Here is an 89,178-nt window from a genome sequence, read left to right as displayed (position 1 = left end):
AAGGCCGGCCCCTTTCCAAGACAAGGAAACCGGCCTCGGGCCGTTACGGCTCAAACCTGAGGAACCCTCAAACAATTACCGACCCACGCACCTAGGTTCTGCCCACCGCGCGGCGTCCCGGCCGCAGCGTCGGCGGTGTGGCTTACGGTGAAGCCGGGTGGCAAGAGCGAGCCACACCCTCATGGGCTGTTCCTACCTGGCGGTTTGGCCAACGGTCTTTTCGAGCGCCAGCGAAGGCCCGCCCGGCCATCTGAAAGACCCCGGTTTCGCAGCTTCGCGACGCAGCCCCCGAAGCGTTTGTCGGCTCACCGACTCGTTCGCCATAACACCGAGAACACCGGTCAAATGAGCGCCTCGGGGGGTGTCATCTGAGCTGACTTGCTGAATCCATCCGCCGTGTCGACCAAGCGATATGCATTGACGAACCCGGCCGTCATGACTGTGATGCTCGCTATGCCGGCAGAGGCGGCCTCGCGCTCCTGCGCCGTGACCACGATTCCAAGCCGCTCTAAATGTCGTTGGACCGTATTCCCTCCGGCTATTTCAAGACTGGCGCCGCCGGGTCCTCGGGTGCGAAGTCGCACGCGCAGGTCGGGGCGAGCGGACGCGATCTCCGCGGCAAGCTCGACCCCGGTCAGTCCGCCACCGATCACGTCGACACTGCCGAAGCCGAAACTTGCCAGTCGCGCCCGCAGTCTGAGCGCTTCGCCGTGGGATGCAATGCTGAATGTTCCGGAAGGCATCACGGGCGAGGTGCTCCCCACCGCGTAGACCAAGCCGTCGTAACCGATGATGCGCCCGTCCGCGAGAAAGACCTTTTGCCCCTCCGCGTCGATGCGTTCAGCCCAACCGACCATGAGCTCCACATCGAGGTGCAGAACTGATGCGAGGGGCAACTCCGCGCTGTCCCTGCTGCCCGCGGCGACCTCGTGCAGCCGGATGCGTTCGACAAACGTTGCGCCAGCGTTCACCAGGGTCACGCGCCCGCTACGGCCGGCTGCTCGGTTCGCGGCCATGACGCTGGCATAGCCGCCGCCGATAATGATGAGGTCGGTATTCACTCGCATCCTGCTTGCTGCTGTGGCCGGCGACCAGTGATCTGGCACAGCTTGTGATCGACGCCCCCGGCGCGGCCGGTCCACTACGGCGGACCGCGTCCCCATCGATTGTCAGCGCAACTCGGTGACGGCTGAATACTCCGCTCGGTCGGCGCCAGCGCGGCTGTCCCCCACCCGCTCGAGTGCAGTGGCGTTGAAGCCTTTGATGATCAGCCAGAGCGCGAGCGACATCTCCCAGACGAACACGGGCAGCGCGACGAGCAGCCCGATCGGCGAGAACTGCCCGTACAGGCCGAAGATGACCAGCACGGTTGAGAGCGTGATGACCGCGCCACCTACCAGGCCGAGAACCGCGATGATGCGAGGCACGAGGCGGGACGTGTACATGAGCGAAGCCAGCAGGATCGAGCCGATGCCGAGCGCAAAGCCCGGGCCGAACAGGAGCGTAGCGTCTTGCAGCGTCAGCAGGGCAGCCGCGACGACTTCGAGGGTGCCCTCGTCGGCGCCGCGGGGCTGCTGCCGCAGCAGCAGCACGGTGAGCAGGCTGATAGTGCCCACCGCGATGATCGACGCCTCGATGATGCGGGCGGCGACGTAGGCCAGGGCCAACCTTGGGCTCTGGCGCTTGACGACGGGATAGATGGCTACTGCGGTGCCGACGACGGCGATCACGAGCAACGCCTCGAACAGAACACCGACGGCCAACGACGCGTCGCGGCCGGTACCGGTGACGTAGCTGGGCGTGTTCAGCACCGGAGCGTAGAGGAGCCGGGCGACGATCGCGCCGACCTCACTGAGCAGGAACAGACCGCCGATGAGAATCGCAGTTGTGCGTGTGGGGGTCATGAGAACTCCTTGGGGGGTAAGGGTGTACGGTGTACACCAAGATTCAATATACTCTAAGGTGTACGATGTACTCCAGTCAAGGGCAATCCCATTCTCAACCCAAAGGACCGCAATGACTCCAGCGCCGTCCATCCCGCGCCTTCGTCTCAACCGCGATCGCGTGCTTCAGGCCGCCGTGGAGCTCGCCGACGAGATCGGCCTCGAAGCGCTGAGCATGCGCCGGCTCGCCGAGGAGCTCGGGGTCGTACCGATGGCGCTGTACAAGCACGTCGCGAACAAAGAAGAGCTGCTCGACGCGATGGTCGAGGTGATCGTCAAGGAGATCGACCCGCCGATCAGCAGCACCGACTGGAAGACGGCTGTCCGCCTACGAATCATCTCGGCACGGCAGGTGCTAATGCGGCATCCGTGGGCCCGCGCGGTACTTGAGTCGCGCACCAATCACACCCCAACCGTGCTGGACTACATGGAGTCCACGATCGGGATGTTCCTGGCCGGTGGGTTCTCGGTGGACCTCACCCACCACGTCATGCACGCTCTGGGCAGCCGGATGTGGGGCTTCACCCAAGAACTGTTCAACCAACCCACAAGCTCCGGCAGTGCGGCCGCAGCCGAGACGGCCCCCGACGCGCAATCTGCCCAGACCCTCGCCACGGCAGAGCGCTACCCCAACATCGCGCGGATCAGCGGCGCGGCCGCCCACGACGGCACGGTCGTGGCACACGGATGCGACGACAGATTCGAGTTCGAATTCGCCCTTGACCTACTCCTTGACGGTTTCGAGCGGCTCCACCAAACGGGATGGCGTCCGCCGCTGCGAAGCTAACGGTCTACGAAACGGCTGGCACTGTTTCGCTGAATTGCTCCTTTGCCACCGGACCCGCCCCGATCTGCGCCGGCTGCACTCCACGGCAAACTGCGGCCTGCGCGCAGTGCGGGCAGGACCGTCCGCCGACCGCCCGCTGGCCCGAGGGTCCGGTCTGCGACAAGTGTTACACCGCGGCCATGCGCCACCGGGGCGGCTGCGACGGCTGCCACCAACAGCGCCGGCTGGTTGGCCCGCCGGGACCCGGGGCAAGCATCTGCGCCGACTGGCCCGGGATCCCGGGCCATGCATGTGGGCACCGGCTGCGGGATTGAGGACAATCTCTACGAACGGGGCCGGTGCCCGTCCTGCGCGCTTGCCCACAGAACCGTCGGCTCCTGGCCGCCGCTTCAGGGCAGCTCCCGACCGCCTTGGTGCCCGTCCATGAATCGATCACCGCCACCACTCCCCCGCGTTCGGCGCTGAACTGGTTGCATCAAGGAGCCGGCGCCCCGATCTTGCCGGGCTGGCCGCGGGAACGCTGGCCATCAGCCACGACGCCCTGGATACCCACCCGAATCCGAGCGCAGCCGCCTACCTAAGGTGGCTTGTGGAAAAGCGACATATCCGACGCCAAGGTTTTGCGGATCGTCGTAGTGGCCCGTATTTGCCGGGTTTGATGTGGCGATTCGCACCTGGTGGACACAACACCAGCGCAGACAGCAAGAAGCTCCGCAGCACGTGTCAGTGATGCGGAGACTTCCTGGCAACCCCTCCGCACCGGAATCCGTCCCAGTGCCGCTTTCATGACGGGCTGGCTGCACGAAGTGGTGGTCACCGTCGTCCCTGCGGCGCTGGCCGCCTTCACTGGCGCGGTACTCCAAGACCTGCCTCTGACACTCGACGGCGGGGGCGGGGGCGTCGCACCAAAAGTGCGGCACGCCGTCGTACTTTCGCGGAACGATGCGGACGTCAGCGGCCCAGGAGCCACCCGCCGCGCACTTTAGCCGTGGCTGCGAATCAGGTTGGCAATCTCCACGAAGCCCAGGCGATCCGCGTTCTGCAGGGCAGTGCGCGCCTCGGGGTCCCGAATGGTATGGTCCCCGCCGGCGTCCAGGAGCTGGCGCACCACCTCCTGCTGTCTGACGCCACCGTCGTTGAGCAGGATGGCCTCCTGCATGGCGGTCCAGCCCAGCCTGTTCACGTGGTTCACGGGCACCCCGGCGGCCAGGAGGATCTGCACCGTCTCCACATGGCCGTGCTCGCTGGCGGGAATCAGTGCAGTACCGCCGTAACGGTTGGTGCTGGTCACGTCTGCGCCGGCTGCAAGCGTCAGCTGGAGCATCTCATTGAATCCCTCGGCGCCGGCGTAGAGGAACGCGGAATCCTCGATGGCGTCTTTGGCGTTCACATTGGCGCCGTGGCCGATGAGTTCGCCGGCCAGCGCGACGTTGTTGGTCTTTGCGGCGACGATCAGTTTTTGGTCCAGCTGTGCCTGGGCCGTCGCGGACAGGGCTGGCGGCGTGGTGGGTGCCGCTGTGGTGTGAGCGGTCAGTGATAACGGGGACGAGGCTGTTGTTACGGACGAGGGCGACTCCAGCCGTTGCGGCTCACCTGGATTTGTCTGGCAGGCGGCCAGGAACGCCGCGAGACCCGCCACGATCAGAACCGCTGCTGCCTTGGGGGCCCGGCGGCACATGCTGAACGGTGTCATGGATCCGAGCCTACTTGGCAGCGCCCGCGACCGCTGCACCGATGGCCTCGGCACCTGCGGTGGCGCAGGCCTCGTCCAAAGTGCCGTCAGGGGCGCCCCCCACTCCGATGCCCGCCACGGAAACGCCGTTGACTTTAAGCGGGACGCCACCGGCCAAAAAGAGGGTGCCGGGGAGGTCGGCGATGCTGGGTCCGTTGCCGTTGATGCGCTTGGCCAGCTCGCTTGTTGGTGCACCGAAGGCGGCCGCGGTGTAGGCCTTCTGCTTGGCAGCGTCAATCGTATGCTCAGCGGCGTTGTCTCCGCGCAGGAGAGCCTGGACGGTACCAAACCTGTCAACCAGGGCCACAGTGACGAACGGCAACTTGTCCGCCTGGCATTTCGCGAGGGCTGCCTGGACGGCGTCCGACGAGGCGCCCACGGTGATGCGGTTCTGCGCGACCACGATACCCGGCGCCTGGGGAATATCAAGGGCGGGTACGGCGGCGCGGGCGGCCATTTGGCTGGTCCCGGCATTGGCGGCAGCGGTCAGGCCACCAGTCAGGAGCAATGCTCCGGCGGCAGCAACGGCGGCAATCTTGTTCGGCTTTTTCATGGGTTCTCCTTGAATTTCAGTTGGTGGCTCAACCAGACCGTGGCCTGGGCCCGGCCCGTGACCTCGTCTCCATCCTGTCCCGCCCAGCCGCGGCGGACATCGGGCCTTCGGTTGCATCCCGCTCCTCCGGAAGGCCAGCAGCGTCAGCCAAAAGGCTGAGAGACCAGCAACGGCGGGGGCCCTAGCATTGGAGGGGAACTCCCCTGACCAGAACCGGACAACATGCCCTCGCCAGCCACTGCCCTTGAAACCCCACCCGCCGGACCTGCTGCGAAGCCCGGCCGGCTCGGCCGGATCGACGCCGCGGTCCACCTCGGCTTTGCGTTGCTGTTAGTCGCATCGGCCGTCCGCTATGTCATGCGGCATAGCCTGCCAGACAACTTCCTGGTCCTCGGACTGGCCGGAGCGGTATGCGCCCTGTACGCGGTGATCGCTGTACTGGCCCGGCAGAAACGTCCGTGGGCGGTCTGGATGCTTGTACTTGTGGCCGTGTGGGGGGTCCTGGTCATTTCCGCCCCCAGCTTTGCGTGGTGTTCCTTTGCGATCTTTTTTCTGTGCCGGACAGCGTTCACGGGCGCCCTGAGTTACCTTGCGGCAGGCGCGGTGGCGGCCGCCACCGCCGTCGGGCTTTTTCGCCTGAGCGCCGGCACGGACCTGGCCATGCTGCTGGGGCCCCTAGCAGTCGGAGTGATGCTGACAATGATCTATGACCGGATCGAGCACGACTCCGCCGAGCAGCGCCGGCTCCACGCTGCAGTATCGCAGGCACAAGGACAACTGAAGGCCAGCGAACGCCGCGCCGGGACCATCGCCGAACGCGAGCGGGTATCACGCGAGATCCACGACACCGTGGCTCAAGGCCTTGCCAGCAGCCTGCTGCTCCTGGAAGCCGCCAAACGCTCGTGGCCCGGCGCGGCATCCCGCCGCGACGTCGATCGGGCCGCCGAACTGACGCGGCGGAACCTCTCCGAAACCCGTAGCCTTGTCCACGAGCTCGCTTCCCCGGGGCTCGACGCCTCGCCGCTGCCCGAGGCCCTGCGTCAGGCCGCCACTCAGTATGTCCCGAACGCCAGGCTCCTGCTCACCGGCGAGCTGAGGGACGTCCCGGCGGAGGTCCGGCACACGCTGCTCCGGGTGGTCCAGAGCGCGGCCGCGAACATTCAACAACACGCAAACGCCACCGCCACAACCGTAACGCTGGGTTTCCTTCCGGATTCCGTCACCTTGGACATTTACGACGACGGAACCGGGTTTAACCCGTTGGCGGCAGCACCGCCATCGGACGCCGGAGGCTACGGACTGCGGGCCATGCGCCAGCGCGTGGAACAGCTGGGCGGGGAATTCTCGGTGGAAAGTTCCCCCGGACAGGGCACCATCGTGGCGGCCCAGGTACCCGCCCAACACCCCATGCAGCTACCAGCGCAGCGAACCAACCAGGAAGAGTCATGAGAACCATCAGCGTCCTCCTCGTGGACGACCATCTGGTGGTCAGGAGCGGACTCCGCTCGTTGCTGGGCACGCAGCCTGACTTTGAGGTGGTGGCCGAGGCCGCCTCTGGCGAAGAAGCCCTCAAGCTGGCGGACCAGCACTCGCCTGCTGTGGTGGTGATGGACTTGGCCATGGGCGCCGGGATGGACGGGATCGAGGCCATTAAGCAATTGCGGCAGCGCAACGGCCGGCAGGCCATTCTTGTCTTCACCACCTACGATTCAGACGCGGACATCGTGCGGGCAGTGGACGCCGGGGCAATGGGCTACCTGCTCAAGGACGCAGCCCCGGACGAAATCTTCGCCGCCCTCCGTGGCGCCGTGCAGGGAAAGTCCGTGATGAGCGCACCGGTAGCTTCCCGGCTTTTCCAGCAGCTGCGGAATCCCGGCGACGTCCTGACGCCGCGGGAGGCCGAGTTGCTGAGCCTCCTGACCCAAGGGCTCAGCAACCGGGAGCTGGGCCAGCAACTCTTCATCTCCGAAGCCACGGTCAAGACCCACCTGGCCCACATTTACGCCAAGCTGGGGGTGGAAACCCGTGCCGCAGCCATCGCCACTGCCATCCGCAGGGAGGGTATGCGCTAGGAGACTGTCGAATCAGTCGCGGGCGCTAACGCGGGTCGGCTGGACTGGTAGAGCCCGTGGTTAGGACTGGCCTTATGCAGGACATGAAGACGCGGAACCCGGGTATTTGGATATGGATGCGCTGACCGGGGAATTGTTGGCTCCGGGCTCCGGGCTGCGTCTTTGCATTCTGATCCCCTCGCGGCGGCGCCGGCCTTCTGCTCCGGCGCCGGTCATTGGGTCGTTGCACGCATTGGAGGCCTTGAAGGCCTTTCGGACCGGGAGGCCCCGGAGGCGTTGACAGACGATCTGCGGTGGAAGGCCGCGTGCGGGTACCGGTTTACTGATAAGGCGTTCCATCCGAGCTGCAAGCTGCGGGAGCGCCGACCTTGCTGCCACCCCGTGGTCGGTTTAATTTTCCGGACTACGGAGTTCCGGGCGTTCGTCTCTTTGCTACACGCGGAACCAACGGTCCAGCCAGCCAAGGCTGCATGCCCGAACCAAAGTAACAATTCGTTTTTAGGCCTTTCTGAAAAAATACGTTGACAGTGATTCAAGTCACTCTTAACTTTGATTTGGGATCCCAAGCTCCCCCCAACGAGGGCGCGGCCAGGATCGGTCCAAGGGCGAGTCCGGCACCGGCGACGCCTCCAACACAACAGGTCCACGCCGCGACCGACCAGCCCTCAGCCGACTGGGGGCGAGCGCACGTTGGCCAAGGAACCCGATCCCGAACCTCGAAGAAGGAACCAACCGCATGAAGTTTGCACGCCTCGGCCCCGTCGGAGCCGAAACCCCCGCCATCATGAATGGTGGTAGTTACTACTCCCTAGCCGGACTGACCCGGACCTAAACCCCAACTTCTGGTCCTCGGGCGGCCCCGGCCGTGCAGCAGCGGCCCTGGCTGCCGGGGAACTACCGAAACTGGATGCCGTGAGCCTCCGAATCGGGGCGCCAATCACCCGGCCGTCTTCAGTGTTTTGCTTCGGCTTGAACTACGCCGCTCACGCCGCTGAGTCCGGTTCCGAACCACCCGTGGCACCGATCCTGTTCCAAAAGGCTGCCAACACCGTCGTAGGACCCAACGACGCCGTCGTGATCCCCCGCGGTTCCACCACCACGGACTGGGAAGTCGAACTGGGCGTTGTCATCGGCACCCGCGCGTCATACCTCAATTCACCATCGGATGCGCTCAGTCACATCGCCGGCTTTGTCACGGTCAACGACCTGTCCGAGCGGACCTTCCAGCTGGAGGGCTCCGGCGGTCAATGGTCCAAAGGCAAGAGCTGTGCCGGGTTCTGCCCCACCGGTCCATACTTGGTCACCCCCGAGGAAGTGGACCCAGGCGACCTCCGGCTGCGCACATGGGTAAACGGTGAACCCCGCCAAGACTCCACCACGCAAGACCTGATTTTCGACGTGGCCACCATCATCCATGACCTCAGCCAGTACCTCGTCCTGGAAGCGGGCGACTTGATCTGCACCGGAACGCCGGAGGGCGTGGCCTTGTCCTGACGCTTCCCTTATCTAAAAGCCGGGGACGTGGTGGAGGTAGAGGTGGCTGGCCTTGGACGCCAGCGGCAGGAATTCATTCAAGCCTAGAAGTACAGTCGCGTTTATTCTTGGCGCTGTCGGCGTTTTAATCGTGTGATGTCTCCAAAGTTTGGTAACAGTTCCGCCTCGAGACTTCGGTGACACTTGCTGTCTCTAGACATCGGTAACAGTTTTCTCTGCCTGCCTATCTGCGGAAGTGGGTGCGTGCCTTGCCCATCCGGACGTAAGTGGTTCCTTCGGCGGCCAGAAGTACTCTGCGAGGACCTCCCCTCCGGTTTTGGCGGAGCACGACGCCGTCAAGGTCCCAGGCGGCAATGACGACTAGTCCGCCCATCCGCTTGGTCACGGAGTACAGGGTCCTGCCGATGCCGACCATGTCCCCGGGCAACCGCGTTGGCGAAGTGTCGGACGGCGTGAGCGTGGCTCCAGGGCTGCGGCGTGGCCTTCATCAAAGGCCCTGTGGCCCGTATCGCATAGAACGTCTTGCGGGTTTGCCCGTGAGGACCTCCAGGGCGGCGAACAAGGTGGTGGTGCCGTTGGCCCTCCTATGTTTGTCTAGCCTTGTTCAAGGTGGCGTTTTTCGAGTTAAGGGTTCGGTGGACCCGTCGGGCCAGGTAGCGTTTGGTGCAGCGGCGGATTTCCTTGATGGTGCGTCCTTCGGCCTCCCGTTTGTCCGCGTGGTTCGTCTCCAGCCTGCTGCGCCACTCGGCGGCGTCCTTCATCAGCAGCTCCGCGAGTTCGATGGCCATGGCACTATTCTGCTCCACGGGACTCCTTATTCAAGGCGTGGCATTATGGCCATATCAGGCAACAAGCCGTCGTCTTCACCCCGGGAGATCCAATGCTGCGTGTCCGCCCCGTCCACTTCACCTCGCGCCTGGACCAGTGGGAGCGACTCCTCACGGGTCTGGGGATGGTCCGGACAGTCGATGACGGGCCTTGGCAGGAGTTCGACTCCGGGTCGGGCAGGCTTGCGCTGCACGCCGCCGAGCCGAGCTCGCCCGAAGACGGGACGACGGGGTTCGGCGTCGAAGTGGGCGATTTGGCTGAGTTCGCCCGGCGCACCAACGAGGCCGGGGTGGAGAGCGGGACGTCGCCGGCCGAGCTGACCCGGGCTGACCATGGCGACACCTGCCGCATCACCGGCGAGGACGGCTTCAGTTTTTACGCCGACAAGGCCGCCCACGGAGCCCAGTGCGCGGACGCCGATCAGGCGCTTGCCGTCGTCGTGGTTTGGTTCACGCCGGACGCTGCCGCGGCCGCCCAAACACTACGCAACATGGGTGCGCGCCGCCGTCCGGTCCCGGACGATGACGAAACAGCGGACTTCGCGGCCAAGAACGGCGGGGTGCTGATGGTGCGCCCGGCCTCCGGGCCACCCCGGACCGGCCTGGGATTTGAGTACGACGGCGATCTGGGCGCCCTGCGCACCCGGCTCGCGGACGCCGGGGTGGAGGTCGGCGAAACGGAGGAAGCCTTCGGCCGGACCCTGCACGTGGCCAACCCGGATGCAGCCGCCGCAGGAACGGCCAGCCCAGCCCCGGATTCCAATGCCGGCCCGCACGTCCCGCCCACGCTCTGGATCTCCCAGCGGCGCGCCGAGGGGTGAGATCCCGGCGCCGTGGCCACGCGCTGTGGACGGCGAATTACGCTAAAAGCCCCCCTCACCGGCCCGCACGCGTCCGATGGGGTAGAACTTAACCATGAACGTTCGCACTCCTGACCCCAATCCCGGCTGGCTCTCCGAGGAGGACCTCTTTGAGGCACGCGGGAGGCTGCCCATGATCTACGTGGAGGCCGTTCCCGTCAGGCTGGATCCGCTGGGATTCGTGAACGAGGTTGGCACGCTGCTGCAGGCCGATGAAGACGGCACCATGATCCGGTCGCTGGTGTCCGGCCGGGTGATCTACCGCGAGACCATCCGCGCCGCGCTCCTGCGCCACATGGAGAAGGATTTGGGGCCCCTCGCGTTTCCCCAGCTTCCCATCAGCCCGGTGCCGTTCACGGTGGCCGAATACTTCCCGGCCCCGTCCCACACCGGCTTCACCGACGACCGCCAACACGCCGTGTCCCTGGCCTATGTTATCCCCGTGACGGGCGAATGCGAGCCCCGCCAGGACGCCCTGGAACTGACCTGGATGACCCCGGAAGAAGTGCTTAGCCCCGGGGTTCAGCTCGAATTCGACGGCGGCCGGGGAGCTTTGGTCCGCCAGGCGCTCGCCTTTGCGGGAGTGGGCTTCTGACGCCCGGAGGATCCCCGGCGTCCCGGACTGGAGCGCCCTGCTTTGTAGACTGTAGGGCGGACCGCAAGAGAATTTAAGGACCCCCATGACCGAAACCCCAGCCGCCAGGCATTACAGCGAACAGCAGGCTGGATCTCTGACGTCCGGCGATCAGCTCCTCCTTCCCGATGGTGAACGCACCGCCGAAATCCAGCGGGTGGAGCTGGAGTCAGATGATTTCGGCACACCTGCCGTGGTTCTGGCCAACCTCACCGGCGGCGGCACCATCCGCATCGCGGCCGGCTCCACGGTGAAGATCGCCAGCCCAACGGCCCGCAACGTCACGCTTCAGGACATCATGGTCCAGGATGCGGCCCACCAGGACACAGCGTCCGACGCCGTCACGCAGCTTCCGGTGGCAATGCGCCTTCCCAAGGGGGAACAGGCCGACGCTGAACAGCCCGACGGGGAGCAATTCCACGCGGAATCCCGCGAACACCAGCCACCGGCAGCGGTGGAGGCAGCCCCGGTGGCTCCCGCCGTCGTCGTACCTCCTCTGCCTGCCATCCCGCCCGCGGTGAGTGGCCCTTCGGCGGAGGAACTCGCGCGGATTCCGGCCCCGCAGGGCACGCCGGAATCCGTGGTGGAGGCAGCCGCCGAAGCCCACCCCGACGCCGTGGGTGTGCTGCTGCTGGCCGATAAGCTGGCCAAAGGCATCAATTTCAAGTCCGGCAGCTGCCTGAAGGACCTCAGCGACCTCGCCCACGAGCTGTTCATCACGCTGAAAGACCCTGACGGGGCGCTGGCCGTGGCGGACCTGCTCAACGTGCTGCCGTACGACGGCAACCCGGGCAGGTGGGCCTCCGTGGAGGCGTCGCTGGCGCTGTCCAGCTACATCTGCCGCCAGGACCGGCAGGAAGAGCGCGCCGAAGTCTACGAAAAGCTGCTGCGCACCCCGGAAAACCAGGAAACGGACCCTTTCAAGGCGCGCATGAACGCCAAGGTGCGCCAGCGGTCACTCAACGAACCCAACCTATACGACAAAGAGATCTTCCGCTCGATCGACAACTCCAACCACGAGGCCGAGCGGGAGTGGCGGCTGCTGCGGCTCGAGTCCCTGCTCTTCCTGCGGGCCCACGGCGGGTCTGAGACGATCGGGCTCGGTGAACTGCAGCGCCGGATCAGCAACGAGCTCGAGTCCGTCCGGGCCTGAACAAACTAGCCCTACCCGGGGTTGCGCGGGAGTTGTAGATTCGGGGCTATGACGAACAATCTGAGCGTGGTGGTTAATGCTGATGCGCCGCAGGTCTGGACCATGCTGCGCGAACCGGCCAAGGTGGCCCAGTGGCACGGCTGGGAGGCCGATGAACTGGCGGCCGAAATCAACGAGATCTACTTTGGCAGTAAGGTCGTCGAAGCCCCGGACCACACCAGCCTGACCGCCAACGGCGGCGATGTTTTTGACCTGAAACCGGTGGCGTCCGGGACGGAGGTCCGCGTCACCCGGGCGGCCCTGGACCACAATTCCGAATGGGCGGCCTGGGACGAGGACATCACGCAGGGCTGGCTGACGTTCCTGCAGCAGCTCCGATTCGCGCTGGAACACCATCCGCACGGCCAGCGGCACACTCTGTTCATCGAGGTCCCGGGCGGATCCGGTTCAGCCATCGAGAAGCTGGGGCTGTCCGAGGTTCCCAAGCCCGGCGAGCCATACCAGCTGACCCTGGCCACCGGAGAGGAAATCTCCGGCAAGGTCTGGTACCGCAGCAACCATCAGGTGGGGCTCACTGTCCACGGTTATGCCGAGCACGGGGACGGCCTGCTGATCGTGGCCGACCAGCCCGTCATCGAGGACGTCAGGCCCGACGGCGGTGCCATAGTGATTGCCTCCACCTACGATCTGGGTGCCCACAAACTGGAGTCCATCCAGTCGTCCTGGGACGGCTGGCGGGCTGAGAACTACCCCACACCAAAGGCGGCCAACTGAGGGATCGGCGCTGTTTGCTGGCACACTGTAACGGTGCCAGCCATTCCCGCCTCCGCTCTGCCCGCTGACTCCACTGCCGCTAGCGCCGGAGTCACCTTTGCCGGGCAGTCCATCGCTGCGCAGTCCCAGTTCTCCTTCACCGTGGGCACTCGGTTGGCCGAAAATTGTGCGCCGTCGGCCGACCAAGTCGCTACCAACGGCGGCCGGTTTCTCGGCCGCACGGGCACCATCAGCACGCCGCACGGTGAGATCCAGACGCCCGCTTTCATCGCCGTCGGGACCAAAGCCACCGTGAAGTCGGTGCTGCCAGAATCGATGGCGGAACTTGGGGCGCAGGCGCTCCTGGCCAACGCCTACCACCTGTACCTCCAGCCAGGCGCGGACATCCTGGACGAGGCCGGCGGGCTGGGCGCGTTCATGAACTGGTCCGGGCCCACCTTCACCGACTCCGGCGGATTCCAGGTGATGAGCCTGGGCTCGGGGTTCAAGAAGGTTATCGACATGAAATCGGTTGATTCTTCGGGGCCGGATGACGCTGTCGCTCCAGGCAAGGAACGCCTGGCCCACATCGACGACGACGGCGTCTGGTTCAAAAGCCACCTCAACGGCGACCGGCACCGGTTCTCGCCGGAAATCTCCATGCAGGTCCAGCACCAGATCGGCGCGGACATCATGTTCGCGTTCGATGAACTGACCACGCTGCAGAACTCCCGCGGCTACCAGGAGGAGTCACTGGAGCGCACCCGCCTCTGGGCGCTGCGCTGCCTGGACGAGCATTTCCGGCTGACCTCATCCCGCGTGGGGAAGCCGTACCAGGCCCTGTTCGGCGTGATCCAGGGCGCCCAGTACGAGGACCTGCGCCGGAAGGCCTGCCAGGACCTGGGAGCCATGAACTTCGACGGCTACGGCATCGGCGGGGCGCTGGAGAAGGAGAACCTGGGCACGATTGTGCGCTGGTGCAACGAGGAACTGCCGGAGGACAAGCCGCGGCACCTGCTGGGCATCTCCGAACCGGACGACATCTTCACCGCCATCGAAAACGGTGCGGACACCTTCGACTGTGTCTCCCCCACCCGCGTGGCCCGCAACTCGGCGTTCTACCACCCCACCGGCCGCTACAACCTCTCCGGCGCCAAGTACAAGCGCGACTTTGGGCCCCTGCAGGAGGGCTGCGACTGCTACGCCTGCGCCAACTACTCGCGCGCCTACATCCACCACCTTTTCAAGGCCAAGGAGATGCTCTCCGCCACCCTCATCTCCATCCACAACGAGCGCTTTGTGGTGAAGATGGTGGACGACGCCCGGCTAGCCATCGAGGCTGGCACCTTCTTCGACTTCAAGGCCGAGACCCTGGCGCAGTACTACTCCTGAGTCCGCCGCCACTGCGGCGGGCCGCGGTGCTGCCGCGGCCCGCCGTCGTCCTCCTATATCCTGACAAGATGCTCCTTGAGATCCCTGCCACTGCAGGCACCGCCGAAGCCCTGGTTGTCCGTCCTTCCGCCGGTGAAGGCCCGTTTCCCGGCGTCATCCTGTACATGGACGCGTTCGGCCTGCGTCCGCGCATCGAGGAAATGGCGCGGCGCATCGCCGACTGGGGCTACGTGGTCCTGGCGCCGAACGTCTTCTACCGCGAAGGATCTGCTGACGAGTTGGCACCGACGGTGGACATGACCACTCCGGACGGCCGCGCGGCTGCCGGCAAGGCCGCGTTCCCACGGGTGGGACACCTCACTGCAGACAAAGCGCTGCCGGACATTGACGCGTGGGTTGCAGCGCTGGGAACGCTCGACGGCGTTGCGCCCGGCCCCATCGGCACGTTCGGTTACTGCATGGGCGCCCGCCTCGCGGTCCGCACCGCCACCGCCCACCCGCAGGTGGTGGCAGCCTGCGGCGGCTTCCACGGCGGCGGTCTCGCCACCGACGCACCGGACAGTCCGCACCTGGAACTGGCTCATGCGAAGGCGCGGTTTGTGTTCGGCCACGCCGACCACGACCAGAGCATGGCTCCCGAGGCCGTCGCGCGCCTGGGCGAAGCGCTCGACGCAGCGGGGCTCGAGGCGTCCAACGAGATCTATGCCGGTGCGCCGCACGGCTACGCGATGGCAGACACCTCGATGTTCCACGCCGAAGCCACGGAGCGGCACTTCACCGAACTCCGCGGCCTCCTCGACGGGACGCTGAAGGGCTGACGCCAGGCCCTCCGGAGAGGGCTACGCCCGGAAGGTGCAGCAGGCGGCTTAGGGCCGGTCCCCCGTCCTCACGCCGATGACCCGCCGCCTAACCCGCCGGAACGCTGCCGGACCGCCGGAGCGTTTCGGCGATCGGAGCCCGTTCGGGCAATCTGGACGCGCTCCGGCGACGTGGGTATTCCACATAACGACGGCGGCGCCTTCCGGGCTGCCACTGGCTGCAGCATTCTGTCGGGATGACACCCTCGCAGCCAGTCCGCCTTCCCGCACTTCCAAGCACCGGTCACCTGTGGCGAACGGGCCAATTGCACGAAAAGGGCCTCAATTCCCGGGCCATCAAGGTATTGGTGCTCCATAAGAAACTTGTTCGACTCCGCTACGGCTGCTACATCCGCGGTGAGCTGTGGGAGAAGCAAACGCGTGCAGTCCGCAGCAGGCAATTGATTCAGGCCCACGCGCACGGAACACTCACGACATCGACCGGAGACTTCGTCTATAGCCACACCTCGGCGGCGCGGCTGCACGGTTTGTATCTCTGGGATGTTGACGACCTGATCCATCTTCTGCTGCCTGTTAGCCCCTCCAGCGAACGGCTAGGCAAGGATGTCCGCGGCCATACGCGGCCCTACGCCTAGTCGGAGGTCGTGACCCTTGGGAAACTTCGGGTGACGTCGCTCGAGCGGACGGTGGTGGACTGCGCCATGACGCTGAGTTACCGGCAGGCACTGGTGCTGATGGACCACGCACTCCGGCTTGGCGCAGATAAAGCCATAATGGAGACCGCAGCTGACGGCCTGCCGGGACGCCGCGGGATCCGGACCCTCCGACTGGCGCTCGCCAACGCCGATCCAAGGTCGGAGTCAGCGGGTGAGACGCTCACCCGCGAACTACTCACTAGGCTGAACCTTCCCATGCCCGAACCGCAGGTCGAGGTGACTACCCGAGCCGGTCGGTACCGCCTGGATTTTGCCTGGAAGGAGAAGAAAGTCGCGCTTGAATTCGACGGGAAAACGAAGTATTTCGATTACAAGCCGACGGCCGAGGTGTTGTACAAGGAACGACAACGCGAGAATGCGCTCACTGAAGACAGCTGGAAATTCGTGCGCGTGAAATGGGATGACCTCTTCCACGAACTGGAGTTCAAAGCCCGCATTCTGGCCGCGCTCCGGCGCTAGCCATGCCGCCGAGATCGCCGGAACGCGACGGACTAGCCGGTCCGTCCCGGCGATCCAGCAGCGTTCGGGCTGGCCCGCAACGTTCCGGCGGTCTCGCCGCAGCTGGAAGATACGACGCCGGGCGGCAGCTACGCGGCGTTCGTCACAGCTGCCGTCGGGGCGCCGTAGCTGGGTTCGCGCTTTTTGATCCAGCCGATCACCAGGGACGTCACGGGGACGAACAGGACCTCCACGAGGGTCTTGTAGGCGAAGCCCACCACCACGTAGTTCACAAACGTGCCGAAGTCGGTGATGCCGATGACGGACGCGGCGATGCTGCAGAAGATCAAGGTGTCCACGAATTCGCCTGCGCCGGAGGAGCCCATCAGGCGCGCCCAGAGGGATTTCTCCCCTGACCGGGCCTTCATCTTCACCAGGATCCAGGAGTTGATGGTCTGCCCGGCGAGGAATGCCAGCAGTGAGGCGAGCACAATTTGCGGAACGGGGCCAAGTGCGATTTCAAGGGCCGCCGGCTTTGAGGTGCTGAACGATGTCCTCTGCCTGAGCCGCAGCATCCGCGACTGACCAGCATGGGAGAAGACATGAACGCAATAATCACCGTGGTACTCGCCGGGGCTTCCGGCTTCGTCGGCGCCTACCTGCGGGGCCGCTTCGAGCGGGACGGCTGCCTCTGGCAGGGCGGCGCGCGCTAAGTCAGTCCCCACCCCACCCCGGACGCTCTCTCACTTAATGCAGGTTTTCCAAACGCTCTCTCACTTTCATAAGATAGTGAGAGAGCGTTTAGGTTTTTCCTGCAGGATCTCCGAGAGCGTCTGGAGGGGCGGCCGAACTCATCGCCGGGGAATGTTCCGCAGGTTGCTGCGGGCCATGCTGACGGCCTCGCCCGCACCGCGGTTCAGCACCACTTTGGACATGGCCGTGGTGAAACCGAGCACCTGGGACCCAGAAACCTTGGGCGGAATCGAGAGCGCCTGGGGATCGGTGATCAGTTCCACCAGTGAGGGGCCCTGGTGGGCGAACGCTGCGCGGTATGCCCCCTCGATCTGTGTAGGCTCCGTGACCCGTACGGCGTGGAAACCCAGGGCCCGGGCGACGGCGGCGTAGTCGGCGTCGGGCACGTCCACGCCGAAGTCGGGAAGCCCGTCCACCAGCATTTCGAGCTTCACCATACCCAGCGTCGAATTGTTGAAGACCACCACGTTGACGGGCAGTTTATGGGCGGCGACCGTAATGAGCTCGCCGAGCAGCATGGACAGGCCGCCGTCACCGGACACGGAGACCACCTGCCGGCCCGGAAAGGCCAGCTGCGCGCCGATAGCGTGCGGGAGCGCGTTGGCCATGGACCCGTGCAGGTAGGAGCCGATCAGCCGGCGGGTGCCGAGCGGGTTGATATACCGGGCGGTCCAGACGTTGCACATGCCGGTGTCCGCAGTGAAAATGGCATCCTCAGCCGCTACCTGGTCCAAGAGGGACGCCGCGTATTCGGGGTGGATCGGCTGCTTCTTCTCCACCTTGCGGGTGTAGGCGCGCACAGATTTGTTCATCAGCCTGTCGTGCTTTTTGAGCATCTGGTCCAGGAACCGGCGGCTCTTTTTTGGCTTCAGCAACGGCATCAGGGCGGCGAGGGTGGGCAGCACGTCGCCGTGGACTGCGACGTCGACGTCGGTCCGCCGGCCCAGCCGGTGGGCTGCCCGGTCCACCTGGGCGGTCCGGGTTTCCGGCAGGAACTGGTCGTAGGGAAAGTCGGTGCCCAACAGAATCAGCAGGTCAGCGTCCTCGATCCCTTCGGCAGCGGCGCCGTAGCCCAGCAGGCCAGTCATTCCGATGTCGTACGGGTTGTTGTACTGGACGAAGTCCTTGCCGCGCAGCGAGTGGCCGATGGGGGCGTTGATCAGTTCCGCGAGCGAGATCAGTTCGTCGTGGGCACCTTCAACGCCTGCGCCGGCGAAAATCGCCACCTTTCCGGCTTCATTGATCGCATCGGCCAGCTGCCGAACGCTGGCGGGGTCCGGGGTGAGCGTGGCGCGCCGGAAGGTGGCAGGCAGCGGTGCTTCGGCTGCCGCTCCAAGTCCGGCGATATCGCCGGGAAGTGTGACGACGGCGACTCCCCCGATGCCGACAGCATGCTGGATGGCGCTGTGCATCACGCGCGGCGCCTGCTCGGCCGTGCTGACCAGTTCCGAGTAGACCGAGCATTCGTTGAAGAGCCGGTCCGGATGGGTTTCCTGAAAGTAGCTGCTGCCGATCTGTTTGCTGGGGATGTGCGAGGCGATGGCCAGCACGGGAGCCCCGGACCGGTTCGCGTCGTACAGTCCGTTGATCAGGTGGAGGTTGCCCGGGCCGCAGGATCCTGCGCAGACCGCCAGCCTGCCGGTCAGCTGGGCTTCCGCGGCGGCAGCGAAGGCGGCGGCTTCCTCGTGCCGGACGTGGATCCAGTCGATCCCGCCCTTGACGGCGCCGCCGGTCTTCCGGACGGCGTCCACGATCGGGTTCAGGCTGTCGCCGACGATCCCGTAGATCCGCTGCACGCCGGCAGCCTGGAGTTGTTCGACGAGCTGGGTGGCTAGTTCCTTGGCCATGGTGCACGCTCCCGCGAGATGGATCGATGAGCTGACACTGGCCAATATAGTCTGCCCGCCCGGTCCGACACCGGGGCCCGGTGGTGGGTCCGGCCCGAATGCGTTTCCGGTGCACCAACGGATCTGCGTGAGCACCGACTTGTCAGCCTCACCCAGCTCTGGCTGGCCAATTCGGCAGCTGCCGTTGCTGGCCTGCCGCCGGATAACCGGCACCCACCCTCGATGGCAGGCTATGACCTCCTCAGCCGCAGAACGACACCACCAGTCCCGACTGTGCAAGAGAACATCTCATGAGTTCGACCAACCCCGTCATCGTTTCCAGCACTCCCCGCGCCGCCGCCACGGGCTCACACCGGAGGCTGCGACCGCGGCCGTGGACCCGGCCCGTCCGAGCCTCCGGCTGCCCACCATCCAGGCGGTCCTTGCTGAGGCACTCACGGTGGGCGGAAAGGAGCAACATCACGGCAGTTTTCGATTGGAAAGTCAGCGGAGCCGATCAGCTTCCGTTCGCCGGCCCAGTGGTCCTGAACGACGTTGACATAGCAAGGCGTCATTGCCGGACAGAACCAGTCGAAAGGCGACTGCCAGCCATTGTTTGCAACTGCGGCCGGCGTGAAGCCTGCGGTGGGGCACTGGGCCGCCTATGGCGCGAGCGTGTGGGCGAGCCCGGCAAGGACCGGTTCACGGCCAAGTTCGATATGCGAATACACCAGGGAATAGGCCAAATCGGGCCGGCCTTTGAGGATGGCGCCGCAGAACTCCACGTGCTCGTCACGCTGAAGCTCGTTGCTGCGGTTGTGGGCGAGGCCGAAGATCCAGCGCATGCGGCCGAAAAGTGGCTTCAGGGATTGCCCCTCCGCGACGCGGACCGATGCGGTGCGTGCCGCGAAAGTTTTGAGGCAGAGCCGGACGTCAAAGAGTTCGTTGACATCGGTGAGCGTGAGCCGACGCACCGCCGCACCCCGGCGGGGGGATGTTTCAACGAAGCCGTCCTCCTCTGGAAAACGGTTTACCGCGACCGCACCATCACCACCTCGGACAGCGGGGCAACACCACAAACCCGGACCCCCTGCGATTCCTCCCGCTCCTGGGTTGGGAAGACATCAACCTCACCGGAGACTGCACCTGGCCACGACCCAACCACAGCAACCCGGCAAATACCGGCCACGGCGACGATCCGAAAACCTTAACGTCGGATATTCCACATTTTGCCAGCCACCCCTGGTGTGACGGGCCAAGGTCATGTGTAGCATTCCGGGCGGTCGGCGGGAAGATGCCCCACCCGGCGGGGTCCGTCTTTCCCCGGGCACGCCTAGTACGTTTCCGGCGGCGCTCGCGCTGCAGGGCTGTCATCGGCCCCTCAGAGGGCAACTGCTGGCACGACCTTCATTTGGGACGCTGCCGCCATCCGGCAAACGCACTACCATCGCAGCGGGAGCTCAAGCGGAACTTCTTACCCCGACGGGCGCGTCACCCGGAGAGCTCCCGGTGACGCTCCCGTCTGGATATGGGCTATACGGATCTTAGAAGTTGCTGGTATGAAGGCTCGCGGGCCACGAGAGGGTAGCCCGGGAGGTGTCATCGACGCTTCAAGTTGTGGTTTATGCAAGGTCGCCGATGGCTCTTGCTATGTCAGCAGTTTGCCCCAGCGCGGGTCCAGGAGGGGTGCGCCCGCGATTTTAAGGGCGTGCCAGAGCGTTACGGCCACGGAGTCCAGGACGGGAATTCCGGTGCTTTCTTCGATTTCGGCCGTGATGTTGGCGCCGTAGAGGTTGGTGCACAGGTAGACCAGTGCGTCGGGGGCGGTAGCTGCGAGTTCCAGGGAGCCTGGCCTCATCTCCTCCGCGGTAACTCGGGCGAAGGATTCGTTGTCACTTAAGCCCAGTGCCCGGTGGCCGGTTGTCTTGATCCCTTCCCGCTCGTAGGAAGCGATTACCTCGTGATTTACATCCTCGGTATATGGCGTGAAAAGGCCGATCCGTTCCGTGCCGAGTGTCCGGAACGCTTCCAGGTACGCCAGTGTGGAGGTGGTGGCGGGAACGCAGGTGGCATCTGTGATTTCCTTGACCAGCTCCTGATCGTGGGCCGCACCCAGCCAGGAACCGGAGGTCCCGTTCCAGGCGATCACGTCCACGTCCGCCGTCGCAAGCAGTTGCGCGGCTTCCCGCATGACTGCTGGGTCGAACTGCCGGTCCGACGAGTCGTCCAAAGCTATCCGGGTGACAGGGATGCGGGTGAAATGGATAGTGACGTCCCTCCGGTCCCCAAGGATGCGGTAGGTCTGGGGCTCAAGGCAGGTGTTTGAGGATGGCACGATCATGCCGATCCGACGGGGTCGGGTTGTTGATGGCATCGGGTGTCCTAAAGAGTGGCGGCGTGCGTGAAGGGGGCGTTGGACTGGTGCTGCCGGAAGCCGTCGCGGGCCACAAAGCGGCCAACAGCCCCTGGATCGTGGAAACCGTCGGCATCGAGCACCACATGACCGGCAGAAATGACGGTGGCGGGCCAGCCGGCCAGTACCTTGCCGTCAAACGGGGAGAAGTCGGTGCCCATGTGGAGTGCGTTGCCGTCCACGGTGCGCTCTTCGGCGGGGTCGAAGATGACCAGGTCGGCGTCGAATCCTTCCGCGATGCGCCCCTTGCCTGGAACAGCGTTTATACGCGCCGGTGCTGCGGAGAACGCTTCTACGAAGTCTTCGACGCTGGCCCCGGCGGAGGTCATGGCGGTGAAGGTGACCGGCATCCGGGTTTCGACGCCCGGGAGCCCGTGGGGCATTTCGCGGATGTCGTCGGTTCGTTCCCGCTTTTGTGTGAGGTCGTAGCAGGAGTGGTCGGAGGCGACAGTGTCGATGGCGCCGTCGGCGAGCCGTTTCCGGAGCGCGGCGACCGTCTCCGGACTGCGCATGGGCGGGCAGCAGGCGTACCACTCCGGCATTACCGAGCCGTAGACGCTGTCGTCGAGGGTGAGGTAGTGCGGGCAGGTTTCGGAGTAGGCCTCCTGGCCGTGGCTGCGGGCCTCGGTGACCAGGTCCACGGCGCCCGGGGTGGACTGGTGCACAAAGTAGACGGGGGCGCCGGTGTATGCGGCCATGGCCAGGATTTCCTTGACCGAGACTTCTTCAGCCAATTCGGGGCGGGTGCGGTGCAGGTGTTCGATGCCGATCCGGCCGTCGTCGGCGTGCTGCGCGGTGCAGTCCGCGATGATGGGGTCGTGTTCGGCGTGGATGTAGGTCAGGCCGTCCAGCCGGACCATCTCGCGCATGACCTTGAGGATGGTGTCTCCGTTGGCCATGGTGGTGCCGCGGTTGGTGGTGTACATCTTCACGGACCGGACGCCCTCGGCGGCTAGTTGCTCCAGTTGCCACGGCACCGTTTCGTCCCAGCTGACCACTGAGCCGTGCAGTGCGACGTCGCAGCGGGACTCCCGGGCCAGTTCCTTTTTGTGCAGGACGGCCGCGAGCGGGGTTTCCCGGGCATCGCGGGGGATACCGAAGTCGATGATGGTGGTTGTGCCGCCCCACAGGGCGGCGGTCGATGTGGTCCGGTAGTCATCGAGGGTGCGGAACCGCCCGGTTATTTGGGCGACGTGGCAGTGTCCGTCGACGCCGCCGGGGATAACGAGCCGGCCGGCGGCATCGATGATACGCGTGCCGGCGGGGACGGGCTCGGCGGCGTCCACGAGCTCATGGATAAGGCCTTCCCGGATCACAACGTGGACCTGCTGGCGGCCGAAACTGTTGACCACGGTGCCATTGGCGATGACGAGTTCTGGGGTGTCGGACATGGTGGTCCTCCTAAGTTTTGAAGTAACTAGTTGGCCGGTGCGGGCGTGGCCGGCTGGCGGCTGGCGCTGCGGGCGGGGTTCTGCGCGGTGGTGAGGGCGGCGTCCAGGGCCTTGGTGAGGCCGCGGCGGTCTTTTGCCGGCGGCGGCGCGAAGGCGCCGGCGCGGTGGAGACCGGAATCCAGGGCGACGACGGCCTCCGCCATGCGAATGCCGGCGGAGATGCCGTCCACCACCGGAACCGGGATCTGGCCTCGAAGTTCGCGGGCCAGCCCGGCGAGCGGCGCCCCGGCAAGGATCACGACGTCGGCGCCGTCCTCGGCGACGGCCTGCCGGCTCAGCGCCAGCAGGGTTTCCTTGAAGTCCTGCTGCACGGAGCCGATCCCGTTCAAGGACTCGTTGATGGAGCGGATCGATGCCAGTCGGCCACCAAGGCCGAAGCGTTCCACGCAGTCCAGGTACCACGGCCGGATCCGGTCCGAGATGGCAATGATGGAGAAGCGGTGTCCCTGCAGGGCCGCCGCGCAGAGGGCCGCCTCGGTAATCCCGATAACGGGGACATCGGCGAGTTCCTTCAGCGCCGGCATGCCTGGATCGCCGAAAGCGGCCACGACGACGCCGTCGATCAGGCCCGGGACCTGGGTATATTCGGCAATAATTTCGGCCACCGCGCTCGCTGCGATCAGCGATTCAAAACGGGTTTCAATGTACTCCACACCATGACCGGCGGTGCGGACCACGAGTTCGGTTCCAGCGGAGGCAGAGCGCAGGGCCTCAGCTTCGATCAGGGCGGTAACGTCCTCGCTGATATTGGGGTTGATAACAAGAAGTTTCATAAGGTCTTCCGATGAAGGGTGGGTTCTGTCCGGCGGAAGTCCTCCGGAAATTGGTCACGATATTTGTCGATGTGCGACGCCGACTGGATGGCTGCGCGATCCGGGTCGCCGCTGGCGATGGCGGTATAGAGGGCCCGGTGCTCTTCGATGAGTTCCGGCAGGTCGCTCACATGGCGGAAGAGCCAGTGCATCCGGCCCTGAAGGGGTTCCAGCGCGGACTTGAGGAAGCCGTTGTCCGCGATCCGGGTGATGGCATCGTGGAATTCGCTGTTCGCCCGGTGGGCGTCCATGACCGCGCCCATGGCCAGGCAGCGGTCGGCCTCGTCCAGCAAACTTTTGAGGCCGTCGAGGTCTTCGGCGGTGGCGCGGGCCGCGGCCAGACGGCAAGCCAGTACCTCAAGTGACTGCCGGACGTCGAAGAGATCCTCGACATCCTTGGGGCTCAGCGTACTGACTTCGACTCCGCGGGCACCACGGTCACTGATGAGACCTTCCTGGCGCAGCATGCGCAGCGCTTCCCGGATGGGAAGGCGCGACACGTTGAACTCGGCGGCTAGGTCCCGCTCCACCAGCCTGGTGCCGGGAACGTAATGCCCCTCAAAGATCCTCGTGCGGAGCGTATCCCGGACAGCCTCGCGGAGGGGGCGTTCCTTGTCCTGGGATTTTTCTGCGGCAAGCATGATGCTCCATTCGGGTTCTTTTGTGGCAGTGCGTTCCCGGCTTCAGGAACAGGTGCATCTCGCTAGCTTAGACAGGCAGGCGCTTGTTGTAGTTCAGCGTCAGCACCGAGGCGCCCATGATGATTGCGGATCCCACGAAGTACAGCAGCGCCCAGGTGTAGGAACCGGTGGCGCCCACGATCAGGCCCACGGCTATGGGGGTGACGAAGCCGGCGATGTTGCCGCTGAAATTCATGGCGCCGCCCAGGACGCCGGCGTTCGTCCGGCCGCCGAGGATGGACGGGATGCTCCAGAACAAACCTACCCAGCGGAGGAAGAACATCACCACTGACAGCAGAACAACGGCGGTCGTCGAGTCGGCAACAACGGTCACTCCGATGAGTCCGCCGATCACCACGACGCTGGAGATGCCCAGGAGGGTCCGCATAACGAGGTTGGCCGAGGCTCCGGAGTTGCGCCACTTGTCCGCGATGGTGCCGCCGAGGATTTCTCCGACAAAACCGGCCCCGAAAATCACAAAGGTGGACCAGCCGATGGTCTTAAGGTCAAAGCCCTTGGCCTGGGCCAGATACAGCGGCCCCCACGTCAGCAAGCCGTAAAAAACGCCGTTGAAGCCCAGCCAGCCGAAGCACATGGCCCAGAAAGACCGGAACTTCAGGTAGGGGAGCAGGGCCCGTTTGCCCTGGCTGCCGTCGAGCTTCGCCTCAGCGTCCTCTGCTGCGTGGGAGGCCTCGATGTAGGCGGCTTCGGCTTCGTTGACGCCGCGGTGTTCGCGGGGATTGTCCCTGACGTACCACCAGACGGCCAGGCCCATGAGCACAGTGGCAGCACCTGCAATCACGAAGGACCAGCGCCAGCTTCCGGTCGATGCAATCAGCCCTGCGATAAGGATGCCGCCGAGCCCGGCGCCGAGGGGAGCACCTGCATCCAGAATGGTGGCACCGCGGCCACGTTCGGACTTGTGCATCCAGATGGCGTTCAGCTTTCCGCCGGCGGGCATCACGCCCGCCTCGGTGACGCCGATGCCCATGCGGGCGATGAACATGCTTAGGAAGCCGCCTGCCATACCGGAGGCGGCCGTAGCCGCACCCCAGCCGATGCAGGACGCGGTCATGACCCTGCGGGGCCCGAATTTGTCAATCAACAATCCGACCGGGATCTGCATCAGGGCGTAGGTCCAAAAGAAGGCGGACAGCAGCAGGCCGACCAGCTCGGGGGCGAGATTGAATTCCTTCTGGATGATCGGCAGGGCCACCGAGATGGAACCCCTGTCGATGTAATTCACGGCGACGAGGACCAGCAGGAGCAGGAACATTTTCCAGCGGACGTTGGTGCGGCGCTGCACCCCGTCCTTCTGTGGTTCGAGCGTGGTTGCATCTGTGGACGGGCCTTCAAGGGACGACGCCGCTGTTTCGGTGTGTGGAATGGACACAGCTTCTCCTTCACGGGGAAGTTTACGGATGGGGGGAAGGTACGGATGGGAACTGGCGGCCCGGGAAGGCAAGGGAATCGGCCAGCGGGTACGGGGACAAAAGCTGAAACTCGCGTACAAACAGGAGCGCACCGGTTAGCTCCCGTCTTTGGGATCCCAAATTGGGATCCCATAATCAAGATACGAGTGATGTACGCCACTGTCAAGACATTTCGCTAAATCCGGCCAGAAAGTGTTTGGAAACGAATTGTGACAGCCGTGGCGGACCTGGCGCGTCATCGCTACCCCGTCAGCACTCTCGTCCATGCGTGAGGGGTGCCCATCAAAGCCACGGCTGCACCGCACCACGCAAAAGGCGCGGAACTTATGACTTGCGAGAAATGAAACCCAAGAGAATCCCGTGGTTCCAGTCAGTGTCCAGGCGGCCGAATCGTCGGGCGCCGCGCAGGTCGATGCCGAGGAGTACCTGCTCCAGCAGGAAACCCATCGGTTGAGCCGTAGACCAGTTCTAGTGGCTTCTGCTCTTCCGCCGACCTTCCGACAGGTATCTCTCTGTCGCCGGCAGCGGGCGCTGTGCTGAATCGCCCGATATCGCTGTACATCTCAGAACCTCCTACGTCGTGACCCGAAGATCGACCGCCGGCTGAGCTGCCACGGGTTTCACCGGGGTACCGTCGGTTCTTCAGGGCGCGGGCTGTAGGTCCTCATGGACGCTTCTCCAGCTTCCTTGCGGGCCCCCGGTGACCAGACAGGGCCCGGTCCCAGCGGGGCCGGTGCACCGGACGCCACGCTCTGGGCGCGTCCACGGTAGAACTCCGCGAGGTTGGAGGCATCGAAGATGCATTCCTTGCCCTCCGGCCGGGAACGGCTGGAGCCTGATTGGCCGGACGCCGGAGCTCGGGTCAGCTCCCCGAGTGGGCCTGGAGGAAGCTGTACACCTCGGTCTCGTCCACACCGGGGAACGCGCCGGGCGGCATCGCGGCGAGCAGGTGCGAGTGCGCACGGGCGGAGGGCCAGGCGTTGCCGGCCCACTCGGATGCAAGCGAAGCGGGCGGCCGCTTGCAGCAGTTCGGATCGGGGCACGTGGACTTTTCCCGGGCCGTGGTTTCCCGGCCGCGGAACCACTTAACATGCTGGTACGGCACCCCGATCGACAACGAAAACTCGCCGTTGGCCGAGCGCTCAGTCCGTGCGGTGCACCAATATGTTCCTGAGGGTGTGTCGGTGTACTGGCTGTAGGCGCTGAACTTGTCCGGCACATCGAACACCGCCCGCGACGTCCACGCCTTGCACGATGGCTGGCCCTCGATCGCGCCGGTATGGTCCATCGGGAACGTCACGCCGTCGTTCTCGTAGGCCTTATAGATGATGCCGCTCTGGTGGGTCTTCTGGAAGTGGGTGGTGATGCCCAGGTGCCGCGTGGCCAGGTTGGTGAAGCGGTGCGCCGCGGTCTCATAGGAGACGGCAAAGGCGTCCCGGATGTCCTCGACGGCGATTTCCTTGGCGGCCTTGGCCTTCTGCAGGAAGTCCACAGTGGCATGCTCCGGCAACAGCAGCGCTGCCGCGAAGTAGTTTGTCGCAACCCGTTGGGCCAGAAAGTCGCCGTAGTTTTTCGGCGTCTCATGCCCCAAAACGTAGTGCCCCAGCGCCTGCAGGAGGACCGAACGGGGGTCGTGGTCCTGCCGCTGGCTCTGCGTCAGGTAAATTCTGTGGTTCTTCAAATCGGTTACCGAACGGGTGGAATGCGGCAGATCGCCCACGTGGTGGAGGGTGAATCCGAGCTTTTCGGCGATGTCGGCGATCACGTGCTGGCTGAGCGGTCCAGCGGTGTAACCCACCAGGCCGAGCACCTTCTGGGCCTCAGCCTCGTACTCCTGAAAATAGTTGCCGCGCTCTCGCATCATGGCACGCAGTTCACCGTTTGCGCGGCGCGCTTCTTCCGGCGTCGCCACCTGCTCGTTCAGCTTGCGTTCGAGCTCGTGCAGCAGCCCCACCTGTGCCTCCAGAACATCGAGCGGGAGGCGCGAGCTGATGCGGATTTTGGGCAGGTTCAGTGACTCATACAGGGGTCCGCGCTGGTAGCGTTCCAGCTCAATTTCCAGTGCCGCACGCCGGTTGGGCGGCTCGGCGCCAAGCAGCTGATCGATGCTCACGTTCAGGGCCGCGGCCAGCCCTTGGAGCAGGGACAGCTTGGGCTCCCGTTTGCCGTTTTCGATCAGGCTCAACTGGCTGGGGGCGGTCCCGACGGCGGCGCCCAGGTCATCGAGCGTGTAGCCGGCCTGCTTGCGCAGATGACGCACGCGGCGGCCAAGGCTGATGACGTCCAGTTCCGGGGAGGCAGCGGACGACGGCGGCGGTGCAACTTCGCGGCTCCAGCTTGAAGGGGACATTTCTTGAGGATACGCGAAGAAACGCATTTCTTTCCACGGTTTTCCTCTAGAGAAGTGTTTGGAAGTGCTGAAAAGTGGAGATCACGGAAAGAAACACCGCACCGGGACAGCCTGCGGGGACCGCGACGGCGCGGTTCCCGCCCACGATTCCGGAGCACAAATCAAGGAGACAACGATGACTGCAGCATTTGAGCCCACCCAGCAGACGCCCGAAGAGCAGGCCGCCGCCTTGGAGCTCGAGTGGTCCGCCAATCCCCGCTGGCAAGGTGTGACCCGTGACTACAAGGCAACGGACGTCGTCAAACTCCGCGGCCGGGTCTCCGAAGAACACACGCTGGCCCGCCGCGGTTCCGAGAAGCTGTGGAAGCAGCTCACCGAAGAGCACAAGACCGGCGGGTACACCAACGCTTTGGGCGCCCTGACCGGCAACCAGGCTGTGCAGCAGGTCAAGGCGGGCCTCCGCGCCATCTACCTCTCCGGCTGGCAGGTCGCCGCCGACGCCAACAATTCCGGCCACACTTACCCGGACCAGTCGCTGTACCCGGCCAACTCGGTTCCCACAGTGGTCCGCCGCATCAACAACGCTCTGCTCCGCGCGGACCAGATCGAGTTCTCCGAAGGCGTCCAGACTGTTGAGGACTGGATGGTCCCGATCGTCGCCGACGCCGAAGCCGGCTTTGGTGGTCCGCTGAACGCCTACGAACTCATGAAATCCATGATCCAGGCCGGCGCGTCAGGCGTGCACTGGGAAGACCAGCTCGCCTCCGAAAAGAAGTGCGGCCACCTCGGCGGCAAGGTGCTCATTCCCACCCAGCAGCACGTCCGCACCCTGAATGCCGCCCGCCTGGCCGCCGACGTCGCCGGTACCCCGTCCGTCGTCATCGCCCGTACCGACGCCGAGGCAGCCACCCTGATCACCTCCGACGTCGATCCCCGCGACCAGGAATTCGTCCTCCGCGAAGGGGGACAGCCGGTCCGTACCCCGGAAGGCTTCTACAAGGTCCGCAACGGCATCGAACCCTGCATCGCCCGCGCCAAGGCCTATGCCCCCTACTCCGACCTCATCTGGATGGAGACGGGCACCCCGGACCTCGCACTCGCCCGCAAGTTCGCCGAAGCCGTCAAGGCCGATTTCCCGGACCAGATGCTCTCCTACAACTGCTCGCCGTCGTTCAACTGGCGCAAGCACCTGGACGACGCCACCATTGCCAAGTTCCAGCGTGAACTCGGCGCCATGGGCTTCACGTTCCAGTTCATCACCCTGGCCGGCTTCCACGCCCTGAACTACTCGATGTTCGATCTCGCCCACGGCTACGCCCGTGAAGGCATGAGTGCCTACGTCGAGCTCCAGGAGAAGGAATTCGCCTCCGAGTCCCGCGGCTACACCGCGACCAAGCACCAGCGCGAAGTCGGCACCGGCTACTTCGACGACATTGCTACTGCGCTCAACCCGAACGCATCCACCCTTGCCCTGGTGGGATCCACCGAGGAAGGCCAGTTCCACTAGAACTTAGCGCTCGACGGCGGCGCGTGCGTCCGCCGGCGGACCGGACGATCCTCTGCCTGCCGTCGAACTCCCCTTTTAGTCTTTAAGGAGATTGAAATGAACACCTTCACTGACAACTTCGCCATCAACGGCATTACCTTGACCGCACAGCCCATTTGCCGGCAGGACGAGGTACTTACTCCGGATGCTTTGGAGTTTGTCGCAAGGCTGCACCGGGCCACGGCCGGTCGGCGGCAGGAACTGCTGCAGGCGCGCCGGACCCGCCGCGCCGAGATCGCCGCCGGACAGGACCCCGGGTTCCTCCGCGAGACCGAGGACATCCGCAACGATCCGTCGTGGCGCGTCGCTCCCCCCGCTCCCGGCCTGGAGGACCGCCGCGTGGAGATCACCGGACCGGTGGATAAGAAAATGACCATCAACGCGCTGAACTCGGGCGCCAAGGTGTGGCTCGCGGACATGGAGGATTCCTCCACCCCCACGTGGCGGAACGTCATCAAGGGCCAGCTGAACCTCACCGATGCGCTGGAACGCCGGATCGACTTCACGTCGCCGGAGGGCAAGGAGTACAAGCTCCGCCCGGCCAGTGAACTGCCCACCATCGTGGTCCGCCCCCGCGGCTGGCACCTGCCCGAGAAGCACATGATTATCGACGGCGCTCCCGTGGCCGGCGGCATCGTGGACTTCGGCCTGTTCTTCTTCCACAACGCCCGGCGCCTCCTGGCCCAGGGCAAGGGCCCGTACTTCTACCTGCCGAAGATCGAGACCCACCTCGAAGCACGCCTGTGGAACGACGTTTTCATCCTGGCCCAGGACCTGCTCGGCATCCCGCAGGGCACCATCCGCGCCACCGTGCTGATCGAGACCATCACCGCCGCGTTCGAAATGGAGGAGATCCTCTACGAACTGCGGGACCACGCCGCGGGCCTGAACGCCGGCCGCTGGGACTACATTTTCTCTCTGATCAAGAACTTCCGCACCCGCGGCCCCCGGTTCGTCCTGCCGGACCGCGCCCAGGTGACCATGACCCAGCCGTTCATGCGGGCATACACCGAACAGCTGGTCCGTGCCTGCCACAAGCGCGGCGCCATGGCCATCGGCGGGATGGCCGCCGCGGTCCCCAACCGTAGGGACGAAGCAGCCAACACCAACGCGTTCGAGAAGGTCCGCGCGGACAAGACCCGCGAGGCCAACGACGGCTTCGACGGCTCCTGGGTAGCCCACCCGGACCTGGTGCCGGTCTGCCGCGAGGTGTTCGATTCCATCCTGGGCAGCACACCCAACCAGCTGGACCGCACCCGCGAGGACGTCACCCCGGACGACGCCGCCCTCATCAACGTGGCCGCCACCGAAGGCACCATCACCGAGCAGGGCATCCGGAACAACATCGAGGTGGGCCTACGCTACATCGAGTCCTGGTTGCGCGGGAACGGTGCCGTGGCCATCCACAACCTCATGGAAGACGCCGCCACCGCGGAAATCTCCCGCTCACAGCTGTGGCAGTGGATGTTCGCCAGCGCCATCACCGACCACGGCGAAATCATCACCCACCACTGGATCGAGGAGCTGCTCGACGAAGAGTTCGCACGCCTGGAACGCTTCGACGGCGACCGCTTCGAAGACGCCCGCGACATCTTCGAGGAAGTCACCCTCAGCCAGGACTTCCCGTCCTTCCTGACCCTCCCCGCCTACGCCCGCTACCTCACCGAGGCACGGGAAAAGGCAACCCCGGAAGAGCTCACCGCGGCCTAAAGCCGCACAGATTTCCGTCAGCCGGGCAGGCACGCCCTTCGCAACAGGCACCCCGAGATCCGGGGAGCCGGCCCGGCGACGGAACACCCCTCCAGAAATGAGGCGACAACGGGACACGCCTACCCAGGCGGGTGCACTCGCCGGCGCTCTCTCACTTGCAGGATCTGAGAGAGGGAAGGAAGTGCGGTAAGCGGCCGGACGACGACGGCGGGGCGCGTCAGCGTCCTTTCGGCACCAGCCGCACAGAGAGCGTTGTGCAGACGAAGAACATCAGCACGGAACCCAGAATGACCAACAGCGCCAGAGTCCAGGAACCCGAGGCGTCGTGCACGAACCCCACCAGCGGCGGGGCCACCGCCCCGAAGCAGTAGCCCAATCCTTGGACCGTGGCGGACATCCGGCCGGCGGACGCCTGGTCCCGGGCCAGTTTGATGATGGCGATGAAGATCAGCGTGATCCCGCCGCCCTGCGCGATGCCGCCGAAAGTGGACCACAGCCACCACAGCTGCGGTGCCAGCAGCAGCCCGGCCGGCACGGCCGTCCACAGGAGCCCCACGGTGACTGCCGTCGTCGTCGTACTGAAGTACTTGGCCGCGAACGGCACTCCCAGGCCACCGACGATCGCGAAGATCTGGAACAACGACGAACCCGCTCCCGCCTCCGAGGCGGACATGCCCAGCTCATCGTGGAGGTAGCTCGGCAGCCACGCAGTCACCGCGTAATAGGAAAAGGCCTGGCCGGCGAAACCCAGGGTCAGCCCGGCAGTAATCCAGCCGGATCCGCTGACAGGGGAATGCTCCTGCCCGCCGCTGACTACGGCCCCGGACGGGACAAACGCGGTGCGGGCACCCACGGCGAGCGTCCAGAAAACAATGGCCACCACCGCCAGGATGCCCACAGACACCAGAGCCACCCGCCAACCGGCAAGCTCGGCCAGGGGCGCCGTGACCATCGACGTCAGGAACGACCCGATATTCAACGCCGCCGTGTACACGCCCATGGCGGTTCCCTGCCGCCACGGGGAGAAGTCACGGCGGATAATCAACGGCACCGCGATGTTACCCACCGTGATGGCCAGGCCGATCATCACCGTACCCACCACCACCGGCCCCGCGCCGCCAGCCGAGCGGACAATGACGCCGGCCAGCACGCCCAGGATGGTAAGGGAGACGGCGAACTCGGCGCCGAGTTTCCGGGTGGTCAGTGAGGCCAGCGGGGCGGCCACCGCGAAACACAGCACCGGGATGCTGGTCAGCAGGCCCAGCATGACAGGGGAAAATCCGAGGTCCGTCTGCATCAGGTCCACCACGGGGGCGACGGCTACGAAGGGTCCGCGCAGGTTGAGCGCCAGCAGGCCGATGCAGGCGAGCAGGATCCAGGCCTTTGGAACCTTCGCAAGGAACTGTCCGCTCACGAGATATCCGCGCGGTATAAGAATGATTTCATCACCTCCCATTGCTATCACGCCCGGACGTCATTGAGTTTTTGTCCAGATAACGCTCCCAAAAAGGACGGAATCGCGAATTATCTGGACAAAAACTCCGAGCAACGCCCTGGCATACGATAAACCCACGCCACCCCGCCCACCGGAGTGCACGGTATTCGCCACGCAGACCTTGGACAAAGGAACAGACATGCAGCAACGGCTTGCCATCCTTGACGACTACCAGGACGTGGCGCACGGCTTCGCCGACTGGTCCGCCCTGGAAAAGAATGGCGTCTCCACGTCCGTCTTCCGGGAACCGTTCCAGTCCGAGGACGCCCTCGCGGCAGCGCTTACCGGGTTCCAGATCGTCGTGGCGATGCGGGAGCGGACCCCGTTCCCCCGCTCCGTGCTGGAGCAACTGCCAGGCCTCAAGCTTCTGGTGACCACCGGCATGGCCAACGCCGCAATCGACGTGGCCGCGGCAGAAGACCTTGGCATCACCGTCTGCGGCACGCCCGGCTCGCTTACCGCCGCCCCGGAACTGACGTGGGCCCTGCTCCTGGCGCTGGCCCGGAACCTCCCGGCCGAGGAGAACTCGCTGCGGGCCGGCACGTGGCAAACTTCCGTGGGGATGGAGCTGTCCGGCAAAACCTTGGGTGTTGTGGGCCTGGGCAAAATCGGGCGGCGAATTGCCGCCTACGGGCAGGCGTTCGGAATGGAAGTACGTGCCTGGAGCCAGAACCTGACCGGAGAGGCCGCCGCCGACGCCGGAGTCCAGAAAGTCAGTAAAGCGGACCTTTTCCGGAATTCCGACGTCGCCACCCTCCATCTGCGGCTGTCTCCCCGTTCCGAGGGGATCGTGGGCGAGCCGGAGCTGAGGCTCCTTGGCCCGGAAGGCCTTCTGGTGAACGCATCGCGGGGTCCCCTTGTTGAGCAGGACGCCCTGGTGCGCGCCCTGAACGAGGGCTGGATCCGGGGAGCCGCCCTGGACGTGTTTGACGCTGAGCCCATCACGCCGGCCCACCCTCTCCTCAGCACGCCGAACACTGTGCTCTCACCGCACCTCGGATACGTTACGCAGGAGAGTTACGGGCAGTTTTACGGTGGCGCTTTCGAAGACGTCAGGGCATGGCTGGCCGGTTCGCCGGTGCGGGTCATTACCGGGTGACGGGGTATGCCGGCACCTACTGTCCGAGAGCCCAGACGGCGAGGTCGTGATCGTCGGCGGACACGAAGCCCGGAACGCGTCCCTCCTGGTTGAACTCCAGCGATTCTGCCAGGCTCATCCCGTAATGGCACTCCCGGCGAGGGTTGCCTCCACGACTGCCGGCGAAAGGACGTGCTGGGTGACCATCTGGCTCGCCCCGAGGACCGCAGCGCGCTGGCCGGCCATGGAGATGCCGATGCGCAGGTGGGATGTCGCCAGCGGTGGAGAGCGCCGGTAGACCACCTCCCGGATTCCGGCCACCAGATGCTCACCGGATTCACCGATGCTGCCACCCACAACTATGACTGACGGATTGAGCAGGTTGACTACGGTGGCCAGAACGTCGCCGATGTCCCGGCCTGCCTGACGGAGCGCCTGGATGGCCTGCATGTTACCGGCCGCTGCCAGCCGCAGCACGTCCGCGCCTTTGGTGGCGTCGAGCCCCTGTTGCCGGAGCGCGCGAGCGATGGCAGGTCCGGATGCGAGCGCCTCGAGGCACCCGTAGTTGCCGCAGGCGCACAGGACGTCTTCTCCGCGCGCCAGCTGGACGTGCCCCAGGTCGCCCGCGGTGCCGTTGGCGCCACGTTGCAGTTCACCGTTGCTGATGATGCCGGATCCGATTCCGGTGGCGACCTTTACAAAGAAGAAGTTGCTGTGCTCGGACCAATGCGAGGCCCGCTCCCCCAGTGCCATGATATTGACATCGTTGTCCACCAGCACTGGCACCGGCAGGGACCGCTGAACATAACGGACAACGTCGAACCCGTCCCAGCCAGGCATGATGGGGGGCTTCACCGGCCGGCCGGTATCGTGCTCCACCGGGCCCGGCAAGCCGATCCCGATCCCGGCCAGTTCCTCGGCGCTGCGCCCCGCAACTGCCAGCAGTTCCTTGCCCTGCGCGACGACCTGATCCAGGACTGTTTCGGGTCCATCCGCCACTTGCAGGGCCAACCGGTGCTCGGCGAGGATCTTTCCGCCAAGGTCCGTCACAGCCACGACCACATGTGTTGCCCCGACGTCCACCGCCAACACCAGCCGCGCCGAAGGGTTGAAGGCAAAGCGCGACGGCGGCCTGCCGCCGCTGGAAAGCGCCTCACCGGCGGGGCCCACGAGGCCCGAAACCATCAGTGCGTCGATGCGCGCGGCAACGGTGGAACGAGCCAGTCCGGTGCTGAGGGCGAGCTCAGCCCGCGTGCGGGCCTTGCCGTCCCGCAGGAGCTGGAAGAGGTCCCCGGCGCGGGACAAACTCCCGATGATGTCGGCTGCGGCGGGCTCGCGTCTGGGAGTAAGGCTCATGGATCATGAGTAACACATCGTCCTTCTGCATGTCACGCCAGATAAAGAAAACCGACAGACATACAACTATTGCTTGACGGTCGACAAAAGTGGTTCTAGTTTTAGTTGAACCGTCTTCATCTGAGGAGTACCCATGTCTTACTCGATCCAGCTCTACACCCTCCGCAACGCCATCCAGGAGGATCTGCCCGGCACCATCCGCAAGGTCGCGGAGATCGGCTTTACCCAGGTGGAGCCCTACAACTTCGTGGCCACGGCCAAGGAACTCGGCGCCGCGCTGAAGGAGAACGGCCTCACGGCGCCGTCCGGGCACGCTCCGCTGCTGAGCCAGGACCAGGATGAGATCTTCGCCGCCGCCAAAGACCTCGGGATCTCCACCGTCATTGACCCGTTTATCCCTGCGGACCGCTGGCAGACCGCCGAGGACATCCAGGCCACTGCGGCCGGGCTCAACGCCGCAGCCAAAAAGGGCGCCGAATACGGCATCCGGGTCGGGTACCACAACCACGCCTGGGAACTGGAGTCCAGTATTGAGGGCCGCACGGCACTGGAATTCTTCGCCGATCTGCTGGATCCGGAACTGGTCCTGGAAGTGGACACGTACTGGGTGGCCGTTGGCGGCCAGGACCCGGTGGACATCCTGGCGAAACTCGGTGACCGGGTGAAGCTCATCCACATCAAGGACGGCCCCCTGAACACCGACACCAAAGCGCAACTGCCGGCGGGCCGGGGCAAGGTACCCGTGCTGGACGTCATCGCGGCCGCCACATCCCTGGAGGTAGGCGTGGTGGAATTCGACGACTACGCTGGCGACATCTTTGAAGGCATCGCCGAAAGCCTGGCATACCTGAACAATAACGACGCCTCCGCGACGGCAGCCGAGGGAGCACGCGCATGACCACCCACGCAGCCGCGAAGTCTTCAGACCGCGGGCCGGTGGGCATCGCGGTCATCGGCGCCGGGAACATCAGCAAGCAGTACCTGGACAACCTCACCGTGTTCCCGGACCTGAAAGTCCACGTCATCGCGGACCTGTTCGAGGAGGCAGCAGAGGCACGCGCCAAGGAGTACGGCATCGCGGAGTGGGGCGGTGTGGACGCGGCCTTGAACCATCCCGACGTCGAAATCATCGTGAACCTGACCATCCCGGCAGCGCACGTCGAGGTTGCCACCGCCGCCGTCAACGCGGGCAAGCACGTCTGGACCGAGAAGCCTTTCTCCCTGGACCGCGAATCCGGTCTCGGCCTCCTGAAAACCGCCGACGCCGCCGGCATCCGCCTGGGCTGCGCACCGGACACGTTCCTCGGCGCCGGCCTGCAGACGGCCCTGCGCGTGATCCAGCGCGGCGACATCGGTGCGCCCCTGACGGCGATGACCACCTTTCAGACGCCCGGCCCGGAGTCCTGGCACCCCAACCCGGCATTCCTCTTCCAGTCCGGCGCCGGGCCGCTCTTTGACATGGGCCCGTACTACCTCACCACACTCGTCCAGACGTTCGGTTCCATCCGCAAGGTGGCCGCCGTCGGCTCCAAGGCCAAAGACGTCCGCGTCATCGGTTCCGGGCCCAAGGCCGGCGAGGAGTTCACGGTCGAGGTCCCCACGCATGTCAGCGCGATGGCACAGTTCGAGAGTGGCGCGTCCTCGCACAGCGTGTTCTCCTTCGAGTCGCCCCGCGTGCGGATGGGCTTCGTGGAAATCACAGGTACCGAGGCCACCTTGTCGGTCCCGGACCCCAACTATTTCGACGGCGACGTCCGGCTCTGGCGCGCCGGCGACGAGGACTGGACCACCATCCCGGCGTCCGGGCCGTCGAACGGCCGCGGCATGGGCGTGCTGGACATGGCCCGGTCCATCCGCGCCGGAGTTCCGCACCGTGCCACCGGTAACCTGGCCTACCACGTCCTGGACAGCATGGTCGCCATCACCGAATCCATGGACTCCGGCACGTTCGTCGACGTCGGAAGCTCCGCTTCGCCCTCCGCAGGACTGCCCGAAGACTGGGCACCGGAAACCGCAACGCTCTAGGAAAGCAAGCAGGAACCAGTTCATGACCACCCCCGCACACCCGTCCGATCGCCCGCTCGGCGTCGCGATGATCGGTTACGCATTCATGGGCAAGGCCCACTCGAACGCTTGGCGGAACGTCGCCAGCTACTTCGACGTCCCGGCCTTCGAGCAGAAAGTACTCGTGGGACGTGACGCCGAAGCGGTGGCCAAGGCAGCCGCCACCTACGGCTGGACCGAAACGGCCACCGACTGGCGGGAAGTGATCAGCCGGGACGACATCGACATCGTGGACATCTGCGCCCCGGGCTGGATGCACGCCGAGATCGCCGTCGCGGCGCTCAAGGCCGGGAAGCACGTGCTCGTGGAGAAGCCGCTCGCGAACACCCTTGCCGAGGCTGAAGCCATGGCAACAGCGGCCAAAGCCGCCCGGGCCAAGGGCATCCAGTCGATGATCGGGTTCAACTATCGGCGCGTCCCTGCCCTCGCCCTGGCCAGGGAACTGGTTTCCGAAGGCCGGGTGGGAACCATCCGGCACGTCCGCGCCGCCTACCTCCAGGACTGGCTCAGCGACGATCAGGCCCCCATGACCTGGCGGCTCCGCAAGGAAACCGCCGGGTCCGGCGCCCTTGGGGACATCGCCTCCCACGCGATCGACCAGGTGCTGTTCCTGCTCGCGGACAAGGTCACCGAGGTCACCGGCCGTCTGCACACCTTCGTGGACCGCCGCCCCGGGGTGGACGGACTGGAGGAGGTGACGGTCGACGACGCCGCCTGGGCCACGCTGTCCCTTGCTTCCGGCGCCATCGCCTCTGTGGAAGTCTCCCGGGTGGCCACCGGCAGGAAAAACTCGCTGACGCTGGAAATCTACGGCGACAAGGGCACCATCCTGTTCGATCTGGAGAACCTCAACGAACTTGGCTTCCTGGATGCCGCAGCACCTGTCCGAGAGCAAGGCTTCCGCCGCATCCTGGTCAATGAGCCCGAGCACCCGTACCTTAAGGCGTGGTGGCCACAGGGCCACGTCATCGGCTGGGAACACACTTTCACCCACCAGGTCCGCGACTTCCTCACAGCCATAGCCACGGGCCGCGCACCGTCACCATCGTTCGAGGAAGGACTCAACGTCCAGTACATCCTGAATGCCGTGGAGGAATCCGCCGCCGCGAAAAGCGCGCTCATCCAACTGCCGGCCAACTCCGCGCCCGCATCTGATCCGCAAGGAGCCTGACATGCCCCGCCCGTACACCCTCTTCACCGGCCAGTGGGCCGATCTCCCGTTCGAGGAAGTCGCCAGGCTCGCCTCCGGCTGGGGCTACGACGGTCTGGAAATCGCCGTCTCCGGGGACCATTTGGACGTCTGGCGCTGGGACGAACCCGGCTACGTCGAGTCAAAGCTCGCCGTCCTGGAGAAGTACAACCTCAAAGTCTGGGCCATCTCGAACCACCTCAAGGGTCAGGCCGTTTGCGACGACCCCATCGACTTCCGCCACCAAGCGATCGTTGGGTCAAAGGTTTGGGGCGACGGCGATCCGGAAGGCGTGCGGCAGCGCGCCGCGGAGGAAATGAAACACACCGCGCGGCTCGCCAAGGCACTCGGCGTGGACACCGTCGTTGGCTTTACCGGCTCCTCAATCTGGCAGTACGTGGCCATGTTCCCGCCGGTCCCGGAAAAAGTGATCGAGGCCGGCTACCAGGACTTCGCGGACCGCTGGAACCCCATTTTGGACGTCTTCGACGAATGCGGTGTCCGCTTCGCCCACGAAGTCCACCCTTCCGAAATCGCCTACGACTACTGGACCACCGTCCGCACCCTCGAAGCGATCGGGCACCGCGAAGCGTTCGGCCTGAACTGGGACCCGTCCCACTTCATGTGGCAGGGCATCGACCCGGTCTCGTTCATCTGGGACTTCAAGGACCGGATTTACCACGTTGACTGCAAGGACACCAAGCTCCGCCCCACCGGCCGCAACACCGTCATGGGCTCGCACCTTCCGTGGGGCGACCCGCGCCGCGGCTGGGATTTCGTCTCCGCCGGCCGCGGCGATGTCCCCTGGGAATCGTCCTTCCGGGCCCTCACCGCGATCGGCTACACCGGCCCCATCTCCGTTGAATGGGAAGACGCCGGCATGGACCGCCTCCACGGCGCCCCCGAAGCTCTTGCTGCGTTGAAAAAGTTCGACTTCCCGCCCTCGACTACCTCGTTCGACGCAGCCTTCACCACCCAGACCTAGGAGTTTTTGTCCAGATAATGCGGGCAAAAGTGCCATTTCGGGGCATTATCTGGACAAAAACTCGGATAAAGCGCACGTAGAATCCCTGCATGAGTTCCACCATAAGAAAGGCAACCACGGACGACGCCGGCCCGCTCGCCGAATTGGCAGCAGTCACCTTTCCGCTGGCGTGCCCGCCGTCGTCGTCACCGGAGGACATCGCTGCCCACCTGGCCAACACGCTCAGTGAGGAGCACTTCCGCGCATATCTCGCCGACCCCGGCATCACCATTTTGGTGATCGACGCCGACGGCGGCCTCCGCGGCTACAGCCTCCTGGTCAACCGTCCCGCGCAGGATCCGGACGTCGCGGCGGCGCTGACCATCAGGCCGGCCATCGAGCTCAGCAAATGCTATGTCCACCCGGAGCATCACGGGCTGGGCGCCGCCGCGGAACTGATGCACGCCAGCATCCAGGCAGCCACGGCATCCGGCGCGGCCGGAATCTGGCTGGGCGTCAACAGCCAGAATGCCCGGGCCATCCGGTTCTACGAAAAGTCCGGCTTCCGCAAGGTGGGCAGCAAGTCCTTCCGGCTGGGAAGCACCGTGGAACACGACTTTGTGATGGAACGCGCTGTCCCTTAGTCCGTGGCGTTTCCACCCAGACCTTCGTCCAGGGGCGGACGAGGTTCGTGGACCAGCTTGAGACCCTGGGGAAGGCCTTCAATGTGGCCTTCCGTTCCCCGGGCGGTGATGGAGATTCTGGAGTGTCCCAGCCGCACGTTGTCAGCCCTGAAGTCGCCCTTGTCCTCGGCCAGGAACGGGGCCAGATGGACAACGCCACGGGTAAAGTCCGGATCAAAGCGCAGCAGGATCCTGGCGAGCTGGATGGGAGCGGCGGCTGCCCACGCCTGCGGGGAACACGCCGTCGGGTATGGCACGGGCCCCGAATACTCACTGCGGTCAAAGCCACAGAACAATTCCGGCAGTTGACCGTCGAAATGGGTGGCAGCGTCGAAGAGGCCCCGCGCCAACCGCTTGGCCTCCGCCACGTAGCCATAGCGCATCAGCCCGGTAGCCACGATGGCGGAGTCGTGTGGCCACACCGAGCCATTGTGGTAGCTGACGGGGTTGTACGCCGCCATATCCGATGCCAGCGTGCGGACTCCCCAGCCAGTGAACATTTTGGGTGACATCAGGTGTTCAACCACAGCCGACGCCTTCTGCCGGTCCACAATGCCCGCCCACAGGCAATGGCCCATGTTCGACGTGCAAGAGTCCACAGGATTCTTGTCCTTGTCCAGTGCCACCGCATAGTAGCCCTTGCCAGGCATCCAGAACTTCTCGTTGAACGACACCTTGAGGGCGGCGGCCCGCCGCGCCCAGTGCTCCTCTGTCCCGGCGTCGCCCTGCGAGCGCGCCAGCAGCGAGCGCCCCACGTAGGCGGAATAGACGTAGGCTTGCACCTCGCACAGCGCAATGGGAGGTTCAGCAATGCGCCCGTCGGCAAAATTGATTCCGTCCCAGGAGTCCTTCCACCCCTGATTGATGAGCCCGTGGGTGTTGGGCCGCAGATACTCCACGAAGCCGTCACCGTCCCGGTCGCCGTACTGTTCAATCCATTCCAGCGCCCGGTCTGCATGTGGAAGCAGCGAATCGATAACGTCATCAGACAGTCCCCAGCGGCTCAGCTCACCCAGAACGCTCACAAACAGCGGTGTTGCGTCGGCCGTGCCGTAATACGCGCTCCCCCCGAGCGATAGTCCCGCGGTGACCCCCAGACGGACTTCATGCGGGATGCGGCCGGGCTCTTCCTCGGAATCGATGTCGACCCTTGTTCCCTGGATGGCTGCCAGGGTCTGGAGGGTTCCCACTGCCAGCGTCGAGTCCACCAGCAGTGACATATAGGAGGACAGGAGGGAATCACGGCCGAACAGCGCCATGAACCACGGCACGCCGGCGGCAACGGCCGCGCGGTCAGGATGCTCGGCGTCGAAAATCCGCAAAGACCCCAGGTCGGACTGGCTGCGCTGCAAGGTAGCTTCGATGTTGCTGTCGCCGACAGAGATGCGCGGAACGTTTTCCTCCCACGCCCGGTGCCGCTGAACGCCGGTCCGGTGCTGTGGCAAGCCCGCTTCCGTGAACGGGTCCGCGGGACCTTCTCCGTTAATCAGGGGCACCACAATGACGCTGGTGGACCACTTGCCTCTGGCCGGGATATGCGCGTGGAACCGCAGCGCGTCAACGGCGACTTCGGCCCCCGAAGCGCGGACTGCCGAGCCGCGCCGCTGTCCGTTCCGGACGGTCTCGACCACCAACTCTGCGCCTTTGACGCTCCGCGTCAGGCTGTCCTCGCTGATCGGGCGGCCGCCCTTGACGTCGAACAGGTCGGCTTGGTCTGCGTCCACCAGGAGTTCAATCTCGCAGTCGACGGCCTCCGAGGAATAGTTTTCGAGGGTGATGTCGTCCTGCAGGCCCGGTCCGATGTGGCGTTGCTGACGGACAACGAGGGGGCTGTCGAACCGGCCGTCCGGCCACTTGGCCCGGCCCACGAAGGCCGCCTCGAACGCATCCGGCCGCTGAGCCACCAGAGGCTCGCGGAGGGCGCCGTTGATGCGCAGTATCCACCGGGACACAACCCGGGTATCGCGGTAGAACGCCCCGTTGGTTCCGCCCTCGGGGCTGATGTCGCCGCTGTGGGAGGAGATGCAGAAGGAGGACCCCTCCACCAAAGTCACTGCGCCGGCCCCGCCAACATCGGCTTCCGTATCGGCATTCCAAGCAGTCATGGAGTGCTCCTTCCTCAGTGCCGCCGGATGGACATTGGGCCGGATTCCGGCGTCCGGCTCACTGCTCCCCGTATTCGATTCTGGTCCTCGTAGGTATCATCCGGTAGCCCTGCCCGCTGACTCTCTTCCACGAGTTTTGAGAAGAGGTCCAGATGGTTGGCCACCATCCTCTCCGTGCTGAAAAGCTTTAGCGCACGATCCCTGCAGTGCGACCGGTCGAGCGATGCAGCGAGGGGAAGGAAGCCGTGCAGTTCTTCGGTCGGCGCCAGGAATCCGGTCCGGCCGTGGTCCACAATTTCCGGCGCGGATCCGATTGGCGTCCCCACCACCGGAGTTCCTGTTGCCAGTGACTCGATCATGACGAGGCCGAAAGGCTCTGACCACTGGATTGGGTTGAGGAACGCCATCGCGTCACCCATCAGCCGGAACTTGTCGGCGTCCCCCAACTCGCCCAGGAACTCCTCGTCGGATCCGAGCAGCGGCTCCACAACGGAGCGGAAGTACTCGATCTCTTGGGGCTCGCGCATCTTGGCTGCAATCCGGAGCGGAATGCCTGCTTGGCGCGCGATCAGGATCGCTTCAACCACGCCCTTGTCCGGGCACATCCTGCCGACAAAACACGCATAACCGCCTTTCCCCGAACCGATCGGCACGGCAGCGACATCCATTCCGTGATGGATAACCCTGGTGATAGGGACGTCCGGCACCCGGGAGGCCTGGTCACGTGAGATTCCGATGATGGCCGTGTCACCGGCCATGGCGCGGTACAAATCGGCCGACGCCGGCGTAAGTGGGCCGTGGATGGTGGTCACCACTGGGGCGGCGGAACCCCGCCGGGCCATCAGCGGGCCGGCCAGCGTGTGGTCGTGGATGATGTCCACGTGGGCCAGGCCGGCATAGGCCCTGATGACATGGCTGAGCTCTGAGAGGGAAATCCCCAGTTCAGCCGGCTCTGATGGCCTCATGCCTGGCACCATCTGTGCAGGACAGGTGCTGTCGGATGCCGCGGCCAGCAGCACTTCGTGGCCCGCGGCGATGAACCCCCGGACAAGGGAATCCACAACCCTCTCTATGCCCCCATATCCGGCCGGGGGAATCGGAATCCATGGTGCTGCAATAAGTCCTATCCGCACGCTTTCCTCCTTGAGGATCACATGCCACGCCCCCAGACCTGGCCAGTGAGTGTGATTCGAAGGGCCGCTGCTTAACCCGTTGTTCCGACTATCGCCCCGCGAGGGGCACCTTTTCAAGCCCCCGGTGTGACAAATCCGACACTCCTGCGCGGAATGGCTTCGGCTTGGCACAGGTTGTGCCAAGCATGAAGATTGAGATCTGGTCAGACGTCGCGTGTCCCTGGTGCTACATCGGTAAACGCCGGTTCGAAGCCGCCCTGGCGGAGTTCCCCCACCGCGATTCGGTGGACGTGACATGGCGCAGTTACCAGTTGGATCCCAGCCTTCCGGAGCACTACGACGGCACCGAACTTGAGTACCTGAGCAGGATCAAGGGCATGGCCCAGGAGCAGGTCTCGCAGATGTTCAAGCACGTCACTACGCAAGCCAAGGGTGAGGGGCTCAACTACCTCTTCGACCAGGTGGTGGTGGCCAACAGTTTCACTGCCCACCGCCTGATCCACCTCGCCGCCCAGCACGGGCAGCAGGACGCTGCGAAGGAGCGCCTGCTGAGCGACCACTTCGAGCACGGCAAGGACATCGGCAGCCAGGATTACCTCACAGCCCTGGGTCACGATCTGGGCATCAACGCCGACGAAGTGGCCGAGCTGTTCACCACAGACAAGTTCGCCGACGACGTCCGCTTCGACTTCGAGGAAGCCCGCGCTCTGGGCATCAACGGCGTCCCGTTCTTCGTGATCGACCGCAAGTTCGGCCTTTCCGGCGCCCAGCCAGCGGAAACGTTCACCGCAGCCCTCAACCAAGCCTGGCAGGAAACCACTCCGCTGGTGCTCGTCAACGCCGCCGACGGCGACGGCGAAGCCTGCGGCCCGGACGGCTGCGCGGTATAGCCCCCCGCCGTGAGTTTTCGTCCAGATAGTGCACGCCAGAGGCGTCTTTGGCGCGATTATCTGGACAAAAACTCGACCGGGTTTGCTGACACATCGCGGTAAGGTGTCTGCATGCCCAGGATTTCGGCGGCCACCAATGCCGCGCAACGCGCCGAGACCCAGCGCCGTGTCCTGACAGCGTTCGGAGAGCTCCTCTTCACCCACGGCCTGCCCGGGCTGACCATGACGGACGTCGCGCGGCATGCCGGGGTGGGACGTACGGCGGTCTACAACTACTACGCCGACATCGAAGAGCTGCTGATCTCCTACGCCCTGGACGAGACCGAACGGTTCCTCGCCGAACTGCGGGAGTCCCTCAACAGCCTTGAGAACCCTGTGGACCGGCTGGCCTTGTACGTGCGCACCCAGGTGGAGGACCTCAGCCGCCGCCATTTGCCGCCCGGACCCGCCATGGCCGCGGTGCTGTCGCCGTCGTCCTTTGCCAAACTGGCAGACCACGTGGATGAGCTGAGCGTCCTGCTGCAGGGCATTCTCCGCGACGGCATGGCGCTGGGCTACCTGCCGCAGGCGGACATTGGCCAGCAGGCTCAACTGATCCACGGCACGCTGTCCTCCAGCGCAGCCCGCGGCACTAATGAGCCCGCGGCACTTGAAGCCCGCGTCGCCCGGACCGTGCGGTTCATCCAACTGGGCGCCGGCGCAAGGTTCGACGACGGCGGCGCACCCCTGCGCGTCAGCTAAGGCGTGGGGGCGGTGGGAATGACAGGCCACTTGGCGTCATCGGCGATCCGGCGGCTTTCCCGCGGGCAGCTGAGCGTCCCGGGGGTCTGGTCCACCCGGTCCGCCGCGGCCAGCTCTTTGTAGTCGCCGGCAAGGATGACGTCCACACTGGCGTCCGTCCGGCCATCCTGGAAGTAGTCCGAGTCCGGCACGTTCCGCTGGACAGTGAAGGCAGCCGACTGCCCGGCGGCACCCGAAATCACTGCAGCCACGCCCCGATAGCCAGCCTCAGTGTTGGCCACAGCACCCAGTACAAACTTCCGGCCCAGCAGTTCGTCAGCCACCGAGCGCGCCAGCCCTGGCCGGCTCGTGGAGTTGTAGACGTTGAGGTTGACCTGTTCGTTCGGGGTGTAATCAAAAGTGGCCACGGGACAGACGGTCCGGGGCTCGTCGCTGCCCGCCGTCGTCGGGAACTTCAGATGCCCGTTGATGATGGCGAGCGCCGTGATGATGGCGCCGGCGATGAGCCCCAGCAGCAGGACCAGCACCACGCCGTGTACCACCCGGCGGCGGAGGCGCACGGGATCGTCGTGATCGCCGGCGGCTTCAAAGGTGGCCCGCAACTCGGGACCGGTGACAACGCGGTGGCCGTGCAGGACGCGGTGGTCCCTGGCTTTTTCAACCATCTATGACCAGCACGCGGGCGTGGATGGCGGTCCGCTGATGCAGCGCAGTACGGACGGCCCGGTGCAGCCCGTCCTCAAGGTACATGGTCCCCTGGTACTGCACCACGTGGGGGAAAAGGTCACCGAAGAACGTGGAGTCCTCGGCCAGGAGCGCCTCGAGGTCGAGGGTACGTTTGGTGGTCACGAGCTCGTCCAGGCGGACGGGGCGCGGCGGCAGCGACGCCCACTGTTTGGGCGTGTTGTAACCATGGTCGGGATAAGGGCGTCCCTCGCCCACAGCTTTGAAGATCACCATGCCACACTAGGCACCTTGGCGGCCCAAAAGAAGTACCCAGCCCGCAGCAATCCAAGGTTGTAGCCAAACGGTGACCATCTGTCACAGGCCGCCGGCTGTCACAATGGAGCCATGACCGCACCCGAATTCCCTGCCATCTCCACGCCCGGCGGCCGCCTGCTGTCCACCCCGCCCTTGGCGCTCCTGCTCGACGTGGACGGTCCCGTGGCAAGCCCGGCCACCCGCAAGGTGCGGCCCGGCATCATTGCCGATATGGTGGCGCTGGCCAGCGCCGGGATTCCGGTCATCTTCAATACCGGCCGCTCGGACGCGTTCATCCGGGAGCAGGTCATGGAGCCCATGATCGCCGCCGGCATGCCCGCCGGGACCGTCATCCACGCCATCTGCGAAAAGGGCGCGGTCTGGTTCAGCTACACGGCCGCCGGGGCCGGCACCATTCACGTTGACCGCGAACTGGCGGTGCCCAAGGCCTACGGCGATGACGTCCGCAGGCTGGTGGCGGAGGACTATTCCGCCCACATGTTTTTTGACGAAACCAAACGCGCCATGGTGTCCGTGGAGCAGCACATCAACGTGCACTCCGCCGATTACCTCGCCGAACAGAAGCTCTTCGACTCGGATGCGATGGACCTCATGGCCCGCCACGGCCTGGGTGTGGTCCGCCTGGACCACCATGCACCGGATTCCGACGACGCGGTGGACTACCGCGTTGACCCCACCATCATTTCCACCGACATTGAGTCGGTGCGGCTGGGCAAAGACCTCGGCGCAAGCCGCGCCGTGGAGTTGCTGGCCGCGGAGGGCATCACGCCCCAGTCGTGGCGCACCGTGGGCGACTCCCGCACGGACTATGCCATGGCGGACTGGCTGCACCACAACGATCATCCCGTGAAGCACGTTGACGTCCGCCCGGCGGACGGCGTTCCGGTCAAAGCCTACGACGTGCTGACCGCTGCGGACCTGGGGCTCGAGGCTGACGTGATCCACGACGACGCCGGCGGAGCTTTCCTGCGCAGCTGGCGGGAGGCCGTGGCCAGCTGAGCCGCTGCCAGGCTTCAGTCCGCCCGCAACGGCTGCCGTTTTTTTGCTCGCGCTATTATTCAGATAAGAACGCTTACCATTTAGCCGCGACGGAGACAACCATTACAGAAGCACCGGTCCAGGACGAGATCTACTACGGCGGCCAGGCGTCCGTAGAACCGCGCACCCATGCGGAGGTGACATCTCCGGCCGCCGAGGCGCGGCTCAAGCACCGGTTGGACGTGGTCCGGCACAAGGGCAGGTATGCCCTGATTAACCACAACCGGACCCCGTTCCAGGCCATGGTGGAGGACATGTTGTTCCTGCGCGGTGTGCTGGCGGAAGCCGGCCTGGACTATCTCCTGGTCCGCGGCAACAACGACCGCCCTGTCATTGCCCTGGACTGGAAGAACCGGAAGAAGCTGCGCTCTGCACTCGTGGCGGCCTGCCGCAACGAGCCTGTCTATTCCATGACGGTTGACGCGAAAAAGAAGTCCTCCGTGCTGGTGGCCGACGGGGAACTCTCCCCCAACCGGCAGGCCCGCATCTTCCGGCTCTACCGGCCGCGGGTTGAGCCCGACGGCGGCTTCGAGTTCGGATCCTCTGCTGGCGTCCAGATTGAGCTCTGGAGCTTTGAAGGCGATCAGCTGATCCTCCCGATTGAAAACTCGCTGACCCGCCGCACCATGCAGGCCCAGGACGCGGTACGCGGGACAGTTGAACGTTACGGGCACACCTGGCCCACCATCGAGAACATGTTCGCGGACCACGCCAGCGACATCAGCTTCGACATTGACCTGGTGTTCTCATGGGTTGACGGCAGTTCGCCCGACTACATCGCGGCCCGCCGGGCCCAGCAGCAAGGTGTGGTGCTCGGCGAAGGCGATGACCACGAGGCCCGTTTCCGTCAGATCAACGAACTTAAGTACGCCCTGCGCTCGGTCTACATGTTTGCACCTTGGATCCGCCGCATCTTCATCGCCACGGACTCCCCTGCCCCGGAGTGGCTCGCCGAGCACCCCACGGTGACCATTGTCCGCAGTGAGGAGTTCTTCTCCGACCCCTCAGTGCTGCCAACGCACAACTCGCAGGCTGTGGAATGCCAGCTCCACAACATCGAGGGACTTTCCGAGCACTTCCTCTATTCGAATGACGACATGTTCTTCGGCCGGCCCGTCGGGCCGGACATGTTCTTCACACCAGGTGGCATCACCAAGTTCATCGAGGCCGAGACCCGGATCGGGCTGGGCGATAACGACGCCGAGCGCAGCGGCTTCGAGAACGCTGCACGGGTTAACCGGAAGCTGCTCTGGAACCGTTTCGGCCGGATCACCACCAGGCATCTTGAGCACACCGCGGCCCCGCTGCGCCGCAGCGTGGTGTCCACGATGGAAAGTGAGTTCCCGGACGAATTCCGCAAGACAGCGGCCAGCAGGTTCCGCGCCGCGGACAACATCTCTGTTACCAATTCCTTCTACCACTACTACGCCCTGCTCACCGGCCGGGCAGTCACCCAGACCGCGGCCAGGGTGCGCTACGTGGACACCACGGCGCGGGCCGGGCTGAACTCCCTGCCCAAACTGCTGGCCAAGCGAAACGTGGACTTTTTCTGTCTTAACGACGGCAGCTTTCCGGAAGTCCACGCGGATGAGCGTGCCCAGCTGGTGACTGACTTCCTGGAGAAGTATTACCCCATCAAGGCGCCCTGGGAACTCTGACGCTCCCTTGCCCTGTCCGGGATGCTGATCCCGGCGGCGGCCAGTCGCTGGGCTGTCATGTCCGCTGTAACGTGCTCGCCCACCGTGGGCGAGCTGCCCAGCAGGACCACGGAGTGGACGATGGTGTGCTCGTAGACATGGACCAGGTTAAACGCCTGGCCGCCGTCGCGGCCGCGGGTGCCACCCACAGCCACGTTGAGATCCTGCGTGTAGCACGTTGCCGAAGCCACGGACACCGGGATGCCCGCGAACGTGGCAGTCGTGGAGTAATGCAGGTGCCCGGCGAGGATGGTCCGGACGTCCGAGTTCCGGACCACTGCGGCCAGGCTCGCCTGGTCGCGCAACTCCACCAAGACGGCGAGGTCCAGGACTGAGGGGACCGGTGGATGGTGCAGGGCCAGGACAGTGCCATCCGGTGCGGGTGTCTCCAGCTCGCGGGCCAGCCACTCCAGCTGCGAAGCGCTCAGCTCGCCATGGTGGTATCCCGGCACCGAGGTGTCCATGGTGATGACCCGCAGTCCGTTGATGAAGTAGCTGTGGTCAACCGGTCCATCGCTGGCCGGTTCGTCCAGCAGGCCGGACCGGAAGTTGGCCCGGTTGTCGTGGTTTCCCATCGCCCAGATGACTTTGGCGCCCAGATCTTCGCATGCAGGATCGACGATGGCCCGCAGCTTTGCGTAGGCCTCAGGGTGACCCTGGTCAGCAAGGTCGCCGGTGAAGATCACGGCCTCGGGCCGCGCACCGGAAGCCCGGACTTCTTCAAAAAGCTGGATAAGTTTGGATTCGCTGTCAACAGCTCCGTAGAGGGGATCCGGACCACCCATCAGGTGGGGGTCGCTCAGGTGGAGAAGGAAGTGGCGTGGCCGGGGATGTTCGGCCTCGATGTGCTTCATTGCTGCCTCTGTGGTTGGGGGGAAACGGCGTTTCCCTTCTACCCTTCAGTAACCTTTATCAAACCAGATATTGGGCAAATTTTGCGTAAATTACCGCGGGCAAGTTGGAAAAAACCAGAAATTTACGCTGCTGAATGGCGTGATGCGCCTTCCGGTCCATCAAATTCGGCCAACGCTTGTTCGATCGCGTCCAGAACCTCGTCGGAGTCCGGCGAGACGGTCGGAGCGAAGCGTGCCACCACCTCGCCGTGGCGGTTTATAAGGAACTTCTCGAAGTTCCATTTCACCAGGCCGGGCAGTACGCCAGTCTTGAATTTGGTCAGCTCGGCATACAGCGGATGCTGGTCCTTGCCCCGCACGTTGGCCTTGGCCGTGAGGGGAAAGGACACACCGAAGTTCCGCTCGCAGAACTCGGCAATCTCGCTGTCGCTCCCTGGTTCCTGGCCGGCGAACTGGTTGCACGGCACGCCAAGGATGTCGAAGCCCCGGTCCCGGAATTTCTCGTACACCGTTTCGAGTCCGGCATACTGCGGCGTGAGTCCGCATTGCGACGCCACATTCACCACCATCACCACGGTTCCTTTGAAACGGCCGAAGTCGGTCTCGGTGCCGTCATTGAGTGTGAGCGGGATGGGGTACAGAGAGGTCACGAGCGCAGTCCTTGAAAGGTTGGTCATGCAGGAGATTCGTTGCCAACCATCAAGAGTACGGGTGCATGCTGGGGATTCTCTGTCAGCGCTGCGTCCGCGTGGGCTCCGCTGACGTGGTGGTGGGTGACGCTGTTGACGTTTCGGCTGGCGCTGGGGTTGGAGCGGTGGGCGCGGGCGACGGCGGTGCTGCCGCCGTCGTCCTTGTTGGAGACCCTGTGGGTGTCTGTGTGCGCGGGGTGTGCGTCGGCGTGGATGTCTGTGTCTCTGTCGCTGCCGAAGTTTCAGTCGGAGTGCCGGTTGAGGTAGCCGTCGGTGTTGGCGGCGGCGTGGCAGTTTGTGATGCTGTGGGCGTCGGTGTTTGCGACGGCGCGGCAGTCGACGTGGCAGTTTCTGATGCTGTTGGCGACGGCGCGGCAGTCGGCGTGGCAGTTTGTGATGCTGTGGGCGTCGGTGTTGGCGACGGCGCGGCAGTCGGCGTGGCAGTTTCTGATGCTGTTGGCGTCGCTGTTGGCGACGGCGCGGCAGTCGACGAGGCAGTTTCTGCTGCTGTGGGCGTCGCTGTTGGCGACGGCGAGGCAGTTTGGGACGTTGTCGCTGCCGCTGTTGTTGTGGGATTCGACGGCGGCACCCCGGCGGGAGCGGTCTTCGGCGGCGCCGTTGAGGGCAGGGCAGCGTCCACGTTCGGCGCCTTGGGCAGTTCTTTTTCGCCGCCCAGGACAGTGTGGCTCTTGTCCGCCCCGACGGGGATGGCCCAGCGTTGTGATTCGGAGGCGTCAGGGCCCCCGCCGGCAAAGCTGACCATGGCAATGTCCTGCAGCTCGTCAAGCTGGCGCATGGGCAGCAGCGTCCAGCGGAGCGGATTGGTGTGCTCGCCATTAAGGATGGTTTCAAAATGCAGGTGGCAGCCGGTGGACCACCCGGTGGTGCCCACCTTTGCGATGACCTGGCCTACCTGGACCGATTCCCCCGTCCGGACGGCGATTGCCTCGAGGTGGTTGTATGTGGTGATCATTCCGTTCCCGTGGTCAATTTCCACGCGATTCCCGCCACCCCAAGGGTGCCAGCCGGCGGCCCGGACCACGCCGGCGTCGGCTGAATAGACCCTGGTGCCGCACGCTGCGGCGTAATCCTGGCCAAGGTGGAAGTCCCCGCCCGTTCCAGTGAGGGGACTGATGCGGAAGCCAAAGGGGGAACTCGGCACAAGTACTTCCAGAGGCGCCATCAGCGAGCCCTCCGGTGGCCGCCTGAGTTGTGCGGCAGCTACATTCAGCGGAGCGTTGCCACCCTTGGCCACGGTCTGGACTATGGTGCGGCCGAACGGGACAAGGGCCCTGCTGTCTGTCATGATCGCGGGGTCCCGGCCCGCGTTGCTCAATTGGCCGATGCCGGCAGCCGGTGCGATGGCGCCGGGTTGGACTAATTCGATGCCGGGTAATCCGAGGGCGAAAAACGCCACGGCAACAGAGGCACTGGCGGCCAGCGCGCGCACCGCGACCACATAAGGGCCTGAAGACTCGTCGTCCCGGCCGGAACCCCAATGATTTCCCACTCGCTGACTCCCGGGTTGGCCCGTCAGACCCCAATCTGGACGGACTTACGTTCCCATGGGACCACAAAGCCTTGGCCATGTGAACCCCATTTCTGCACACTGCGCGCTCTTTGTGGATCTGCGGCAATCCCCAGTTCTCCCACCATGCGCAAGAATGGGATATGCGCAATCTCCTCAGGGAATGGCAGGGCGAACTGAAACGGGCTTTTACCGGCAGCGTGGATGCTGTGCCCGAGTGGGTTCCACAGCTGGCAGAAGGCAACGACGCCGGTTATCACCTGCCGGGTTCAGCCGTCTGGGCGGTGCATGGTTCCATGACCCCTATCGTTGCCGGCATCCGGGCGCTGCTGATGCAGGCGCTGCACCCCGCCGCCTTGGCGGGCGTCCATGAGCACTCAGACTTCCGGGCAGATCCGTTGAGCCGGCTGGCCCGGACCATCCGCTGGATCTTCACAGTCACCTATGGTTCCACAGCCGCCGCCGACCTAGCCTCAGCCAGGGTCCGCCGCCTGCACGAGCCTGTCCAAGGCAACTACGGCGACAGGCACGGCTCCGTGCAGCATTACGCGGCCAATGATCCGGAGCTGGCCCGCTGGGTCCATATCGCGTTCGTTGATGCTTTCCTTACATCGCACAAAATCTGGGGCGGGAAGATCCCCGGCGGTCCGGATGCGTATGTCCGCGAGTGGGCCCAGGCCGGGCGGCTGATGGGGGTGATAGATCCACCGCTGACCGAGGACGGGATGAGGCTGCAGCTGGACTGTTACTACCGCAACGGCGAACTGCTGGCGGATCACCGGGTGGCTGAGACCGTCGGGTTCATCCGGAACCCGCCGTTGCATCCATTGCTTCGGCCGGGCTACCGGATCATCTTCGCCGGTGCTGTCAACAGCTTGGAACCACGCTACCGGCAGATGCTTGGGCTCAAAACTCCCCGGCTGGGCCCCTTCCCTCTCCCGGTAAGGCTGGCAACCAAGGTGGCTCTCGGCGTCGTGCACCTTGCTCTGGGACTCGGACCCGGACCCAGCGAGCAGGCCGCCCGGGCACGGCTTCGACGGCTCGGCATTGGCTGACCCGGCCGGACGAAAACAAAAACCCGGTCCTGACGACGTCAGAACCGGGCTTTGGCTGGCGGAGAATGGGGGATTTGAACCCCCGAGGGCGTTAACCCAACACGCGTTCCAGGCGTGCGCCATAGGCCGCTAGGCGAATTCTCCAGCTGCTTCTGAATCAAAAGCAGACACTAGACTACCTGAATTTTCCAGCATCGCCCAATTGGACGCAGCCGGCGGCATCCGGACATGTAGCGGCCGGGCCCATTGCTGGCCAGTTAACGCCAAAATGGACGCCCCCAATGCGCCCATTCCGTCGGTACACCGTTGAGCTGCCGGGTCCGGCCCTCCAGCCAGGCCCTGCAGCTCACAACCTTGAGATTGCCCCAATCGGTGTACATACCCATGATCGGCCTTGGCCGCCGGATAAGCAATGAAAAGTGCTCCCAATAATGCCCGCCCCTTGGCAGGATGAAGCCATGACCCAGCTGCACGCGATGGTGGTTTATGTCCCGATGACCCACTCTGAGGCGCTACTCGCGGCAATCGGCGACGCCGGTGCGGGCAGGATCGGAAACTACTCGCATTGCTCCTTTGCGGCTCCAGGGACGGGCCGGTTCACTCCCCTGCCTGGCGCCGAGCCTTTCATCGGAGCCGTGGGGGCGGGCGAACAGGTGGCTGAAATGCGGGTCGAGTGTGTTGTGGAGGAAGAGATGCTCGACGGCGTTGTGCTGGCTTTGCGCGCCGCCCACCCCTACGAGGAACCCGCATTTATGACCTGGCCGGTGGACGGCTGGCGCCGGTGAAGCAAACCCGGGCGGACCGGCGCCGGTTCGAGCCACAACAAAAGTTCGGGTAAAGTTGTCTGCGGCCCCTCATGTGGCGTCATCCTGTTGAACTCCCCCAGGACCGGAAGGTAGCAAGGGTAAACGGGCTCTGGCGGGTGCATGGGGGGTCTTTACTATTCCCCCACAGGGCGGCAGAAAGTCGGCCCGGATTGGTAGGGTTTCCTCTGTGACTGTTACGACCGCCCTGTACCGCAGATACCGTCCGGACTCCTTCGCTGACGTTATCGGGCAGGAACATGTCACCGAGCCCCTGATGACGGCCCTGCGCAAAAACCGGGTGAACCACGCCTACCTGTTTTCCGGCCCGCGCGGCTGCGGAAAAACTACTTCCGCCCGCATTTTGGCCCGCTGCCTGAACTGTTCGCAAGGCCCCACGGACACGCCCTGCGGAACCTGCCCCAGCTGTATCGAACTGGCCCGCGGCGGCTCAGGCTCCCTTGACGTCATCGAGATCGACGCCGCCAGCCACGGTGGTGTGGACGACGCGCGCGACCTTCGTGAACGCGCAACCTATGCCCCAGTACGTGACCGCTACAAGATCTTCATCATCGATGAGGCCCACATGGTCACGCCGGCAGGTTTCAACGCCCTCCTGAAGATCGTCGAAGAGCCGCCGGAGCACATCAAGTTCATCTTCGCCACCACGGAGCCGGACAAAGTCATCGGCACCATCCGTTCCCGCACCCACCATTACCCCTTCCGGCTGGTACCGCCGGAGCCGCTGATGGCGTACCTCGAACTGCTGTGCAACCGGGAAAACGTGCCGGTGGCCCCGGGCGTGCTGTCCCTGGTTGTCCGGGCAGGCGGCGGGTCCGTCCGTGATTCCCTGTCCGTGCTGGACCAGCTGATGGCCGGCGCCGGCGCAAACGGCCTTGACTACGAACTGGCCGTTGCCCTGCTCGGCTACACCCACGCGTCGCTGCTCGACGACGTAGTGGAGGCCGTTGCCGCCTCCGACGCCGCTACCGTCTTCCGCGCGGTGGACCGCGTCATTCAGACTGGCCACGATCCCCGCCGTTTCGTCGAAGACCTGCTGGAACGCTTCCGCGACCTCATCATCGTCCAGGCCATGCCCGAGAGCGCCCAGGTGATCCTGCGCGGCATGCCGGCGGACCAAATCGCACGGCTCCAGAACCAGGCACACAACCTCGGCGCCGCTGAGCTCTCCCGCGCCGCGGACGTCACCAACACGGCGCTGACCGAGATGACCGGCGCCACCTCGCCCCGGCTCCACCTTGAGCTCCTCTGCGCCCGCATCCTGCTCCCGAGTTCCGAACAGACAGAGCGCGGCATCGCTGCCCGGATTGACCGTGTGGAGCGGCGCCTTAACTACGCCGGGAACAACGTCGGCGCGGCAGCACCAGTTTCGGCGGGTGCACCATTTCCGGCAGCACCCACTGCGGCCGCCGCGGCACCAGAGTCCTCAGCGCCCGCGAAAGCACCCTACGTTCAGGCTGCGCCTGTTCAAGCCGTGCCTGTTCAACCAGGGACAGTTCAGGCAGCGCATGTTTCCGTAGTTCCAGTTCAAGCACCGGCAGCCGCAGCAGCAGCGCAGTCTTCCGCGTCGGCAACTGTTGCCGGTCCGGATTCTGCCCGGGAGCCGGTTGCTGATCCCGAAGACGCCAGGATTCCGCTGACTCCGCCCCGGGTCAGCACCAACGACTGGCCAGTGGACGAGCCGGCAGGAATCCGGACAGCCGGGGCCACATCACCGCGGCCTGAACAGCCCGGTCGGGACGGACCTCCGGCTACGAGCGCCCAAGCACCAGACGCGACGCCTGCCACGCCCGCGCCAGCTACAGGTGCGCCGGCTACCGGCGCCCACGCACCAGACGCTGCGCCTGCCACCGGCGTTGCGACCCCGGCCGCCCCTGCCGCGACCGGTGACGTCGAAGTCCTCCGCCGCGCCTGGCCGGAGGTCCTGCAGACGCTGTCCAAAATTAAGCGCAGCACGTGGGCGCTGGTAGAGCCGAACGCCCAGGTCGGCGCCTTTGACGGCCAGGTCCTGACACTGGCTTTCACCACCACCGGCCTGGCGGGCGCGTTCGGCCGGGCTGATCACTCGGAGAACCTTCGGCAGGCGATCCACAAGACAGTGGGCATCGACTGCCAGGTCACCGCCGTTGCCGGTGAGGCCAACAGCTCAGCGAGCTCTGAGCCAAACCCAAAAGCATCCGCTAGCCGGGAAACCCCGGCCAGCTCAGCCGACGTCGCATGGGGACTGGCCCCTGCGGGCACCGTTTCCACGCCAGCCGTCGAGGCCCCCGCCTCCACGCCTGAGCCCAGCCGGGCAGCTGCTATCGCCCCGGTCCCGGTAGTTTCGCCTGCCCCGACAGCCACGCCGGTCTCGGAAGTTTCCTATGCTCCGGCGGCCGCCCCAACCCCAACCCCAACCCCAACCCCAACGAGTATGACGACGACGGCTGTTGAACCGGCCGCGCCGCTCGCCTCCGCCGTCGAGCCCGCAGCGCATGCGTCTCCCCGTGAGTCGAAGCCGGCACAGCAGGATCAGCCGCGCCCCGACCAGCCGGAGGCCGGCTCATACGCCTACTCCGACGACACCTGGGGTCCCCCGCGGGACGAAGACGCTCCTCCGCTGGAGGAGGAGCCGCCCATGGATTGGGATCCGTCCGCTCCGGCCCAACCCCAACGCCCGACGTCGGCACCGGCGCCGGCTCCAGCGCCCGCCGGTAAACGGCCGGCACGGAATGCTTCACGGCCTGGGGCCGCCGGCGCCTCACGCGCCACCCCCGCTGCTACGGCGGCCCCGTCACAGGCCGCCACGTCACACGACCCGTGGGGACTGGCCGTTGAGCAGGCGCCCGGCGTCTGGGTAGTTGGCACAGAACCCAACCTGGGGAAAAGCCCGGCGACGTCCACTCCGGACGAAGCTGTCGCCTCTGCTCCGGCACCAAGCTACGAGCCGGCCACCGCCCAGATCCCCCAGCCGTCAGCCAGCAGCCAGTCCGAGGCTGATGCCAGCTGGGGCCTGCCGCCGGCAGCGTCCGGCCTCGCGTCCGGCGTCCCAGCGGCCCAGCTTCATACCGTCGATGTGCCAGCGGCCGGCGTCCACGTAGTAGGGATCCAAACCGCTCACGGCCCCGTGCCCGAGGTGGCCCTGGCACCCGTTCCCGCTGAACCCTCTGCGCCCGCCGCCGGAGCCCAGACCAGCCAGCCTCAGGCGGAACCTCCACGGGAAACTGGTGTCCCGGAGCGCGCCGAGATCCGTGAGTACGCCATGGCGTCGGCGGCCCCGACTGCACCCCTGCAGCCTGCTCCGGCAACGTCCCCGTCGGCGGCCGAAGCCCGGCAGAGCCTCTACCAGCGGCTGTCCAACAGCCCCGAAGCCGAGGCCGGACGTGCCAAGGCACCGGCCCGCGCGGCCGCCGCCACCTACGTCCAGGACATCCCCAGCGCCGACGACGAAACCATCGAGGAATCGGGCATCTTTGGACGCGCCGCCGTCGAGCGTATTCTGGGCGGGAAGCTGATCGAGGAGCGTTCCCCGGACGGAACCCCGCTGGTTCCCCGTTTCTAGGCGCGGGCCGGACCTGCGCTTGCCACGCCAAGCATCATCCAAGCCAAAGCAAAAGAGGAAAACGTGTACGAAGGTGCAGTCCAAGAGCTGATCGACGAGCTCGGACGCCTTCCCGGTGTAGGTCCCAAGTCCGCCCAACGGCTGGCCTTCCATATCCTCGAAGCCGACCCGCAGGACATGAAACGCCTGGTGGAAGCCATCACCACGGTGAAGGAGCGCGTTAAATTCTGCACGGTGTGCGGCAACGTTACGGAGCAGGAACTCTGCAACATCTGCCGGGATCCGCGGCGCGACCCGTCTGTTATTTGCGTGGTGGAGGAATCCAAGGACGTCCTGGCGGTGGAGCGCACGCGTTCGTTCCGCGGCCGGTACCACGTCCTCGGCGGAGCCATCAATCCCATCGCCGGCGTGGGGCCCGAACAGCTGCGGATCCGCGAACTCCTGACCCGGCTTAACGACGGCGCCATCCAGGAAGTTATCATCGCCACCGACCCCAACCTCGAAGGGGAGGCGACGGCCACGTACCTTGCCCGGATGCTGAAGACGATCGGCATCGCCGTCACCAGGCTGGCTTCTGGCCTGCCTGTAGGCGGCGACCTGGAGTACGCCGACGAGGTCACTTTGGGGCGCGCTTTTGAGGGCCGCCGCAACGCCCTTATCTGAGCTGAGCTCACCTAAGCTGAACGTGGCTGACGTGGGCTTCAAAAGACCGAGCGGGACTGTCCTGAACAGTCATGTTCATTTGGCGGCAGTGCCGAGCCGTCGCCGGGCGGCACGGTGGCCAGCGCCGAGCAACGCGCCCGCAGCTGCGAACTGGGTGGCCGCGCCAACCAATGCCAGCGGTGCCCCGGCCCCGGTCTGGTCCGCGCACTCGCCCTCCACACAAGGCTCCTGGGTGCCTTCCGCAGCGTTCGGCAACTCCCCCGGCAGCCAGTCCAAGGCGTTCCCCCGTAGTTCATCCTCACCCGCGAGCAATGCCAGGATCATCAGGGGATTGCTGGTTGCCAGCCAAAAGATCCGCTCAGTGTGATAGACCTCGGCGATGCCTCGGAACTCCGGGGAACACCGGTAGGAGGTCACCTCGCCCAGTTCATCCCGTTCGATATTGATGGTCACTAACACCGGCTCATAGGACCCGGACCAAAATGAAAGCAGTATCAGGAAAACGCCAGCCACTGCCGCGAAGGCCAAGCCCCTCGCACTGGATCGGGCCCCAACACAGCGCAATGACTGCGGCACTTCCCCACCAGAACCTCCGGGGAACGGACAGCCAAAACCATGGTTGCCCGTCCACTTCGCAGGAGGAAACGGGTCTGGCCGCTGCCCGGCCACCGCTGACTCTCCCCGGCGTCTTCCTAGTCCCCGTACCTGGGCTCTTTGTCGCCGATGGGCTCGAATAATAGGCGATCGGCGGCCGGATTCTTCTCGTCAGCCACGGTAACGCCTCCACCCTGATGGACAGGCTCAGGCGATGCGGGTTCCCCTCGCCAGCCTGTGGGCCGGCGTGCGCAGCGAACGCCATCCCAGCCACATCAGCAGCCCGGCAAGCAGCAGCTGCAGACCGAGGCCCAGCGGCCACAAGGGGGTGGACTGTGCAATGTACTGCGGCTTGGCTTCGCCGTTGGCGCACGGATAAGTGCCTTCGGGACCGGCCATGGCGTAACGGGCACCCTGGCTCACTGATTCAATGGCCCCCACCGAGGATGACATTCCGAATGAGTTGGCCGTCCGCACAGGGTAGGGAATGGCATCGGCCACCACCACGTAGGGGTTCATGGCCAGCATCCACGCCACGCGCTCGGTGTGCACGGCCGGCTGTGCGCGCAAGGGTCCCGAGCACGTGTAATTCGGTTCCGTCGGCGCGGGCTGCTCCTCCAGCGGTTCGTAGGGTGAGTACCCGCGGTACTGGGCCTGGTTGGCCATGACGGTGCCCTGCGAGAGCCCGGTGCCCAGCCCGAAGGCAATCAGCGAGCCGAACACCAGCCCGGCCACCGCAAGGTAAGTGACCACAATGGAGAACAGCGGGCGCCCCGCGAGCGCGGAGATCCCGACGCCGACGGCACAGACCACGCCAACCTCAACGGCCAGCATCAGCAGGGCCACCACAACGTGCCCGGGCGTCATCCCCCCGGGCGCCACTCCGATCACCAAAAACGGTGTACTGGCAACCAGGAAAGCCAGGGCAGCGGCCCACGCGGCAAAGAATTTGCCCCACAGAATTTGTCCGGGCCGAAGCAGGGTCACCTGCAGGATGGCCAGGGTGCCTGCCGCCCGGTCGCCGTTTACGGCATTGGCGGATAGTGCCGGAGCCACCAGCAACGCGAAAAGGAGGACAAAGGCGAGTACCACTTCGAAGATCATTGACCCGGGCCCGGGGATGTCGGCGTAGGTCCCCCGCGCTGCACGCTGGGCGTCCCAGCCGGCCCAGGTCAGCCAAGTCACCAGGCCGGTCAGGATGAACCAGATGGCAAGCATGATGTACCAGCCGCGGGAGCGCAGCCGCTGCTTGAGTTCCAGGACCACCACGTCCCGGATACCGCCAACGTAGCCGGCGCCCCGGCCTGCTGCGGGCGGACGCTGGGTCGTGTCTGTCAACTGGCTCATCGCCGCTCCCCCTCAAGGTTCATGTAGGTCTCTTCCAGGGCACCCGAGGCGGGGGCAAAGGACCTGACCGCGACGCCGGCGAGCACGAGGTCGCGCAGCAGGCGGGCGGCGTCGTCGTCGTTCATCAACATCAGGCTAACGGCGGGCCGGCGGCCGTCCTCCACCCGGTACTTAAGGCCCAGTTCGGTCAGCTTGGCGGCGAGCGCAGCGCCGTCCGTGGCCGAGATGGCGTAGCGCCGGCCGGCGGCGGCAGCCTCTTCGGTGGTCTGCTGCCGGATGGTCCGTCCACGGTTGACGAACACGGCGGCGTCGGCGATTTCGTCCAGCTCGCTGAGCACGTGGGACGAGACCACAATGGACTTCCCCTCCGCTGCCAACTGCCGCAGCAGGACGCGCAACTCCACCCTCGATCCCGGGTCCAGTCCGGACGCCGGTTCGTCCAGGAGCAGGACGGAGGGGTCGTGGATCAGGGCGCGGGCCAGGCTGAGCCGCTGCTGCTGGCCCCGAGAAAGTACCCGGGCAGGCTGGTCGGCGAGGTCGCTCAGGCGCACGCGGTCCAGCATGTTGGAAACGCGCCGGGAGATTCCGGCCTTGGGCAGTTGGTAGAAACGTGCCATCTGCGTGAGGATCTCGCGGGCCGTGAGGGATTCCCAGACGCCCAAGGTGTCCGGCATCCAGCCGATCCGCCTGCGGACTTCGGCACGGTGGTGCTGCGGATCAAGCCCTTCCACGGTGACGGTGCCGGAATCCGGCGCCAGCAATGAGGCCAGCATCAGCAGCAGTGTGGTTTTGCCGGCGCCGTTGGGCCCGATCAGTGCGGTGACTTTTCCGGCCGGAGCGTGCAAATCCATGTGCTCGACGGCGTGCACCTGCCCGAAGCTGCGGCTCACCGCGGTGGCGGTGATGCCGCCATTACCAGGGCTTTCCGGTTGGGCCGGAACGTCCATTTCGTGCTGATTTTCTGTCATTCCCCGAGCACCTGTCCCCCAAGCCGTTGCATGCATTCCGACCATCCGAGCGTACGCCGCGCCCACGGGCGCAGTATCCGCCGCAAGGCTTAGATTCGGTCACAATTCCACGCCAGCATGCCAGCGGCGATAAACTGGGCTGACACGTCACGCCGTCCAGCCGCAGTGGCCGTGCCTGACCCCCAGAACTCCGAGTGATCCAGTGAAGGTATGCGCATGAGTACGCCCACTTCCGAAGTGCACGCAGCAACGCAGCCTTTGGCGCTGACCGAAGGCGCTGCCGTAACCAAACAGCTGATCGTGCAGAAGTTCGGCGGCTCCTCCGTTTCAGATGCAGACGGCGTCAAGCGCGTCGCCAAGCGCGTAGTCGACGCACAGCGGGCCGGAAACGAAGTTGTGGTGGTGGTGTCCGCCATGGGTGACACCACTGACGAACTGCTGGACCTCGCCGGTCAAGTCACCGACTCCGCTCCTGCCCGCGAGATGGACATGCTCCTCTCCGCCGGCGAACGGATCTCCATGGCCCTGCTGGCCATGGCCATCAACAAGCTGGGCGCCTCCGCCCAGTCCTTCACCGGTTCCCAGGCCGGCATGATCACGGACGGCATCCACGGCAAGGCCCGCATCATTGACGTCGATCCGCACCGCATCCGCACGTCCCTGGACAAGGGACACATCGCCATCGTTGCCGGTTTCCAGGGCATGAGCCGTACCACCCACGAGATCACCACCCTCGGCCGCGGCGGCTCCGACACCACTGCAGTCGCCCTCGCGGCCGCTTTGGAAGCGGACGTCTGCGAAATCTACACCGACGTTGACGGCATCTACACCGCGGACCCCCGCGTGGTTCCCGCCGCCCAGAAGATCGACACAATCTCCAGCGAAGAAATGCTCGAACTCGCTGCGTCCGGCGCAAAGATCCTCCACCTGCGCTGCGTCGAGTACGCGCGCCGGTTCGGCGTGCCCCTGCATGTCCGGTCCTCATTCAGCCAGAACGAAGGCACCTGGGTCATCCCCAGCGCCGAAGACAAGATCACCACTCAAGAGGGAGTTGCCTTGGAGCAGCCAATCATCTCCGGCGTTGCACATGACCGTTCCGAAGCGAAGGTCACCGTGGTGGGTGTGCCGGACATCCCCGGCAAGGCGGCCGCGATCTTCCAGGTCATCGCCGACGCCCACTCAAACATCGACATGATCGTGCAGAACGTTTCCACCCACGGCACCGGCAAGACGGACATTTCCTTCACGCTGCCCATCGTCGAAGGAGCTGAGGCGCTGGCGGCACTTAAGGCTGCCCAGCCGAATATCGGCTTCGAAAACATCGAATACAACGAAAAGATCGGCAAACTGTCGCTCATCGGAGCCGGCATGCGGTCCCACCCCGGCGTCTCCGCGACGTTCTTCAAGGCACTTTCCGATGCAGGGATCAACATCAACATGATCTCCACCTCGGAGATCCGGATCTCTGTGATAACCCACGCAGACCTGCTCGACGACGCCGTCCGCGCCATCCACAAGGCCTTCGACCTGGACAGCGAAGACGAGGCCACTGTCTACGGAGGCACCGGCCGCTAAGGTTCCTGCCGAATCCCGAGGATATTCTGGGGGCCGGTCCTGCCGGCCACCATTTCTTTTTTGGGGGAAGGTGCCACGAAATGGCCCAAGGCCATTTCGACGGCACTTGGCATCCCTGCCGTAACCGCAGCGCCGGCAGGGGTCCGCAGCGGGCAACTCAGCCAGGCTTGTCTGTACTTGCGCGTCGAACCGCGTAGTGATGTCCGGCGGTATCTGTTTCCACTTCAAAGTGGGAAAGATCCTCGTCGGAGGCCTGCTCGTATTCGTCATGCTTGTGGATTACTGGCGTATCCGAGTCCAGACGCGTTGCCGGCCCGAAGACAAATCGGAGCCTGTCGGTCACGTTCATAAAGCCTGTGAGCGCGTGTCCCATTGTTTCCACCCCCTTCCGGCGTTGCGGGCGAAAGAGCCGCTGACCCCTTGTGAGGCCAGTGCCCTTATTTTACGCCCGGAGTCCAAAAAAGGCCCCGCGGGCGCGAAACCTGACGGGCGGGCTTGAGCGGCTCAGCGCAGTGACTGGTCGTCCGGGTTCCTGGGCACCACATAGGTGCTGCCGTCCGGGCGGTGGAGGGTTTCCCATTGCTGAGTCTCCCGCTCGCGCTGGGCCAGCAGGGACCTGTTCTCCTCGGTCATGTCATGCACCAGCGAACTGCGGTTTGCCGGACCAAAAATAGCCCTGAGCTTGCCCGTAGCGCGCATGAACCGCTGCGACGCGTTGCCCTTGTCCGCTGAATTGCCTTTGCCCATGACAAGTGAACCCTTCGATAGAATTTACTCGTTCCAGTGTATGCTAATAATTAGTGCACTAACCATTGGAGGATCGTGATGACGGCAATGGCCGGCGCCGTGCAGAGGGATGATGACCTCCTGCTGGAGCAGCAGCTCTGTTTTGCGCTCACCGTGGCATCCAGAAGCGTTGTGGGGGCCTATAAACCGGTCCTGGACAAGCTGGGACTGACCCACCCGCAGTATCTCGTGATGCTGTGCCTCTGGGAGTCGGCCCCCCGGACCCTGCGCAACATCAGTGACGCCCTGGCCCAGGCGCCGGCGACCGTCTCACCGCTCCTGCGGCGCCTCGAAGAAGCGGGATTCATTACGCGTCAACGCGTAGACGGAAACGAACGCGCCCTTGCGGTAGGGCTGACCTCCGCCGGCGCCGCACTGCGCCAGCAGGCACTCGCTGTCCCGGGCACCATGATGCAGCGGCTCGGGCTGACCCGCGACGAGGTGGGCGAACTGCACCGATCCATGATTGCCCTCATCGCCGCCACCGAGGACGCCCACGTGGACTCCGTCAGAGCGTAAAATGGCAGCAACCTAGGAGGGTCCATGCGTTTGCGAACAGTACGGCCATTGCTGGCCGTGTTCGTTGTGGCCGGGCTTGCCGCGTGCACGCCACCACCGGACAATACCCCGCCGTCATCGACCAGCCCCACGGCCAGTTCCACGGCCAGCCAGGGCGCTTCCGGGTCCCCCGCTCCGGACACCGAGACCACCGTACCCGCGCCGGCCCCGTCTACCCCTCCTGCTCCCTCGCCCGGACCTGGTGCCGGCAACGCCGAACTTTCCATCATGGTGAAGCCAGGGTCCACTGAATCCGCGGTGAACTACACCCTGGTCTGCCGCGGCGGTGTCCCCACCGCAGAGAGCAAGCACCCCAACGCTGATGCTGCCTGCGCGGCCCTCAAGAACAGCGCAGCCCTCCTCAGCCCCTCCCCGAAGAATGCAGACCGGGTTTGTACCGAGCAGTATGGCGGACCGCAGACCGCCACCGTGACCGGGATTGTGGACGATACTCCTGTGGATGCAGTTTTCGCACGGACCAACGGTTGCGAGATCGGCGCCTGGACTGCGGCCCAAGACGTCCTGGGTGCCAGCGGTGGAGCAGCTTAGCCTGCTGACGGCCGATGCCTGGAGTGCCCGCGAAGCCGCGCACCAGCAACGCGTCCGCCGTTACGCTGATCCGTACCTGGCCCGCCGCTCGGCGGGCCGCAAGCACCCGGTGGAGGACTTCCTTTTCACCTACTACACCCAAAAACCTGGTCAACTCCTGCGCTGGCACCCGGGCGCCGGCGTCGTACTCACCGGCCCAAAGGCAGCCGCCCGGAGCGGGTGGAAGCATTACAGAATGCTCGACGACGGCGAACTCGCCGCCGCGGGGCTGCCGTCAGGGACTGTGGCGGTCACCTTTCACCGCAGCGCCTTTCTGGCCGACCGGCAGGAGGCAGTGGGATTTGCAGAAATCGTCCTCCGCGGAACCGCGGCAAGGCCGGCCCAGTTCGGCTGCTTCGGGCTGCACGAGTGGGCCATGGTCTACCGCCAGGACAATTTCGACCTGCGCCACGAATACCTGCAGCTGAGGCTGGGCTCCGCCGGCACGGACAAGGTTGTGGAGGACAACCGCATACGGTGCTCCCACTTCGACGCCTTCCGCTTCTACACGCCGGACGCCATCGCACTCAATGAGCTGACCCCGAGCCGAGAAAACCAGCGGGAACTCGAACAGCCGGGGTGCCTGCACGCCAACATGGACCTCTACAAGTGGGCGTACAAACTGCTGCCGGCACTGCCCAGCGAACTGGTCATGGACTGCTTCGAACTGTCCTGGCGGATCCGCACCATGGACATGCAGGCCTCGCCTTACGACCTTGCAGAGTGGGGCTACCCACCCATCCCAATCGAAACACCCGAGGGCAAAGGGGCCTACGTGGAGCACCAGCGGGCGTTCGCAGCGGAGGCCGCTGTACTCCGCGGGCGCGTGGCCCGGGCGCTGGCCCCTCTCACCGTGGCGGCCGCACCGTGACCGGCACGTCCGCCCGTCCGGATGCCACCCACCGGGTGGACCTGACCATCAGGCTCCGGGAGGAGCCTGCGGCCGGCGAGTACGTGTTCCGGCTCGTGGCCGAAAACGGCGGCGTCCGGGCAGCATCCACCCTGCCCGCGCCCGCCGCCGCGCTGGAGGCGGTGGAGCGGTTCGGGGAGGACATCTTCTTTCCGAAGCCGGGGCCGCCCAAACTCTGCACGCAACAATACGGCGGACCGCAGGTTGCCGTCGTCACCGGGACCTTTCATGGCCGCCCGGTCAAGGCGGTCTTCCGGCGGACTGACGGGTGCGAGATTGCCCGCTGGAATTCCGTGACCGCGTTGCTGGGCGGAACACCCGGCGGAACCGGGACGTCCCGGACCTGAAGCGTCCCGGCCAGCAATGCTGACCGGGACGCCGTAGCTAGTCGCTACTTGGTGTTGCTTTGCTCCTTGACGCCTGGCATCAGCTGGCAGGGATCCCAACAACTGTGGCCATGGCCGGTGCGCCGGCCGGGGCTGCCGGGGTACCCGCACCCACCTTCACGTTGACCATCGTCCTGACTCCGTTCGCCCCCAGGCTGAGACGCGACAGGTAGGAGCCATCTGCGAGGCCCGTCCAGTCCAGGGTCGCGGCGGTGGCTGTGCCGTTCGGCGCCACGATCGGGTTCGGCGTGACCGTCAGGTTCCCGGCGTCCCCGGAGAACGAGGCAGCCTGAACGGATGCATTGGCGGCACCCTTGTTCGGCGTGGAATACAGGTTGGCCACGATGTAGTATGTGCCCGCCCGCGGCGACTCGAGGTCCAGGAACTCACTGGCCGCCGCCGTCGCCACTTGCGTGGGCACGAGTCCGCCCGCACCGTTCGGTGCGTACACCACCATGTCCCAGTCGACGTCGTTCGTTTCCGCCTGCACGCCGAGGCGGGCTGAGGTGGCGCCGGCAGGAACGGTCACGCTCACCAGCGCGTTGTGCGCGTCATTGGTGGCCGCGTAAACGCCCGGCGTCTTGGAAATGGCGGTCTGGCTCAGCGGAGCCAGGCCCTCCACGGCCACGGTGAGGGGAGCATCGGTACCGGACACGAAGTCCATGGTTCCGCTGCCTGTCCCGGTGGCTGAACTGAAGGAGAAGGATGGTGCGATCTTCGCATCCACTGGCCGGACAGCCATCGGTGAGCTGACGGTCCGTGGGCCTTCCCACGTCAGAGTGCCGGTGGTGAACTTGCCGACGGGCGCAGTGGCGTTCCTGATGGTGATGGTCACGTCGCGGGTTTTGCCTGCCTTGGCGAAGTTGAGCACCTGCGGCTCCACCTCCACGTCAAACCCGGGCAGGTCCACTTCCGGACGGTACATGCCGGGCACCAGGGCCGTCAGTTGCCGCTTGACTGTCACTTCGCCCACCAGGCTCCCGAGCGCAATTGAGGGCAGGTTCAGGTCCTGGGCCGCGAGGGAACCGGCCTGCGGCGCACCAGTAACCACTCCCTGCCCGTTCAGGAAGGCCAACCAGTCCGTGATGCCCGAGTCGTAAACGAGGCCCGGATCAAGCACCCGAAGGGAATCGATGTGGCCGGCACCGCCGTCGAACGGATTCCGGTTGGGCGTGCCGTCGGCGTTGACCAGTGGGTACGCGGTGGTCATCATGGCTGACTTGACCGCCGCCGGGCTCCAGTGTGGCTGCTTGCTGAGCACCAGTGCACCGAAACCGGCGATGTGAGGTGCTGCCATGGACGTTCCGGACATGAACCCGAACTGTGCACCGTGGTTTCCGATGGTGGAAACGCCGGCAAGGACGTTGACGCCGGGGGCGGAAATGTCCGGCTTGAGGAGGTCACCGCCGGAGGCGAGGGTGGGGCCGCGGGACGAGAACCCGGCCACCTGCGGGGCTGGCGGCAGCGGTTCGCCGGTGAGGTCACCTTTGACGAGGCTAACGGTCAGCGCGGTGTTGCCGGCCAGCTTGGACTTCAGTTCCAAGCTGTTGGGGGCGTTCACGTGGACGGTGGGCAGGACGTGGTTGTCAGTGTCTTCGGAACTGTTGCTGAGGTTGATCAGGATCATGCCCACACCGCCCTTGGTCTGCACCTCAAGGCTCTTGGCAGTGCGGTCCACCACGCCTCGGTCACACACCACAACCTTGCCTGCCACCTTGGCCGGATCGAGGGTGCCCGGCCCGCACAGGTTGGCGTTGGCGGCTCCGGCGGCCGCTGCAGCAGCGGCAACAACCGCTGGCTTGTCCGTGACTTCCGTTTTCATGATGGAGGCTCCGCGGTACAGGCTTCCATCGGAGACCTTGACCGTTCCGAGCAGATCGCTGGGGAAGGTGGAGGCTGCCACGGTGGTCAGCCACGGCGATGCATGGTTGACGGTGGAGGCGCCGGGGCCGGAGTTGCCGGCAGAGGCGGCTACGAACACGCCGGCCGCGGCGGCATTGAGGAAGGCAAGCGCCACCGGATCGGTTGTGCTGTCCGTGTTGCCTGAGATGGAATAGTTCAGGACATCGACGCCGTCCTTGACCGCCGCGTCAATCGCTTCCACGGAGGCAGAGGAGTAGCAGCCGCCAGTAGCAGGGCTGTCGTCTTCCCAGCAGATCTTGTAGACGGACACCTTCGCGGCGGGTGCCACGCCAGAGCCCTTGCCGAAGCTCACGCCGTCGAGCACCTGCTCAACGTTCGCGTTGCCTGCGGCCGTGGTGGCGGTGTGAGTTCCGTGGCTGCCAACATCCACGGGGGAAATCTGCTCCTTGGGCGCACGGTTTTCCGGCTTCACAAATTGCAGGAAGGAATCCGCGAAGTAACGGGCACTAACAACTTTGGAGTTGCACAGGGATCCATCGAACGCCGCGCCGGTGCCCACTCCCTTTTGGCATTCACCTTCGAATGTTGTGCCGTCGGCCTTGAGCATGGCGATCCGCCCTTCGGCCGTGCGGTACGGCTCGCCCACCTGGGCTGCGCCGCTGAGCGGTTGGACCGGTTCGCCGTGGAGGAAGGGATTGTCAGGGGCATACCCGGAGTCGATAACGCCCACCACAACACCCTTGCCGGCGTTCTCTTCACCGCCGAAGCGGGTCTCCCAGGCGCCGTCCTCCCCGGTGAGCTCGAGGAAATCGCCGGTGGTGTAGTCTGGGGCGTTCTCGACGTCGGGGGCGACCGCCAGCACCCTGGCGTCCTTGGACAGTTCCGCCGCCTGGACCGCAGAGAGTTCCGCAGTGAACCCGTTGAGGGCGGCAGTGAACTGTTTCGCTGGTGTGACGCCCTGTTCGGCGGCCAGGTCCTTTTGGGATTTTCGGAGATGGGCGTCGTAGGCCTTGTAATTGGCACTGTCCTCGTCCAGCTTCCTACCGTTCTGCGGCTTGGTGGCCGCCAAGCCGGGCGTCTCCCCCTCGTAGGCGGCCGCGGCCTTGGCTGCGAGGACCACGATGTAGCGGCCATCCTTGTAGTCTGTCGCCGCAGTATTCTGAGCGGCTATTGTCGTGGCCTGCCCGGCGGGCGCCGCGGTAGCGGGGCTCATCGCCATGGAGGTGAGGAGCAGCGGCAAGCCTACGGCCAACGCCGTCGCTCTCCGGAGTCCCCCGCCTGGGATGGGGCTCTTTCCAGTTAATTTCACGAGCGACTAAACCTTTCACGAGGAACGGCCGGGCACATTGCCGGTCTGAAGAAGCTGGGAACGGCACGCGGAATTACAGGTTTTGTAATGCTGTGACAAGCTGTCCAAACAGTACAGACTGATAGCTGAATATGACATAGAACACATGAGAGTTCCAGAGCCAATCCGAACTTTTCATTTCAGGGCACGAAGCCGGGCCGGAGCCAACGTCGATCCCCGTACGATCAGGCGGGTTGGCAGAACCAGTGGCTGCCCGGACTGCGAATGTGCCCCGCGCGCGAATGCCAGCAAGTTGCTGACGGCAGTGGACCCCAAGGCATACAAAGGGGCTTCCACGGTAGTCAGGGCAGGAGTGACCATGCCGGACCCGTGACTGTTGCCAAAGCCAAGGACACTGACGTCGTCCGGAACCCTAATGCCGCGCTTCTGGAGGGTGCGGATGAACCCTAGGGCCATCTGGTCGTTGTAGGCGATCACCGAGGAGCTCTGGTGCTGCGACCATTCCAGGGCAGCGTCTCCGCCGCCGCGGACTGTAGGTACACCAGGTCCTAGACGGCGCACGCCCAGCCCCAGCTGCGAGGCCGCCGCACGGAGTGCACGCCAGCGCATGCCATCGCCTCCGGCCCCGCCAAATAGGCGATGGTGGGGTTGCCCAGACCCCGCAGATGCTCAGCTGCCCGCCTCATCCCATGGGCATTGTCCGAGACCACGCTGGCCACATCGGCGACCACCCGATTCATCACGAAGGCACGGGAAACCGTTGAGGGAAACCCCGGCGGCACGCGCCACGTCGTAAATCGTGGGCAGGCTGCGGTCCAACATGGGTCCACCTTCTCTCAGCTTTGAGAGCCGCGGAATACGACTTACCAGATCATGCAACCGGTTGCTCGAATTGTCAATCATTATGACAGTCAAGGTCATCATGGTTAGGCCAGAAATGCGCCCGGGACCGGCCTCCCCATTTCTGGGGAGGCTGCGGTGAACCCCAGCGCGAGGGCTGCCACCATGCCCACCCGGAGGGTGCGGTGCACCCACTTCTGTGTGCGTCTTTCCATGCCTCATATCTCCTTTTGATTGGACACCGGCGGGGCACAATCTGTGAATTCCCTCCGTAGATCCATTGAGTCCGCCAGCCATTTGGAGGATCAAGGAGTTGCCACGGAAGAGCGGCATTTGAGGCAGCAAAAAGCGGGCGCCCCCGTTCAGGGACGCCCGCTTAGATAAGGCTTGGTTGTTTGGGGCGGGCGGCTTACTGCCTGGGTGTCCGCACCACGTCGCTGATCCACTGGCGGGTCTTTTCGTCCACGGGCCCGGTGACGCGCGTATCCCGGGCCGCACGGTCGGCTTTGATCTTTTGCATGACCATCCGTCCCAACCCGGCAAACACGGCAACGGCAACCATCGGCAACAGCACGGATTTCGATTTTTCAGCCATTCCGCCATCCTAGTGACGCCACCTGCGGAGGGCCAGAGCCGCCGTCGTTCTTCACCACCCGAAAGCCCCTCCCCACCTGACGGCAGTGACGGGGCCCACCGAATACAGGGTCCAGCGCTCCGGCCGGTAGAATGGGCTGGCAAGCTCGCGGAGCGCCCGTCCACACTGTTCAAACAAGCTCGTCCCCAACAGTTCCGGAACGGCGTAAGACGGCACCACTCCGCTGCGCCCTTACCCAATGCTCACGCACAGGAGTTGCCGGATGCCCCGGATCGTTGTTGACGTCATGCCCAAGCCCGAGATTCTGGACCCGCAGGGGAAGGCCATCGTGGGTGCACTCCCCCGTCTGGGCTTCACCAGCTTTAGCTCTGTCCGCCAGGGCAAGCGCTTCGAACTGACGTTTGACGGCGAGGTGACCGACGCAATCCTGGCCCAGGCCCGCGAAGCAGCCGAGACCCTGCTGTCCAACCCTGTGATCGAGGATGTCGTCAACGTCGAGGTCGTCGAGGCCTGAGATGACTGAACTTCCCTTGATCGGCGAGGCAATCGCCGTCGCCGCCGCGCCCCGGCTCGCGGGCGCCAAGATCGGCGTCGTCACCTTCCCCGGCACCCTGGACGACCGCGACGCCGCCCGTGCAGTCAGGCTGGCCGGCGGCACCGCAGTGCCGCTCTGGCACGCCGCCACCACCCTGGGTGACGTGGACGCCGTCGTGATCCCCGGTGGTTTCTCCTACGGCGACTACCTCCGCGCCGGCGCCATTGCCCGGTTCGCGCCGCTGATGTCCAAAATCATCGACGCCGCGAACTCCGACGCCAAGCTGCCTGTTCTGGGCATCTGCAACGGCTTCCAGATCCTCACCGAGTCGCACCTGCTGCCCGGCTCCATGATCAAGAACGACCACCTGAAGTTCCTGTGCCGTGACCAGGTGCTCCGCGTGGAAAACAGCAACACTGCCTGGACCCTCGACTACGAGGCCGGCCAGGAAATCACTGTGCCGCTGAAGAACCAGGACGGCCAGTACATCGCCGACGAAAAGACCCTCGACGCGCTTGAGGCCGAAGGCCGCGTGGCCTTCCGCTACGTGGGCTTCAACCCGAACGGCTCGCGCCGCGATATCGCCGGCATCTCCAACGCCGCCGGCAACGTGGTGGGCCTTATGCCGCACCCGGAGCACGCTACCGAGGTCGGCTTTGGCCCCGCGTCGCTCGACGGAATCGGCGGCTCCGACACCGACGGGCTCGGCTTCTTCACCTCCGTACTGAACAAGATTGTGGGAGTCAGCAAATGACGGAGACCAACTCGGTGGTAGAGCCCGCCGAAACCGCCAAGAAGTTCAACATCGACACGGTGGAGAACGCCGCCAAGACTCCGGACACCGAACTGCCGTGGGCCGAACTGGGCCTGAAGCAGAACGAGTTCGATGAGGTGGTCAAGGTCCTGGGCCGCCGCCCCACCGGCGCCGAGCTGGCCATGTACTCCGTGATGTGGAGCGAGCACTGCTCCTACAAGTCCTCGAAGAACCACCTGCGCCAGTTCGGCGACAAGGTGACCGAGGAGATGAAGAAGGACATGCTGGTGGGCATCGGCGAAAACGCCGGCGTCACCAACCTCGGCGACGGCTGGGCCGTGACCTTCAAGATTGAGTCCCACAACTCGCCGTCGTTCGTGGAGCCCTACCAGGGTGCCGCCACCGGCATCGGCGGCATTGTCCGCGACATCATCTCGATGGGCGCCCGCCCGGTGGCCGTGATGGATCCGCTGCGCTTCGGTGCGATCGACCATCCGGACACCGCCCGCGTGATGCACGGTGCCGTGGCCGGCATCGGCGGCTACGGCAACTCCCTGGGCCTGCCCAACATCGGCGGCGAAATGGTGTTCGACTCCGTGTACCAGGGCAACCCGCTGGTCAACGCGCTGGCAGTCGGCGTCATGCGGCACGAGGACATCCGCCTCGCCAACGCTTCGGGCAAGGGCAACAAAGTGGTCCTGTTCGGTGCACGCACCGGCGGCGACGGCATTGGCGGCGCCTCCGTGCTGGCTTCCGAGTCCTTCGACGACACCAAGCCGTCCAAGCGTCCCGCCGTGCAGGTGGGCGACCCCTTCGCGGAGAAGGTCCTGATCGAATGCTGCCTGGAGCTCTTCAAGGGCTCACTGGTTGAGGGTATCCAGGACCTCGGCGCCGCAGGCATCTCCTGCGCCACGTCCGAACTGGCCTCCAACGGCGACGGCGGCATGGAAGTTGAGCTGACCTCCGTCCTGCTCCGCGACCCTACCCTGACCCCGGGCGAAATCCTGATGTCCGAGTCGCAGGAACGCATGATGGCCGTTGTGACGCCGGAGAACATCGAAGCCTTCGAAGCTGTAATGGACAAGTGGGCCGTGGAGTACTCCTGGCTCGGCGAAGTCACCGACACCGGCCGCCTGATCATCACCTGGGACGGCGTAGTCATCGTGGACGTTGACCCGCGGACGGTGGCCCACGATGGCCCGGTCTACGACCGTCCGTACGCCCGCCCGTCATGGCAGGACTCGGTCCAGGCCGATACCTTCACCGGTTCAGTACAGGACGCCGGACGGCCCTCCGCTCCCGCGGAACTTGCTGCAGCCGTCACCGAGCTCGTCGCCTCGCCGAACATGTGCTCCAAAGCCTGGATCACCGACCAGTACGACCGCTACGTCGGCGGCAACACGGCCATGGCGTTCCCGGACGATGCCGGTGTGGTCCGCGTGGACGAGGAAACCGGCCTGGGCGTTGCCTTGGCCACCGATGCCAACGGCCGCTACACCTACCTTGACCCGTACTTCGGCGCGCAGCTGGCCCTGGCCGAGGCGTACCGCAACGTGGCCACGTCCGGTGCCGTGCCGATGGCCGTCAGCGACTGCCTGAACTTCGGCTCCCCCGAGGACCCGGACGTCATGTGGCAGCTCGCCGAGGCCATCCGCGGCTTGTCCGACGCCTGCATGGAACTGGGCATCCCGGTCACCGGCGGCAACGTCTCGCTGTACAACCAGACAGGCACCACCCCCATCCACCCCTCCCCCGTGGTGGCGGTACTGGGCAAGCTCGACGACGTCGCCCGCCGCACGCCGTCGGGCTGGCGCGAAGATGGCCAGGCCATCTACCTGCTGGGCACCACCGCTGCCGAACTGGACGGTTCGGAATGGGCCAACATGCGCGGCCACCTGGGCGGGCTGCCGCCGAAGGTTGACCTCGCCACCGAGCGCGCGCTGGGTGAGATCCTGATCAACGCCTCACGCGACGGCATGGTAGATTCCGCGCACGACCTCTCCGAGGGCGGCCTCGCGGCAGCATTGGTGGAGTCCTCCCTGCGCTACGGCGTCGGTGCGCGGATCGCCCTTCAGGACGTCCTGGACCGCGACGGCGTGGACCTGTTCACGGCATTGTTCTCCGAGTCCCAGGGCCGGGCGATTGTCGGCGTGCCCCGGTCGGAGGAAGTCCGGTTCAAGGACATGTGCACCGCCCGCGGCTTTGCCCATACCCGCATCGGCGTGGTGGACGCAGCCAGCGGCCAGCTGGAGATCAACGGCGTGGACACCATGTCCCTCGACGCCCTCCGCGAAGCCCACGAGGCCACACTGCCGAAGTACTTCGGCTAAACCCCTAAAGCAACGCGGGGTCGCTTCCGGCCCAATAATCCCTCGGGATTGGGCCAAAGTGACCCCGTGTTGCTTGTTTGTGGGCAGGTCAGTCCTCGCTGTGCAGCTCCCGCTGCCTGGCACTGAGAAGTTCAATCTCCGGCCGGGCAGCCACAAAACGTTCGACGGCGGTGAGCACCTCCACGAGGTGCGCCCGGTCGGCTGCCACGAGTCCCGCGCCCACCTGCGAGCGCCGGTACTGATCGTGGTCCCCCACTTCGGCAACCGAAACCTCGAAGCGGCGCTTGAGTTCAGCGAGCAGCGGCCTGATGACGGAACGTTTTTCCTTCAGGCTCTGGACATCGCCCAGGAGGATGTCGAATTCAATCCAGCCGACCCACATCAGATGGTGAGTTCTCCCATCCTGTCCCAGCCCTCGCCGTCGAGCTGGCGGCTGACGATCCGGGGGGTTTCGGCCAGGGCCTGCGGCATGTCGGCCATGGCCTGCTTGAAGTGCGCGCTCTGGACGTGGTCCCCGGCGGCATCGTCCTTGAACGCCTCGACCAGCACGAACTCGTGTGGGTCATCCACGCTGCGCGACCAGTCGAACCAGAGGTTGCCGGGTTCCTGGCGGGTTGCTTTGGTGAACCCGTCCACGAGGCCGAGCCAGCGCTCGGACCAGTCGGGCTTGACCTTGAACTTGACCACAATGAAGATCATGGGATTCCTTCTGTTCGGGGGATGGTTGGATTGCTTAGCCTGCGGCCATGGCAAGCTCGCACGCGAGGATGGCCTCGCGGGCAGGTCATGGGCGGTGGAAGCGTACTCGAGCGCGCTCCGGGTCCGTGAGTCCGCGTGGGCGGGGTCGGCGATGGCCAGCATGTGAAGCGCATCGACGGCGAGGACTTCCTCGCCGAGGTGGTCCCCCAGTTCGCCCGCCTGTTCGAACAGCGGAACGGCCATGGCGGCGTGGCCGCTGGAGTTCAGGACGCGTCCGCGTTCCAGCAGGATGCGGACGCCGATGGTGGGTTCCTCCTCCCCGTCCACCGAGTCCAGGAGGGCGTCTGCCTCCTCATAGCGGCCCTGCAGGCCAATGGCCCGGCCAAGCTGGATGGCGAGTTCGGCTTTTTCGTCGGCGTTGTAGGCGAGTTCGGCGAGGGCTTCCCGGAAGCGCTGTTCGGACAGCCCGGGATCCCCAAAATTCCATAGGCGGTCAAGGGTCACTTGGTCCAGCATGTACCTTCTCCTGATCAGCTTTCACCTGCGGCGAGTTGGCGTGCCCCTTCAACGTATCGCGTAGTGACGTGCCTCTGCGCCGCCCTGGTCACCAGGCCACCTGCCCGGTAGATCCAGTTGGCAGGCCTGCTGAAGGCAGTGATCTTTAAAAACACCCGTCCTGTGTCATCAATCTCCACCTCAAACGCTTCCTCACCCCGCGCCGGATGTCCGGGCAGTGTTCCGTAGCCGAAACCCGCAGACTGCGGACCGTCGCCCGTGACCGGCCGCCGGACCCACACAACTTCGCAGGGCGCGTTGATCCGGAACCGACTGACACCAAAGCCGCTCACCACTCGCGTTCCGGGGATCACGACGTCGGACTCGGCCCGGACGCGCAGCCCGGACCGCCGCTGCAGTTCCCACGTGAGGATTCCCTGCGCCACCCGCCGGTACAGCGCCACCCCGTCACCAAGGTAGACCTGTGACACTAGGCAGGGGAATCCTGCCGGCGGCCGGCCGTTCTCCGTGGCACCCACACCGGGGTAATCGAGTCGGCCTCCCACCAGGCGCCTGTCAGCCAACGGACCCGTCCCGGGATCCGGTCAGCCGGGCCCAACCCAGCTGTTCCTGCTGCTTGCGGCTCAGGGTGGCCACCGCCAGGTCGTAGGAGTCCTCCACCATGTCCAGGATCATGTCGTCCGGCAGTGCTCCGTCCAGCCGCACACCGTTCCAGTGGGTTTTGTTCATGTGCCAGGCACCGGCAATTTCGGGGTGGGCGGCGCGCAGCTGTTCGGCCAGTGCGGGCTCACACTTCAGGCTCACGCACAGGTCCCGGGCGTCCAGTGCGGAGGACGCGAACATCTTCGCCTTGTGCCTCGCGCCGCCGCAAACATGGGCCCGGACCTTGAACACGGACGTCTCCGGCCCGAAGGGAAAATCCTCGAAGGCACCGGGAAATGACAGGCAGACTGCCTTGAGATGTGCTGCGTCCATGGAACGAGCCTACAAAGCCCTCCGCTCCGGTGCTAGTCTGCGAAGATGTCACCTGACCAGGCCACCATCCCTGTCCTTGACCTGAGCGCCGCACGGCAGCCGTACGGCGTTTTCAGACCGGAATTCATTGACAAACTCCGGGACGCTGCCCACAACGTGGGGTTCTTCCAGATCACGGGCTATGGCGCCGCTCCCGGCCAGGCCGAGGAGCTCCTCGCCCTCATCAAGCGCTTCTTCGACCTGCCCCTCGAGGAGAGGATGACGCTGGACAACCGGCTCTCGCCGCATTTCCGTGGCTACACGCGGATGGGCACCGAGATCACGCAGGGCCGCGCGGATGCCCGCGAGCAGATTGACTACTCACCGGAGCGCGAACCCGTCCTGGACTATCCGGCAGATCAGCCGTACTGGCTGTTGCAGGGGCACAACATGTGGCCCGATGAGGCGCTCCCCGAGCTTAAGACAGCGGCCATGGCCTGGGCAGAGATGATGTCCGGTGTCGGCATGGAACTGCTGCGAGGCATTGCGGTCTCCCTCGGGCTGCCTGAGGACCACTTCGACGAACCCTTCGGCGACGAGCCCGCTTGGATGGGCAAGCTGGTGCACTATGTTGGCGGTGTGGTGGAAGCGGCAGGAGACCAGGGCGTGGGCTCACACGCGGACTACGGTTTTGTCACCCTCCTACTCCAGGACGAAGTGGGCGGACTGGAAGTCCTGCCGCCGGGAACCACCGAGTGGGCAACCGTTGAGCCTATTCCCGGGGCGCTGGTGGTGAACCTGGGTGAGATGCTGGAGGTGGCCACCGAAGGGTACCTCGCCGCCACTATCCACCGGGTACAGGCGCCGCCGCCTGGCGTTGACCGCTATTCCGTGCCGTTTTTCTGGTCCCCGCGCCTGGATGCCGTGATCGACCCCGTGCCGCTGCCGCCCGAGCTGAAGGCGCAGGCACGTGGGCTCTCGGATGACCCTATTAATCCGATGCTCGCCTCATTCGGCCTGAACATGCTCAAAGGCCGGATGCGCGCGCACCCGGATGTCACGGAACGGCACTACCCGGAATTGATGCAGCGCTGACCTGACCTCCCCTTATGCCAGTAGGCTGTTAGAGGTCGTATTTCCAGGCCTGCTGCGCGGGGCACACGTTCATCACCACAGCCAGGCCCGCAACCTTCGCCCGTTCGGCTGCGGCCTCGTCAATGACCCCCAGCTGCAGCCACACGGCTTTGGCTCCGACGGCGATGGCCTGGTCAACCACCGCGCCGACTTTCTGCGAATTCACAAAGCAGTCGACGACGTCGACGGGCAGCTTTTCTGCCGGAATGTCACCAATCGTGCGGTAGCCTGTTTCGCCGTGCACCGGGTCCCCCGGCAGGTTCACCGGAATGATCTCCATCCCCATCCTGTCGCGGATAAAGAGGGACGTATGGAAGGCGGCGCGCCACTCATTGGTGGTCAGGCCCACGATGGCCCACCGCCCCTTGGTTCGCATAAGGCGCTCAATGACTGCAGGATCGTTGGTGTGAGCCATGCCTCAAGCCTACGCCGCTTTCCCATAGACCCGAATGCCGAATTTTCGACCGCGGTTCAAGCGACTAAGAGCATGTGAACGAACATTACGCGCAGCATTCTGCCAATTTGGATTGTTTGATTCATATTTGGTCTAGTGGATAGCGACCATCCCGAGCGGCCGAGAGACCTGGATCGATGAAGCCGCAGCAACCCTGGTCAGCGGGCGCCCCCACGGCACACGCTGATAGCAAGGACAAAGCCTTGGTTACCCGGAACTGACCACTCCGGTAAGAGGCTGGACTCCGTTGGGTGCTACTGCCAGGACCGATGGAGTGATCCCATGACTGCAGTACTGACTTCCGAGCGTACCGGCGACCCGGCCAACGTCGCCATCGGCCTGCCCACCGGCTGCAGCGCAAAAGAAGGCAAAGCCAAGGTTTCCCGCCTGCTGGAGCTTGTGGGACTGGACAGCTTCGCCGTGCGCCGTCCGCGCGAAGTGTCCGGCGGCATGGCCCAGCGGGCATCCCTGGCACGTGCCTTGGCACGCAACCCCGGCGTCCTGCTGCTTGACGTGGTGCTCGAGCGCAGCGACCTGGATGTAGATGCCGCGCCCAGTGAGGCGCAGCGCAAAGTACTGGAGAAGATCGGGCCCACCTTCGTGGAAACCGGCGACGTCAAAACGCAGCAGCAGATCGACGACGCCGTGGGCTCCCTTCTCGACGACTCGCTGGTGAAGAAGGCTGATCCGTCAGCCATCAAGGGTTCCTGATGAGCCATCTGGAAAACCCCTTCCTCACCGGCAACAGTGTTGCGGACAAGCGCGCTGCAGCCGCTGCCGCAACAACGGCAGACGCCGCCCAGACGGGTGCCGTAACGGCAGCCGCTCCGGCACCGGGATGGTCTCCCGCCGGAGTCCTTTCCAGGAACTGGGCGCGTCTGCCCCTTGGCCTGATCATCCCGGCAATCCTGCTGCTTGCCTGGCAGGTGGCGTCCTCCACCGGCCTGTTCATCTCCACGCAGCGGGTGGAGATCGGGTTCCTGATCGGCGCCGCACTGGGCCTCATCCTCGGTGCCACCGTGGGCCTGTCGAAGATTGCCGACGCCCTGCTGGCCCCCGCCATCGGCGCCCTGCGCGCCGTCCCCTCGCTGGCCTGGGTACCGCTGCTGATCCTCTGGCTGAAGATCGGCGAAGACTCCAAGGTCACCCTGATCATCATCGGAGCGTTCTTCCCCGTCTTCACCACCGTTTCCCTGGCGCTACGCCACGTAGACCGGAACCTGGTCCAAGCTGCCCGCGCCTTCGGCCTCAAGGGCGTCCGGCTCCTGACGACCGTGCAGCTGCCTGCTGTGGTTCCTGCCGTCTTCTCCGGGCTGCGGCTGGCCCTGGCGCAGGCGTGGCTGTTCCTCGTGGCGGCCGAACTGATCGCCTCCTCCATGGGGCTCGGCTTCCTGCTGATCGACTCACAAAACAACGGCCGCACCGACAGGCTCTTCCTCGCCATCGTGCTGCTGGCTGTGATTGGAAAACTGGCCGACGCCCTCCTGGGCCTGGCAGAGAAATGGGCGGTAAAACGATGGGCCTGAGCACCGTACAAGCCACGCACCCCAGCACCGAGGCCGAGCGCATTGGGTTCTGGGAGGATGCCGCCCGGCGCCTTGACTGGGCCGAGCCATGGCACACCGCCCACAGTTTTGACAAGGCACGAAGGCTTAGCGGGCCGGAAGTTCCCGTCGAGGACGCCGAGTACTCCGTGCCCCGCATTGAATGGTTCGCCGGTGGCCGCCTGAACGTGACCTACAACTGCGTGGACCGCCATGTGGAAGCAGGCCGGGGCGGCAAGGTTGCGCTCTACTTTGAAGGCGAGCCGGGCGACCGCCGCGCCATTACCTACGCCGAACTCCAGCGTGAGGTGGCCAAGGCCGCCAACGCGCTCTTGGGGCTGGGCATCACCAAGGGCGATCGCGTGGTCATCTACCTGCCGGTCATCCCTGAAACCGTCATCATCACCCTCGCCGTGGCGCGGATCGGAGCCATCCACTCCCTGGTGTTCGGCGGTTTCTCGGCCGAGGCGTTAAAGTTCCGCGTCGAGGACACCCAGGCCAAGCTGCTGGTCACCACGGACGGCCAGTTCCGCCGTGGCGTGGCCGTGCCCGTCAAGGACAACGCTGACGCGGCGGTCGCCGGGGACAACGCCATCGAGCACGTCCTGGTGGTCAACCGCACCACCCCGGCGGACGAGCTCGATGCCGTCCCCATGACTGAAGGCCGCGACGTCTGGTGGCATGACGCCGTCGGGACCGCCCCTGACGTCCACGAACCCGAAGCATTCGACGCCGAGACTCCCCTGTTCATCATGTACACGTCCGGGACCACCGGTAAGCCCAAGGGCCTGGTCCACACCTCCGGCGGCTACCTCACGCAGGCGTCTTGGAGCTACGAGCACCTGTTCAGCAACCCGGATTCTACGCTCCGGGACCAGGACGTGCACTGGTGCACCGCGGACCTCGCCTGGGTCACTGCGCATACCTACGAGATTTACGGGCCGCTCTCCAACGGCGTTACCCAGGTGATCTTCGAAGGCACCCCGAACACCCCGCACCCGGGCCGGCACTTCGAAATCATCGAACGTTACGGTGTCACGCAGTACTACACGGCGCCCACCCTGGTCCGGTCCCTCATGGGCTGGTTCCCGGACGGCGTGCCGGACACCTACAACCTCTCCTCCATCCGGATGCTCGGCACCGTGGGCGAAGCAGTCAACCCCGAAGCCTGGCGCTGGCTGCGCCACAACGTGGGCGCCGGCACCGCGCCCGTGGTGGACACGTGGTGGCAGTCGGAGACCGGTGCAACCATCCTCTCCCCCACTCCGACGGACACCGAGTTCAAGCCCGGCTGCGCGGCACGTCCGCTGCCCGGGGTCAGCGCCCGAATCGTGGACGCCGCCGGCAATACAGTTCCGCCGGGTGTGCAGGGTTTCATTGTGGTTGACGCTTTTGGTCCGTCCATCGCGCGGACCGTCTGGGGCAACCCCCAGCGCTACCTCGATTCGTACTGGCGGCAGTACGCCGAACAGGGCTGGTTCCTGGCCGGCGACGGTGCCAAGTACGACGCCGACGGCGACATCTGGATCCTGGGCCGGGTGGACGACACCCTCAACGTCTCCGGCCACCTGCTGTCCACCATCGAGATCGAGTCTGCGCTGGTGGCCCACCCGGATGTGGTGGAGGCCGGCGTGTGTCCGGTGGCTGACCCCAAGACCGGGCACGCGATCGTCGCATTCGTTGTCCTAAAGGCAACCGGTCGGATGATCGAACCTGGGGCCACGCCAGCAGGGTCCCCTGACCGGGCTTGCGAGGTTAGGGGACTGGTGGGGACCGAGGAGCTCCGCAACCACGTCGCGAAGGCGATCGGCCCGATCGCCAAGCCGCGCGACGTCGTGGTGGTTCCTGACGTGCCCAAGACCCGCAGCGGCAAAATCATGCGCCGGCTGCTGACCCAGCTATTTGAGGGGACCGCCCTGGGCGACACCACCTCACTCCAGAACGAACCGGCCATCGCCGGAATCCAGGACGTCCTGCGCAAGCGGGCCCTAGCAAAGGAAAATTTATGAACGACATCAGCAATGTTGCCCGTCTTTCCGAACCGCTGAAGTTCGCATACTGGGTGCCGAACGTTTCGGGCGGCCTGGTTGTCTCCACCATCGAGCAGCGGACCGGTTGGGACTTCGACTACAACAAGAAGCTGGCGCGGATCGCCGAGAACTCCGGCTTCGAGTATGCCCTGACGCAGACCCGCTACGCAGCTTCCTACGGCGCCGACAAGCAGCACGAGGCCACCTCGTTCAGCCTTGCCCTGCTGGCGGCGACCGAGCGGCTGAAGGTCATCTCCGCAGTGCACCCCGGCATGTGGCACCCAGGCGTGCTGGCAAAATACATCATCACGGCGGACCACATCTCCAACGGCCGTGCGGCCGTCAACATCGTCTCCGGCTGGCTGAAGGCCGAATTCGAAAACTTCGGCCTGCAGTGGCTGGAGCACGACGAGCGCTACGTCCGGACCGAGGAATTCATCAAGGTACTGCGCGGCCTGTGGACCGAGCAGGAGTACAGCCAGTCGGGCAAGTTCTACAACATCACCGACTTCACCCTGAACCCGGCCCCGGTTGATGTACCGGGCCGCGCGCACCCGGAGATCTTCTTCGGCGGCAACTCCACGGCGGCGCAGGCCACGGCCGGCCGCGTTGCTGACTGGTACTTCTCCAACGGCAAGGACCTCGAAGGCTTCAAGGAGAACATCGCCGGAGTGGTGGCTGCTGCCGGCGAAACGAAGCGTGGCACCGACGGCGCCCTCGCAGCGCCCCGGTTCGGACTCAACGGCTTTGTCATTGCCCGCGATTCCGAGAAGGAAGCCCGCGACACCCTCCGCGAAATCGTGGCGAAGGCACACAAGCCTGCAGTCGAGGGCTTCCGCGACGCCGTGCAGGAAGCCGGCGCGTCCACGAAGGACGGCAAGGGCATGTGGGCCGATTCCAGTTTCGAGGACCTGGTCCAGTACAACGACGGCTTCAAGACCCAGCTGATCGGCACCCCGGAGCAGATCGCCGAACGGATTGTTCAATACAAGAAAATCGGCGTCAACCTGTTTCTCACCGGTTACCTGCACTTCCAGGAGGAAGTGGCCTCCTTCGGCCAGGACATCCTGCCGATCGTCCGCGAACTCGAAGCCGACCTGGCGCGCAAGAACGGCACCGAGCTTCTGGTGGTCGAGCCTGTCGAGACCGGGGTTCCGGCAAGCTCAACCACCGGGCTGGTGAACGCGTAATGTCTGACCGCAAATTCGGTTTCCGCACCCGCGCCCTGCACGCCGGCGGCACCCCCGACGCCGAGCACGGCGCCCGCGCGGTGCCCATCTACCAGACCACGTCCTTCGTATTCAAGGACACCCAGGACGCCGCCAACCTATTCGCGCTGCAGAAGTACGGCAACATCTACTCCCGGATCGGCAACCCCACCGTGGCCGCGTTCGAGGAACGCATCGCCTCGCTGGAAGGCGGCATCGGCGCTGTTGCCACGTCGTCGGGCATGGCAGCGGAGTTCATCACCTTCGCCGCACTGACGCAGGCCGGCGACCACATCGTGGCTGCGTCCCAGCTCTACGGCGGCACCGTCACCCAGCTGGATGTCACCCTGCGCCGCTTCGGTGTGGACACCACCTTTGTTCCCGGCACCGATCCCGCGGACTATGCCGCGGCGGTCCAGGAAAACACTAAGGCAATCTTCGTCGAGGTGGTGGCCAACCCGTCGTCGGAGGTCCAGGACCTGGAAGGGCTGGCAAAGGTAGCGCGCGACGCCGGGATCCCCCTGGTGGTCGACGCCACCTTGAGCACGCCGTACCTCGTGCGCCCGATCGAGCACGGGGCGGACATCGTGATCCACTCCGCGACGAAGTTCCTCGGCGGGCACGGCACCACCCTGGGCGGCGTGATCGTGGAAAGCGGGCGCTTCGACTGGGGCAACGGCAAGTTCCCCATGATGACCGAACCCGTCGCCTCCTACGGCAACGTCTCTTGGTGGGGGAACTTCGGCGAGTACGGGTTCCTGACCAAGCTGCGCTGCGAGCACCTGCGGGACATCGGCCCCGCGCTGTCGCCGATGTCGGCGTTCCAGCTGCTGCAGGGCGTGGAGACGCTTCCGCAGCGCCTCGACGAACACCTGAAGAACGCCCAGGCCGTGGCCGAATGGCTCGAGGCTGATGACCGCGTGGCCTACGTGAATTTCTCCGGCCTGCCCTCGCATCCGCACTTCGAACGGGCACGGAAGTACCTGCCGCTGGGTCCCGGCTCGGTATTCTCCTTCGGCGTGAAAGGCGGCCGTGCCGCCGGCCAGACGTTCATTGAGTCCCTGCAACTGGCCTCGCATCTGGCCAACGTGGGCGACTCCCGGACCCTGGTCATCCACCCCGGGTCCACGACCCACCAGCAGCTCAGCCCGGAACAGCTCGAGTCCGCCGGTGTTCCCGAGGACCTGATCCGCATCTCCGTGGGGCTTGAAGACATCGACGATATTCTGTGGGACCTGGACCAGGCACTTACTGAGGCCTCAGCAGCGGTGGTTGAGCTTGTCGACACCGGGGATTCGACAAGCTCAACCACCGAAGCCTGCACGATTGGAGCACGCGCATGAGCATCGAAACCCGGACCTGGGAAGGCCCGTCCGCACCGGAGCGCCTGAACCTGCTGCGAGCAGCCAAGTCGATTGCCATCGTGGGCGCCTCGGACAAGCCCTCACGCGCCAGCTACTTCGTGGCCACCTACCTGCAGTCTTCCACGCGGTACAAGGTGTACTTCGTGAACCCCGTGGTAAGGGCAATCCTGGGCGAGCCGACCTACGCCTCGCTGGCCGATCTTCCCGAGAGCCCGGACATCGTGGACGTGTTCCGCAAGCACGATGACCTCCCCGGCGTCCTGGACGAAGCCATCGCGGCCGGCACCAAAACCCTGTGGCTGCAGCTCGGCTCCTGGCATGAGGCGGTGGCCGCCGACGCAGAGGCAGCAGGGCTGAACGTGGTGATGGACCGGTGCGTGAAGATCGAACACGCACGGTTCCACGGCGGCCTGCACCTGGCAGGTTTCGATACCGGCGTGATCTCGTCCCGCCGGCAGCTCCTGTCCTGACGGGACCTGCCACGGGAACCCCTGATTAGCGGTTGAACTCCTTCAGCCAGATTGAACCGGGGCCGGCATCGCCGGCTCCGGTTTTTTCTGTTGTGCCCCGGCCCATCGTTACCGGGGCGAGGACCACTGAGGTCAGGTTGTCGAGGACGGCGGAGGCTTCGCTCACGGGCTTGCCTGCATTTTCGAGCTCGTCAGCGCGGTCGCTGCCTGACCCTCTGCCAGGATTGCGGCCTTCCCAGGAAGTTTCGCCTTGCGGGTCACTGCCGCCGTTGGTGCCGCCTGCTGCGTTCCGGGAGGAGCCGCCGTCGGCCGCTGCCTTGCCCGGCGCTGCAGCACCCCGGTCCTGTTCCTGACTGCGGCCTGGACCCTTCTCCTGCGCAGCTCTCCCGGGCGCGTCAGTTCCCGGCCCGTCAGTTCCCGCATCTGCGGTCCCCTGCGCGGCCGGCGCCGCAGTGTCAGGCGAGCCGATTTTGCGGCGGCCGCAAACGGCAGGTCGCCGGTGGCTGCGCCGGCACTCTTCCCCATCACTTCCTCGGCCTACTCAACCGTCAGGGCGGCGACAAGGCGCAGGGCCAGGACCTCCCGCTGTTCATCCGGGCGGATGCCCAGGAGATTCTGGACCTCCTGCGGCGAGATCCGTTCCATGGCCGGGTCCTCGGCCGAGGACTCCTCGCGCCCGTCCAGGTCGGGTTCGAACGGTAGCTCAACAGGTGTGCGGCGCTGCCGTCGGTGCTCATCCACCATCCGGGCATGAGCCACCGAGAACACAAAGGTTCGCAGTCCGGCCACGCCGCCGGTAACCGTCGCCAGCCTCGGCAGGATGTCGAGGAAGACTTCCTGCATAACAGCCTCCGGATCTTCTACCCCGCGGGCTGTGAGGTAGCCCAGAACCTGTGGCGCATAGGATCGGTACACGATGCTGAAAAGCTCGGGTTCGCGGGCACGCGCACGCAAAACGTCATCGGTCAGCACATCGGTCACAGACGTAGGGCCTTCGGTGGGGGGCTCTGCTTGCCCCGCTAACTTTGCCCTCGGGTAACCAGGCTGCGGCCAACGAAACGTGGTCCGTCAAGGAACAAAAGGGCCGGTCTGGAACATGATGGGGGACAAGTTCCAGACCAGCGCTTCATAGGGGTAATCGCTCCGGACCTGCCGGGTGTTACGCCTTGTCAAAAAAACTTTTGAAATTCTCTGGCTCCTGGTTCGGGCTTAGGGCAAGGACACCAGACTCCGGCGGGCGCCTCAGACGGCTCCGGTCCACCGCGCCCTCGGTACGCTGCCCCGCACCGTATCGAAGTGGGCAAAAGCGCGGACCCGGCTGACCGGAACACGCTGCTCGTCACAGGCCGGCTCGGCTGCCGCAGCCGGAGCGGCCGCGTACGGGGCCGGCGCCGGGGTGCGCTGGTCACGAAGGCCGGCGGCGGAAAGGTCGGTAACAAGACCTGTTCCGGCGCACTCGCGGATGGCGGCAATTCCAGCCGCAACGGCCGGCTTGTCCGCGAAGGCCCCGGACACCGCCATCACGGTGCCGTCCGGCGCCTTGAGCCTGAATCTGAGCAGCGAATCGGAGTCGAGAAAAACTTCAAACGTCCCAGCCATATCAAAATCCTTCCGGTCAGCGGAGGTCCCTCCCGGTGGCGTCATTGTCACCTGGCAGGCCCGGACGCATCCCTGCGCCATCATCCCGCGGGTCTTGTCGAACGATCTGTTGATCAGTTCACCTTATGTTAAAAGTCTGGCGGCCGTGCCTGCAGCCTCACAAGGCCGGCGGGGTTAACCCTATGTAAATTGCGTCCATCCGCTCCGCATACAGCGGCGGCGGGCCACCCCCAAGGGTGACCCGCCGCCGTCGCACGTTCTAAAACGTCAGTCGTTGATGAGGTCGCGTACCACGATGGTCTGGTCCCGGTCAGGGCCGACGCCGATGGCCGAGAAGCGCGTCCCGGAGAGCTTTTCCAGGGCCAGCACGTAGTTGCGTGCGTTCTCCGGGAGGTCCTCCAGGGTGCGGGCGCCGGTGATGTCCTCGGTCCAGCCGTCGAAGTATTCGAAGATGGGCACGGCGTGGTGGAACTCGGTCTGGGTCATCGGCATTTCGTCGTGCCGGACACCGTCCACGTCGTAGGCGACGCATACCGGGATCTGTTCGATGCCGGTGAGGACGTCCAGCTTGGTGACGAAGTAGTCCGTGAAACCGTTGACCCGGGAAGCGTGGCGGGCCAGGACTGCGTCGTACCAGCCACAGCGGCGGGGACGGCCGGTGTTGACGCCGAACTCACCGCCGGTCTTCTGCAGGTACATGCCCATCTCGTCGAACAGTTCCGTGGGGAACGGGCCGGCGCCAACGCGGGTGGTGTAGGCCTTGATAATGCCGATGGAACGCGAGATCCGGGTGGGTCCGATGCCGGAACCAACGGACGCGCCGCCCGCCGTCGGGTTGGAGGATGTGACGAAGGGGTAGGTGCCGTGGTCCACGTCCAGGAACGTTGCCTGGCCGCCTTCCATCAGCACTACCTTGCCCTCGTCGAGGGCGTTGTTGAGGACCAGCGTGCTGTCGATAACCAGCGGGCGCAGGCGCTCGGCGAAGGAGAGGAAGTAGCTGACGATCTCGTCCACCACGATGTCGCGGCGGTTGTAGACCTTGACCAGGAGTTCGTTCTTCTGGCGCAGCGAACCTTCCACCTTCTGGCGGAGGATGGATTCGTCGAAGACGTCCTGGACTCGGATGCCCAGGCGGGCCACTTTGTCCATATAGGCCGGGCCGATGCCGCGGCCGGTGGTGCCGATGGCACGGCTGCCAAGGAAACGCTCGGTGACCTTGTCCAGCACCTGGTGGTAGGGCGCAACCAGGTGGGCGTTGGCGGAAACGCGGAGCTTGGAGGTGTCCGCGCCGCGGGCTTCCAGACCGTCGATTTCCTGGAACAGGGCTTCGAGGTTCACTACACAGCCGTTGCCGATGATCGGAATCGCGTTGGGGCTCAGGATGCCGGCCGGAAGGAGCTTGAGCTCATACTTCTCACCGCCTACGACGACGGTGTGCCCGGCGTTGTTGCCGCCGTTCGGCTTGACGACGTAATCAACGCGCCCCCCGAGAAGATCGGTGGCCTTGCCTTTTCCTTCGTCGCCCCACTGGGCTCCTACGATCACGATTGCTGGCATGGGATCCTCCCCCATTCGTTCGGGCCGCACAGTTCCGCCACCGAAATGGCAGATCTGGTGAAGCACCGTTCATGAGAATGCCCCGAAGGCAACAGCCCGGCCGGGCCGCGACGGCGGCCAGCCACGCAAGAGTTCCGGGGCTCTTACCACCCAAGTTTAGCCGATCACAGACTTTGTCCACTTAGGAGGCCGCCTGCGGCCCTTCGTTGGGGGTGGTGGGGTAAAGGATGGACCCGGAAACCAGTTTCCCGTCGCGTTCGCTCCGGGTGCCCTGGTGGTGCAGATCAATCATGCGGCTACAGCTGCCAGCACCAGGGCTCCGGAAACGGCGAGGGTCCTGAAGGTTGCCAAGGTTTGGTTCACAGCGCGTACCTCTTTCGAGTGCAATTGGGGTGCGGCCAGCCGCGACATTTTTGATCGCGGACTGTGACAGAAGCCAACCAAGCTATACAGGTTATGTCAACGTCTTTGACGGCCTTTGTCCCCCGATTTCAGCCGGAAAGCGGCACCCCTCGCCCGGCGTTTCGTTTTGCGGGACTTGATAGACTGATAAAGATCGACTAGGAATCGGTCCACACCACATTTCAAACCATCCCGGAATGGTTGCGTCCCCGTGCGCCCATTTTCCGGATTGGCGCAGCACCGAGCCCCGCAGGAGACATTGCACTATATGACAGCCCTGGCCCCCGAATCTTTCCGTGAACAGCTCCTGAGCCGCCGCTACGAACCCAATGTTGCCGGCGTCAACGAACTGTGCGATTCCCTGCAGAGCGTCAAGCCCCACACCGAAGTCCCCTACGTCGACCCCATGCACGACGTGGACGAATGCCGCATCATCAGCCTCTACTCCAACATCGGCGAGGCTGACCCGTCCGGCTTTATGACCGCAGGCGACGACGACGCCGCTACCCGTATGCTCGGAATCCAGTGGAAGCTCGGCCTGCGCCCTGAGTTCGTGATGCCGTGGAACGTTCACCCGTGGCACACCCCCGGCGAGGTCAACGGCAAGTTCACGCCGGACCAGATCTCCTCCGGCCTTAAGCCGCTGCTCAAGTTCCTCGCCCTGGTCCCGCGCGCCTCCGTGATCGTGGCCCACGGCACCGAAGCCAACCGCCTGGCCAACCTGCTGCTGAAGACCGAGGTGCCCATGATCTGGCGGCGCGGCCTGAAGACCTACAAGGTCCGTTCCCTCAGCGGCCGGGCGTTCGCCGGAACCCCGGCCCGTCAGGAGCAGTACCTCGAGGAAATGCGCGTCGTCTATGCGGACGCCATGGCCCGCACCGGTCTGGCGAAGGCCGCCAGCTGATATGTAACCTGCCCGGCCCCACCGGTAAGTACAACGGCGGGCGGTTACCTTTCTTCTGAAAGCTAACCGCCCGCCGTCGTACTTTAACAAAGCAACGCGGGGTCACTTTCGGCCCAATCCGGGGTCCGGAGAGGGCGGAAAGTGACCCCGCGTTGTGTTTCTACTTGGCCTCGATGGCTGCCTTCGCGGCCGGGTCCGAGTCGTTCAGGAACTTCTCGATGCGCTCGGGTTCCTCGGCTTCGCCGATGGCCGCGGACGCACGGCCCAGCGAGTAGAGCGCCCGCAGGAAGCCGCGGTTGGGTTCGTGCGCCCACGGGATAGGGCCCACGCCGCGCCAGCCGTTGCGGCGCAGGGAGTCCAGGCCGCGGTGATAGCCAACCCGCGAGTAGGCGTAGGAATCGATGGTGCGGCCTTCGGCCCACGCCTCCTCCGCGAGTACCGCCCACAACAACGACGAGGTGGGGTGCTTCTCCACCAGGTCCAGGGCTTCCGCGCCGGCGTCCAGCTGGTGGTAGACGTCCGTTTCGGCAGGAAGGAGCGTGGGCTCGGGGCCCATCAGGTTCTTACGAAATTCGTCGGACATGACTAGAACGTCTTGCCGGCGGAGCCGAGCTGCTTGGTTGCCTCCACGACGCGGGCGGCAAGGCCTGCCTCGGCGGAGGCACCCCAG

The 89,178-nt window shown here is 65.1% G+C and carries 82 protein-coding genes, 1 tRNA gene, 1 other RNA gene and 5 pseudogenes; 45 read left to right on the top strand and 44 right to left on the bottom strand.

Annotated features, from left to right (window positions below):
- Positions 1–341: 341 nt before the first annotated feature.
- Together ABIB45_RS17780 and ABIB45_RS17775 are read right to left on the bottom strand one after the other, a co-directional pair.
- Positions 342–1,061 (bottom strand): FAD-dependent oxidoreductase, encoded by a 720-nt coding sequence (locus ABIB45_RS17780; protein WP_354217168.1) that lies wholly within the window; start codon positions 1,059–1,061, stop codon positions 342–344.
- A 108-nt stretch (positions 1,062–1,169) separates the two neighbouring features.
- Positions 1,170–1,904, bottom strand: a complete 735-nt coding sequence (locus ABIB45_RS17775) for a DUF4386 domain-containing protein (protein ID WP_354217167.1) — start codon at positions 1,902–1,904, stop codon at positions 1,170–1,172.
- 112 nt (positions 1,905–2,016) lie between these two features.
- Here ABIB45_RS17775 and ABIB45_RS17770 point away from each other — a divergent pair, with 112 nt between their 5' ends.
- Together ABIB45_RS17770 and ABIB45_RS17765 are read left to right on the top strand one after the other, a co-directional pair.
- The gene (locus ABIB45_RS17770; RefSeq protein WP_354217166.1) at positions 2,017–2,730 is read left to right on the top strand and encodes a TetR/AcrR family transcriptional regulator; all 714 of its coding nucleotides are present in this window, start codon (positions 2,017–2,019) and stop codon (positions 2,728–2,730) included.
- A 785-nt stretch (positions 2,731–3,515) separates the two neighbouring features.
- A complete protein-coding gene (locus ABIB45_RS17765; protein WP_354217165.1) occupies positions 3,516–3,716 on the top strand; it encodes a hypothetical protein in 201 nt (66 codons plus the stop codon).
- On the opposite strand, the gene ABIB45_RS17760 is transcribed toward ABIB45_RS17765, so the two are convergent.
- Both ABIB45_RS17760 and ABIB45_RS17755 read right to left on the bottom strand, forming a co-directional pair.
- On the bottom strand, positions 3,713–4,423 hold the full coding sequence (locus ABIB45_RS17760) for an ankyrin repeat domain-containing protein (RefSeq protein WP_354217164.1): 711 nt from the start codon (positions 4,421–4,423) through the stop codon (positions 3,713–3,715). The two genes, ABIB45_RS17765 and ABIB45_RS17760, sit on opposite strands and share 4 nt — an antisense overlap.
- Before the next feature lie 10 nt (positions 4,424–4,433).
- Positions 4,434–5,015 carry a GlcG/HbpS family heme-binding protein gene (locus ABIB45_RS17755; protein ID WP_354217163.1) on the bottom strand — a complete coding sequence of 194 codons (582 nt, stop codon included), beginning with the start codon at positions 5,013–5,015 and terminating at the stop codon, positions 4,434–4,436.
- A 222-nt stretch (positions 5,016–5,237) separates the two neighbouring features.
- Between ABIB45_RS17755 and ABIB45_RS17750 the strand changes: the two genes are divergently transcribed.
- From ABIB45_RS17750 to ABIB45_RS17735, 3 genes and pseudogenes are all read left to right on the top strand, one after another.
- Positions 5,238–6,464 carry a sensor histidine kinase gene (locus ABIB45_RS17750; RefSeq protein WP_354217162.1) on the top strand — a complete coding sequence of 409 codons (1,227 nt, stop codon included), beginning with the start codon at positions 5,238–5,240 and terminating at the stop codon, positions 6,462–6,464.
- Positions 6,461–7,087 (top strand): response regulator, encoded by a 627-nt coding sequence (locus ABIB45_RS17745; RefSeq protein WP_354217160.1) that lies wholly within the window; start codon positions 6,461–6,463, stop codon positions 7,085–7,087. The genes ABIB45_RS17750 and ABIB45_RS17745 overlap by 4 nt, the downstream gene beginning before the upstream one ends.
- 736 nt (positions 7,088–7,823) lie before the next feature.
- Positions 7,824–8,668 (top strand): annotated as a pseudogene (locus ABIB45_RS17735) (fumarylacetoacetate hydrolase family protein).
- 497 nt (positions 8,669–9,165) lie between these two features.
- On the opposite strand, the gene ABIB45_RS17730 reads toward ABIB45_RS17735, so the two are convergent.
- On the bottom strand, positions 9,166–9,387 hold the full coding sequence (locus ABIB45_RS17730; protein WP_354217174.1) for a hypothetical protein: 222 nt from the start codon (positions 9,385–9,387) through the stop codon (positions 9,166–9,168).
- 74 nt (positions 9,388–9,461) lie between these two features.
- Here ABIB45_RS17730 and ABIB45_RS17725 point away from each other — a divergent pair, with 74 nt between their 5' ends.
- The 7 genes and pseudogenes from ABIB45_RS17725 to ABIB45_RS17695 all read left to right on the top strand — a co-directional run bounded on the left by ABIB45_RS17725 (position 9,462) and on the right by ABIB45_RS17695 (position 16,193).
- Entirely contained in the window at positions 9,462–10,229 is a 768-nt protein-coding gene (locus ABIB45_RS17725) for a VOC family protein (RefSeq protein ID WP_354217159.1), read from the top strand.
- Between the two features lie 94 nt (positions 10,230–10,323).
- Complete coding sequence (locus ABIB45_RS17720) at positions 10,324–10,863, top strand: NUDIX hydrolase family protein (protein WP_354217157.1); 540 nt, start codon at positions 10,324–10,326, stop codon at positions 10,861–10,863.
- An 85-nt stretch (positions 10,864–10,948) separates the two neighbouring features.
- Complete coding sequence (locus ABIB45_RS17715; protein WP_354217156.1) at positions 10,949–12,055, top strand: DUF6707 family protein; 1,107 nt, start codon at positions 10,949–10,951, stop codon at positions 12,053–12,055.
- A 48-nt stretch (positions 12,056–12,103) separates the two neighbouring features.
- On the top strand, positions 12,104–12,829 hold the full coding sequence (locus ABIB45_RS17710) for an SRPBCC family protein (protein ID WP_354217155.1): 726 nt from the start codon (positions 12,104–12,106) through the stop codon (positions 12,827–12,829).
- Between the two features lie 33 nt (positions 12,830–12,862).
- Entirely contained in the window at positions 12,863–14,200 is a 1,338-nt protein-coding gene (tgt, locus tag ABIB45_RS17705) for a tRNA guanosine(34) transglycosylase Tgt (protein ID WP_502909190.1), read from the top strand.
- 68 nt (positions 14,201–14,268) lie between these two features.
- Positions 14,269–15,018 carry a dienelactone hydrolase family protein gene (locus tag ABIB45_RS17700; RefSeq protein ID WP_354217153.1) on the top strand — a complete coding sequence of 250 codons (750 nt, stop codon included), beginning with the start codon at positions 14,269–14,271 and terminating at the stop codon, positions 15,016–15,018.
- Positions 15,019–15,254: 236 nt separating this feature from the next.
- A pseudogene (locus ABIB45_RS17695) lies at positions 15,255–16,193 on the top strand (type IV toxin-antitoxin system AbiEi family antitoxin domain-containing protein).
- A gap of 128 nt (positions 16,194–16,321) precedes the next feature.
- Here ABIB45_RS17695 and ABIB45_RS17690 read toward each other — a convergent pair.
- From ABIB45_RS17690 to ABIB45_RS17635, 10 genes and pseudogenes are all read right to left on the bottom strand, one after another.
- Positions 16,322–16,720, bottom strand: a pseudogene (locus ABIB45_RS17690) (queuosine precursor transporter); the annotation flags it as partial.
- 303 nt (positions 16,721–17,023) lie between these two features.
- Positions 17,024–18,772: a pyruvate dehydrogenase gene (locus tag ABIB45_RS17685; RefSeq protein ID WP_354217152.1), complete on the bottom strand. Its 1,749-nt coding sequence runs from the start codon at positions 18,770–18,772 to the stop codon at positions 17,024–17,026.
- Positions 18,773–19,413: 641 nt separating this feature from the next.
- Positions 19,414–19,725 (bottom strand): GntR family transcriptional regulator, encoded by a 312-nt coding sequence (locus tag ABIB45_RS17675; protein ID WP_354217173.1) that lies wholly within the window; start codon positions 19,723–19,725, stop codon positions 19,414–19,416.
- 674 nt (positions 19,726–20,399) lie between these two features.
- Complete coding sequence (locus ABIB45_RS17665) at positions 20,400–21,125, bottom strand: maleate cis-trans isomerase family protein (RefSeq protein ID WP_354217151.1); 726 nt, start codon at positions 21,123–21,125, stop codon at positions 20,400–20,402.
- A gap of 8 nt (positions 21,126–21,133) precedes the next feature.
- Positions 21,134–22,555 carry an amidohydrolase family protein gene (locus ABIB45_RS17660; protein WP_354217150.1) on the bottom strand — a complete coding sequence of 474 codons (1,422 nt, stop codon included), beginning with the start codon at positions 22,553–22,555 and terminating at the stop codon, positions 21,134–21,136.
- Positions 22,556–22,581: 26 nt separating this feature from the next.
- Complete coding sequence (locus tag ABIB45_RS17655; RefSeq protein WP_354217149.1) at positions 22,582–23,388, bottom strand: aspartate/glutamate racemase family protein; 807 nt, start codon at positions 23,386–23,388, stop codon at positions 22,582–22,584.
- Entirely contained in the window at positions 23,385–24,068 is a 684-nt protein-coding gene (locus ABIB45_RS17650; RefSeq protein ID WP_354217148.1) for a GntR family transcriptional regulator, read from the bottom strand. Before ABIB45_RS17650 ends, ABIB45_RS17655 begins: the two co-directional genes overlap by 4 nt.
- 67 nt (positions 24,069–24,135) lie before the next feature.
- Positions 24,136–25,500 carry an MFS transporter gene (locus ABIB45_RS17645; protein ID WP_354217147.1) on the bottom strand — a complete coding sequence of 455 codons (1,365 nt, stop codon included), beginning with the start codon at positions 25,498–25,500 and terminating at the stop codon, positions 24,136–24,138.
- 364 nt (positions 25,501–25,864) lie between these two features.
- Positions 25,865–25,987 (bottom strand): hypothetical protein, encoded by a 123-nt coding sequence (locus tag ABIB45_RS17640; protein ID WP_354217146.1) that lies wholly within the window; start codon positions 25,985–25,987, stop codon positions 25,865–25,867.
- Positions 25,988–26,402: 415 nt separating this feature from the next.
- The gene (locus ABIB45_RS17635; RefSeq protein WP_354217145.1) at positions 26,403–27,917 is read right to left on the bottom strand and encodes a helix-turn-helix domain-containing protein; all 1,515 of its coding nucleotides are present in this window, start codon (positions 27,915–27,917) and stop codon (positions 26,403–26,405) included.
- A 148-nt stretch (positions 27,918–28,065) separates the two neighbouring features.
- Here ABIB45_RS17635 and aceA point away from each other — a divergent pair, with 148 nt between their 5' ends.
- Both aceA and aceB read left to right on the top strand, forming a co-directional pair.
- Complete coding sequence (gene aceA, locus ABIB45_RS17630; RefSeq protein WP_354217144.1) at positions 28,066–29,397, top strand: isocitrate lyase; 1,332 nt, start codon at positions 28,066–28,068, stop codon at positions 29,395–29,397.
- Positions 29,398–29,493: 96 nt separating this feature from the next.
- The gene (aceB, locus tag ABIB45_RS17625; RefSeq protein ID WP_354217143.1) at positions 29,494–31,146 is read left to right on the top strand and encodes a malate synthase A; all 1,653 of its coding nucleotides are present in this window, start codon (positions 29,494–29,496) and stop codon (positions 31,144–31,146) included.
- A gap of 217 nt (positions 31,147–31,363) precedes the next feature.
- Here the strand turns inward: aceB and ABIB45_RS17620 are convergent, their stop codons facing one another.
- On the bottom strand, positions 31,364–32,602 hold the full coding sequence (locus ABIB45_RS17620; RefSeq protein ID WP_502914544.1) for an MFS transporter: 1,239 nt from the start codon (positions 32,600–32,602) through the stop codon (positions 31,364–31,366).
- Positions 32,603–32,780: 178 nt separating this feature from the next.
- On the opposite strand from ABIB45_RS17620, the gene ABIB45_RS17615 reads away from it, so the two are divergent.
- A complete protein-coding gene (locus ABIB45_RS17615) occupies positions 32,781–33,740 on the top strand; it encodes a D-2-hydroxyacid dehydrogenase family protein (RefSeq protein ID WP_354217141.1) in 960 nt (319 codons plus the stop codon).
- 114 nt (positions 33,741–33,854) lie between these two features.
- Here ABIB45_RS17615 and ABIB45_RS17610 read toward each other — a convergent pair whose 3' ends face one another.
- A complete protein-coding gene (locus tag ABIB45_RS17610; protein ID WP_354217140.1) occupies positions 33,855–35,075 on the bottom strand; it encodes an ROK family transcriptional regulator in 1,221 nt (406 codons plus the stop codon).
- Positions 35,076–35,208: 133 nt separating this feature from the next.
- Between ABIB45_RS17610 and ABIB45_RS17605 the strand changes: the two genes are divergently transcribed.
- The 5 genes from ABIB45_RS17605 (at position 35,209) to ABIB45_RS17585 (ending at position 39,936) form a co-directional block, all read left to right on the top strand.
- Complete coding sequence (locus ABIB45_RS17605; protein WP_354217139.1) at positions 35,209–35,973, top strand: sugar phosphate isomerase/epimerase family protein; 765 nt, start codon at positions 35,209–35,211, stop codon at positions 35,971–35,973.
- Entirely contained in the window at positions 35,970–37,100 is a 1,131-nt protein-coding gene (locus ABIB45_RS17600) for a Gfo/Idh/MocA family protein (RefSeq protein WP_354217138.1), read from the top strand. The genes ABIB45_RS17605 and ABIB45_RS17600 overlap by 4 nt, the downstream gene beginning before the upstream one ends.
- Positions 37,101–37,122: 22 nt before the next feature.
- The gene (locus ABIB45_RS17595; protein ID WP_354217137.1) at positions 37,123–38,310 is read left to right on the top strand and encodes a Gfo/Idh/MocA family protein; all 1,188 of its coding nucleotides are present in this window, start codon (positions 37,123–37,125) and stop codon (positions 38,308–38,310) included.
- Between the two features lies 1 nt (position 38,311).
- Entirely contained in the window at positions 38,312–39,313 is a 1,002-nt protein-coding gene (locus tag ABIB45_RS17590) for a sugar phosphate isomerase/epimerase family protein (RefSeq protein WP_354217136.1), read from the top strand.
- A gap of 89 nt (positions 39,314–39,402) precedes the next feature.
- On the top strand, positions 39,403–39,936 hold the full coding sequence (locus tag ABIB45_RS17585; protein ID WP_354217135.1) for a GNAT family N-acetyltransferase: 534 nt from the start codon (positions 39,403–39,405) through the stop codon (positions 39,934–39,936).
- Here the strand turns inward: ABIB45_RS17585 and ABIB45_RS17580 are convergent.
- A complete protein-coding gene (locus ABIB45_RS17580; RefSeq protein WP_354217133.1) occupies positions 39,933–42,080 on the bottom strand; it encodes an amylo-alpha-1,6-glucosidase in 2,148 nt (715 codons plus the stop codon). The two genes, ABIB45_RS17585 and ABIB45_RS17580, sit on opposite strands and share 4 nt — an antisense overlap.
- A gap of 14 nt (positions 42,081–42,094) precedes the next feature.
- Positions 42,095–43,213, bottom strand: a complete 1,119-nt coding sequence (locus ABIB45_RS17575) for a glycosyltransferase family 4 protein (protein WP_354217131.1) — start codon at positions 43,211–43,213, stop codon at positions 42,095–42,097.
- A gap of 185 nt (positions 43,214–43,398) precedes the next feature.
- On the opposite strand from ABIB45_RS17575, the gene ABIB45_RS17570 reads away from it, so the two are divergent.
- The gene (locus ABIB45_RS17570) at positions 43,399–44,103 is read left to right on the top strand and encodes a DsbA family oxidoreductase (RefSeq protein WP_354217130.1); all 705 of its coding nucleotides are present in this window, start codon (positions 43,399–43,401) and stop codon (positions 44,101–44,103) included.
- 111 nt (positions 44,104–44,214) lie between these two features.
- Complete coding sequence (locus ABIB45_RS17565; RefSeq protein ID WP_354217129.1) at positions 44,215–44,844, top strand: TetR/AcrR family transcriptional regulator; 630 nt, start codon at positions 44,215–44,217, stop codon at positions 44,842–44,844.
- Here ABIB45_RS17565 and ABIB45_RS17560 read toward each other — a convergent pair.
- Together ABIB45_RS17560 and ABIB45_RS17555 are read right to left on the bottom strand one after the other, a co-directional pair.
- Positions 44,841–45,509: a LytR C-terminal domain-containing protein gene (locus ABIB45_RS17560; protein ID WP_354217128.1), complete on the bottom strand. Its 669-nt coding sequence runs from the start codon at positions 45,507–45,509 to the stop codon at positions 44,841–44,843. The two genes, ABIB45_RS17565 and ABIB45_RS17560, sit on opposite strands and share 4 nt — an antisense overlap.
- Entirely contained in the window at positions 45,502–45,801 is a 300-nt protein-coding gene (locus ABIB45_RS17555) for a type II toxin-antitoxin system VapB family antitoxin (protein WP_354217171.1), read from the bottom strand. The genes ABIB45_RS17560 and ABIB45_RS17555 overlap by 8 nt, the downstream gene beginning before the upstream one ends.
- Before the next feature lie 114 nt (positions 45,802–45,915).
- Between ABIB45_RS17555 and ABIB45_RS17550 the strand changes: the two genes are divergently transcribed.
- Together ABIB45_RS17550 and ABIB45_RS17545 are read left to right on the top strand one after the other, a co-directional pair.
- A complete protein-coding gene (locus ABIB45_RS17550; RefSeq protein ID WP_354217126.1) occupies positions 45,916–46,845 on the top strand; it encodes a Cof-type HAD-IIB family hydrolase in 930 nt (309 codons plus the stop codon).
- 281 nt (positions 46,846–47,126) lie between these two features.
- Positions 47,127–48,542 carry a stealth family protein gene (locus ABIB45_RS17545; protein WP_502909196.1) on the top strand — a complete coding sequence of 472 codons (1,416 nt, stop codon included), beginning with the start codon at positions 47,127–47,129 and terminating at the stop codon, positions 48,540–48,542.
- Here ABIB45_RS17545 and ABIB45_RS17540 read toward each other — a convergent pair.
- From ABIB45_RS17540 to ABIB45_RS17530, 3 genes are all read right to left on the bottom strand, one after another.
- Positions 48,512–49,435 carry a phosphodiesterase gene (locus ABIB45_RS17540; protein WP_354217124.1) on the bottom strand — a complete coding sequence of 308 codons (924 nt, stop codon included), beginning with the start codon at positions 49,433–49,435 and terminating at the stop codon, positions 48,512–48,514. The two genes, ABIB45_RS17545 and ABIB45_RS17540, sit on opposite strands and share 31 nt — an antisense overlap.
- A gap of 122 nt (positions 49,436–49,557) precedes the next feature.
- Positions 49,558–50,085: a glutathione peroxidase gene (locus tag ABIB45_RS17535; RefSeq protein WP_354217123.1), complete on the bottom strand. Its 528-nt coding sequence runs from the start codon at positions 50,083–50,085 to the stop codon at positions 49,558–49,560.
- 82 nt (positions 50,086–50,167) lie between these two features.
- The gene (locus tag ABIB45_RS17530; RefSeq protein WP_354217122.1) at positions 50,168–51,634 is read right to left on the bottom strand and encodes a peptidoglycan DD-metalloendopeptidase family protein; all 1,467 of its coding nucleotides are present in this window, start codon (positions 51,632–51,634) and stop codon (positions 50,168–50,170) included.
- Between the two features lie 161 nt (positions 51,635–51,795).
- Between ABIB45_RS17530 and ABIB45_RS17525 the strand changes: the two genes are divergently transcribed.
- A complete protein-coding gene (locus tag ABIB45_RS17525) occupies positions 51,796–52,707 on the top strand; it encodes an oxygenase MpaB family protein (RefSeq protein WP_354217121.1) in 912 nt (303 codons plus the stop codon).
- A 56-nt stretch (positions 52,708–52,763) separates the two neighbouring features.
- Here ABIB45_RS17525 and ABIB45_RS17520 read toward each other — a convergent pair.
- A tRNA-Ser gene (locus ABIB45_RS17520) sits at positions 52,764–52,851 on the bottom strand.
- 314 nt (positions 52,852–53,165) lie between these two features.
- Here ABIB45_RS17520 and ABIB45_RS17515 point away from each other — a divergent pair.
- The 4 genes from ABIB45_RS17515 (at position 53,166) to recR (ending at position 57,735) form a co-directional block, all read left to right on the top strand.
- Complete coding sequence (locus ABIB45_RS17515; RefSeq protein WP_354217120.1) at positions 53,166–53,492, top strand: YqfO family protein; 327 nt, start codon at positions 53,166–53,168, stop codon at positions 53,490–53,492.
- A 60-nt stretch (positions 53,493–53,552) separates the two neighbouring features.
- An RNA gene (ffs, locus tag ABIB45_RS17510) (signal recognition particle sRNA small type) lies at positions 53,553–53,649 on the top strand.
- 51 nt (positions 53,650–53,700) lie between these two features.
- Positions 53,701–57,072 carry a DNA polymerase III subunit gamma and tau gene (locus ABIB45_RS17505; RefSeq protein ID WP_354217119.1) on the top strand — a complete coding sequence of 1,124 codons (3,372 nt, stop codon included), beginning with the start codon at positions 53,701–53,703 and terminating at the stop codon, positions 57,070–57,072.
- Between the two features lie 63 nt (positions 57,073–57,135).
- A complete protein-coding gene (recR, locus tag ABIB45_RS17500) occupies positions 57,136–57,735 on the top strand; it encodes a recombination mediator RecR (protein WP_354217118.1) in 600 nt (199 codons plus the stop codon).
- 75 nt (positions 57,736–57,810) lie between these two features.
- Here the strand turns inward: recR and ABIB45_RS17495 are convergent, their stop codons facing one another.
- The 3 genes from ABIB45_RS17495 to ABIB45_RS17485 all read right to left on the bottom strand — a co-directional run bounded on the left by ABIB45_RS17495 (position 57,811) and on the right by ABIB45_RS17485 (position 60,644).
- A complete protein-coding gene (locus ABIB45_RS17495; RefSeq protein ID WP_354217117.1) occupies positions 57,811–58,188 on the bottom strand; it encodes a hypothetical protein in 378 nt (125 codons plus the stop codon).
- Between the two features lie 348 nt (positions 58,189–58,536).
- The gene (locus ABIB45_RS17490; protein ID WP_354217116.1) at positions 58,537–59,676 is read right to left on the bottom strand and encodes an ABC transporter permease; all 1,140 of its coding nucleotides are present in this window, start codon (positions 59,674–59,676) and stop codon (positions 58,537–58,539) included.
- Positions 59,673–60,644 carry an ABC transporter ATP-binding protein gene (locus tag ABIB45_RS17485; RefSeq protein WP_354217115.1) on the bottom strand — a complete coding sequence of 324 codons (972 nt, stop codon included), beginning with the start codon at positions 60,642–60,644 and terminating at the stop codon, positions 59,673–59,675. The genes ABIB45_RS17490 and ABIB45_RS17485 overlap by 4 nt, the downstream gene beginning before the upstream one ends.
- Before the next feature lie 216 nt (positions 60,645–60,860).
- On the opposite strand from ABIB45_RS17485, the gene ABIB45_RS17480 reads away from it, so the two are divergent.
- Complete coding sequence (locus ABIB45_RS17480; RefSeq protein WP_354217113.1) at positions 60,861–62,219, top strand: aspartate kinase; 1,359 nt, start codon at positions 60,861–60,863, stop codon at positions 62,217–62,219.
- Between the two features lie 157 nt (positions 62,220–62,376).
- Here the strand turns inward: ABIB45_RS17480 and ABIB45_RS17475 are convergent, their stop codons facing one another.
- Both ABIB45_RS17475 and ABIB45_RS17470 read right to left on the bottom strand, forming a co-directional pair.
- Complete coding sequence (locus ABIB45_RS17475) at positions 62,377–62,592, bottom strand: hypothetical protein (protein WP_354217112.1); 216 nt, start codon at positions 62,590–62,592, stop codon at positions 62,377–62,379.
- A 131-nt stretch (positions 62,593–62,723) separates the two neighbouring features.
- Positions 62,724–62,966 carry a hypothetical protein gene (locus ABIB45_RS17470; RefSeq protein ID WP_354217111.1) on the bottom strand — a complete coding sequence of 81 codons (243 nt, stop codon included), beginning with the start codon at positions 62,964–62,966 and terminating at the stop codon, positions 62,724–62,726.
- 78 nt (positions 62,967–63,044) lie between these two features.
- Here ABIB45_RS17470 and ABIB45_RS17465 point away from each other — a divergent pair, with 78 nt between their 5' ends.
- Genes ABIB45_RS17465 through ABIB45_RS17450 form a run of 4 tightly spaced genes read left to right on the top strand, consistent with a single transcriptional unit; the run spans position 63,045 to position 65,408 of the window.
- Positions 63,045–63,524: a MarR family winged helix-turn-helix transcriptional regulator gene (locus tag ABIB45_RS17465; RefSeq protein ID WP_354217110.1), complete on the top strand. Its 480-nt coding sequence runs from the start codon at positions 63,045–63,047 to the stop codon at positions 63,522–63,524.
- Positions 63,525–63,548: 24 nt separating this feature from the next.
- Positions 63,549–64,112 (top strand): SSI family serine proteinase inhibitor, encoded by a 564-nt coding sequence (locus ABIB45_RS17460; RefSeq protein WP_354217109.1) that lies wholly within the window; start codon positions 63,549–63,551, stop codon positions 64,110–64,112.
- The gene (locus tag ABIB45_RS17455; protein WP_354217108.1) at positions 64,090–65,022 is read left to right on the top strand and encodes a 3-methyladenine DNA glycosylase; all 933 of its coding nucleotides are present in this window, start codon (positions 64,090–64,092) and stop codon (positions 65,020–65,022) included. The genes ABIB45_RS17460 and ABIB45_RS17455 overlap by 23 nt, the downstream gene beginning before the upstream one ends.
- Positions 65,019–65,408 carry a serine protease inhibitor gene (locus ABIB45_RS17450; RefSeq protein ID WP_354217107.1) on the top strand — a complete coding sequence of 130 codons (390 nt, stop codon included), beginning with the start codon at positions 65,019–65,021 and terminating at the stop codon, positions 65,406–65,408. Before ABIB45_RS17455 ends, ABIB45_RS17450 begins: the two co-directional genes overlap by 4 nt.
- A gap of 79 nt (positions 65,409–65,487) precedes the next feature.
- On the opposite strand, the gene ABIB45_RS17445 is transcribed toward ABIB45_RS17450, so the two are convergent.
- The 4 genes from ABIB45_RS17445 to ABIB45_RS17430 all read right to left on the bottom strand — a co-directional run bounded on the left by ABIB45_RS17445 (position 65,488) and on the right by ABIB45_RS17430 (position 70,054).
- Entirely contained in the window at positions 65,488–68,595 is a 3,108-nt protein-coding gene (locus ABIB45_RS17445; RefSeq protein ID WP_502914543.1) for a S8 family serine peptidase, read from the bottom strand.
- A gap of 198 nt (positions 68,596–68,793) precedes the next feature.
- Positions 68,794–69,228 (bottom strand): substrate-binding domain-containing protein, encoded by a 435-nt coding sequence (locus tag ABIB45_RS17440; protein ID WP_354217105.1) that lies wholly within the window; start codon positions 69,226–69,228, stop codon positions 68,794–68,796.
- Between the two features lie 317 nt (positions 69,229–69,545).
- The gene (locus ABIB45_RS17435) at positions 69,546–69,674 is read right to left on the bottom strand and encodes a hypothetical protein (protein ID WP_354217104.1); all 129 of its coding nucleotides are present in this window, start codon (positions 69,672–69,674) and stop codon (positions 69,546–69,548) included.
- A 194-nt stretch (positions 69,675–69,868) separates the two neighbouring features.
- Positions 69,869–70,054: a hypothetical protein gene (locus ABIB45_RS17430; protein ID WP_354217103.1), complete on the bottom strand. Its 186-nt coding sequence runs from the start codon at positions 70,052–70,054 to the stop codon at positions 69,869–69,871.
- A 262-nt stretch (positions 70,055–70,316) separates the two neighbouring features.
- Here ABIB45_RS17430 and purS point away from each other — a divergent pair, with 262 nt between their 5' ends.
- From purS to purL, 3 genes are read left to right on the top strand one after another with little or no spacing between them, the layout of a single operon-like run.
- On the top strand, positions 70,317–70,568 hold the full coding sequence (gene purS, locus ABIB45_RS17425; protein ID WP_354217102.1) for a phosphoribosylformylglycinamidine synthase subunit PurS: 252 nt from the start codon (positions 70,317–70,319) through the stop codon (positions 70,566–70,568).
- A 1-nt stretch (position 70,569) separates the two neighbouring features.
- Positions 70,570–71,343, top strand: a complete 774-nt coding sequence (gene purQ, locus ABIB45_RS17420) for a phosphoribosylformylglycinamidine synthase subunit PurQ (RefSeq protein WP_354217101.1) — start codon at positions 70,570–70,572, stop codon at positions 71,341–71,343.
- Positions 71,340–73,673: a phosphoribosylformylglycinamidine synthase subunit PurL gene (gene purL, locus ABIB45_RS17415; RefSeq protein WP_354217100.1), complete on the top strand. Its 2,334-nt coding sequence runs from the start codon at positions 71,340–71,342 to the stop codon at positions 73,671–73,673. Before purQ ends, purL begins: the two co-directional genes overlap by 4 nt.
- A gap of 88 nt (positions 73,674–73,761) precedes the next feature.
- Here the strand turns inward: purL and ABIB45_RS17410 are convergent, their stop codons facing one another.
- The 4 genes from ABIB45_RS17410 to ABIB45_RS17395 form a co-directional block, all read right to left on the bottom strand.
- Positions 73,762–74,055: a DUF503 domain-containing protein gene (locus ABIB45_RS17410; RefSeq protein WP_354217099.1), complete on the bottom strand. Its 294-nt coding sequence runs from the start codon at positions 74,053–74,055 to the stop codon at positions 73,762–73,764.
- A complete protein-coding gene (locus tag ABIB45_RS17405; protein ID WP_354217169.1) occupies positions 74,055–74,372 on the bottom strand; it encodes a putative quinol monooxygenase in 318 nt (105 codons plus the stop codon). The genes ABIB45_RS17410 and ABIB45_RS17405 overlap by 1 nt, the downstream gene beginning before the upstream one ends.
- 530 nt (positions 74,373–74,902) lie before the next feature.
- The gene (locus ABIB45_RS17400; protein ID WP_502914542.1) at positions 74,903–75,406 is read right to left on the bottom strand and encodes a DUF1990 domain-containing protein; all 504 of its coding nucleotides are present in this window, start codon (positions 75,404–75,406) and stop codon (positions 74,903–74,905) included.
- A 37-nt stretch (positions 75,407–75,443) separates the two neighbouring features.
- On the bottom strand, positions 75,444–75,863 hold the full coding sequence (locus ABIB45_RS17395) for an MmcQ/YjbR family DNA-binding protein (RefSeq protein WP_354217097.1): 420 nt from the start codon (positions 75,861–75,863) through the stop codon (positions 75,444–75,446).
- A 45-nt stretch (positions 75,864–75,908) separates the two neighbouring features.
- Here ABIB45_RS17395 and ABIB45_RS17390 point away from each other — a divergent pair, with 45 nt between their 5' ends.
- The gene (locus ABIB45_RS17390) at positions 75,909–76,937 is read left to right on the top strand and encodes an isopenicillin N synthase family dioxygenase (RefSeq protein WP_354217096.1); all 1,029 of its coding nucleotides are present in this window, start codon (positions 75,909–75,911) and stop codon (positions 76,935–76,937) included.
- Between the two features lie 28 nt (positions 76,938–76,965).
- Here ABIB45_RS17390 and ABIB45_RS17385 read toward each other — a convergent pair whose 3' ends face one another.
- The gene (locus tag ABIB45_RS17385; protein ID WP_354217095.1) at positions 76,966–77,391 is read right to left on the bottom strand and encodes a CoA-binding protein; all 426 of its coding nucleotides are present in this window, start codon (positions 77,389–77,391) and stop codon (positions 76,966–76,968) included.
- Between the two features lie 276 nt (positions 77,392–77,667).
- Between ABIB45_RS17385 and ABIB45_RS17380 the strand changes: the two are divergent.
- The 6 genes and pseudogenes from ABIB45_RS17380 to ABIB45_RS17355 form a co-directional block, all read left to right on the top strand.
- A pseudogene (locus tag ABIB45_RS17380) lies at positions 77,668–77,943 on the top strand (ATP-binding cassette domain-containing protein); the annotation flags it as partial.
- 197 nt (positions 77,944–78,140) lie between these two features.
- Positions 78,141–78,956, top strand: a complete 816-nt coding sequence (locus tag ABIB45_RS17375) for an ABC transporter permease (RefSeq protein WP_354217094.1) — start codon at positions 78,141–78,143, stop codon at positions 78,954–78,956.
- Positions 78,932–80,983 carry an acetate--CoA ligase gene (acs, locus tag ABIB45_RS17370; RefSeq protein ID WP_354217093.1) on the top strand — a complete coding sequence of 684 codons (2,052 nt, stop codon included), beginning with the start codon at positions 78,932–78,934 and terminating at the stop codon, positions 80,981–80,983. Before ABIB45_RS17375 ends, acs begins: the two co-directional genes overlap by 25 nt.
- Positions 80,980–82,194 carry a dimethylsulfone monooxygenase SfnG gene (gene sfnG / locus ABIB45_RS17365; RefSeq protein ID WP_354217092.1) on the top strand — a complete coding sequence of 405 codons (1,215 nt, stop codon included), beginning with the start codon at positions 80,980–80,982 and terminating at the stop codon, positions 82,192–82,194. Before acs ends, sfnG begins: the two co-directional genes overlap by 4 nt.
- On the top strand, positions 82,194–83,555 hold the full coding sequence (locus ABIB45_RS17360) for an O-acetylhomoserine aminocarboxypropyltransferase/cysteine synthase family protein (protein WP_354217091.1): 1,362 nt from the start codon (positions 82,194–82,196) through the stop codon (positions 83,553–83,555). The genes sfnG and ABIB45_RS17360 overlap by 1 nt, the downstream gene beginning before the upstream one ends.
- Complete coding sequence (locus tag ABIB45_RS17355) at positions 83,552–84,046, top strand: CoA-binding protein (RefSeq protein ID WP_354217090.1); 495 nt, start codon at positions 83,552–83,554, stop codon at positions 84,044–84,046. Before ABIB45_RS17360 ends, ABIB45_RS17355 begins: the two co-directional genes overlap by 4 nt.
- A gap of 25 nt (positions 84,047–84,071) precedes the next feature.
- Here the strand turns inward: ABIB45_RS17355 and ABIB45_RS17350 are convergent, their stop codons facing one another.
- The 4 genes and pseudogenes from ABIB45_RS17350 to ABIB45_RS17335 form a co-directional block, all read right to left on the bottom strand.
- Entirely contained in the window at positions 84,072–84,212 is a 141-nt protein-coding gene (locus tag ABIB45_RS17350) for a hypothetical protein (RefSeq protein ID WP_354217089.1), read from the bottom strand.
- Positions 84,213–84,586: 374 nt separating this feature from the next.
- Positions 84,587–85,027 (bottom strand): annotated as a pseudogene (locus ABIB45_RS17345) (RNA polymerase sigma factor); the annotation flags it as partial.
- A 261-nt stretch (positions 85,028–85,288) separates the two neighbouring features.
- The gene (locus ABIB45_RS17340) at positions 85,289–85,645 is read right to left on the bottom strand and encodes a YegP family protein (protein ID WP_354217086.1); all 357 of its coding nucleotides are present in this window, start codon (positions 85,643–85,645) and stop codon (positions 85,289–85,291) included.
- Between the two features lie 267 nt (positions 85,646–85,912).
- A complete protein-coding gene (locus tag ABIB45_RS17335) occupies positions 85,913–87,202 on the bottom strand; it encodes an adenylosuccinate synthase (RefSeq protein WP_354217085.1) in 1,290 nt (429 codons plus the stop codon).
- Positions 87,203–87,872: 670 nt separating this feature from the next.
- On the opposite strand from ABIB45_RS17335, the gene ABIB45_RS17330 reads away from it, so the two are divergent.
- Positions 87,873–88,508, top strand: a complete 636-nt coding sequence (locus ABIB45_RS17330) for a uracil-DNA glycosylase family protein (protein WP_354217084.1) — start codon at positions 87,873–87,875, stop codon at positions 88,506–88,508.
- A gap of 160 nt (positions 88,509–88,668) precedes the next feature.
- Here ABIB45_RS17330 and ABIB45_RS17325 read toward each other — a convergent pair whose 3' ends face one another.
- The gene (locus tag ABIB45_RS17325) at positions 88,669–89,091 is read right to left on the bottom strand and encodes a DUF3151 domain-containing protein (protein WP_354217083.1); all 423 of its coding nucleotides are present in this window, start codon (positions 89,089–89,091) and stop codon (positions 88,669–88,671) included.
- Between the last annotated feature and the right edge of the window lie 87 nt (positions 89,092–89,178).

The sequence above is a fragment of the Arthrobacter sp. UYCo732 genome (assembly GCF_040547265.1).
Lineage (GTDB): Bacteria > Actinomycetota > Actinomycetes > Actinomycetales > Micrococcaceae > Arthrobacter.
This window is presented reverse-complemented; position numbering and strand designations above follow the sequence as displayed.

What these genes read in the sequence shown, in the direction of transcription:
- ABIB45_RS17775 (WP_354217167.1), bottom strand. Translation starts at nt 1,904, where the DNA reads ATGACCCCCACACGCACAACTGCGATTCTCATCGGCGGTCTGTTCCTG.
- ABIB45_RS17770 (WP_354217166.1), top strand. Translation starts at nt 2,017, where the DNA reads ATGACTCCAGCGCCGTCCATCCCGCGCCTTCGTCTCAACCGCGATCGC.
- ABIB45_RS17765 (WP_354217165.1), top strand. Translation starts at nt 3,516, where the DNA reads ATGACGGGCTGGCTGCACGAAGTGGTGGTCACCGTCGTCCCTGCGGCG.
- ABIB45_RS17760 (WP_354217164.1), bottom strand. Translation starts at nt 4,423, where the DNA reads ATGACACCGTTCAGCATGTGCCGCCGGGCCCCCAAGGCAGCAGCGGTT.
- ABIB45_RS17755 (WP_354217163.1), bottom strand. Translation starts at nt 5,015, where the DNA reads ATGAAAAAGCCGAACAAGATTGCCGCCGTTGCTGCCGCCGGAGCATTG.
- ABIB45_RS17750 (WP_354217162.1), top strand. Translation starts at nt 5,238, where the DNA reads ATGCCCTCGCCAGCCACTGCCCTTGAAACCCCACCCGCCGGACCTGCT.
- ABIB45_RS17745 (WP_354217160.1), top strand. Translation starts at nt 6,461, where the DNA reads ATGAGAACCATCAGCGTCCTCCTCGTGGACGACCATCTGGTGGTCAGG.
- ABIB45_RS17725 (WP_354217159.1), top strand. Translation starts at nt 9,462, where the DNA reads ATGCTGCGTGTCCGCCCCGTCCACTTCACCTCGCGCCTGGACCAGTGG.
- ABIB45_RS17720 (WP_354217157.1), top strand. Translation starts at nt 10,324, where the DNA reads ATGAACGTTCGCACTCCTGACCCCAATCCCGGCTGGCTCTCCGAGGAG.
- ABIB45_RS17715 (WP_354217156.1), top strand. Translation starts at nt 10,949, where the DNA reads ATGACCGAAACCCCAGCCGCCAGGCATTACAGCGAACAGCAGGCTGGA.
- ABIB45_RS17710 (WP_354217155.1), top strand. Translation starts at nt 12,104, where the DNA reads ATGACGAACAATCTGAGCGTGGTGGTTAATGCTGATGCGCCGCAGGTC.
- ABIB45_RS17700 (WP_354217153.1), top strand. Translation starts at nt 14,269, where the DNA reads ATGCTCCTTGAGATCCCTGCCACTGCAGGCACCGCCGAAGCCCTGGTT.
- ABIB45_RS17685 (WP_354217152.1), bottom strand. Translation starts at nt 18,772, where the DNA reads ATGGCCAAGGAACTAGCCACCCAGCTCGTCGAACAACTCCAGGCTGCC.
- ABIB45_RS17665 (WP_354217151.1), bottom strand. Translation starts at nt 21,125, where the DNA reads ATGCCATCAACAACCCGACCCCGTCGGATCGGCATGATCGTGCCATCC.
- ABIB45_RS17660 (WP_354217150.1), bottom strand. Translation starts at nt 22,555, where the DNA reads ATGTCCGACACCCCAGAACTCGTCATCGCCAATGGCACCGTGGTCAAC.
- ABIB45_RS17655 (WP_354217149.1), bottom strand. Translation starts at nt 23,388, where the DNA reads ATGAAACTTCTTGTTATCAACCCCAATATCAGCGAGGACGTTACCGCC.
- ABIB45_RS17650 (WP_354217148.1), bottom strand. Translation starts at nt 24,068, where the DNA reads ATGCTTGCCGCAGAAAAATCCCAGGACAAGGAACGCCCCCTCCGCGAG.
- ABIB45_RS17640 (WP_354217146.1), bottom strand. Translation starts at nt 25,987, where the DNA reads ATGGGTTTCCTGCTGGAGCAGGTACTCCTCGGCATCGACCTGCGCGGC.
- ABIB45_RS17635 (WP_354217145.1), bottom strand. Translation starts at nt 27,917, where the DNA reads ATGCGTTTCTTCGCGTATCCTCAAGAAATGTCCCCTTCAAGCTGGAGC.
- aceA (WP_354217144.1), top strand. Translation starts at nt 28,066, where the DNA reads ATGACTGCAGCATTTGAGCCCACCCAGCAGACGCCCGAAGAGCAGGCC.
- aceB (WP_354217143.1), top strand. Translation starts at nt 29,494, where the DNA reads ATGAACACCTTCACTGACAACTTCGCCATCAACGGCATTACCTTGACC.
- ABIB45_RS17620 (WP_502914544.1), bottom strand. Translation starts at nt 32,602, where the DNA reads ATGGGAGGTGATGAAATCATTCTTATACCGCGCGGATATCTCGTGAGC.
- ABIB45_RS17615 (WP_354217141.1), top strand. Translation starts at nt 32,781, where the DNA reads ATGCAGCAACGGCTTGCCATCCTTGACGACTACCAGGACGTGGCGCAC.
- ABIB45_RS17610 (WP_354217140.1), bottom strand. Translation starts at nt 35,075, where the DNA reads ATGAGCCTTACTCCCAGACGCGAGCCCGCCGCAGCCGACATCATCGGG.
- ABIB45_RS17605 (WP_354217139.1), top strand. Translation starts at nt 35,209, where the DNA reads ATGTCTTACTCGATCCAGCTCTACACCCTCCGCAACGCCATCCAGGAG.
- ABIB45_RS17600 (WP_354217138.1), top strand. Translation starts at nt 35,970, where the DNA reads ATGACCACCCACGCAGCCGCGAAGTCTTCAGACCGCGGGCCGGTGGGC.
- ABIB45_RS17595 (WP_354217137.1), top strand. Translation starts at nt 37,123, where the DNA reads ATGACCACCCCCGCACACCCGTCCGATCGCCCGCTCGGCGTCGCGATG.
- ABIB45_RS17590 (WP_354217136.1), top strand. Translation starts at nt 38,312, where the DNA reads ATGCCCCGCCCGTACACCCTCTTCACCGGCCAGTGGGCCGATCTCCCG.
- ABIB45_RS17585 (WP_354217135.1), top strand. Translation starts at nt 39,403, where the DNA reads ATGAGTTCCACCATAAGAAAGGCAACCACGGACGACGCCGGCCCGCTC.
- ABIB45_RS17580 (WP_354217133.1), bottom strand. Translation starts at nt 42,080, where the DNA reads ATGACTGCTTGGAATGCCGATACGGAAGCCGATGTTGGCGGGGCCGGC.
- ABIB45_RS17570 (WP_354217130.1), top strand. Translation starts at nt 43,399, where the DNA reads ATGAAGATTGAGATCTGGTCAGACGTCGCGTGTCCCTGGTGCTACATC.
- ABIB45_RS17565 (WP_354217129.1), top strand. Translation starts at nt 44,215, where the DNA reads ATGCCCAGGATTTCGGCGGCCACCAATGCCGCGCAACGCGCCGAGACC.
- ABIB45_RS17560 (WP_354217128.1), bottom strand. Translation starts at nt 45,509, where the DNA reads ATGGTTGAAAAAGCCAGGGACCACCGCGTCCTGCACGGCCACCGCGTT.
- ABIB45_RS17550 (WP_354217126.1), top strand. Translation starts at nt 45,916, where the DNA reads ATGACCGCACCCGAATTCCCTGCCATCTCCACGCCCGGCGGCCGCCTG.
- ABIB45_RS17545 (WP_502909196.1), top strand. Translation starts at nt 47,127, where the DNA reads ATGGTGGAGGACATGTTGTTCCTGCGCGGTGTGCTGGCGGAAGCCGGC.
- ABIB45_RS17540 (WP_354217124.1), bottom strand. Translation starts at nt 49,435, where the DNA reads ATGAAGCACATCGAGGCCGAACATCCCCGGCCACGCCACTTCCTTCTC.
- ABIB45_RS17525 (WP_354217121.1), top strand. Translation starts at nt 51,796, where the DNA reads ATGCGCAATCTCCTCAGGGAATGGCAGGGCGAACTGAAACGGGCTTTT.
- ABIB45_RS17515 (WP_354217120.1), top strand. Translation starts at nt 53,166, where the DNA reads ATGACCCAGCTGCACGCGATGGTGGTTTATGTCCCGATGACCCACTCT.
- ABIB45_RS17490 (WP_354217116.1), bottom strand. Translation starts at nt 59,676, where the DNA reads ATGAGCCAGTTGACAGACACGACCCAGCGTCCGCCCGCAGCAGGCCGG.
- ABIB45_RS17485 (WP_354217115.1), bottom strand. Translation starts at nt 60,644, where the DNA reads ATGACAGAAAATCAGCACGAAATGGACGTTCCGGCCCAACCGGAAAGC.
- ABIB45_RS17480 (WP_354217113.1), top strand. Translation starts at nt 60,861, where the DNA reads ATGAGTACGCCCACTTCCGAAGTGCACGCAGCAACGCAGCCTTTGGCG.
- ABIB45_RS17475 (WP_354217112.1), bottom strand. Translation starts at nt 62,592, where the DNA reads ATGGGACACGCGCTCACAGGCTTTATGAACGTGACCGACAGGCTCCGA.
- ABIB45_RS17470 (WP_354217111.1), bottom strand. Translation starts at nt 62,966, where the DNA reads ATGGGCAAAGGCAATTCAGCGGACAAGGGCAACGCGTCGCAGCGGTTC.
- ABIB45_RS17465 (WP_354217110.1), top strand. Translation starts at nt 63,045, where the DNA reads ATGACGGCAATGGCCGGCGCCGTGCAGAGGGATGATGACCTCCTGCTG.
- ABIB45_RS17460 (WP_354217109.1), top strand. Translation starts at nt 63,549, where the DNA reads ATGCGTTTGCGAACAGTACGGCCATTGCTGGCCGTGTTCGTTGTGGCC.
- ABIB45_RS17440 (WP_354217105.1), bottom strand. Translation starts at nt 69,228, where the DNA reads ATGCGCTGGCGTGCACTCCGTGCGGCGGCCTCGCAGCTGGGGCTGGGC.
- ABIB45_RS17435 (WP_354217104.1), bottom strand. Translation starts at nt 69,674, where the DNA reads ATGGAAAGACGCACACAGAAGTGGGTGCACCGCACCCTCCGGGTGGGC.
- ABIB45_RS17430 (WP_354217103.1), bottom strand. Translation starts at nt 70,054, where the DNA reads ATGGCTGAAAAATCGAAATCCGTGCTGTTGCCGATGGTTGCCGTTGCC.
- purS (WP_354217102.1), top strand. Translation starts at nt 70,317, where the DNA reads ATGCCCCGGATCGTTGTTGACGTCATGCCCAAGCCCGAGATTCTGGAC.
- purQ (WP_354217101.1), top strand. Translation starts at nt 70,570, where the DNA reads ATGACTGAACTTCCCTTGATCGGCGAGGCAATCGCCGTCGCCGCCGCG.
- purL (WP_354217100.1), top strand. Translation starts at nt 71,340, where the DNA reads ATGACGGAGACCAACTCGGTGGTAGAGCCCGCCGAAACCGCCAAGAAG.
- ABIB45_RS17410 (WP_354217099.1), bottom strand. Translation starts at nt 74,055, where the DNA reads ATGTGGGTCGGCTGGATTGAATTCGACATCCTCCTGGGCGATGTCCAG.
- ABIB45_RS17405 (WP_354217169.1), bottom strand. Translation starts at nt 74,372, where the DNA reads ATGATCTTCATTGTGGTCAAGTTCAAGGTCAAGCCCGACTGGTCCGAG.
- ABIB45_RS17395 (WP_354217097.1), bottom strand. Translation starts at nt 75,863, where the DNA reads ATGGACGCAGCACATCTCAAGGCAGTCTGCCTGTCATTTCCCGGTGCC.
- ABIB45_RS17390 (WP_354217096.1), top strand. Translation starts at nt 75,909, where the DNA reads ATGTCACCTGACCAGGCCACCATCCCTGTCCTTGACCTGAGCGCCGCA.
- ABIB45_RS17385 (WP_354217095.1), bottom strand. Translation starts at nt 77,391, where the DNA reads ATGGCTCACACCAACGATCCTGCAGTCATTGAGCGCCTTATGCGAACC.
- ABIB45_RS17375 (WP_354217094.1), top strand. Translation starts at nt 78,141, where the DNA reads ATGAGCCATCTGGAAAACCCCTTCCTCACCGGCAACAGTGTTGCGGAC.
- acs (WP_354217093.1), top strand. Translation starts at nt 78,932, where the DNA reads ATGGGCGGTAAAACGATGGGCCTGAGCACCGTACAAGCCACGCACCCC.
- sfnG (WP_354217092.1), top strand. Translation starts at nt 80,980, where the DNA reads ATGAACGACATCAGCAATGTTGCCCGTCTTTCCGAACCGCTGAAGTTC.
- ABIB45_RS17360 (WP_354217091.1), top strand. Translation starts at nt 82,194, where the DNA reads ATGTCTGACCGCAAATTCGGTTTCCGCACCCGCGCCCTGCACGCCGGC.
- ABIB45_RS17355 (WP_354217090.1), top strand. Translation starts at nt 83,552, where the DNA reads ATGAGCATCGAAACCCGGACCTGGGAAGGCCCGTCCGCACCGGAGCGC.
- ABIB45_RS17340 (WP_354217086.1), bottom strand. Translation starts at nt 85,645, where the DNA reads ATGGCTGGGACGTTTGAAGTTTTTCTCGACTCCGATTCGCTGCTCAGA.
- ABIB45_RS17335 (WP_354217085.1), bottom strand. Translation starts at nt 87,202, where the DNA reads ATGCCAGCAATCGTGATCGTAGGAGCCCAGTGGGGCGACGAAGGAAAA.
- ABIB45_RS17330 (WP_354217084.1), top strand. Translation starts at nt 87,873, where the DNA reads ATGACAGCCCTGGCCCCCGAATCTTTCCGTGAACAGCTCCTGAGCCGC.
- ABIB45_RS17325 (WP_354217083.1), bottom strand. Translation starts at nt 89,091, where the DNA reads ATGTCCGACGAATTTCGTAAGAACCTGATGGGCCCCGAGCCCACGCTC.